Source organism: Aeromonas sp. 130281 (assembly GCF_056642115.1).
The window spans coordinates 54112-168670 of sequence record NZ_JBWVQS010000004.1 but is presented as its reverse complement, the minus strand read 5'-3'; the positions used below and the strand labels follow the sequence as shown (position 1 = coordinate 168670).

General features: G+C 62.2%; 104 protein-coding genes, 4 tRNA genes, 1 pseudogene and 1 riboswitch (1 of these 110 cut by a window edge). Of the genes and pseudogenes, 30 read left to right on the top strand and 79 right to left on the bottom strand.

The annotated features are described in order from the left end of the window. The first annotated feature begins 121 nt into the window (after positions 1-121). The 3 genes from AC1IN8_RS12735 (at position 122) to AC1IN8_RS12725 (ending at position 1726) form a co-directional block, all read left to right on the top strand. Complete coding sequence (locus AC1IN8_RS12735) at positions 122-328, top strand: bacterioferritin-associated ferredoxin (protein ID WP_139433903.1); 207 nt, start codon at positions 122-124, stop codon at positions 326-328. Between the two features lie 142 nt (positions 329-470). Then, a complete protein-coding gene (gene bfr, locus AC1IN8_RS12730; RefSeq protein WP_139433902.1) occupies positions 471-950 on the top strand; it encodes a bacterioferritin in 480 nt (159 codons plus the stop codon). 317 nt (positions 951-1267) lie between these two features. Further along, complete coding sequence (locus AC1IN8_RS12725) at positions 1268-1726, top strand: methylglyoxal synthase (RefSeq protein ID WP_162519091.1); 459 nt, start codon at positions 1268-1270, stop codon at positions 1724-1726. Positions 1727-1789: 63 nt separating this feature from the next. Here the strand turns inward: AC1IN8_RS12725 and AC1IN8_RS12720 are convergent, their stop codons facing one another. After that, positions 1790-2377: a superinfection exclusion B family protein gene (locus AC1IN8_RS12720; RefSeq protein ID WP_025328396.1), complete on the bottom strand. Its 588-nt coding sequence runs from the start codon at positions 2375-2377 to the stop codon at positions 1790-1792. A gap of 203 nt (positions 2378-2580) precedes the next feature. Continuing rightward, positions 2581-2688, top strand: a riboswitch (yybP-ykoY riboswitch). Positions 2689-2776: 88 nt separating this feature from the next. Between AC1IN8_RS12720 and AC1IN8_RS12715 the strand changes: the two genes are divergently transcribed. Continuing rightward, positions 2777-3763: a sodium:calcium antiporter gene (locus AC1IN8_RS12715; protein ID WP_479758985.1), complete on the top strand. Its 987-nt coding sequence runs from the start codon at positions 2777-2779 to the stop codon at positions 3761-3763. A 95-nt stretch (positions 3764-3858) separates the two neighbouring features. On the opposite strand, the gene ansB is transcribed toward AC1IN8_RS12715, so the two are convergent. The 12 genes from ansB to AC1IN8_RS12655 all read right to left on the bottom strand — a co-directional run bounded on the left by ansB (position 3859) and on the right by AC1IN8_RS12655 (position 16486). After that, positions 3859-4917, bottom strand: a complete 1059-nt coding sequence (ansB, locus tag AC1IN8_RS12710; protein ID WP_479758983.1) for an L-asparaginase 2 — start codon at positions 4915-4917, stop codon at positions 3859-3861. A 129-nt stretch (positions 4918-5046) separates the two neighbouring features. Further along, positions 5047-5241: a heavy-metal-associated domain-containing protein gene (locus AC1IN8_RS12705; RefSeq protein ID WP_265436507.1), complete on the bottom strand. Its 195-nt coding sequence runs from the start codon at positions 5239-5241 to the stop codon at positions 5047-5049. 62 nt (positions 5242-5303) lie between these two features. Beyond that, the gene (locus tag AC1IN8_RS12700; protein WP_479758981.1) at positions 5304-6266 is read right to left on the bottom strand and encodes a LacI family DNA-binding transcriptional regulator; all 963 of its coding nucleotides are present in this window, start codon (positions 6264-6266) and stop codon (positions 5304-5306) included. A gap of 95 nt (positions 6267-6361) precedes the next feature. After that, positions 6362-7564 (bottom strand): carbohydrate-binding domain-containing protein, encoded by a 1203-nt coding sequence (locus tag AC1IN8_RS12695; protein ID WP_479758980.1) that lies wholly within the window; start codon positions 7562-7564, stop codon positions 6362-6364. Positions 7565-7784: 220 nt separating this feature from the next. Beyond that, positions 7785-8240: a CBM35 domain-containing protein gene (locus AC1IN8_RS12690; protein WP_479758979.1), complete on the bottom strand. Its 456-nt coding sequence runs from the start codon at positions 8238-8240 to the stop codon at positions 7785-7787. 188 nt (positions 8241-8428) lie between these two features. Then, entirely contained in the window at positions 8429-10618 is a 2190-nt protein-coding gene (locus AC1IN8_RS12685; protein WP_479758978.1) for a CBM35 domain-containing protein, read from the bottom strand. 11 nt (positions 10619-10629) lie between these two features. Further along, on the bottom strand, positions 10630-11976 hold the full coding sequence (locus AC1IN8_RS12680) for a carbohydrate porin (RefSeq protein WP_479758977.1): 1347 nt from the start codon (positions 11974-11976) through the stop codon (positions 10630-10632). Positions 11977-12111: 135 nt separating this feature from the next. After that, entirely contained in the window at positions 12112-13014 is a 903-nt protein-coding gene (locus tag AC1IN8_RS12675; protein ID WP_479758976.1) for an ROK family protein, read from the bottom strand. Between the two features lie 17 nt (positions 13015-13031). Further along, entirely contained in the window at positions 13032-13343 is a 312-nt protein-coding gene (gene chbA, locus AC1IN8_RS12670) for a PTS N,N'-diacetylchitobiose transporter subunit IIA (protein ID WP_202045742.1), read from the bottom strand. A 33-nt stretch (positions 13344-13376) separates the two neighbouring features. Next, the gene (locus AC1IN8_RS12665; protein ID WP_479758975.1) at positions 13377-14759 is read right to left on the bottom strand and encodes a glycoside hydrolase family 1 protein; all 1383 of its coding nucleotides are present in this window, start codon (positions 14757-14759) and stop codon (positions 13377-13379) included. 49 nt (positions 14760-14808) lie between these two features. Further along, positions 14809-16152: a PTS sugar transporter subunit IIC gene (locus AC1IN8_RS12660; protein WP_479758974.1), complete on the bottom strand. Its 1344-nt coding sequence runs from the start codon at positions 16150-16152 to the stop codon at positions 14809-14811. Between the two features lie 28 nt (positions 16153-16180). Continuing rightward, entirely contained in the window at positions 16181-16486 is a 306-nt protein-coding gene (locus tag AC1IN8_RS12655) for a PTS sugar transporter subunit IIB (RefSeq protein WP_263684577.1), read from the bottom strand. 244 nt (positions 16487-16730) lie between these two features. Between AC1IN8_RS12655 and AC1IN8_RS12650 the strand changes: the two genes are divergently transcribed. Beyond that, positions 16731-18029, top strand: a complete 1299-nt coding sequence (locus AC1IN8_RS12650; protein WP_479758973.1) for a PTS sugar transporter subunit IIC — start codon at positions 16731-16733, stop codon at positions 18027-18029. 89 nt (positions 18030-18118) lie between these two features. On the opposite strand, the gene manA is transcribed toward AC1IN8_RS12650, so the two are convergent. Then, the gene (gene manA, locus AC1IN8_RS12645) at positions 18119-19333 is read right to left on the bottom strand and encodes a mannose-6-phosphate isomerase, class I (protein ID WP_479758972.1); all 1215 of its coding nucleotides are present in this window, start codon (positions 19331-19333) and stop codon (positions 18119-18121) included. Positions 19334-19475: 142 nt separating this feature from the next. Further along, positions 19476-20426 carry an AEC family transporter gene (locus tag AC1IN8_RS12640; RefSeq protein WP_139433889.1) on the bottom strand — a complete coding sequence of 317 codons (951 nt, stop codon included), beginning with the start codon at positions 20424-20426 and terminating at the stop codon, positions 19476-19478. Positions 20427-20561: 135 nt separating this feature from the next. Here AC1IN8_RS12640 and treR point away from each other — a divergent pair, with 135 nt between their 5' ends. The 4 genes from treR to AC1IN8_RS12620 all read left to right on the top strand — a co-directional run bounded on the left by treR (position 20562) and on the right by AC1IN8_RS12620 (position 25495). Next, entirely contained in the window at positions 20562-21509 is a 948-nt protein-coding gene (gene treR, locus AC1IN8_RS12635) for a trehalose operon repressor TreR (RefSeq protein WP_139433888.1), read from the top strand. Positions 21510-21696: 187 nt separating this feature from the next. Beyond that, complete coding sequence (gene treB, locus AC1IN8_RS12630) at positions 21697-23127, top strand: PTS trehalose transporter subunit IIBC (protein WP_319917288.1); 1431 nt, start codon at positions 21697-21699, stop codon at positions 23125-23127. 83 nt (positions 23128-23210) lie between these two features. Beyond that, positions 23211-24875 (top strand): alpha,alpha-phosphotrehalase, encoded by a 1665-nt coding sequence (gene treC / locus AC1IN8_RS12625; protein ID WP_479758971.1) that lies wholly within the window; start codon positions 23211-23213, stop codon positions 24873-24875. Next, positions 24875-25495 (top strand): sugar O-acetyltransferase, encoded by a 621-nt coding sequence (locus AC1IN8_RS12620; protein WP_265436496.1) that lies wholly within the window; start codon positions 24875-24877, stop codon positions 25493-25495. The genes treC and AC1IN8_RS12620 overlap by 1 nt, the downstream gene beginning before the upstream one ends. 94 nt (positions 25496-25589) lie before the next feature. Here AC1IN8_RS12620 and AC1IN8_RS12615 read toward each other — a convergent pair whose 3' ends face one another. Then, positions 25590-26048 (bottom strand): Lrp/AsnC family transcriptional regulator, encoded by a 459-nt coding sequence (locus AC1IN8_RS12615; protein WP_479758970.1) that lies wholly within the window; start codon positions 26046-26048, stop codon positions 25590-25592. A 105-nt stretch (positions 26049-26153) separates the two neighbouring features. Here AC1IN8_RS12615 and AC1IN8_RS12610 point away from each other — a divergent pair, with 105 nt between their 5' ends. Beyond that, a complete protein-coding gene (locus tag AC1IN8_RS12610; RefSeq protein WP_479758969.1) occupies positions 26154-27020 on the top strand; it encodes an EamA family transporter in 867 nt (288 codons plus the stop codon). Between the two features lie 358 nt (positions 27021-27378). Next, complete coding sequence (locus AC1IN8_RS12605; protein ID WP_479758968.1) at positions 27379-27711, top strand: hypothetical protein; 333 nt, start codon at positions 27379-27381, stop codon at positions 27709-27711. 120 nt (positions 27712-27831) lie between these two features. Here AC1IN8_RS12605 and AC1IN8_RS12600 read toward each other — a convergent pair whose 3' ends face one another. From AC1IN8_RS12600 to plsY, 8 genes are all read right to left on the bottom strand, one after another. Beyond that, entirely contained in the window at positions 27832-28431 is a 600-nt protein-coding gene (locus tag AC1IN8_RS12600) for a Yip1 family protein (RefSeq protein ID WP_106885681.1), read from the bottom strand. Between the two features lie 239 nt (positions 28432-28670). Beyond that, on the bottom strand, positions 28671-30014 hold the full coding sequence (locus AC1IN8_RS12595; protein ID WP_479758967.1) for a potassium channel family protein: 1344 nt from the start codon (positions 30012-30014) through the stop codon (positions 28671-28673). Positions 30015-30338: 324 nt separating this feature from the next. Continuing rightward, entirely contained in the window at positions 30339-31343 is a 1005-nt protein-coding gene (locus AC1IN8_RS12590; RefSeq protein ID WP_139433880.1) for an OmpA family protein, read from the bottom strand. A gap of 283 nt (positions 31344-31626) precedes the next feature. Continuing rightward, positions 31627-31702 (bottom strand) — tRNA-Asn (locus tag AC1IN8_RS12585). Between the two features lie 45 nt (positions 31703-31747). Beyond that, a tRNA-Phe gene (locus tag AC1IN8_RS12580) sits at positions 31748-31823 on the bottom strand. Between the two features lie 3 nt (positions 31824-31826). Further along, positions 31827-31902: transfer RNA gene (locus AC1IN8_RS12575), tRNA-Thr, on the bottom strand. A gap of 50 nt (positions 31903-31952) precedes the next feature. After that, a tRNA-Phe gene (locus tag AC1IN8_RS12570) sits at positions 31953-32028 on the bottom strand. A 47-nt stretch (positions 32029-32075) separates the two neighbouring features. Beyond that, the gene (plsY, locus tag AC1IN8_RS12565; RefSeq protein WP_139439591.1) at positions 32076-32738 is read right to left on the bottom strand and encodes a glycerol-3-phosphate 1-O-acyltransferase PlsY; all 663 of its coding nucleotides are present in this window, start codon (positions 32736-32738) and stop codon (positions 32076-32078) included. Positions 32739-32909: 171 nt separating this feature from the next. On the opposite strand from plsY, the gene folB reads away from it, so the two are divergent. The 3 genes from folB (at position 32910) to AC1IN8_RS12550 (ending at position 35871) form a co-directional block, all read left to right on the top strand. After that, a complete protein-coding gene (gene folB / locus AC1IN8_RS12560; protein ID WP_479758966.1) occupies positions 32910-33281 on the top strand; it encodes a dihydroneopterin aldolase in 372 nt (123 codons plus the stop codon). A gap of 52 nt (positions 33282-33333) precedes the next feature. Further along, the gene (gene folK / locus AC1IN8_RS12555) at positions 33334-33852 is read left to right on the top strand and encodes a 2-amino-4-hydroxy-6-hydroxymethyldihydropteridine diphosphokinase (RefSeq protein ID WP_479758965.1); all 519 of its coding nucleotides are present in this window, start codon (positions 33334-33336) and stop codon (positions 33850-33852) included. Between the two features lie 183 nt (positions 33853-34035). Beyond that, the gene (locus tag AC1IN8_RS12550; RefSeq protein ID WP_479758964.1) at positions 34036-35871 is read left to right on the top strand and encodes a methyl-accepting chemotaxis protein; all 1836 of its coding nucleotides are present in this window, start codon (positions 34036-34038) and stop codon (positions 35869-35871) included. A gap of 63 nt (positions 35872-35934) precedes the next feature. Here AC1IN8_RS12550 and mdtD read toward each other — a convergent pair whose 3' ends face one another. The 4 genes from mdtD to AC1IN8_RS12530 all read right to left on the bottom strand — a co-directional run bounded on the left by mdtD (position 35935) and on the right by AC1IN8_RS12530 (position 40806). Further along, complete coding sequence (gene mdtD / locus AC1IN8_RS12545) at positions 35935-37353, bottom strand: multidrug transporter subunit MdtD (protein WP_479758963.1); 1419 nt, start codon at positions 37351-37353, stop codon at positions 35935-35937. Between the two features lie 61 nt (positions 37354-37414). Beyond that, a complete protein-coding gene (locus AC1IN8_RS12540) occupies positions 37415-38542 on the bottom strand; it encodes a CobW family GTP-binding protein (protein ID WP_319913980.1) in 1128 nt (375 codons plus the stop codon). 124 nt (positions 38543-38666) lie between these two features. Then, positions 38667-40073, bottom strand: coding sequence for a D-arabinono-1,4-lactone oxidase (locus AC1IN8_RS12535; RefSeq protein WP_479758962.1), 1407 nt, complete (start codon positions 40071-40073; stop codon positions 38667-38669). Between the two features lie 115 nt (positions 40074-40188). Continuing rightward, positions 40189-40806 carry a LysE family transporter gene (locus tag AC1IN8_RS12530; RefSeq protein WP_139439035.1) on the bottom strand — a complete coding sequence of 206 codons (618 nt, stop codon included), beginning with the start codon at positions 40804-40806 and terminating at the stop codon, positions 40189-40191. 76 nt (positions 40807-40882) lie between these two features. Between AC1IN8_RS12530 and AC1IN8_RS12525 the strand changes: the two are divergent. Then, positions 40883-41798, top strand: a pseudogene (locus AC1IN8_RS12525) (LysR family transcriptional regulator). Positions 41799-41808: 10 nt separating this feature from the next. Here the strand turns inward: AC1IN8_RS12525 and AC1IN8_RS12520 are convergent. The 4 genes from AC1IN8_RS12520 to AC1IN8_RS12505 all read right to left on the bottom strand — a co-directional run bounded on the left by AC1IN8_RS12520 (position 41809) and on the right by AC1IN8_RS12505 (position 50427). Beyond that, a complete protein-coding gene (locus AC1IN8_RS12520; RefSeq protein WP_479758961.1) occupies positions 41809-43386 on the bottom strand; it encodes an EAL domain-containing protein in 1578 nt (525 codons plus the stop codon). A gap of 90 nt (positions 43387-43476) precedes the next feature. Then, a complete protein-coding gene (locus AC1IN8_RS12515) occupies positions 43477-45054 on the bottom strand; it encodes an EAL domain-containing protein (protein WP_139439048.1) in 1578 nt (525 codons plus the stop codon). 238 nt (positions 45055-45292) lie between these two features. Continuing rightward, positions 45293-47890: a bifunctional aconitate hydratase 2/2-methylisocitrate dehydratase gene (acnB, locus tag AC1IN8_RS12510; protein ID WP_427230100.1), complete on the bottom strand. Its 2598-nt coding sequence runs from the start codon at positions 47888-47890 to the stop codon at positions 45293-45295. A gap of 230 nt (positions 47891-48120) precedes the next feature. Beyond that, the gene (locus AC1IN8_RS12505) at positions 48121-50427 is read right to left on the bottom strand and encodes a patatin-like phospholipase family protein (RefSeq protein WP_247625423.1); all 2307 of its coding nucleotides are present in this window, start codon (positions 50425-50427) and stop codon (positions 48121-48123) included. Between the two features lie 275 nt (positions 50428-50702). Between AC1IN8_RS12505 and AC1IN8_RS12500 the strand changes: the two genes are divergently transcribed. Both AC1IN8_RS12500 and AC1IN8_RS12495 read left to right on the top strand, forming a co-directional pair. Continuing rightward, entirely contained in the window at positions 50703-52613 is a 1911-nt protein-coding gene (locus AC1IN8_RS12500; protein WP_479758960.1) for a methyl-accepting chemotaxis protein, read from the top strand. Positions 52614-52737: 124 nt separating this feature from the next. Next, the gene (locus AC1IN8_RS12495) at positions 52738-54384 is read left to right on the top strand and encodes a methyl-accepting chemotaxis protein (RefSeq protein WP_265435660.1); all 1647 of its coding nucleotides are present in this window, start codon (positions 52738-52740) and stop codon (positions 54382-54384) included. A gap of 217 nt (positions 54385-54601) precedes the next feature. On the opposite strand, the gene lpdA is transcribed toward AC1IN8_RS12495, so the two are convergent. The 5 genes from lpdA to ampD form a co-directional block, all read right to left on the bottom strand. Next, complete coding sequence (gene lpdA / locus AC1IN8_RS12490; protein ID WP_025328438.1) at positions 54602-56029, bottom strand: dihydrolipoyl dehydrogenase; 1428 nt, start codon at positions 56027-56029, stop codon at positions 54602-54604. Positions 56030-56182: 153 nt separating this feature from the next. Continuing rightward, entirely contained in the window at positions 56183-58072 is a 1890-nt protein-coding gene (gene aceF / locus AC1IN8_RS12485) for a pyruvate dehydrogenase complex dihydrolipoyllysine-residue acetyltransferase (protein WP_479758959.1), read from the bottom strand. Between the two features lie 165 nt (positions 58073-58237). Further along, positions 58238-60898, bottom strand: coding sequence for a pyruvate dehydrogenase (acetyl-transferring), homodimeric type (gene aceE / locus AC1IN8_RS12480; protein WP_139439018.1), 2661 nt, complete (start codon positions 60896-60898; stop codon positions 58238-58240). A gap of 68 nt (positions 60899-60966) precedes the next feature. Then, positions 60967-61731 (bottom strand): pyruvate dehydrogenase complex transcriptional repressor PdhR, encoded by a 765-nt coding sequence (gene pdhR / locus AC1IN8_RS12475; RefSeq protein ID WP_005329211.1) that lies wholly within the window; start codon positions 61729-61731, stop codon positions 60967-60969. A 275-nt stretch (positions 61732-62006) separates the two neighbouring features. After that, complete coding sequence (ampD, locus tag AC1IN8_RS12470) at positions 62007-62579, bottom strand: 1,6-anhydro-N-acetylmuramyl-L-alanine amidase AmpD (RefSeq protein ID WP_479758958.1); 573 nt, start codon at positions 62577-62579, stop codon at positions 62007-62009. A gap of 137 nt (positions 62580-62716) precedes the next feature. Between ampD and AC1IN8_RS12465 the strand changes: the two genes are divergently transcribed. The 9 genes from AC1IN8_RS12465 (at position 62717) to yacG (ending at position 70436) form a co-directional block, all read left to right on the top strand. After that, on the top strand, positions 62717-63187 hold the full coding sequence (locus AC1IN8_RS12465) for a retropepsin-like aspartic protease family protein (protein ID WP_139439015.1): 471 nt from the start codon (positions 62717-62719) through the stop codon (positions 63185-63187). A 3-nt stretch (positions 63188-63190) separates the two neighbouring features. Beyond that, complete coding sequence (gene nadC, locus AC1IN8_RS12460) at positions 63191-64054, top strand: carboxylating nicotinate-nucleotide diphosphorylase (protein WP_479758957.1); 864 nt, start codon at positions 63191-63193, stop codon at positions 64052-64054. Positions 64055-64366: 312 nt separating this feature from the next. Continuing rightward, complete coding sequence (locus AC1IN8_RS12455; protein ID WP_322740536.1) at positions 64367-64801, top strand: pilin; 435 nt, start codon at positions 64367-64369, stop codon at positions 64799-64801. Positions 64802-64804: 3 nt separating this feature from the next. Beyond that, positions 64805-66511 (top strand): PilB family type IVa pilus assembly ATPase TapB, encoded by a 1707-nt coding sequence (tapB, locus tag AC1IN8_RS12450; protein WP_139439009.1) that lies wholly within the window; start codon positions 64805-64807, stop codon positions 66509-66511. 130 nt (positions 66512-66641) lie between these two features. Further along, positions 66642-67883 (top strand): type II secretion system F family protein, encoded by a 1242-nt coding sequence (locus AC1IN8_RS12445; protein ID WP_247625415.1) that lies wholly within the window; start codon positions 66642-66644, stop codon positions 67881-67883. Positions 67884-67963: 80 nt separating this feature from the next. Then, positions 67964-68836: a prepilin peptidase gene (locus AC1IN8_RS12440; RefSeq protein ID WP_479758956.1), complete on the top strand. Its 873-nt coding sequence runs from the start codon at positions 67964-67966 to the stop codon at positions 68834-68836. Positions 68837-68854: 18 nt separating this feature from the next. Beyond that, entirely contained in the window at positions 68855-69469 is a 615-nt protein-coding gene (gene coaE / locus AC1IN8_RS12435) for a dephospho-CoA kinase (protein WP_247625413.1), read from the top strand. 37 nt (positions 69470-69506) lie between these two features. Next, positions 69507-70229, top strand: coding sequence for a cell division protein ZapD (gene zapD / locus AC1IN8_RS12430; protein WP_162519286.1), 723 nt, complete (start codon positions 69507-69509; stop codon positions 70227-70229). Positions 70230-70241: 12 nt separating this feature from the next. Further along, positions 70242-70436, top strand: coding sequence for a DNA gyrase inhibitor YacG (gene yacG, locus AC1IN8_RS12425; protein ID WP_042053535.1), 195 nt, complete (start codon positions 70242-70244; stop codon positions 70434-70436). Between the two features lie 72 nt (positions 70437-70508). Here the strand turns inward: yacG and mutT are convergent, their stop codons facing one another. The 19 genes from mutT to AC1IN8_RS12330 form a co-directional block, all read right to left on the bottom strand. Then, complete coding sequence (gene mutT / locus AC1IN8_RS12420) at positions 70509-70913, bottom strand: 8-oxo-dGTP diphosphatase MutT (RefSeq protein WP_247625411.1); 405 nt, start codon at positions 70911-70913, stop codon at positions 70509-70511. 155 nt (positions 70914-71068) lie between these two features. Next, on the bottom strand, positions 71069-73789 hold the full coding sequence (gene secA, locus AC1IN8_RS12415) for a preprotein translocase subunit SecA (RefSeq protein WP_139438998.1): 2721 nt from the start codon (positions 73787-73789) through the stop codon (positions 71069-71071). A gap of 57 nt (positions 73790-73846) precedes the next feature. After that, complete coding sequence (locus AC1IN8_RS12410; protein ID WP_042649032.1) at positions 73847-74752, bottom strand: M23 family metallopeptidase; 906 nt, start codon at positions 74750-74752, stop codon at positions 73847-73849. Between the two features lie 140 nt (positions 74753-74892). Continuing rightward, positions 74893-75816, bottom strand: coding sequence for a UDP-3-O-acyl-N-acetylglucosamine deacetylase (gene lpxC, locus AC1IN8_RS12405; RefSeq protein WP_042649033.1), 924 nt, complete (start codon positions 75814-75816; stop codon positions 74893-74895). A gap of 101 nt (positions 75817-75917) precedes the next feature. Next, positions 75918-77069, bottom strand: a complete 1152-nt coding sequence (ftsZ, locus tag AC1IN8_RS12400) for a cell division protein FtsZ (RefSeq protein WP_005305686.1) — start codon at positions 77067-77069, stop codon at positions 75918-75920. A gap of 39 nt (positions 77070-77108) precedes the next feature. Continuing rightward, positions 77109-78368, bottom strand: a complete 1260-nt coding sequence (gene ftsA / locus AC1IN8_RS12395; RefSeq protein ID WP_025328454.1) for a cell division protein FtsA — start codon at positions 78366-78368, stop codon at positions 77109-77111. Next, entirely contained in the window at positions 78349-79101 is a 753-nt protein-coding gene (locus AC1IN8_RS12390; RefSeq protein WP_025328455.1) for a cell division protein FtsQ/DivIB, read from the bottom strand. Before AC1IN8_RS12390 ends, ftsA begins: the two co-directional genes overlap by 20 nt. 97 nt (positions 79102-79198) lie before the next feature. Further along, positions 79199-80653, bottom strand: coding sequence for a UDP-N-acetylmuramate--L-alanine ligase (murC, locus tag AC1IN8_RS12385; protein WP_041204901.1), 1455 nt, complete (start codon positions 80651-80653; stop codon positions 79199-79201). Between the two features lie 94 nt (positions 80654-80747). Next, positions 80748-81833, bottom strand: a complete 1086-nt coding sequence (gene murG / locus AC1IN8_RS12380) for an undecaprenyldiphospho-muramoylpentapeptide beta-N-acetylglucosaminyltransferase (protein WP_202047344.1) — start codon at positions 81831-81833, stop codon at positions 80748-80750. Then, complete coding sequence (gene ftsW / locus AC1IN8_RS12375) at positions 81830-83014, bottom strand: cell division protein FtsW (protein ID WP_205642582.1); 1185 nt, start codon at positions 83012-83014, stop codon at positions 81830-81832. The genes murG and ftsW overlap by 4 nt, the downstream gene beginning before the upstream one ends. Continuing rightward, positions 83011-84294 (bottom strand): UDP-N-acetylmuramoyl-L-alanine--D-glutamate ligase, encoded by a 1284-nt coding sequence (gene murD, locus AC1IN8_RS12370; RefSeq protein WP_139438994.1) that lies wholly within the window; start codon positions 84292-84294, stop codon positions 83011-83013. The genes ftsW and murD overlap by 4 nt, the downstream gene beginning before the upstream one ends. A 3-nt stretch (positions 84295-84297) precedes the next feature. Continuing rightward, entirely contained in the window at positions 84298-85380 is a 1083-nt protein-coding gene (gene mraY / locus AC1IN8_RS12365) for a phospho-N-acetylmuramoyl-pentapeptide-transferase (protein WP_005332102.1), read from the bottom strand. After that, positions 85374-86729 (bottom strand): UDP-N-acetylmuramoyl-tripeptide--D-alanyl-D-alanine ligase, encoded by a 1356-nt coding sequence (murF, locus tag AC1IN8_RS12360; protein ID WP_479758955.1) that lies wholly within the window; start codon positions 86727-86729, stop codon positions 85374-85376. The genes mraY and murF overlap by 7 nt, the downstream gene beginning before the upstream one ends. Next, complete coding sequence (murE, locus tag AC1IN8_RS12355) at positions 86726-88213, bottom strand: UDP-N-acetylmuramoyl-L-alanyl-D-glutamate--2,6-diaminopimelate ligase (protein ID WP_479758954.1); 1488 nt, start codon at positions 88211-88213, stop codon at positions 86726-86728. The genes murF and murE overlap by 4 nt, the downstream gene beginning before the upstream one ends. A gap of 101 nt (positions 88214-88314) precedes the next feature. Continuing rightward, entirely contained in the window at positions 88315-90081 is a 1767-nt protein-coding gene (locus AC1IN8_RS12350; RefSeq protein ID WP_139438990.1) for a penicillin-binding transpeptidase domain-containing protein, read from the bottom strand. Further along, entirely contained in the window at positions 90078-90392 is a 315-nt protein-coding gene (ftsL, locus tag AC1IN8_RS12345) for a cell division protein FtsL (RefSeq protein ID WP_171273125.1), read from the bottom strand. The genes AC1IN8_RS12350 and ftsL overlap by 4 nt, the downstream gene beginning before the upstream one ends. A 3-nt stretch (positions 90393-90395) precedes the next feature. Next, complete coding sequence (gene rsmH / locus AC1IN8_RS12340; protein WP_139438986.1) at positions 90396-91334, bottom strand: 16S rRNA (cytosine(1402)-N(4))-methyltransferase RsmH; 939 nt, start codon at positions 91332-91334, stop codon at positions 90396-90398. Further along, positions 91335-91793, bottom strand: coding sequence for a division/cell wall cluster transcriptional repressor MraZ (gene mraZ, locus AC1IN8_RS12335; protein ID WP_005332092.1), 459 nt, complete (start codon positions 91791-91793; stop codon positions 91335-91337). A gap of 238 nt (positions 91794-92031) precedes the next feature. Further along, positions 92032-92328, bottom strand: a complete 297-nt coding sequence (locus AC1IN8_RS12330) for a hypothetical protein (RefSeq protein WP_025328465.1) — start codon at positions 92326-92328, stop codon at positions 92032-92034. 255 nt (positions 92329-92583) lie between these two features. Here AC1IN8_RS12330 and AC1IN8_RS12325 point away from each other — a divergent pair, with 255 nt between their 5' ends. Then, complete coding sequence (locus AC1IN8_RS12325) at positions 92584-93441, top strand: lytic transglycosylase domain-containing protein (protein ID WP_479759209.1); 858 nt, start codon at positions 92584-92586, stop codon at positions 93439-93441. Here the strand turns inward: AC1IN8_RS12325 and AC1IN8_RS12320 are convergent. From AC1IN8_RS12320 to lafA (AC1IN8_RS12270), 11 genes are all read right to left on the bottom strand, one after another. Beyond that, positions 93377-93835 (bottom strand): hypothetical protein, encoded by a 459-nt coding sequence (locus tag AC1IN8_RS12320; protein WP_479758953.1) that lies wholly within the window; start codon positions 93833-93835, stop codon positions 93377-93379. The genes AC1IN8_RS12325 and AC1IN8_RS12320 overlap by 65 nt on opposite strands. Next, positions 93822-94769: a lateral flagellar motor protein LafU gene (gene lafU, locus AC1IN8_RS12315; RefSeq protein WP_139438982.1), complete on the bottom strand. Its 948-nt coding sequence runs from the start codon at positions 94767-94769 to the stop codon at positions 93822-93824. Before lafU ends, AC1IN8_RS12320 begins: the two co-directional genes overlap by 14 nt. Next, positions 94769-95626, bottom strand: a complete 858-nt coding sequence (gene lafT, locus AC1IN8_RS12310) for a lateral flagellar motor stator protein LafT (RefSeq protein WP_042653233.1) — start codon at positions 95624-95626, stop codon at positions 94769-94771. The genes lafU and lafT overlap by 1 nt, the downstream gene beginning before the upstream one ends. A 46-nt stretch (positions 95627-95672) precedes the next feature. Beyond that, entirely contained in the window at positions 95673-96386 is a 714-nt protein-coding gene (gene lafS / locus AC1IN8_RS12305; RefSeq protein WP_139438978.1) for a lateral flagellar system RNA polymerase sigma factor LafS, read from the bottom strand. 5 nt (positions 96387-96391) lie between these two features. Continuing rightward, the gene (gene lafF, locus AC1IN8_RS12300) at positions 96392-96850 is read right to left on the bottom strand and encodes a lateral flagellar basal body-associated protein LafF (protein ID WP_025328471.1); all 459 of its coding nucleotides are present in this window, start codon (positions 96848-96850) and stop codon (positions 96392-96394) included. Between the two features lie 40 nt (positions 96851-96890). Next, on the bottom strand, positions 96891-97964 hold the full coding sequence (locus tag AC1IN8_RS12295; RefSeq protein WP_479758952.1) for a flagellar hook-length control protein FliK: 1074 nt from the start codon (positions 97962-97964) through the stop codon (positions 96891-96893). Further along, positions 97955-98293 carry a LafX gene (locus AC1IN8_RS12290; RefSeq protein WP_479758951.1) on the bottom strand — a complete coding sequence of 113 codons (339 nt, stop codon included), beginning with the start codon at positions 98291-98293 and terminating at the stop codon, positions 97955-97957. Before AC1IN8_RS12290 ends, AC1IN8_RS12295 begins: the two co-directional genes overlap by 10 nt. 120 nt (positions 98294-98413) lie before the next feature. After that, on the bottom strand, positions 98414-98806 hold the full coding sequence (lafC, locus tag AC1IN8_RS12285; protein WP_139438972.1) for a lateral flagellar export chaperone LafC: 393 nt from the start codon (positions 98804-98806) through the stop codon (positions 98414-98416). 37 nt (positions 98807-98843) lie between these two features. Then, a complete protein-coding gene (gene lafB / locus AC1IN8_RS12280) occupies positions 98844-100127 on the bottom strand; it encodes a lateral flagellar capping protein LafB (RefSeq protein ID WP_479758950.1) in 1284 nt (427 codons plus the stop codon). A 113-nt stretch (positions 100128-100240) separates the two neighbouring features. After that, positions 100241-101107 (bottom strand): lateral flagellin LafA, encoded by an 867-nt coding sequence (gene lafA / locus AC1IN8_RS12275; RefSeq protein ID WP_139438968.1) that lies wholly within the window; start codon positions 101105-101107, stop codon positions 100241-100243. A 181-nt stretch (positions 101108-101288) separates the two neighbouring features. Continuing rightward, positions 101289-102152, bottom strand: a complete 864-nt coding sequence (gene lafA, locus AC1IN8_RS12270; RefSeq protein ID WP_139438965.1) for a lateral flagellin LafA — start codon at positions 102150-102152, stop codon at positions 101289-101291. Between the two features lie 195 nt (positions 102153-102347). On the opposite strand from lafA (AC1IN8_RS12270), the gene fliB reads away from it, so the two are divergent. After that, positions 102348-103511 carry a flagellin lysine-N-methylase gene (fliB, locus tag AC1IN8_RS12265; RefSeq protein ID WP_479758949.1) on the top strand — a complete coding sequence of 388 codons (1164 nt, stop codon included), beginning with the start codon at positions 102348-102350 and terminating at the stop codon, positions 103509-103511. 61 nt (positions 103512-103572) lie between these two features. Here fliB and AC1IN8_RS12260 read toward each other — a convergent pair whose 3' ends face one another. The 12 genes from AC1IN8_RS12260 to lfgB form a co-directional block, all read right to left on the bottom strand. Then, complete coding sequence (locus AC1IN8_RS12260; protein ID WP_479758948.1) at positions 103573-104574, bottom strand: hypothetical protein; 1002 nt, start codon at positions 104572-104574, stop codon at positions 103573-103575. 19 nt (positions 104575-104593) lie between these two features. After that, positions 104594-105493, bottom strand: a complete 900-nt coding sequence (lfgL, locus tag AC1IN8_RS12255; RefSeq protein ID WP_265435642.1) for a lateral flagellar hook-associated protein LfgL — start codon at positions 105491-105493, stop codon at positions 104594-104596. Between the two features lie 77 nt (positions 105494-105570). Beyond that, entirely contained in the window at positions 105571-106890 is a 1320-nt protein-coding gene (gene lfgK, locus AC1IN8_RS12250) for a lateral flagellar hook-associated protein LfgK (protein ID WP_163155608.1), read from the bottom strand. After that, entirely contained in the window at positions 106890-107288 is a 399-nt protein-coding gene (locus AC1IN8_RS12245; RefSeq protein ID WP_265435641.1) for a rod-binding protein, read from the bottom strand. The genes lfgK and AC1IN8_RS12245 overlap by 1 nt, the downstream gene beginning before the upstream one ends. An 8-nt stretch (positions 107289-107296) precedes the next feature. Then, complete coding sequence (gene fgIL / locus AC1IN8_RS12240; RefSeq protein WP_139438950.1) at positions 107297-108403, bottom strand: lateral flagellar basal body P-ring FlgIL; 1107 nt, start codon at positions 108401-108403, stop codon at positions 107297-107299. Between the two features lie 8 nt (positions 108404-108411). Then, positions 108412-109083 carry a flagellar basal body L-ring protein FlgH gene (gene flgH / locus AC1IN8_RS12235; RefSeq protein WP_025328484.1) on the bottom strand — a complete coding sequence of 224 codons (672 nt, stop codon included), beginning with the start codon at positions 109081-109083 and terminating at the stop codon, positions 108412-108414. Next, positions 109083-109868 carry a lateral flagellar basal-body rod protein LfgG gene (lfgG, locus tag AC1IN8_RS12230; protein WP_025328485.1) on the bottom strand — a complete coding sequence of 262 codons (786 nt, stop codon included), beginning with the start codon at positions 109866-109868 and terminating at the stop codon, positions 109083-109085. The genes flgH and lfgG overlap by 1 nt, the downstream gene beginning before the upstream one ends. Positions 109869-109957: 89 nt before the next feature. After that, positions 109958-110692 carry a lateral flagellar basal-body rod protein LfgF gene (lfgF, locus tag AC1IN8_RS12225; RefSeq protein WP_479758947.1) on the bottom strand — a complete coding sequence of 245 codons (735 nt, stop codon included), beginning with the start codon at positions 110690-110692 and terminating at the stop codon, positions 109958-109960. 10 nt (positions 110693-110702) lie between these two features. Beyond that, positions 110703-111896, bottom strand: coding sequence for a lateral flagellar hook protein FlgEL (flgEL, locus tag AC1IN8_RS12220; RefSeq protein WP_265435640.1), 1194 nt, complete (start codon positions 111894-111896; stop codon positions 110703-110705). Positions 111897-111914: 18 nt separating this feature from the next. Further along, the gene (locus AC1IN8_RS12215; RefSeq protein ID WP_139438943.1) at positions 111915-112598 is read right to left on the bottom strand and encodes a flagellar hook assembly protein FlgD; all 684 of its coding nucleotides are present in this window, start codon (positions 112596-112598) and stop codon (positions 111915-111917) included. Beyond that, positions 112599-113024 (bottom strand): lateral flagellar basal body rod protein FlgCL, encoded by a 426-nt coding sequence (flgCL, locus tag AC1IN8_RS12210; RefSeq protein WP_025328489.1) that lies wholly within the window; start codon positions 113022-113024, stop codon positions 112599-112601. Positions 113025-113026: 2 nt separating this feature from the next. After that, positions 113027-113410, bottom strand: a complete 384-nt coding sequence (lfgB, locus tag AC1IN8_RS12205) for a lateral flagellar basal body rod protein LfgB (RefSeq protein WP_025328490.1) — start codon at positions 113408-113410, stop codon at positions 113027-113029. Between the two features lie 130 nt (positions 113411-113540). Between lfgB and lfgA the strand changes: the two genes are divergently transcribed. Continuing rightward, positions 113541-114263, top strand: a complete 723-nt coding sequence (gene lfgA, locus AC1IN8_RS12200) for a lateral flagellar basal body P-ring formation protein LfgA (protein ID WP_479758946.1) — start codon at positions 113541-113543, stop codon at positions 114261-114263. Between the two features lie 76 nt (positions 114264-114339). Continuing rightward, positions 114340-114559 carry the 5' portion of a flagellar biosynthesis anti-sigma factor FlgM gene (gene flgM, locus AC1IN8_RS12195; RefSeq protein WP_025328492.1) on the top strand. 53 nt of this gene lie beyond the right edge of the window, so only the first 220 of its 273 coding nucleotides appear in the window; its start codon is at positions 114340-114342; the stop codon falls past the right edge of the window.

Below are 114559 nucleotides of genomic sequence, written 5' to 3'. Positions count from 1 at the left end.
GGTTGCATTCTCCTCAAGGGGGGAATCACTGGCAAGCAGGGGATCTTATTACCATTCGTTCTTTGCATTACGAACCATTCTCATTTAGATTTCATCTCATTCCAGCATGAGGTCCATTAATATGTACGTGTGTTTGTGCCGCGGCATCACAGATAACCAGATCCGCAAGGCGGTACAGGCAGGCAAGACCGAGTTCAGACAGCTGAAACAGTCGCTGGAAGTCGGTGCCCAATGTGGCAAGTGCGTGCGCATGGCGATGGAGATCATCGCCACCGAGATCGACAAGCTGGAGTCGGAGCAGGCGCCCCTTTATTACGAAGTGGCCTGAAGTGCCTCTTCCCGACCCCTTCACTTCATCGAGCGGATGCTCTCCCTTGCAGGGGAGCCGATTCGCCATCTTCTTATGGTCATTTTTCTCGACTACGCTCTAGTGATCGGTGCCCTAGGCTCGAACACGAGGAGTAATGTCGATGAAAGGAGATCCCAAAATCATTGCCCACCTCAACAAGGTGCTGGCCAATGAGCTGGTTGCCATCAACCAATATTTCCTGCACGCCCGCATCTACGATGACTGGGGCCTCAAGGGGCTCGGGCACAAGGAATATCATGAGTCCATCGATGAGATGAAGCATGCCGACGAGCTGGTCAAGCGAGTGCTGTTTCTGGAAGGACTACCCAACTTGCAGGATCTGGGCAAGCTGCGCATTGGTGAGACAGTCGAAGAGATGTTGCGCTGCGATCTGTCACTGGAAATGGATGCCATCCCCGACCTGAAAGTGGCCATCACCTATGCCGAGTCCGTCCATGATTACGTCAGCCGTGACCTGTTCCAGGAGATCCTGGAAGACGAGGAGGAGCACGTTGACTGGCTGGAAACCCAGCTGGACCTCATCGCTCGCATCGGCCTGGAAAATTATCAGCAATCCCAGCTTCATACCGCATCATCCTGAGTGCGGATGTCATCAAGATCTGCCCCCAACCCGCCAAGGCGGGTTTTTTTCTGGGCCGCCAGCGTCAAGCCCAAGCATGAATCTGAAACATACGGGCATTACTGTCTGCCAGGCAGGTGGCCAACCGGGTGGTTTCCCCAAGTCAGCCACCCTCCTTTACGGCACGGGGCGCACCGCCGGGCTCGGCACACAAGGCTCTGCCCCAAGCCGGATTGAACCATTGCAGAGATCACAGTTACGATGCAGGGCAGAGCAGCACACGCCGCTTTCGATTAGGATACGGCCCTATTCCCATCACTTTGCTACGGATGATTTCCATGGAACTGATTGCACGTGAGATGGCGCCCCACAAGCGGGTAGCCCTGGTGGCTCACGACAACATGAAGACCCCATTGCTGAACTGGGTGCTGCGCCGCAAGGAGGAGCTCAAGCTCCACCACCTCTATGCGACCGGCACCACGGGCACCCTGCTCGGCAAGAAGGCGCAACTGCCCATCACCTGCCTCTTCTCCGGACCCATGGGGGGCGATCAGCAGCTCGGCGCCCTCATCGCCGAAGGGAAGATCGACGTGATGATCTTCTTCTGGGATCCCCTCAATCCCGCGGCGCACGATCCGGACGTGAAGGCACTGCTGCGCCTCGCGGCGGTCTGGAACATCCCGGTCGCCACCAATGAAGCGACGGCGGACTTCATCATGGACAGCCCGCACATGCAGCAGGCATTCAGCGTCCAGGTGCCCGACTACGCCGGTTATCTCAAGGCAAGAACCGAGTAGCCCCAACCAGATAGCAAAGAGCCGGACAGTGTCCGGCTCTTTCGTTTGAAGGATGGTGGCGGTTCAGCGCTGGAAGCTCTTCTGGGCGAACTTGGGTCTGGCATTCATGATCTGCTCCACCTGCTCGTCGCTCATCTTGCCGCGCGATAGCCCCAGCACCTTGTAGGTCAGCAGCGGCCGTGCCGGCAGCGCAATCATCAGGGCGCGGATCTGGTTTTCGTCCTCCTTCTCTCGCACCGGCTTCCCATAGGCATAGGTCAGCACCCCGGCATCCATCAGGTTTTTGACGGCGGGTTCGGTGATCGGCAGGTTTATGACGCTTTTCCGTTGCAGCACGAACTCCCGCAGCACCGCCTTCTCGTTGAAGTCGAGGAAGCCAATCATCTGGGCCAGTTGATCCTGCTGGCGGCGGGACTGCCACTCGTCACAGGCCCATTCCCAGGCGATCAGGAAACCCTGGCTGCAGAAGTAGGAGATGGCGATCAGCATGCCGACCCCCAGCCAGGCGGCGTGAGCCGTGGCCCACTGACTGACGGCACCTTTCATCAGCCCGGCCGGGAACAGCAATATGATGCTGCAGCAGAGCAGCAGCCAGACCATCAGCCAGTTGAGGCGATTCAGCTGATAAAAATGTTGGATCCACCGTTTCATCGTTCACCCTTCCCAAGTCAATGTGGACAGTAGTCAACTCATAGCAATCCCTGTGCCAAGGCGAGGAGCCTGTGGGCGGGATCCGGATCCTGGCGAGCAGACTGGTGGGTTTGGTCGCTGGCCAGGTTACATCCCCTTACAAGTTGCCGGGGGGATGAGCCGCCATTTTCCTTGTGGGGTGACCCGTCTCTTGGTAAAAACCCCGCACTGTCATTGGGGAGTAGCAACCCGCCCATGATCCGGGCCGGGCTCATGTCAACATTCTTGGATCTGCCGATCCATGGCATGGGCGGCGATAGCATCTATCGTCCTGCAAGACCTTTGGCCTCGATACGCAAGCCAGCCGGGCGAGCCGTATCGGGTCCATCGGTTGTTCTGCTCGCCTGGCGGTTGCCCATTATGCTGATCACCCTGCTGTTATTTCTGCTCTCTGCCGCCACCATCTACCTGGCCTGCGACTATTTCGTCAACGGTATCGAATGGACCGGCCATCACCTCAAGTTCTCCCAGAGTGCCACCGGCTCCCTGCTGGCGGCCCTCGGCACTGCCTTGCCCGAATGCATAGTCACCCTGAGCGCCCTGCTGATGGGGGATGCTCCCGCCCAGCAGCAGATAGGGATAGGGGCCGCCCTCGGCGGCCCCCTGGTGCTCTCCACCATAGGCTATGCCGCCGTCGGCCTGACCCTGCTGCTGTGCATGGGCCCTGAGCACAGGGTCATCAATGACGAGGTACAGCGCGAGATAGGGCGGGATCAGGCCTGGTTTGTCGGCATCTTCCTGGTAGCGGTGGCCCTCGGCATGGTGGCCTTCACCGGCAAGACCTGGCTGGCCCCGCTGTTCGTGCTGGCGTACCTCCTCTATGTGCGGCGCGAGCTGAAACAGACCGACAGCCACGAGGTCGAGTTGCCAGAGCCCCTCAAGCTGGATCCCAAGGCCGTCATCCCGGCCCTTCGCAAGGTGCTGCTGCAGACCCTGGGAGCCCTGGTGGTGGTCGCGCTGGCGGCGCAGCTGTTCGTCCATCAGCTGGAGAGCATGGGTGAGCTGTTCGGCCTATCTCCCGTGCTGGCTGCCCTGCTGCTGAGCCCGGTAGCGACCGAGATGCCCGAGCTGATGAACGTACTGATCTGGGTACGTCAGGGCAAGAACCGGCTGGCGCTGGCCAACATCTCCGGCGCCATGATGATCCAGGGCACCATACCCAAGGCATTCTGCCTGCTGTTCACCCCCTGGTTGCTCGACAGCACCATGCTGGTCTCCTCCCTGGTGACCTTGCTGGCGGTGGTACTGCTGTGGTGGGGCTTCAGCGGTGGGCGGATGACGGCGGGCAGGCTGGCCTGCGTGGGGCTGGTGTATCTGGGTTTCTGCGGCTGGCTGATGGTGAGCTGACGGCGCGATCTATGTGAAGATGACGCCACAAACAAGGGCAGGATCGGATCCTGCCCTTTCTTCATGGATTTAGGTTCGCGGGTTGAACCCCGGACTCAGAACTGCTGGAACCAGCGCTGGATCTGGGCCGGATCCTTGCTCTGGGTCAGGGAGAGCATCAAGAGGATACGCGCCTTCTGGGGGTTCAAGGTGCCGGCGGCCACGAAGCCGTACTTGGCGTCATCGATCTCGGCATCCAGGGTAGTAGCGCCGGTCGGCACGCGGGCGGAGCGCACCACCCGGATGCCATCCTTGCTCGCCTTGGCCAGGGTATCGAACAGGCTGTGGTAGAGGTTGCCGTTGCCCACCCCGGCGCTGACGATGCCATCGAACTTGGCATCCACCATGGCCTTGGCCGGCAGATCGGTGGCGTTGGCATAGTTGTAGACGATGCCCACTTGCGGCAGCTTGTCGAGCTTGCTCACGTCAAACGGGGTCTTGCTGGTGTGCAGGCGGGCCGGGCTGCGCTGGTAGTCGATCTTGCCGTTGTGGATGTAGCCGAGCGGGCCGAAGTTCGGGGCGGCAAAGGTCTGCACCCCTGTGGTGTTGGTCTTGGTGACGTCGCGGGCATCCAGCACGGTATCGTTCATGGCGACCATGACGCCACGGCCCTTGGAGCTGGGGTCGGAGGCGGTAACCACGGCGTTATACAGATTCAGCGGGCCATCGGCACTCATGGCGGTGGAGGGGCGCATGGCACCCACCAGCACCACCGGCTTGTCGCTCTTGACGGTGAGGTTGAGGAAGTAGGCGGTCTCTTCCATGGTGTCGGTGCCATGGGTGATGACGATGCCGTCCACGTCATTCTTGGCCAGCAGCTCGTTGACCCGCTTGGCCAGCTTGAGCCACACCTCGTCGTTCATGTCCTGGGAGCCAATCTTGACTACCTGCTCCCCCTGCACGTCGGCCACGTTCTTCATCTCGGGCACGGCGGCGATCAGGGTCTCGATGGCCACCTTGCCCGCTTCATAGTTGGACTGGGTGGCGGACTGCCCCGCCCCGGCTATGGTGCCACCGGTCGCCAGAATATGAACCTGCGGCAGGGCCATGGCCAGGGGGGAGAGGGTCATGCCGAGGACGACGGCGAGCAGGGTCTTGCGGATAGGGTGAGTCATGCTGCAATCCTTTTGGGTTAGTTGACAGCAGCATTTTCATCCAACTTAGATCGTTTTTAAGTGATCACTCTCAACAATAAAAACAAGTAAACAGAATATTGGTCTGATTTTTACCCATATAGGGATAAATCACTCCGCGCTGAATCCCCTGGCTTCGATCAGCGCGATCAACTCGTCCCTGCTCAGCTCGCTCTCGATGACGGCCTTGCGGCTGTCAAAATCGACCCGAGCCTGGCTGACGGCACTTTGGGCCAGCAGCGCCTTCTGCAGGCTGGCGGCGCAGCCACCGCAGGACATGCCGGAGACGGTGAGTTCTATGGTCATGGGATATCTCCTCTGTGGATATGTCCCCAGCCTAAAGCTGACGCCCGCAGCAAGGTCAAGCCCTAGCGGACTACCACGGATTCACGCACCACCAGGCGTCCCTGGAATTTCTGCTGCTCATCGGCAGGTCGCAGACTCTGCGCCAGCTGTGCTTGCAACACCCGCACGCTCTCCTGGGCCAGCCGCTCACTCGGGTATTCGATGCAGGTCAGCGGTGGGGTCAACTGGCTCGCCAGGGCGGAGCCTTCCAGGCTGATGACGGAGACATCCTGAGGAATATGGAGGTTGAACTCGCGCAGCAGCCGCATGGCGTCGGCAGCCTGGGCATCTTGCTGCACCACCAGCGCGGTGAAGGGCAGGTAGCGATTGAGCAAGCCGAGCAGCGCCTGCTGGTTGTCGGTACCGTCGATCACCAACTGGCTGTTATAGGGGAGGGATTGCTGCTGCAGTGCCTGCTGGTAGCCCTGAATGGCGCTCTTTCCCGCAGGCGAGACCTTGTCATCCAGCATCAGCACCAGCTGGCGATGGCCCTTGCCGAGCAGGAAACGACAGGCGCTCTCCGTGGCAAAGGTCAGGTCATAGCTGAGATTGAGGTTGCCGGTGTCGCTCACCCCATCCAGCTGAATGAGGCGTGGGTCCGGGTTCAGAGGCTGTTTGGTGCCGAGGACCAAGACGCCATCACAACGCCCTCCCAGCAACTCATCGACCGCTTGCTGCTGCTGTTGCGTCTCGTCGGCAAAACGCACCAGCATGCTCTTGCCCGTCTTGATCAGCGCGCCTTCCAGCAGCGGCAGCATGCTGGCCAGACGATTGCCAAGCTGGGAGGGAAGTATGATGCCCACACAATCCGTCGCCTGGGTCGCCAGGGAGCGAGCCGTGGCATTGGGTCGGAAATTCAGCTGCTCGGCGGCTTGCAACACGGCCAACCGGCTCTCTTCACGCACACCGCGCGAGCCGCTCAGGACGCGGGAAACGGTGGCTTTAGACACATTCGCGAGGCGCGACACATCGGTAATATTGGCCATGGGTTCATTTCCGGTAACCGGTTTACAACAGGTTTCATCCTAACATGCCCCCAACGAGGCGGGAACCTCCAGGATCCCGCCCTGTGAGCCAGGTTTTACTGCAGTGGGGACGCAGTCTGGCGAATGCCATCCTCGCCAAAGACGATGTCATTGCCTCTTGGCGAAAGATTGATACTCCCATAGTCGAAAGACATGTCGAGCACCTCTTCTTCCCCCGCCCCATTCCCCTTCCAGGACCAGGCGATCCAGCCCACCGACTCGCTCTGGGACTTGCTCAGCAGATGGTAATGATCGACGTTGTTGGGTGCCTGGAAACGCTTGTCGCCGAACTCGCCAAACAGGAAGGCCAGATTCTGCCCCTTCATCTGGGCGATGGCGGCATCGATCTCGGCACTGCTATCCCACAACCAGTGGTAAGCATGCTGGGAGAAGATCAGGTTCCGCTGGGCATCGGCACTCAGCAGCTCACCACCGCGACCACCGAGGAAGCTCTGCACATACTGGCCGCAGTGGGCCGCGTCGATCACCAGCGGCATGGTGTAGCCACCGTCGCGCAACTGCTTGATGAGCACTTTGTAGGTCGACACGAAGTCGGCGTAGCTGTTGGTGTCCTCACCCCACTCGTTGGCGATGTTGAGCAGGATCTTGCCCCTGTATTTGGCATCCTGCATTACGGCCTTCCAACTGCCGAGCCAGAGCGAGCTGACGGCGGCCTGCAGCGGCTGCGGGTTGCTCTGACAGGTCACATCACTCTCCCAGTACATGGGCATGGCGACCATGTTGCGCGCGACTATGGCGTCGAGCGCACTGCGCAGCTCCTGAGCCGTGGTGTGCTTGCGCAGTTGCAGCCGCACTATATTGGCTCCGGTATTGGCGATCGGTGTGATGGCAGCGAACGCCACCCCAGGGTTGTCGCCGTACTGCAGGTTGATGCCGCGAGCAACAAAGCGCTGGCCGGTGGCGGAGTAAAGCTGGCCATCCTTCACATACATGTCGCCACTACTTGGCGTCGGAGTGGTGCCAACCACCTGGCAGCTCTGGCCATTCTCCCAGCCCCAGCCGTCTCCATCCGGATCGCTGGCCGCCGAGGTGCAGGTCGGATAGGTGGTCGAGCCACCGCCAGAGCCAGCCGCCACCTGGCAGCTCTGGCCGTTCTCCCAACCCCAACCGTCGCCATCCGGATCGCTGGCCGCAGAGGTACAGGTCGGGTAAGTCGCTGCCATGGCCGGGGCACTCAGCAGCACGGGTACAGAGCTACAACCGAGCAGCATGACGGCAATGATCGTCTTTCTCTTCACTTTTCTATCCTTCTATTTATCCAAGGGATAAGCGGTCATTCCATAACCTGGACAGTGATACTGCATGATTCATTATCACGCCATGATGGAAATACACCACCGGATTATTATCTGCCGGCAGCAATCAATATCGACGGCAGATAATCAGGGCCCTTCTTATTATTTATTTCTGATGGGCAAATAAGATGGCTGCCGGTACGCACAGGCAGCCAGTGTTCGATTATTTGGTCGCGATCTTGATCCATTTCACGAACATATAACCCCAGTCATTGGGCGCCTTGCCGAAGCTGATGCTGTTGTTGCCCTCCTGCAGGGTCACCGGAACCACCTTCTCTTCACCAGCCTCACCGGTCTGGGGGAAGTCGACCTGCACCGGCTCGCCGCCGTTGACCACTAGGGTGTTCTTCTTGCCGCCCCACTTGGCGTTGAAGAAGAGGCGAAGCTGGTACTCGCCGGCCTTGGGCACCGCGACCGTCCAGGTCACCTTGTCCCCCTCGCTGGCAAAGGGACCGAGAAAACCGTCATCCCCCATGGTCAGCTGGTCCTTGGCGCTGGTGACCACATTCAGTTGACCATCTCCGGCAGACTGTTCGACCAGATAGTCGACCGCCATTGCAGATAGGGACAATACAGGTAGAACCAGCCAGAGAGCACCGAGAAAAATATGTTTCTTCATCTTTATCCCCTTCATGGAGACGGTCGTGCCGCACTATTTTTGAATATATGAAAGAGGCACCCTGTATCGGGATAATCCGCACAAGGCTATATTTCACACTCTCCAAAAAAGGCCTCTGACGACTCGCACTCCGATGTGAATGAAACACGAGTGAATACGGGCCGCACCATTAGATGCGGCCCGAACTGTTATTCCGCCACGACCTTGACGGATTTCACGAACATATAACCCCAGTCACCGGCAAATTTGCCGAAGCTGATCTCGTTCTTGCCCTGCTTGAGCTGCACCGGGATGACCTGTACCTGGCCGGCCTCGTCGGTCTGCGGGAACTCGATCGGGTGGATGTCGCTGCCGTTGATGACCACACTGTTCTTCTTGCCACCCCACTTCCCGTTGAAGTGCAGGTGCAGCTTGAAGGCACCGGCCCAGGGGGCCTCGACGTTCCAGCTGATCTTGTCACCTTCGCTGGCAAACGGACCGGCGAAGCCGTCGGCCGCCACTTCCAGCTGGTTCTCGGCGCTCTTGACCACGTTCAGCTTGCCGTCCCTGGCACCGAGTTCGGCGGAGCTGAACGCACAGTAGCTGGCCGGCAGCTCACCCTTGGCCTCTGCCACCTTCACCCTGATGGACTTGGCGCTCTGCGCGAGACCGTCATCGGCGCTGAAGGTCAGCTCATACTCGCCGGCCTGAGGGAACCAGGCGCGGGTCGAGGTCTGATCGCTGTGGCAGAACCTGGCCTCGAGGGACCCGGTGCTGCGCCAGCCCACCTTGACCTGCGGTGTGGGCAGATTGTCGTCACGCCAGCTGGCGCTCAGCAAGACGCCCTGATCCACCGTGGTGGCCAGCTCCTTGCCCGCCTCGACTACGGGTGGCAGGTTTTTCTGGGTGTGCTTGACCGCGATGACGTTGGAGGGCCGGGACACCCCAGACTCGTTCTTGGCACTGACCCTGTAGTAGTAGGTCTGGCCCAGCTTGAGCGAGCTGTAGTCATCGCTAAACAGGCTCATCTTGCTCGGATCCCACTCGTTGATGCCATCCGAGACATCCTTGCCAACCTGGGTCCAGGGTCCCTCGGCGGAGGTGGCGCGCTCGATGTCATAGGCACGTCCCACCGGCGCCCCCATCCAGTTGATGGCAAACGGCGAATCGGTATTGCGCAGCAGCGGGGCATCCGGTACCGGCAGGGCCGGGGCCTGCTTAAGGCCCGCCATCTGGGCCGAGGCCTGGCGCACCAGATCGACCACCTCCATCTCCTGATTGTCCTTGCCCTCGGCCGGGAAGCCGGGCAGGTGGTAGCTGTAGTGACCGGTGTACTCCTTGTGCCAGTAGAAGCCGCCGTCGTGGCGATGGCCACGGAAACCCCAGATGAAGCCCCCCACCGCCTTGGCACCGTCCACCTCGGTGTGGACGATGGACTGCATGATGTTGTTCAGCTCCTTGTGGTCGAGCAGGCCGAATTCACCCACCAGATAGACCTTCTTGCCGGCGATGGCACTCAGGTCCTTCTTCACCTGATCCGGGTGATTGTTGCCGGCGTTGGTGTAGTAGTGGTTGCTGATGATGTCGACGTTCGGATCCTTGAGAGAGAAGTCGTTGATCTTCTTGTAGGTGCCGTCGATCACCAGTTGGTGAGGGGCAAACCGCTTGACCCAGGCTGCGGTCTGGGTCAGGAAAGCCTCGTTGGTGCTCTCCAGCTCGTTGCCGGTCTCCCAGGCCATGATCGCCTTTTCGTCATAATAGTGACGACCGGTGATGGTGTTCTTGCGGGTGATCACCTGGCGGATGATGTCCTGATAGGCCTTGTAGGTCTTGCTCGAGGTATTGTAGAAGTCGTCGGCCGTCTCCTTGTAGAAGGCCGCCAGCTGCTCGCGACCACCCCACCACCACCAGTGATCGATGAAGGGCAGGATGAGGCGCAAGCCCTGCTTGTCAGCCTCGGCGATCATGTTGTCATATACCACCATGGCCTTCTCGTTGAGCACAGGCATGCCGTCTGCCGTGGCAGGGGCCAGGATATGGGTCTCACGTTCACAGGCCTGATCGTTCTCCTGCTCCACCGAGAGGACATAGACCCGCTGGGCCTTGGCGCCGGTCTGCACCATGGCGCGGATCCAGTTGGCCTGCTCCTCGGCGGTCGGCCACTTGAAGTACTGGCCCCAGCCGCGCGGGTCGGCTTTGCACACGCCGCGGGCATCGTCCTCGATGCGGTGCAGCTCGGGGGCGTGAATGCCGGCGAAGCGGAACGCCTGCTTACCATCCATCAGTGCGGCGCCATCACGGGTGATGAAGTGCTCAAAGTGGGAGGGGGCGGCCAGGGTACTGCCGGCCAGGGCCGACAATACGCAGAAGCTCAGGGTATTGAGTAATGAAGGTTTCATGCTTGTTCTCCTTAGAACCACACTTCGCCCTGGACACCGAAGTTCCAGGTATCCGTCTTGCCGCTGCGGGAGTAGGAGCCGGCGGAGAGGGTGCCGCTGCCCCAGTCGTAGTTGCCGTCGATGGCATCGGCGACGCCTTTATCCCACTTGGCGTAGGTGGCGAACAGGCGCAGTTGCGGGCGGCTCCAGAAGCCGGAGTCAAACGTCAGGGTGGGCGCTATGGTCGCCTTGGTCATGCCCCCCTTGCCCTTGCTGCCCGACACGCCCTTGAAGTTGTCGTCGTCGAGGTACTCGTAGCCAACCTCATACTGCATGGCGAAGTTCTTGGTGATCTGCTGCTGCGGGCGCACGCCGGCTACCCACATGGAACGGCCCCAGCCCTCCTTGTCACCTGTCCACCAGCGGTAGTTCTTGTCTTTCTGGTAGAAGGCGAAGGTGGAAACATCCCAGCCGTTGCCGAGGGAGGCCAAGCCGTCGAGCACCAGGCGCCAGGACTGGGTGTCGTCTAGGTTGGACCAGCCCCAGCCGTTCTTGCCGAGGGAGTCACCCGCCGCCAGCCCCTTGCCGAGCTGGGCCACGAAGCGGGAGTAACCGCCGATCAAGCCATAGAAACCGTCAAAGTTGTAGATACCGGTGACGCCATAACCCTGCTCCGCGCTCTCCTTCCAGGCGTTGTTCTCGTTCTGGTTCATGTGGTGAGCAACCAGCTGCAGATCGATGGGACCGCCGCCAATCTTCTTGAGCCAGAGGTTGAGGGAGTAATCGTCCGGATACCCTTGCTCATCCTTGTCGTGGGGATAGGCCTTGGCCTCGTCACTCGGGGTGAAGGCATAGACGCCGACGTCAAACTTGGCGAAGCCGATGTCGATGTTGTCGGCCCCGCCGCCAGTGCCGTTGTACTGGATGTACTCCCAGTCAAACTGGTGGCTGGAGGTGTTGGAACTGCTGTAGCGCTTGCCTGCCCAGAACACCACGTCCGGCGCGAAGTCGAGATTGGTCATCTGGGCGAAGGCCTCGCGCACCTGAATGTCATGACCGTCGTCATCGACGCAGTTCCAGTCGGCCGTGCAGTCGGTCTCGTGGGTCAGGTTGGCCTGGACCTTGGCCACAGGCCCGGAATCCGAGGTGAGGGTCACCTGGGGGATCAGCTCGAGCTTGGTGTTGTCTTCGTTGCCCAGACGCCATTTGCCGTCCGGCATCAGGCCGACGGAATCCACCCGGTTGCCATCCTGGTTGGCCAGGATGCCGGAACGGACATAGCCGTGCATGGCGAAGTCATACTTGTCTGCCAACGCCGGGGTGCTGAGCATGGCCAGGGTCAACAGGGAAAGGGGCATGACTTTGTGCATATTTTCCATCTTTGCTCTTCCTTTTTGTAACGTCCTATCGTGGTAAAAAAAGGGCCGGCAGCGGTGGAGAGGGCCGCCGCAGGCAAGGGGCTGCCCCACGGTGCCGCCGGCTCCGTGTATGGGTACTGTGGTGAGAGAGTCAGATCAGGGGTTAGGCAACCAGGCCGCGCCGCGCACGCCGCTGCTGTCCCCGTGCCGTGCCGGCAACAGCCTCGTCAGGCAGCTGTCGGTGAACAGCCAGGGAGTGATGGCCGCCGGCAGATCCTCATAGAGGCGCGCTATGTTGGAGAGGCCGCCACCGAAGACGATGACGTCCGGATCCAGCAGGTTGATGACACTCGCCAGGCTTCGCCCCAGGGCATGGAGGAAGTGGTCATAGTGGGCCTGGGCCTCGCCATCCCCCTCGGCGGCCGCCGTCAGGATCCCTTTGGGCGACAGGCTGCGGCCATGGCGCTCGACGAAACGGCCGGCAAACCCGGTGCCCGACACGAACCGCTCTATGCAGTTGCTGCGCCCGCAGTAGCAGGGCTGAGCCGGACCGTCACGGGCCGGATCGTAACCCGGCAGCGGATTGTGCCCCCACTCGCCGCTGATGGCGTTGGGGCCGACCAGCAGGCGCTGGTGCGCCACTATGCCGCCACCACAGCCTGTGCCGAGGATGACCCCGAACACCACTGTGGCGCAGCTGCCCGCCCCATCGACCGCCTCGGAGAGGGTGAAACAGTCGGCATCGTTGGCCAGCCAGACAGGCTGGCCGAGGGCGGCCTCCAGATCGGCCTTGAGCGGATGACCGTTAAGGAACAGGCAGTTGGCGTTCTTGATGCAACCGTTGTCGGAACGCACCGCCCCCGGCAAGCCGATGCCGACGCTGAAGGGGGCACCGGCCTCCTCGGCAAAGCCGCGGATAAAGCCGGTCACCACCTCTATGAAGACCTCATAGCCCTGCTGCGGGGTTGCGATGCGGCGTCGGCACAACTCGTTGCCCGCCCCATCGAGCAGCAGCCCCTCCATCTTGGTGCCGCCGATATCCAGTCCCAGTCGTAACATGCCACTGCTCCTTTCGGTCAGGCCGCCTGACGGCGATAGAGTTCGATGAGTTCGACCACCAGCTCCTTGGCCAGCATGGAGGTCATCAGGTGATCCTGGGCGTGGACCAGCACCAGGGTGACCGGGATCTTGCCCTCTCCCTGATCCGCCTCGATCAGCCTGGTCTGCACCGCGTGGGCGGCGTTGGCCGCCTCGGTGGCCTGCCTCAGCAGATCGTCTGCCTCGGCGAACTGGCCCTGCTTGGCGCAACGCAGCGCCTCGTAACAGAGGCTGCGGGACTGGCCGGCATTGATGATGATGCCCATGACGGTTTCTTCGAGATCAAACATCTTGTACTCCTTGGTGTTGCGGGTGATGCCGGCTCAGAAGCCGCCATTGCGAGATACGTCGGCGAACCACTCGCCACTCTTCTTGATGCGGCGCTCGCCGCTGGCCAGATCGAGACGCACGAAGCCATAACGGTTCTTGTAGGCGTTGCTCCACGACCAGTTGTCAACAAAAGTCCAGAGGTGATAGCCGAGACACTGGCACCCTTCGCCAATTCCCTTGTGCACCCAGCTCAGGTGATCGCGGATGAAGGCGATGCGGTAGTCGTCCTGGATCTGGCCCTGCTCGCCGAGGAACTTCTCCTCCCCCTCGACCCCCATGCCGTTTTCCGAGATGAAACAGGGAATGTTGCCGTAGTGATCGCGCAGGTTGATCAGGATGTCGTAGATGCCTTTCTCGTAGATCTCCCAGCCACGGTGCGGGTTCATCTTGCGGCCCGGCATCTCGTAGTAGTCGAAGAACCACTCCGGCATGAAGGGCGAGGCGGGGTTGACCGCGTGGCTGCGTGCCTTGACCCGGCGCGGCTGGTAGTAGTTGACCCCGAGCAGGTCCACCTTGCCGGCGGCCAGCAGCGCGCGATCGCCCGGCTCGCAGGCCGGCAGCTGATCGTATTCACGCAGCAGCGCCACCAGCTCTGCCGGAAATTCGCCCTTGACCGCCGGATCCAGGAAGCTGCGGTTGAAGAAGAGATCGGCGATGTTGGCCGCCTTCAGATCCGCCGGGTGTTGCGAGCGCGGATAGGAGGGAGTCAGGTTGAGGATGATACCGATCTGGCCGTCCTGGCCCTGGGCGCGATAGGCCTGCACCGCCTTGGCGTGGGCCAGCATGGTGTGATAGGCCACGGTGGCGGCCCGGCGAAAGTCCACCACGTTCGGGTAGTGGAAGTCGTAGAGGTAGCCCCCCTCCACCGGCACGATCGGCTCGTTGAAGGTAAACCAGTGCTTGACCTTGCCCCCGAACAACTTAAAGCAGGTGGCGGCGAAGGCGGCGAAGGCGTCGACCACCTCTCGGCTCTCCCAGCCCCCCTTCTCCTGCATGCTCATGGGCATGTCGAAGTGGAACAGGTTGATGAAGGGGGTGATGCCGCGAGCCAGCAGCTCGTCGAGCATGGCGTCGTAGAAGGCGACAGCCTCCGGGTTGGGTTCTCCCTGCCCTTCCGGCAACAGGCGGGCCCAGGAGATGGAGGTGCGGAAACTGTTGTGGCCGATCTCCTGCATCAGGGCGATGTCATCGCGAAAATGCTGATAGAAGGTGGAGGTATCCGCCGGTCCCACCTGCTGGTGGAAGCGGTGCGGTTCGATGGCAAACCAGTGATCCCAGATGGTCGGGGCCTTGCCCCCTTGCAGGCTGGCGCCCTCGGCCTGGGGAGCGGATGAGGCACTGCCCCACCAGAAGGTGTCGGGGAAACGGTACTGCATGGTGATTCTCCTGTGTGGCCGCCACGATGGCGGCCGGTTGGCGATGAGATTAACGGGTAGCACGGGTGGCCATGGTGACGTCACCGGTGAAGGCCTTCTCTGCCGCCTCCGTCTCCTCTTCCTGCTTGAGCAGACCGCGCTCATAGGCTTTCAGGAAGGGGTAATACATGACGGCGGCACTGCACATGCACAGGATGCACATCAGGGCCGGGCTGATGGCCCAGTTGGCGGCCCAGGAGGCACCAATCGGCGCCGGCGTGGTCCAGGGGGTAAGGGAGACCACTCTCTCGACCAGACCGAAGTCCAGGGCGAACCAGGCCAGGGTGGCGTTGATCATGGGCACCAGGATGAAGGGCAGGAAGAATACGGGGTTCATCACGATGGGCGCCCCGAACAGGATGGGCTCGTTGATGTTGAACAGGCCGGGTACCACGCCCATCTTGCCGATGGATCTCAGGTGGGCCGCCTTGCTGCGCAGTAGCAGGAAGGCCAGGGGCAGGGTCGATCCGACGCCACCGATCAGCAGGTAGTGGTCCCAGAAGCCCTGCAGGAAGATGTGGGGCAGCGCCTCACCGGCAGCCATGGCAGCCTGGTTGTTGGCCAGATTGGCCATCCAGAACGGGTTCATGATGCCGGTGACGATCAGGGCGCCGTGGATCCCGGCGAACCAGAGGATCTGACACACCAGCACCGCCAGCAACATGGCCGGCAGGGAATCGGAGGCCGCCACCAGCGGCTTGACCAGAGACATGATGGCCTCCGGCAGTATCATGCCGGTGGTGCTCTCCAGGATCAGGTTGAGCGGGTGCAGGGTCAGGATGATCACCAGCACCGGGATCAGCACCTCGAAGGAGCGGGCGACCCCCGTCGGCACCTGGGGCGGCAGCTTGATGGTGATGTTGTTGCGCTTGAGGAAGGCATAGACCTCAGCCGCATAGATGGCGGTGATCAGGGCCGTGAAGATCCCCTGACCGGAGAAATACTGCATGGAGATGGCACCCTCCTTGACCGGGGCGGCAACCAGCATGAAGGACATCAGGCAGAGCAGGCCGGTAGTGACGGGATCCAGACCGTTCTGCCGCGCCAGGCTCGCGCCTATTCCCACCGAGATAAACAGGGTCATCAACCCCATGCTGAGTTGGAACGGCAACAGCAACTGGGCCTGGTAGGTGCTGGCGAAGTCGAGCCAGGCCCGGGCAAACCCCCACTGGGTCTGGGGCGAGAAGGGAGGGAAAATGAACACCAGCATGAAGCTGCCGACGATCATGAAGGGCAGTGCGGCGATGAAACCGTCACGAATGGCCTGGATGTACTTCTGCTGCCCGAGGCGGCCAGCCAGCGGGCTTATCTTCTGCTCGATCACCGAGACGAAGCGGTCGTAAAGCGTGTTCATGGACTCTTCCTTGTTGTGATAATCGAAGTCAACCAATCAGCGACAGGGCGTGATCCAGCACCTTGTCACCCCGTTGCATGCCGTAGTCGATCATGTCGATGACGGCGACTGGGACACCGTGCGGCGCGGCGCGTCCGGCCAATTCGGCCTGCATGTACTTGACCTGGGGCCCCAGCAGCACCACCTGGTAGTGAGGCATCTGGTTGTCGAACTCGCTGGCACCGAAGGCATTGATCTCTGCGGGCAAGCCGCGCTTCTCGGCCTCTTCCTTCATCTTCTTGACCAGCAGGCTGGTGGACATGCCGGAGGAGCAGCACAACATGATCTTTTTCATCAATTAATCTCCTTGGGGGTTTGTATGAGTGGATTGTGCCGTTCGAGAGAAAGTTTGGAAACCGGTTTCCATTTTGGATCGTTTTATTTGTGATCCACATCCATCATTAGGTGGAGGTCTAGGCTTTTTTGTGAGCCAGATAGAAAAATAAGGAAACTCGGCGGGCTAATACGGACGTTGAGTCCAAAAGGGAGCAAAATGGGGACATACCATAACAACTGGCGACGCGAGGCACTGTGCCGTAATGAACATGCAAGTGATGGGGATGCTGGCCAGCATCGTAGAACAGAGAATGATACCGGTTGCCAACTGGCTGACCCGTAGCCGCCATGTGATGGCTCTGCGGGATGGGTTTCAGCTCGCCATGCCCTTCATCATAGTGGGTAGTCTTTTGGTTCCCATCCTATACCCCCCGATCGCCAGCGGTAATATGCACCCGTTGGCCATCGCCATGCGGAGCCTATCCCAGCAACTTATGCCCTGGCTCTATCCCGTCTATAGTCACACCGCAGGGCTGGTCTCCCTCATCATCGCTTTCGGAGCCGCCGCCAGCCTGGCCAAGGCCTATCAGATGCCGGAACGCCTCTCTGGACTTTGCGGCTGTGTAGCCTTCTTGCTGCTCATCGATGTTCGCTCAGTGCAGGGAGGGGTCTTCGGTTATCTCGGGGGGCTTGGTATCTTCACCGCTCTGCTGGCGGCCTTCTACACGGTAGAGGTTATACGTCTGTTTCAACGGGCCGGTTGGATCATCAAGTTCCCCGAGGAGGTCCCCCTGATGACCCGTCAGGGTTTCCAGCTAATCATCCCTCTGCTGTTCATTACCCTCTCCCTCAGCTTGTTGCGACTCTGGTTGCAGGAGCACTTCGGCATCTCCCTGCCGGAGCTGATGAGTCACCTGTTTCAACCCTTGGTGACGGGTGCCGATACCCTGCCCGCCCTGCTCATCGCCCTGCTGGTGGCACACCTGCTCTGGTTCATGGGGGTGCACGGCGCCCTCATCGTCAACGGTCTGCTCTCCCCATTCTGGATGGCTGGGCTGAGCGCCAACCAAGGTGCCCTGATGGCCGGCGAGCCCCTGCCCCACATCTTCCTGCAGGGGTTCTGGGACTACTACCTGCTGATCGGCGGAATCGGCACCACCCTGCCCCTGGTATTCATGGCGATGCGCAGCCGTAGTCGCACCCTACACTCGGTCGGTCGGCTCGGCTTCATTCCCTCCTTGTTCAACATCAACGAACCCATACTGTTCGGCTTCCCCATCATCATGAACCCTCTGTTCTTCCTACCCTTTATCGGGGTTCCCATGATCAATGCCACCCTGGCCTGGCTGCTGACCGAGTGGGGCTACCTAGACCGCTTTGTTGCCATGCTGCCCTGGTCCATGCCCTCGCCGCTGGGGGCCGCCTGGGCCGCCAACGGCAGCTGGGCCAATGCCTTGATGGTGCTGGTTTGCATCCTCAACAGCTATGTGCTCTATCGCCCCTTCTTCATCGCCCACGAACGAATGCTGCTGGCCCAGGAGACGGAGCGCAGGACCCACTGACCCTCTGGACGACTCAAACTCACCGTTCTTGGCACAGACCCCATAGTGAGAGGGAGGCATCATGCCTCCCTCTTTGCATTTACCCCCCCTCAGCGCCGCCAAAGACGCCTGCTTCCGCGGTTGCCGGCACGAGCAAAGCTGCCCTGAGCCTGTACCTCATAAGGACCTATACAGGCTGGCAGGAAGGCGGATTGTCCCCTCGCCAATACCAATGCCGGTTGGCCATCACAGTGCAGGGAGAGGGTACCGTTGATGGCAAACAGGATCTCAGCGCTCGAGGTGGTGAGCTCGTGGGTGCCGGCCACGTAGACGCTGAAAGTGAAGTCAGGCACTGGGACATCGAAGTGTTGCGTCGACCCTGCCAGACGAGGTGATAGCAGGAGTTCGTCGGCAAGCTTGGGCTGACAACGGGTGCAGGCGAGCAGCTCATCCACGTCCAGGTGCTTGGCGGTCAGACCGGCACGCAACACGTTGTCGGAGTTGGCCATGATCTCGAGCCCGGTCCCGTGAACATAGGCATGGGGGGTGCAGGCATCCAGATACATGGCCTGCCCTGGCTGCAGCGTCACCACATTGAGCAGCAAGGGCGCAAACAGACCCACATCCCCCGGGTACTGGTCGAACAGGGAGAGGACCAGAGCAAAGGTCTCGTCGTGCCGATGACATTCGGCATAGGCACGAAGTGCGGCGAGGGCGGACTCCTTGGGCTCACTATTCAGGGTCAACAAGGCACGAAAGAAGCGTGCCAGGCCCTGTTCGTCCGGATTGGCGTGGAATGCCTCCACCAGCGGGACCAGACTTGCCGCCGCCACTCGCTCAAACAGCGCCAGGATGGCGCCAAACTCACGAAAGCCGTTCATCGCCTGATAGGGGGTGAGTGCAAACACCAGCTCGGGTTTGTGGTTGTCATCTCGATAGTTGCGATGGGGCGCGTCGACAGCAATACCAGCACCCTCCTCACGAGCGAAGCCCGCTTCGGCCTGTGCCTTGCTCGGGTGCACCTGGATAGAGAGCGCCTTCTCGGCACACAACACTTTGAACAGGAACGGCAGGGCACCAAACCGGGTCGCTGTGGACTCCCCCAGCATGGCGAGGGGGCGGCCGGCAATAAGCTCGGACAGTCGAACCGGCAATCCCCCCACCTCGACGAGGGAGCAGCCATTGGCATGGGCCCCCATCCAGAGCTCGGCTTGCGGTTTGCTGTCGGGATTCGGGATCCCGAACAGCCGTGTCAGGGCATCGGGGCTGCCCCAGTCGTACCCCTGGATGGGGTTCTTCATCAGTAGTGCGGTCGGCAGGTGCATGATATGACGTCTCATCGTTCACTGGGTGGTACTGAGCACAATCTATCATGTTTCAACCCAACAACGGAAACCGGTTTCCATTATAACCTGCCGATGCAGGAGTCCCCGCTCTCGCGCCAGCCAGCGGGGCGTCAGGGGGCGGCTAACCCATCAACCCCAGGTAGTTCATCAGGGCGGCTCCCAGGCTGGTGGTGACGAGCGACCCCAGGGTAGTGGTGGCGATGATGTTCGCCGCCAGGGCGCTGTCGCCCCCCATGGCGCGGGTCATCACATAGCTGGCGGCGGCGGTCGGGGTGGAGCTGATGAGGAAGAGGATGCCGAGGGCCTGGGGACTGAAGCCGAGCGCCCAGGCCCCCAGCACCAGCAGCACGGGAATGCAGAACAGGCGGTTGGCGGTGGCCCAGCCGGTCAGCATGGCGCCGCCGCGCAGGGCCTTGAGGTTGAGGCTGGCGCCGGTACAGAGCAGCGCCAGCGGCAGTGTCATGCTGGCGAAGTAGTTGCCGGTAGTGATCACCAGCTGGGGAAGTTCTATGCCGAGCAGTCCGAACGGCAGGGCCGCCAGTATGGCGATGATGAGGGGGTTTCTGACGATCCCCTTGAGGATGGGCTTGATCCCTTTTCCGCCCCCCAGGCTGCGGGTCAGGGTGATCACCGCGAGGATGTTGTAGAGCACTGTGATGGAGCCCACCAGCAGGGCGGCGGCACCTATGCCCTCGGGGCCATAGGCGTTCTGCACATAGGCCAGCCCCATGATCCCCATGTTGCCGCGAAAGCTGCCCTGCACGAAGATGCCCCGCAGTTTCTGCTCGCTGATGAAGCGGGCCGCCAGCAGCTCCAGCACCAGAAAACCGGCCAGGGTGCCGAGCAGGCCGTAGAGGATGAGCCAGGGGCTCGGCATGGTGGAAAAATCGGTGCGCACCATGCTGAGAAACAAGAGGGCTGGCAGGGTGACCTGGAACACCAGACGGGAGGCGGACTCGACGAAGCTGTCGGGCAAGAGACCCAGTCGCTTGAGCCAGATGCCGAGTACCAGCACCAGACAGATGGGGCCAGTGATGGAGAGGGAGAAGTGCAGACTTGCCAACAGATCCATGATGCGCGTCCTGTGCAATGGCGGAGGCTCCGCCTGGGCAAAAGGGCATTCTAACGCCATGGGCTTGTATTCACAGGACTTAATCACAACAATGTCTGCATCCCGGTTGCCGCCCTCCCCTGTCACGGATCCCACATGGAAAAGAAACTGACCATCCTCGATATCGCTCGCCTCAGCGGGGTCGGCAAGTCGACCGTCTCCCGGGTGCTCAATCAGGATCCCAGGGTCAACGCCCAGACCAGGGCCAGGGTCGAGGCGGTGATCGCCGAGCACGGCTTCGTGCCGAGCAAGTCGGCGCGGGCCATGCGCAACCAGAGCCAGCAGGTGGTCGGCATAGTGGTGTCGCGCCTCGACTCCAGCTCGGAGAACCAGGCGGTGCGCGGCATGCTGGAGACCCTCTACCAGCGTGGCTACGACGCCGTGCTGATGGAGAGCAAGTTCTCCCCCGCCAAGGTGAGCGAGCACCTGGCCGTGCTGGAGCGGCGCGGGGTGGACGGCATCATCCTGTTTGCCTTCAACGATCTGGACTACGCCGCCATGGCGCCGCTCAGGGAGAAGCTGGTGTTGATGGCCCGCGAGCGTCCCGGCTTCTCGTCGGTCTGCTTCGACGATGACGGCGCGGTGCGCGCCGTGCTCGCCCACCTCGGGGAGCGCGGCCTGACAGAGGTCGCCTATCTGGGGGTCGAACGCAGCGACCTCACCACGGGGCTGCGCCGCCATCAGGCCTACCTCGACTACTGCCGGGAGCGCGGGCTCACGCCCCGCAGCGCCCTCGGGGATCTCGGCCTGCAAAGCGGCTACCGGCTGGCGGCCGAGCTGGTCACCCCCGGCACCCAGGCCATGGTCTGCGCCAGCGACACCCTGGCCATAGGCGCCGCCAAGTACCTGCAGGAGCAGGGGCGCACCGACATCCTGGTGAGCGGCCTTGGCAGCAATCCCATGCTCACCTTCCTGTTTGCCAACACCCTCAGCCTGGATTTCGGCTACAAGGATGCCGGCATTCTGGCCGCCAGACAGCTGCTCGATCAGATTGAAGAGGGGCAGGCCCCCAGAGCCACCATAGCCCCCTGTCAGCCCTTGTAGTCTATCTTTTCCTCTCATTACCGGCGTTTTGCACTTTTTGTGACCACCGCCACGAATTGGGAACGTTCCCATTGCTGATGTCTGCCACTGGCTTCATGCTGATTGGGAACGATACCAATAAGCGGGCGGTCATTGGCCAGCCGGCAAAGAAACGACCATTATTCATGGAGTCACAGAGGGAAGGCTCATGTCAAAAGTCAACACACAGCATCTGGCACAGCTGATCGAACGGATCGGCGGCAAGGACAACATCACCACAGTCAGCCACTGCCTGACCCGGCTCAGGTTCGTGCTGGCCGATCCGGCCAAGGCCGACCCCAAGGCCATCGAGACCATCCCCTCGGTGAAGGGGAGCTTCACCCAGGGCGGCCAGTTCCAGGTGGTGATCGGCAACGAGGTGGATCAGTGGTACAAGGCGCTCACCCAGGAGATCGGGGTGAGCGGCGCCAGCAAGGATGCCGCCAAACAGGCGGCCCGCCACAACATGAATCCGCTGGAGCGCGGCATCTCCCACCTGGCGGAGATCTTCGTGCCCCTGCTGCCCGCCATCATCACCGGCGGCCTGATCCTGGGCTTTCGCAACGTCATCGGCGACATCAAGATGTTCGACGACGGGACCCATACCCTCACCGAGATCAGCCAGTTCTGGGCCCAGGTCCACGCCTTCCTCTGGCTGCTGGGTGAGGCCATCTTCCACTTCCTGCCGGTGGGCGTCTGCTGGTCTGCGGTGAAGAAGATGGGGGGATCCGAGATCCTCGGCATAGTGCTGGGCATCACCCTGGTCTCGCCGCAACTGATGAACGCCTACGGCATCGGTCAGCAGACCCCGGAAGTGTGGGACTTCGGCCTCTTCGTCATCCAGAAGGTGGGCTATCAGGCCCAGGTCATTCCGGCCCTGCTGGCGGGTGTCTTCCTCGCCTGGGTGGAAACCAGCCTCAAGCGCATCATTCCTGCCTATCTCTACCTGGTGATAGTGCCCTTCATCTCCCTGCTGCTGGCGGTGATAGTGGCCCACGCCTTCATCGGCCCCTTCGGTCGCTGGATTGGCGAAGGCGTCGGCTTTGCCGCCAAGGCGGCCATGACGGGTTCGTTTGCCCCCATAGGCGCCGCCCTGTTCGGCTTCCTCTATGCCCCCCTGGTCATCACCGGCATCCACCACACCACCAACGCGGTGGACCTGCAGCTGATGCAGAGCATGGGGGGCACCCCCATCTGGCCGCTGATCGCCCTCTCCAACATCGCCCAGGCCTCGGCGGTCGTCGGTATCATCCTTATCAGCCGCAAGGAAAACGAGCGGGAAATCTCGGTCCCTGCCGCCATCTCCGCCTACCTCGGGGTGACCGAGCCGGCCATGTACGGCATCAACCTCAAGTACAAGTTCCCCATGCTGTGCGCCATGGTGGGCTCCAGCCTCGCGGCCCTCATCTGCGGCTTCAGCGGCGTGATGGCCAACGGCATCGGTGTGGGTGGCCTGCCAGGCATCCTCTCCATCCAGCCGCAATACTGGGGCATCTACGCCGTCGCCATGCTGGTGGCTATAGTGGTGCCCGTGGTGCTGACCCTGCTGGTCTACAAGCGCCAGCAGGCGGCCGGCAAGCTGGATCTGGCTACGGCCTGATCCACACAACATCGGCGGAGCCCAGGCTCCGCCCTTTTTCGTTGCCCTGTTCCAACCAGTTTCAACCAATGAGCGAACCAACCATGACTCAGACACCCTGGTGGCAAAGTGCCGTGATTTACCAGATCTACCCCAAGAGCTTTCAGGACTCCGGCGCCCGTGGCACCGGTGATCTCAAGGGGATCATGGCCCGCCTCGACTATCTCAAGACTCTCGGCGTCGATGCCCTCTGGCTGACCCCTGTCTACGTCTCCCCCCAGGTGGACAACGGCTACGACATCGCCGACTACCTGGCCGTCGATCCTGCCTACGGCACCATGGCCGACTTCGAGTCGCTGCTGGCTGCCGCCCACGAGCGCAACATCCGCATCGTGATGGACATCGTCGTCAACCACACCTCCACCGAGCACGCCTGGTTCAAGTCGGCGCTGGGTGACAAGCAGAGCCCTTATCGCGACTACTACATCTGGAAAGACCCGGTAGAAGGCGGTGCGCCCAACAACTGGCAATCCAAGTTTGGCGGCAGCGCCTGGGAGCTGGACCCGGCCACCGGCCAGTACTACCTGCACCTGTTTGCCCGCGAGCAGGCGGATCTGAACTGGGAAAACCCGGCAGTGCGCGCCGAGGTGAAAAAGATCATCCACTTCTGGGCGAAGAAGGGGGTGGACGGTTTTCGTCTCGACGTCATCAACCTCATCTCCAAGGATCAGGCGTTCCCGAACGACGAAGTGGGCGATGGCCGCCGCTTCTACACCGACGGGCCGCGCATCCACGAATTCCTGCAGGACATAAGCCGAGACGTCTTCGCCCCCGTGGGGGCCATGACGGTGGGGGAGATGTCCTCTACCTCGCTGGAGCACTGCCAGCGCTACGGCGCCCTCGATGGCTCCGAGCTCTCCATGGTGTTCAACTTCCACCACCTCAAGGTGGATTACCCCAACGGCGACAAATGGACCAAGGCGCCGTTCGATTTCCTCGAGCTCAAGCGCATCTTCAACCACTGGCAGAGCGGCATGCATGGCAAGGGGTGGTCGGCGCTGTTCTGGTGCAACCACGATCAGCCGCGCATCGTCTCCCGCTTCGGCGACGAGGGCGAACATCGGGTGGTCGCCGCCAAGATGCTGGCCAGCACCTTGCACGGCCTGCAAGGGACCCCCTACATCTATCAGGGGGAGGAGATCGGCATGACCAACCCCGGCTATCAGCGCATCGACGACTATCAGGATGTGGAGAGCCGCAACATCTTCGCCATCAAGCAGGCGGAGGGGATGAACGAGGCCGAGATCCTCGCCATTCTGGGGGCCAAGTCCCGTGACAACTCCCGAACCCCGATGCAGTGGAGCGCCGCCCCCAACGCGGGCTTCACCCAGGGTTCGCCCTGGCTCAAGCCTGCCGCCAACTACTCCGAGATCAACGCCGAGGCGGCGCTGGCCGACCAGCACTCGGTGTTCTGGCACTACCGGGATCTCATCGCCCTTCGCAAGGCATATCCCATCTTCACCCAGGGGGATTATCAGGAGCTGCTGGCGGGGCACGCCCGGATCTGGGCTTATGCCCGCCGCGCCAACGGCCAGACCCTGCTGGTGGTGAGCAACTTCTACGGCGAGCCGGTGGAATTTGCCTTGCCTGCCGAGCTGCAAACCGGCGAAGGCCACCTGCTGCTTGGCAACTACCAAGGCAGCCCGGCCCGCCCGCAATCCTGCGAGCTGCGTCCTTATGAATCCCTGATCTGGTTGATGGAGCAATGATGGCCGAGACAATCACAGCGCAGCGGGCAGCCGAGCGTTGCCCCGAATGGCAGAAAATGGTGGCGGGGGAACCCTATGATGCGGGCCACCCCGAGCTGAAAGCGGCCCGCGAGCGCTGCCGCAGGCTCTATCACGGCTTCAACACCCGCTGGCAGGAGAAGCCGGAGCGGGATGCCCTGCTCCATGAGCTGCTCGGCGGGCGCGGTGCCCAGTGCGCCATCACGCCCCCCTTCTTCTGCGACTATGGCGCCAACATCTTCGTCGGCGAGAACTTCTACGCCAACATGGGCTGCACCATCCTCGACGTGTGCGAGGTACACATCGGTGACAATGTGCTGCTGGCGCCCGGGGTGCAGATCTACACCGCAGCCCATCCGGTGGCGGTGGCGCCTCGGGTGGCCGGGGTCGAGTTCGGCAAGCCGGTACGCATCGGCAACAACGTCTGGATTGGGGGCAGCACCGTCATCTGCCCAGGCGTCACCATAGGGGACAACAGCGTCATCGGGGCGGGGTCCGTGGTCACCAGAGACATTCCGGCAGGGGTGGTCGCGGTGGGCAACCCCTGTCGGGTGTTGCGCCCCATGACGGCAGAGGAGCTGGCGGCCGGGGAGCCCGGCTGACACAGAGGGGCAGGTAGTACCTGCCCCTTTTCGTTTTCCTGACGCCCCCTTCGCGATCCTTTGATTCCGTCAAGGCAACGGCCCCCCCCCCTTCTCACCCGGGCAGCAAGGCGCCGCAACGCTTGTGCTGCCCCATGACCACCAGGGTCTTGAAGCTGCGCACCTGCTCCCTGGCATGGAGCACCCGCCGGGTGAACTGCTCGTAACTTTGCATGTCCCGCGCGGCGACCTGCAGCACGAAGTCCTGCTCACCCGTCACATACCAGAGATCCATCACCTCGGGTTCCCGCTGCAGGCTGGCGATCATCTCATCGACGATGCGGCCGTGATCCCGCTCCAGGGTCACCAGCACCAGCATGGTGATGGGCCAGCCCATGGTGGTCGGCGCCACCAGCGCCACCTCCCGCTCGATGAGGCCCGCCTCCCGCAGCGCCCGGACGCGGCGGTAACAGGCGGGCGCCGAGAGGCCGACCCTGTGGGCCAGCTCGGGAATGGGCAGACGGGCATCCTGCTGCAGCTCGGCGAGGATGAGCAGATCAAATTTGTCGGTCATGGGGCTCAAGAGATAAAAATTATCGTGTAAGGCCAGTATTAGACCGAAATTACGGCGGCCTCTAGATATATTTTATTGCTTCTACCCAACTCAGGTTTGAACAAGATGCAGCCAAACAGCCTCACCCTCTCCTCCCTGCTGGCCGTCCTGCTCGCCATGTTGTCGATCACCCTGGGGGCCTCACTGGCCAAATCTCTTTTTCCCCTGTTGGGAGCCGCTGGCACGACCCTGTTCCGGCTGGGGTGCGCCGCCCTCCTCCTCTCCCTGGTGTTTCGCATCTGGCGTGCCCCCCTCGACAGGCGCACCCTGCTGGGGGCCATCCCCTACGGACTCTCCCTTGGGGCCATGAACCTGCTCTTCTATCTGGCCATCGAGCGCATTCCCCTCGGCGTGGCGCTGGCCATCGAGTTTATTGGCCCGTTGACGGTGGCGCTGCTCAACTCCCGCCACCGGGCAGACTTCATCTGGCTGGCGCTGGCCATCGCCGGGCTGCTGCTGCTCTTGCCCCTGCGGGAGGCCGAGCAGGCCATAGACCCCCTGGGGGTCGCCCTTGCTCTCGGGGCCGGCGTGTTCTGGGGGCTCTATATGCTGACCGGCAAGCGGGCAGGTGCCTTGCTGGGGGCCCAGGCGCCGGCCCTTGGCATGTGGGTGGGCACCCTGCTGGTGCTGCCCTTCGGCCTCGGCGGGGCAAGCGAGGCCAGCTTCACCCTCCCCGTGATCCTGACCATCGTCGGGGTGGGGCTGCTCTCGAGCGCCATCCCCTACTCCCTCGAGATGTTTGCCCTGCGCCGGTTGCCGCTCAAGAGCTACGGCATCCTGACCAGCGGCGAACCCGCCATGGGCGCCCTGATGGGGTTGCTGTTGCTGGGGGAGCAACTGCCCCCGTCCCAGTGGCTGGGGATAGCCGCCATCATAGCCGCGTCGATGGGCACCACCTGGCATGGGGGACGACGACGCGCCGACCCGGCCTGATCCCCCCAACAGAGACGATGGCTGGCCTCATTGCGGCAACGGTCCTGCAGGCCGCTGGCGGGAGCGGCTTGGACGCGGGTAGACCTGAGTGGCAGATCCCTCATATCTTGTTCATGTTTTTTGAATATCTAGACCAGTTAATCTCGCTAACAACCGAGCGATGACCTGTTTACCATTCATTCATCGCTTAGGCAGGATCGCCAAGCGGCCAAATAACCAGTTGTTCAAGGCTGTGATACCAGAAACAGGGTGTCTGATGTCAGTAAAAGAACTACATAGTATTTGAATAACCTCTTGCAAGGATGCATTGATGCGGGCCTCTCCGGCCTTGCCAATGACATAAAAACCAAGAGAGTGAATGAAGATGAAAAACGTAACCAAGATGCTGGCCGTCGCAGGCCTGATGAGTGCCGGTGTTGCCCAGGCTGCCGTTCCCGCCGACTTCAATGCCACCCCGGGTGTGCTGTTCGTGAACTGGCATGCCAGCGCTGCCATGGCTGGCAAGAGCAACCCCATGCTGGAGGTGCGCGACGAATCCGGCGACCTGGTGGCCTCCGTCCACGCCAACCTGATGGGCACCCAGCAGGTGCAACTCCCGAGCCGCGCCCAGGGCAACCTGACCGTGAGTCTGGGGGATCAGAGCAGCGACTACCGCATCCCCTTTGGCATCGGCAGCGGCAACCCGCGCTGATCCTCGCAACCGACGCTTTCACTCCATCCGGTTGCCCGGACCCGGACAGAAAGGGTGAGTGAGCCCCATGACAAAGGCGCCATAGAGGCGCCCTTGTCGTTTCTGCCGGTTCGTCAGCGGCTAATGGGTAAACACGGGTCCAAAACCGGATCCCCACAGAATGGCCGTGGCCGCCAGCACGCAGACCAGCAGCACCAGGCCGACGGTGACCACCGAGCTGGCATAGATGAACCCCTGCTCCTTGGGAATGTGCATCAGGATAGGCACCCCCACATAGAGCAGGTACACCGAGTAGCTGAGCCCGATGAGGCCTATGATCATCATGAACCAGAGGTGCGGAAAGAAGGCGGAGAAACCGACCATGAACAGCGGTGTGGAGGTGTAGGCCGCGAGCTCTAGCGACGTCGTGTAGCTGGGATCCGAACCGAAGGTATGGCCCATCCAGTGCACCAGATAGGAGAGCGCGAGGACGCCTATGATAAGCGTCACGTACATGGCTATCGACAGCATGAGGGCGCTGTTCGCGGTCAGGGTGATGGGCTCACCGACGCCAATGCTCCAACCTATGTGCACGGCGGAATAATAGGCACAGATGGGCGGGATAAGGGCCACGATCAGGATATGAGTCAGACTGTTTCGGAAACTGTCATGCCTCTCGTCTATGGTATGCCATTCGGTGTGAGGATGTGCATACAATCCCCATAAGTGATTCAATATCATAGCGTTATTCCTTCTCTGCTTCGATTGTGGACTGATCGATACCGCTCTCGCTCCCCTGTTTTTTTCTCGTGCAACACTAGGCGCACCATCCATCGCAAGCGCGACCCATGACTCTAAATAAAGTCGCTCCACTGCCGGTGCGTCAAGGAAGAACGCCATCCCCGCCGTGCTGGCGGATCCTGGCGGCTGGTCAGTCCCTGGCGGCAGGACAAGTGGTGTCACTGCCGCCAGCGCTATCGTCAGTACTGCTTGGTCTTTGAAGCAAAGCCGGCAAGGAAGAGGCCGGTCAGAAACATGCCGCAGAACGCCTCTATGGCCGACAACAACTGGAGGGGAGAGGAGGTCTGGGAGATATCGCCGTAACCCAGTGTCACGAAGGTCACTATGCTGAAGTAGAGGGAGCGCCCCAGGTGACCATGGGTCACGGACTCCGGCGCCAGGAAGTAGGTCAGGGTCGCCAGCAGTATGACCCCCATCGACATCAGCAGGCTTCTTATCGGCCGCTCGCCAAATCCCCAGGTGATGAAGCTGACAAACTTGCTGGCACACTTGAGATAGCACAGCAGGGAGAGCCACCCCTTCGTCATCAGGCCGCTGCGCAGCCAGCGCTCCCTGAACAGCTCCCTCGGACTTGCCAGGGATTTCATCTCGTGCAGCTTCTCCTTGTAATAGCACTCGCCGGCATCGACGGTGTCTCCCACGCTGGAGAAGATGCGTTTGGCATTGCGGTACAGCTTGCTGGCCTCGTTGTGATCGATCCGGCCATTCTCGTTGTAGACCACCTGCACCTTGTCCAGATTGGTGTGCTCCATGGTGGCATCGAAGTTCTTGGCACTGACGTTGAAGTTTTTCAGCACGGCCCGGGAGGCGTGAAAGCGGATCTCCTCGCACTCTATGGTGAAGTCCTGAAACACGCCATCCTCCAGCGCCAGCTCCCGTTTCTTGGCCCAGGCCCTGTGATCCCACAGCAGGGAATCGAACAGATCGAGGCCGATCACCCCGCCGTTCACGCGTACTCCCTTGGCCGAGCAGTGCCACAGATAGACCTTGGAGTTGTTGACGGCGCCGTCCAGCGAAAGCTCGTCCAGGCAGGTAAAGTCCAGCAGCCGGCCGGAGATGATGGGGCTCTTGAGCTCGACGCCGCCGATGTTGAGCAGGCGATGCTTGCCCAGCACCTGGGCCTCCCCCTTGTTGTTCTCGGAGACGGAGAGCAGGCTCTGCGCCCGCTTCACCTCGGCTTTGCCATGCCTGGCGGCCAGCCACATGGCATAGGGCTCGAAGCGCGTCTCGGAGCGGACAAGGCCGCTCTTGCGCAGGGACTCCAGCGCGCTAGAGGCGCTCTCATAGAGCCTTATCTTGTCGTCGCTCATGTAGACGCAGAGGCTGAGCACGGATCGCGAGCTGATAAAGCGGGCGATGCCGATCTGGAAGATGACGCTTTTCTCTATTTGCTGCTCTGTCATCCAGTCGCCGAAATGGGGCAGCGAGGCCACCAGCAACTCCCAGATCAATGGATAGTCATTCTCCCGCCGCCACTCGTTGAATTGTTCGGGAGAAAGCTGCCACAGCTCGGTCGCATTCATAGATTACCTCGATCATGGTTTTGTCCCGCCCAGGGTTGCCAAGGGAGGGGATCAGGTGCCTGCACGCCCAAAGAGAGATGCCCGTTCGCAGAAAGCGGGGGCACAGGCCGGTCACGCCATCATACTAGCCGAGAGGATGGCTGTAACTCACTGACAGGAAAGGTATAAGAGGCGGGGTACGACAGATTGTCGCGAAGCTGAAGAGGGATAAGGCACCAGGGTAGTCATGCCAGGCGGTTTCGTCCGTACTAAAGGCGGGAGCCCGGACAAGCAAGAGGGGATGCCATGGCATCCCCTCTTCACATCAGCTGAGCTGACGTCAGCTTATTGCTGCACTTCCTGCACGCCGGAGACGCGGACTTCGACGCGACGATCCGGTGCCAGGCAGGAGATCAGCTCGTTCTTGCCCTTGACGCCGTCACACTGGGTGCCGGTGACAGGGTCGGCTTCACCGCGGCCTTCGATGGCGATCTTGCTGGTGGCCAGGCCCTGGCTCACCAGGAAGTCGGCCACGGTGCGGGCACGGGCTTCGGAGAGCTGCTGGTTCTGGGCATCGGAACCGATGCGGTCGGTGTAACCCACGACGATGGCGCTGCCATCCTTCGGCTGGAATTCAACGATCTGCTTGTACAGACCGCTCAGGGCTTCCACCCCTTCCGGCTTCAGATCTGCCTTGCCAAAGGCAAACAGCACGTCTGAGTTCAGGGAAAAGTTCTTCTCGACCATCACAGGAGCCGCCTCTGCCACAACCGGAGCAGCAACAGGCTCAACGTAGGAGGTGCGGAACGGGTGATATACGGCTTCCAGCGTCGCCACGCTCTGGTTGGACTTGTACTGCTCACCGGTGGAGGTGGTCAGATCGGCCACGTCCCACATGTAGCGGTAGCGCGCCTGCAGATCCAGGGCATCGTTCAGCTTGTAGGTCAGACCGACACCGGCCAGCGGAGAGACACGGGTGTCGCTGTTGTCCAGACCGTCGGTATGGGCCCAGTAGGCACCCGCTTCACCGAACAGGGAGAAATCTTCACCAAGGGGCAGACGGGCGATACCGGACAGGGTGGCGCCCTGGTTCTCGTAACGCTCACCATCGGCACTACCACGACCAGCGTACTGGTAACCGAGTTCGGCACCGAACGTCTCGTTGAAGTTGTAACCCATGAAGAGGTTGGTCGCGGCGGCATCTTCAGTGCCGGTTTCGACGGCTGCGTTGTTCAGGCCGTTGAAGTGAGCGGCACCAACACCGGCACCAAAGTAGATGTCGTCGGTAGCGTGAGCGGCTGTGGTGGCCAATGCCAGTGCAATCCAGACAGGGGTCAGTCTTAAGTTCATGTATAGCCTCATCAATACGAAATGGCGGGCGTTCGGCCCTTGTTATATGTGGTCTCCATTTTATAGGCGAAATCATGTACAGGACCTTAAGCGCAGACTATTTACCATCCATTTTACTGCTTGTTTTTCATGCATTTTTCGTGCTTTCAACAGAAAAACGTTTTCACTCAATAGCGAGTCTTCCATGCCCTGAAATGCGGGTGCCGGCGGCTGCATGAGGAGCCATGGGATTATCGAGCGCATAATAAAAGACCCCTGTCTTGCGACAGGGGTCTTTTTGAAATGGCTCCTCCTACTGGACTTGAACCAGTGACATACGGATTAACAGTCCGCCGTTCTACCGACTGAACTAAGGAGGAATTGTACTTCGGAGACCAGATATCGCTATCTCATCATCCTTTATTTGGTGCCCAGAGACGGAATCGAACCGCCGACACGGGGATTTTCAATCCCCTGCTCTACCGACTGAGCTATCTGGGCAAATGGTGCCGGCTACCGGAATCGAACTGGTGACCTACTGATTACAAGTCAGTTGCTCTACCTACTGAGCTAAGCCGGCACACTTAAACTATTGTGCATGAACAAATTTTTCTTTCATGGCACCAAATATGGTGCCCAGAGACGGAATCGAACCGCCGACACGGGGATTTTCAATCCCCTGCTCTACCGACTGAGCTATCTGGGCGTGGGCGCTATTAAACGGATTTTAAGGCGGGTGGTCAACGGGAAATTTCACTTTTCGTCTCGTTCGTCTCTTTTTTGCGCAGCATCACTCGTTTTTATCACTTCTGTGGGGGAAGCCGTGCCTCGGCGGCCCCAGAGTCGGGATTCCTCGCCCCTGAGCAGGCGGGTGATGTTCTCGTGATGGCGCACCAGGATGAGACAGGAGAGCAGGGAAACCGGCAGGGTATATTCCGGCTTGAGCAGGTAGGTAAAGAGCGGGGTCAGCAGCACTGTAATGATGGAGGCCAGCGACGAGTAGCCGCTCACCAGCAGCACCAGCAGCCAGGTGGCGATCGCCGCGCCACCCATGGCAAAGCCGATGGGCAGCATGGTGCCGAGCGCAGTGGCGACGCCCTTGCCCCCCCGGAAGTGGAAGAAGATGGGGTACATGTGGCCCAGACAGGCAGCGACGCCGATGAACCCCAGGTAGACGGGCTTGATCTGCAGATACCAGGCGAGGTAGACGGGAGCCATGCCCTTGAGCACGTCGAGCAACAGGACGATCAGCGCGGCCATCCGGCCACCGAGGCGCAGCACATTGGTCGCCCCCGGGTTGTGGGAGCCATGGTCGCGGGGATCCGGCAGACCCGTGAGGCGGGAAACCAGCACGGCGCTGGACAGCGAGCCGCCCAGATAGGCCAGAATAATCATCAAAATCGTCAGGGCCGTCATCTTGGTCGTTTTTACCACGATATGAATGGGGTATGATGCGGGCCACATTCTCTGGTCTGGGCTTGCCCGAAAGCCTGTCGCCCAAACCGGCCGCCAGCGGCAATCGGCTTGCCAGGCCTGCATCCCTGCGCTGTTTTCACAGCCCATCAAGAGTAAAGAAGAAGTACTGTCATGGACAAGGTGTTTATTCGCGGACTCGAGGTTTTGACCACCATAGGGGTATATGAGTGGGAGAAAGGCATTCGCCAGAAGCTCTGTTTCGATCTCGAGATGGGATTCGACAACCGACCCGCCGCCGCAACCGACGATATCAATCTGGCACTGGATTACGCCACCCTCTCCCGCAAGATCTGTGATCACGCCCAGAGCAAGGTCGTCGAGCTGGTCGAAACCATGGCCGAGCAGGTAGCCGCCCTGGTGCTGGCCGACCTGCGGGTGCAGTGGGTCAAGGTGACCCTGACCAAGCCGGGTGCCGTGCCCAATGCCGCCGGGGTCGGGGTCGAGATCCTGCGCCACCGTACCCCGGCCGCGAGCGCCTGCTGATGACCCGCATCTATATCAGCCTGGGCTCGAACCAGATAACAGGGAGCGCTGCATGACCCGTATCTACATCAGCCTGGGTTCCAATATCGAGCGGGAGCGCCACATCCGGGCCGGCCTCGATGCCCTGCATGCCGAGTTTGGCGAGTTGCAGGTTTCCAGGGTGTTCGAGAGCGAGGCGGTGGGCTTCAACGGCCGCCCCTTCTACAACCTGGTGGTGGGGGCAGACACCGATCTGCCCCTTGTCGTTCTGTGCCAGCGGCTGCGGGCCATGGAGTTCGCCCACGGCCGCGAGCCCGATGCCAAGAAGTTTGCCCCCCGCACCCTGGATCTCGATCTGCTGCTCTATGGGGATCTGGTCTGCGACTCCCCCCTGGTACTGCCCCGTGGCGAGATCCTCACCAACGCCTTCGTGCTCTGGCCGCTGGCGGAGCTGGCCCCCGGCCTGCGCCATCCCACCGATGGCCGCCCCCTGGGCGAGCTGTGGCAAGGCTATGACAAGGCCTCCCAGCGCCTCGATCCCATCCCCTTCCACTGGACGCCGAGCGGCGTCCTGGCCGATATCCAGGCCTGATCGCGCCTGCCCCCTCACCGCCGGTTCGGGGGCGGCGCCAGACTATTTCGCTATATGACAGCGGGATGACAGAACCCATCGAATCCATATCGCGAAACCGACAGAATAAAACGCTAAAGCGACCTTCAGGATATATCTTCAGCGCCGATACGCTAGCCATCTCCCTTGCCCCTTGAGGTCGTCGTGAACGTCAAACAGAAACTTGTGTTATCCGCCATCCTGGTGGCCGGGATCCAGGCCGTCGTCATGGGGGTCATGTTTTACTTCTCGGGGCAGGAGTCGCGCAGCAACGCTGAAATGCTGCAGGCCAAGCAGGTGGAGGCCGACCTCGTCGCCCTCACCCTGCAGGAGAGGGAGTTCCTGTTGAGCCGGGACCCCGCTGCCGCCACCGCCTTCATTACCCAGAGTGACCAGGCCAGTCAGCTGCTCGCCGAGATGGCAAGACACCATGGGGGCACACAGCAGACCGACATCCTGGCCTTTGCCAGCCAGCTCAAGGAGTACAGCCGCCAGTTCGAGACCCTGCGCGCCCAGCAGGAGAAGATTGGGCTCACCCCTACCAGCGGCCATTACGGCGCCCTGCGTCAGGCCATCCATGCCCTGGAGCAGGAGCTCAAGGCCCGGGGCCAGCAGCAGGAGAGCCTGCTGATGCTGCAACTGCGCCGGGACGAGAAGGACTTCATGCTGCGCCGTGACATCAGCTATCGTGCCAAGTTCGAACAGAACCTGGCCCCCCTGGCCCAGGCCCTCGCCGGTGAACCGGCCCTCGCTGCCCTGCTGGAGCGCTACCGCCAGAACTTCCTTGCCCTGGTCACAGAGGAGCAACGCCTGGGTCTGAGTGCCAGCGAGGGGCTGAGGGGCGAGCTCAATCGCAGCGCCGAGCAGATGCGCCAGGCTGGCATGACCCTGACCCAGGCCCTGACCCGGGAGGCCGACGCCACCCATGATCGCACCCTCAGGGTCATGGTCCTGCTCTGCATCCTCGGCATACTGGCCGCCCTCGGCCTCAACCTGCTGATCGGCCGCGACGTCATGGCCGGCCTGCAACGGCTGGCAGACACCATGCGTCGGGTCACCGCCAGCAGCGATCTCACCCTGCGCGCCCGCATCGGCTCCAGGGACGAATTTGGCGCCATGGGCCGCGACTTCGACACCATGCTGGAGCACTTCAACCTGGTCATAGGCCAGGTCGTCTCCTCGGTCACGGACCTGGAGCGCCTCACAGCCCAATTGCAGCGCAACGCCAACGCCGCCCAGGAGGGCACCCAGCAGCAGTTGCAGGAGAGCGATCTGGTTGCCACCGCCGCCACCGAGATGGAGAGCACTGTGCAGGAGATCGCCAGCAACACGGAGAGCGCCGCCGAAAGTGCTCGCACCACCAACTTGAGCGCCCAGCAGGGTCGGGAGAGCGTGGAGACAACGATGGCGGTGATCCATTCCCTCTCCGCCAAGCTGGAAGCCTCGGGCCAGGAGGTGATCGCCCTGGCCGAGGAGAGCCGTCAGGTGGGCAATGTGCTGGCGGTGATCCAGGCCATCGCCGAGCAGACCAACCTGCTGGCCCTCAACGCAGCCATCGAGGCCGCCAGAGCCGGCGAGCAAGGACGAGGTTTCGCCGTGGTTGCCGATGAGGTGCGCAACCTGGCCATGCGTACCCAGCAGAGCACCAGCGAGATTGCCGCCATCGTCTCCGGCTTGCAGACCCGTACCCAGAGCGTGGTCACCCTGATCGGCGAGTGCCGCACCCAGGGGGAACGCAGCGTCGAGGCCGCCGGAGAGGCAAGCACCCAGCTCGCCAACATCACCCGTCAGATGGACCAGATGATGGACATGAGCACCCAGATAGCGACCGCGGTCGAAGAGCAGAGCTCGGTGGCGAGTGAAATCAATCGCAATGCCGTGGTGATCCGCGACATCGCCAACGACGCCCTGACCCAGGCCGAGCAGAACAGCCGCGCCAGCCGGAACGTGGCCGAACAGGCGAGCCTGCTCCACCGGGCTGTCGATCAGTTCAGGGTCTGAGACCCCAATGAGAGAGGGCGGCCAGGGCCGCCCTCTCTTTTTGCTGTGCCATCCCTGTGGTCATCAGAGCGGACCTTGGCGCCGCCTCTCCTTGACATCATCTCTGGCCAGCTGGGCGAAGATGAGCGCCGCCAGCATGGACATCAGACCTATGCACAGATAGGTGAGGTGGAAGCCGCCGAGCCAGCGTTCGCTCGCCTGTGCCGGCTGCCCGGCGGAGAAGAGCCCGAGCAGGCTGGCGGCGATGGCCACCCCCAGGCTCATGGAGAGCTGCATCACCACAGAGAGCAGGCCGTTGCCGCTGCTGGCGTGCTCGGCACTCAAATCCTGCAGCGTGAGCGTATTCATGGCGGAGAACTGCAGCGAGTTGATGGCACCGAAGACCGCCAGCCAGACCAGCAGCACCCAGTGCGGCACCTGGTTGTCGATGAAGTAGAAGCTGGCGATCATCACCCCCAGCGCCAGGGTATTGCCGATCAGGATGCGGCGATAGCCGATGCGCGGGATCAGCTTGTTCACCAGTGTCTTGGTCAGCATGGCGCCGATCACCGTGGGGATCATGGTCATGCCCGCCTTGCTCGGTGAGAAGCCCAGCCCCAGTTGCAGGAAGAGCGGCGTGAGGAAGGGCATGGCGCCGCTGCCGAGGCGGGCGAACAGGTTGCCCCAGATGCCGATGGCGAAGGTGGTGGTCTTGAACAGCGCCAGGCTGAAGAGCGGCTGCGCCACTGTGGCGGCATAGAGCCAGTAGCTCGCCATGGCGGCCAGACCGAACAGCAGCGCAAACAGGGCCCAGCCGGTGGAGATGCTGTGCTCCCCCAGCCCCTGCAAGCCCACCGACACCAGCACCATGCCGACGCTGAACAGCACGAATCCCTGCCAGTCGAACCTGGCGGTGTGCTGGCGCAGATCGGGCATGAAGTACCAGCTCGCGATGAAGCCGAGCACCCCCACCGGCAGGTTGATGAGGAAGACCCAGTGCCAGCTCGCCACCTCCACCAGCCAGCCCCCGAGCGCCGGGCCCATGAGGGGCCCCAGCAGACCAGGGATGGTGACGAAGGACATCACCCGCAGCAGCTCGTGCTTGCTGTAGACCCTCAGCACCGCAAGGCGCCCTATGGGCATCAGCAAGGCGCCGCCCACCCCTTGCAGCACCCGGGCGGCGACCAGCATGGGCAGGGTATTGGCGGCCGCACAGGCGAGGGACCCCAGGGTGAACAGCAGTATGGCGGCCAGGTAGACGCGGCGGGTGCCGAATCGGTCCGCCAGCCAGCCGGAAGCGGGAATGAGCAGGGCCACCGTCAGCATGTAGGCGATGATCACCGACTGCATCTGCAGCGGGCTCTCCCCCAGGGCCTCGGCCATCCTGGGCAGGGCGGTGTTGAGTATGGTGCCATCCAGCGTCTGCATGAAGAAGCCGACCGCGGTCAGCCAGGGTAGCCACTTGCGTTGGGCGGGGGTCACCAGGTGAGTGCTGTCAGGCATGAGTCTTTGTCTCCTCAACAGATAAGAAAAGACCCGCACGGGTGCGGGTCATATCAGCATATCAGGCATCCGGCTGGCCGAGCATGGCTCTTAGCTGCTCTTCCAGACTGGGCTCAGGGGCCCTGAGGGTCTCCATGAAGAGTCGCTCTATCCCCACCTTGTCCTGGCTCTTCACGATGAACACCAGCCGGGACTGGGCCTTGCCCTCCGGCCACTCCCCCAGGGCCTGCAACGGATAGAGCTGGCCGTGCACCCCGTGGATCACCACGGGCTGGCTCTCGCCCTCCAGCTGCAAGATCCCCTTGAGCCGCAGCAGGGCGTCGCCATACTGCCCCTGCACCGCATCGATGGCGGCCAGCAGGCGGGACGGCTTGAGCGGCTCGCCGATGCGCAGGGAGAAGCTTTCTATATTGCCATGCTCGAAATGGGTCGGTGTGGTCGTGCCCACCTTGGCGGCAAACGGCTGCATCCTGGGTTGCATGGGGGAAGCCAGCCCCTGTTTCGGGGACTCGGTGCGCAGCCAGGCCAGCAGCTGGCGCACGTCGCGCCCCGCCGCCTCGTTGTAGGCGCCGAGCTTCTCCAGCACGGCGGGTGAGAGCACGCCGTTGCTGACCCGCTGGATGGGGGCCGCCGGGTTGAGGGAGGCCAGCTGCGCCTCCACCCGAATAAGCGTCTCTTCCTCCACCAGGTCCCCCTTGCTCACCACCAGCAGATCCGCCAGGGCCACCTGCTTGACCGCCTCGTATTGCTGGCCGAGCTGCTGCTCGATATGACCGGCATCCACCACTGTCACTGTGCCGTCGAAACGGTAGCGCTGGGCGATAAAGCCCTCCTCCTTGAGGGTAAAGAGCACGGGAGCCGGGTCAGCCAGGCCAGTGGTCTCGATGATGAGTCGTTTAAAAGGCTTAATTTTCCGCTGGATAGCCTTCATAAAGAGTCCCTGCAGCGCCTCCACCAGGGAGCCCTGCACCGAGCAGCAGATGCAGCCGGAATCGAGCAGCACCACCTGCTCGTCCACCTGCTGTACCAGGTGATGATCCAGCCCCACAGAGCCGAACTCGTTGATGAGCACGGCGCACTCGCCGAGCTCCGGCTGCTTGACCCAGTGGTTGAGCAAGGTGGTCTTGCCGCTGCCGAGGAAGCCGGTCAGCAGGGTTACGGGGATTCTGGTGTCTTGCGGGTCTGTCATGTCACATCCTTAGCGCCTGTCGTCATGGGGCCTGAAGAGGCTATCTCTTCCCCCTCATCCCCAACCCTTCTCCCACCCGGGGAGAAGGGAGCAAAAAATATCGCCCCTATCCAAGAGGCCGGCCTCAGCGGTTGGCGAACAGCTCGCCGAGCCAGCGGTTCTCGAAGCGGCCATGGGGGTCGAGCTCGCGCTTCAAGGCCAGGAAGTCGTGCCAGCGCGGCAGCAGGGCCGGGAAGTCGTAGAGATCCATCGCCAGGTGCTTGCCAAAATGCGGTGTGCCGCCGAGGGGCACCAGCAGTTGCTGCAGCTCGCGCATCTGCTCCATGGAGCCCCCCACGAAGGTGCCGTCCGCCGCCAGATAGACCAGGAACCCGATCCAGCACACCGACTTGCCATAGGCGGCACTGAGCCAGGCCTCTGAGGGGCCGGTGCAGCGCAGGATAAAGGGGTAGTGCAGCGCCCCCGGGTTGCGCTCCTGCCAGTGCTGCAGGATCTCCAGTGCCTCCTGCATGCGCTCGAGGGGCACCGCCACCTCGCAGTTGATCTGGGGCGCCGGTATCCCCTTGCAGAGGATCTGGTAGACGTTGCCCACCAGGTCAGAGGCATCCTTGAAGCGGCGCACCGTCTCGAAGTGCTCGCCCGTCCGCGCCTCGTCCTTGGTGTCCCGCGCCATCTTCTGCAGGGTGGCATCTATGGTGTCATTGAGTGCGGCTGTCAGGGCGCTGTCGACGTCCCCCTCCAGCAGCAGCGGCTCGCTGCCCGCGGCGCGGTAGCGGGCCACCTCCTCCTCGGAGGCGGGATCCACCAGCCAGATGTGGCTCTCGCCGGTCCAGGCGAACCACCAGCTCTTCACGAAGCCGTGCTCACGGTTGAGCCGCTCGTTGTGTTCCAGCAGGAAAGGGTAGTCGGTGGTGAACTTGGTGCAACGCATGATGCGGTTCGGCACAGTGCGAAGGCGCACGTCGAGCAGAACGCCGAGCATGCCCATGCCCATCACGAAGGCACCGAAGCGCGGATCGGCACGATCCACGCCAATGATCTCCCCGTTGGCCAGCATCACCGTCAGGGCCTCCACCGCATCGCACAGGGAGGACTGGTGCAGCCCCTGGCCGTGGGTGCCGGTGCTGAGCGCGCCCCCCAGGGTCTGGATGCCGATGACGCCGGGGGACGCGGGCAGCATGCGATCCATGGCGATGAGCTCCCCATAGACGGTATCGAGGGGCGTGCCCGCCTGGTAGGTGACGGTATCGGCGCTCTGGGCCAGGCGGCCGCGCAGATGATGCAAATCCACCAGCAGCGCCTGACTGCCCTCGGCATAGACGCTGTGGATGGGTTCGAAGGAGAGACCGGAGCCGATGAGCCGCAGCTTGCGATCCGGGTACTCCCGCAGCAGTTGCTGCAGCTCGTCACGGCTCTTCGGGCGCCACACCTGATCCAGGGCGCCGAGGGGATTGGTCCTGGACCAGTTGAACAGCACCTCCCGATTGCCAATCGCCTTGATGCTGTGAAATGCCTGGAACCTGACCGTCATACCGCGCCTCATCTGACTTCTAAATGAGCGGCAATTCTACCGAAAAGCTAGCGCCAAGGCATGAAAAACAAGCCCCTACAGTCGAGGGTGGATAAGGGGGCCAGCCCCCTTCCCCTCAGCGCGAGGGCTGGGTCAGTGCCAGCAGCATGCCGAATCCCACCAGCAGACCGCCAAAGATCCGATCGATCCAGTGGCGCACCGCCAGCAGACGAGCCCGAACCGAGGCGCTGGAGAAGAAGAGCGCCACCGCGCTGAACCAGAGGGCGTGGGCCAGCACTATGAAGGCGCCGTAGCCGAGCTGGACCGCCAGCGGCGTCTGCGGCTGCACCACCTGCATGAAGAGGCTGACGATGAAGATGGTGGTCTTGGGGTTGAGCACATTGGTCAGAAAGCCGGTGCGCAGCGCCCCCAGGCTGGAGAGGGCAGGCTGACTGGCCAGCTCTTCACCGGTCGCGGGCTGGGTCCGCAGCATCTTGATGCCGAGGAAGATGAGGTAGGCAGCCCCCGCCAGCTTGATGAGATTGAACAGCCAGAGGGACTGCTGGATCAGCAGGCCCACCCCCAGCAGGGTGTAGCTCACGTGGACACAGACCCCGGCCGCGATGCCGAGCGCCGTCAGCACGCCGGTGCGACGGGAGAGCAGCAGGCTGTTGCGCGACACCATGGCAAAATCGGGGCCCGGGCTGATGACGGCAAAGAAGGTAATGGCTACTACTGCTAACAGTTCGGTCATGAAAATAGTCCTGATCACATGGGATATCGGCTATTTTATTTGGCAATTATCCCAATGACGAACGATAACTTCTGACATGAACGGTGAGAAAAATTCACAGAAAACCCTCTCGCTCCCCTCCCTGACGGCCCTGCGCTGCTTCGAGGTGGCGGCCCGCACCGAGCACTTTGGCCGCGCCGCCGACGAGCTGCACCTCACCCATGGCGCCATCAGCCGGGCGGTGCGCCTGCTGGAGGAAGATCTGGGCGTCAGGCTGTTCGAGCGGCGCCAGCGCCGGGTCTTCCTGACCGAGGCGGGCGACCGGCTCTATCAGGCGGTCAGGGAGGGGCTGGGCCAGATCCGGGAGACGGCCCAGGCGCTGCGCCAGCAGAGCCGCCCCCAGTCGCTGGTGCTCTCCTGCGAGCCCACCCTGCTGATGCGCTGGCTGATCCCGCGCTGGCCCGCATTTCAGGCTCTGCACCCCGAGCTGGACGTCCATCTGATGGCGGGGGGCGGCGCCCTCAGCTTTGGCAGCGGCATCGATCTCGCCATCCGCCGCAATGACTTCCACTGGCCCGAGGATCTGCACAGCCAGCTGCTGTTCGAGGAGCTGACTGGGCCTGTCTGCCAACCGGGCAAGATGGAGCAGTTTTTCGAGCCGCGAGGGGAAGAGCCCGCCCTGCATCCCTCGGCCCCCCGCCTGCACACCAAGACGCGCCCGGATGCCTGGCCAGGCTGGCTGGCTGGAGAATGCAGGGCATAGCCTGAATGACGAGGCGCCCAGCCTGCGCTTCGAGCACTTCTACTTCAGCCTGCAGGCGGCGGTGGCGGGCCTTGGCGTCGCCATCGGCCCCTACCGGCTGGTGTGTGACGACCTGGAGGCCGGACTGCTGACGGCCCCGCTCGGCTTCGTCCCGGATGGCACCGGCTACCACCTGCTCGCCCCCGCCAGACCCGAACCCGGCAGCCCCCACGAGACGCTGGCTAACTGGTTGCACAGCCTGGCGCACTGAGAGAACCGACTCAGGTCACTCCGGCCAACTCCATGACAGGGTCGGCATTTTGCCCCTCAGCCAGCCACTCGTCGCAGAATTGCTGGATGGGCGCGGGGCGACCGAACAGGTAGCCCTGCAGATAGGTCACCTTGCCCTTGAGATACTCCGCCTGCTCGCGGGTCTCGACCCCTTCGGCCACCAGCGTCAGGCCGAGGCGATGGCCCAGATCGATCACGTTGTCGACTATGTGCTCGGAGAGGGACTCGGTCCCTATGCGCGCGATGAAGGACTGGTCGATCTTGAGGTAGTCCACATGGAACTGCTGCAGATAGACCAGGCTGGAGTGGCCGGTGCCGAAATCATCCATGGCCAGCTTGACCCCCATCTCGTCCAGTGCCTGGAACAGCGAGAGGGTATGGGGATCCGCCACCAGGAGCTCCCGCTCGGTCAGCTCCAGCACCAGGATCACCTTGCCCGGTGCGAAGCGGGCGAGGAAGCTGCGACAATCCTCCAGCAGGCTGTCGTCGCGGCAATGGGCCGCGCTGATGTTGAAGCCGACATGGAAGCCATCGGACAACCCCGCCTGCTCGGCGGCCAGTCGCTCAGCCACCGCCCCCATGACGAGGCTGGTCATGGGCACGATCAGGCCGCTGGCCTCCGCCTGGGGAATGAAGAGATCCGGCCGGATCAGGCCCACGTCAGGATGCTGCCAGCGCATCAGCACCTCGACCCCCATGATGCGTTCGCTGCCGCTCTCCACCAGGGGTTGCAGGTAGGGGACGAACTCTTTGGCCCGCAGGGCCCGGGCCAGCTCGCTGATCGGGGAGCGGGGGCGACCCAGCAGCCACCACATGATGGCGGCGAAGCAGGTGCTGAAGGCAAACAACAGCCAGAGCCCGAAGCCATGATGGCGCCACAGCCCCATCAGGGTGGGCGCAGAGGAGTAGCCCGCATAGATGGAGAGAGGATAGCCGGCAGCCTGGAGCCGCACATGGTCCTGGCTCACCAGGGGAGGCTCGGCGGCAAAGAAATGTCCTTCCTCGTCGAGCCAGCACTCCCCCACCCTGAGCATCAGGGGCATGGCTCTCTGGTTCAGGCTCAGCATGAAGTTGAGGTAATCCCCATCGATCAGGGTCATCACTGCCCCCTGGGCAGTGTCGGTGCGCACCGAGAGGACGGGATGATGCCGTCGCACCTCGTTCCCCTCCATCAGCCTCAGACGACCCTGGCTATATGCGTCGGCGGCATAGGGGATCTCCCGCAGGCCAAACTGGGAGGTGCAATATATGCGGCTCCCCGCCCCCAGGTTGACCGAACGCACGAAGGGCACCATGGCGACCAGGGATCTGAGGGTCGGCAGCGCATCGGCACAGGGCTTGCCCAGAAATGGCAAGGCCTGGCGATTGGCCTCCTGGGCATGGGACAGCATGGTTTCCATCAGCGCCAGGGTATGGCTCGCCGCCTGATGGGACTCCCACTGCAGATCGACCCGATAGCGAACGAGCATGGCCCAGTTGCCGAGCAACATGGGCAGCACGAACATCAGCATGGTGATCAGCAGTCTTGGCCTGGGTCTGGCCGTGTCGGGCGCGGAGCAAAAACGCATGGCGGGTCCCCTTCTAAAGGGGGCCCATGTTAGCAACCCAAGCTGAACCCTGGCCTAACCGGTCAAATAACGAGCAGCCTCACCGAGGGATCAGGCGGAGGTGGTGCGGGCGGCAACCGGCTGGCTGCCCGCCTCCCCTGCCGTCAATCCCTGACAGAACTGGCGCAGCGGCTGGGGCCGCGCGAACAGGAATCCCTGCAGATAGTGGACCCCCTTGCCCCTGAGGTAGGCGGCCTGATGCTCGGTCTCGACCCCTTCGGCGACCAGGGCCAGGCCCAACCTGCGACCGAGATCGATGACGTTGTCGACTATGTGCTCGGAGAGGGACTCGGTGCCGATGCGGCCGATGAAGGAGCGATCGATCTTGAGAAAGTCCACATGGAACTGTTGCAGATAGATCAGGCTGGAGTGGCCGGTGCCAAAGTCATCGATGGCGAGCTTGACCCCCATCTCGTCCAGCTGTGCGAACAGGGAGAGGGTATGGGGGTTGGCCACCAGCAGCTCCCGCTCGGTCAGCTCCAGCACCAGCGCCACCCGCCCTCGCTGGAAGTGGGCGAGGAAGGCACGGCACTCCACCAGCAGGGAGAGATCCCGGCAATGGGCGGCGCTGATGTTGAAGCTGATGTGAAACCCCTCGGGCAGCTGGCTCTGCACCTGCTTCAGGCGCTGGGCCACCACCTTCATGAGGTGGGTGGTCATGGGCACTATCAGTCCGGACTCTTCCGCCTGGGGAATGAAGAGATCCGGGCGGATCAGGCCTGAGCTCGGGTGCTGCCAGCGCATCAGCACCTCGGCCCCCACCATGCGGCCGTCCTTGCTGGCCATCAGGGGCTGCAGGTAGGGAACGAACTCCCCTGCCAGCAGCCCGCGCCTCAGCTCATCCGTCGGGGAGCCAGGGCGACCGAGCACCCACCACACCAGCAGCGCGAGCAGCACAGAGGTGCCGGCCAGCCACAGCAGGGCAAGATGGCGGGCCTCCCACAGGGAGTGCCAGTAGAGCGGCATGGCATAGCCCGCCTGGATGGCGAAGGGGTAGCGGTGGGAGGCGAGGGCAAGGCGGGTCTTGCTGTGCAGCCTGGGGGGCTGGTTCTGATGATGGCCGGACTCATCGATCCAGGCCGACCCGACCTGCAGATAGAGCTCGCTGGTGTCGCTGCTCATGGCGAGCATGAAGCTGAGCTGGGTACTGTCGATGGCGCTCAGCACCGCATCGCGCCCGCGATCATGGCGCACCACCAGCAGCGGATGATCCTGACTCACCTTGTTGCCGCGCATCAGCAGCAACTTGTTCTGGGTGTAGACCGACCTGTCATCCACCTCATGGACAGGCCCGAACAGCGAGGTGCAGTTGATCACCCCGTCGCGCACCAGATTGACCGAACGCAGGAAAGGCTCGAGGGCCACTCTCTTGCGCAGTTGCAGCAGGTTGCCGGCACAGGGCCGGTTCACCAGCGGCAATGCCTCCAGGTTGGCCTGCTCGGCCTGATCCAGCATGCGCTCGAGCAAGGTTCTCGCCTTGTAGGCGGAGGCGCTGGCGTCGCTCTTCAACTCCTGCTCATAGCTGCTGTGCACCATCCAGCCCCCCGCCAGCAGTGGCAGGGTCAAGACCAACAAGGCACAGCCGAGGCGCCATCGCGTACGGGCAAGATCAATCCGGAACAGGAACATAGAAACCACGCCGCAATTCGCAGGCTTGCCCTGGCAAGCACCGCAGTGAAATAACGCCCATTTCACACAGAAGACAATGGGACCATTCAGGCCAGACAACCTAACGCAGCGCGCTGGTAAAAGGAATCGACGACGCAGTGGCGGGAGATTGGCGGCCCATTATCGCGCAACCCCCATCAATGGAAAATGCCGCGTCGAGACGCGGCATTGTTATTTCCAGTGGTCAGACCGGCCAGGCTTAGACCGCCTGTTGCAAAATCACCGCATCGGCCTTCCTGGTGTAGGAGGCGATCTCGTTGAAGTTGAGGTAGCGATAGGTGTCGGCCGCAGTGGCATCCAGAGTCTTGGCGTACTGCAGGTACTCCGCCACTGTCGGGATCTTGCCGATGATGGCGGCAACCGCAGCCAGCTCGGCAGAGGCCAGGTAGACGTTGGCGCCCTTGCCCAGACGGTTCGGGAAGTTGCGGGTGGAGGTGGAAACCACGGAGGCCCCTTCCGCCACGCGCGCCTGGTTGCCCATGCACAGGGAACAACCCGGGATCTCGATGCGGGCACCGACGCGACCAAAGATGCCGTAGTAGCCCTCTTCGGTCAGCTGATCCTTGTCCATCTTGGTGGGCGGGGCGATCCACATGCGGGTCGGCAGCTCGCCCTGGTACTTCTCGAGCAGTTTGCCGGCGGCACGGAAGTGGCCGATGTTGGTCATGCAGGAACCGATGAACACCTCGTCGATCTGGCTGCCAGCCACCTCGCTCAGCAGGCGGGCGTCGTCAGGATCGTTCGGCGCACACAGGATCGGCTCCTTGATGGTGGCCAGATCGATCTCGATGATTTCGGCGTACTCGGCATCCTTGTCCGCTTCCATCAGCACCGGATTGGCCAGCCACTCTTCCATCCCCTTGATACGGCGGGTGATGGTGCGCACGTCGCCGTAGCCTTCGGAGAGCATCCATTTCAGCATGACGATGTTGGACTTCAGGTACTCGATGATCGGGGCCTGATCCAGCTTGATGGTGCAACCGGCGGCGGAGCGCTCGGCGCTGGCGTCCGCCAGCTCGAACGCCTGCTCCACCTTCAGGGTCGGCAGACCTTCGATCTCGAGGATGCGGCCGGAGAAGATGTTCTTCTTGCCCGCTTTCTCGACGGTCAGCAGCCCCTTCTGGATGGCGGCGTAGGGGATGGCATGGACCAGATCACGCAGGGTGATGCCAGGTTGCAGCTCGCCCTTGAAGCGCACCAGCACGGATTCCGGCATGTCCAGCGGCATCACGCCGGTGGCGGCGGCGAAGGCCACCAGGCCGGAGCCCGCCGGGAAGGAGATCCCGATGGGGAAACGGGTGTGGGAGTCACCGCCTGTACCCACTGTATCCGGCAGCAGCATGCGGTTCAGCCAGGAGTGGATGACGCCGTCACCCGGGCGCAGAGAGACACCGCCGCGGTTCATGATGAAGTCCGGCAGGGTGTGGTGGGTCTGCACGTCGATGGGCTTGGGATAGGCGGCGGTGTGGCAGAAGGACTGCATGGTCAGATCGGCGGAGAAGCCGAGGCAGGCGAGATCTTTGAGCTCGTCGCGGGTCATGGGGCCCGTGGTGTCCTGGGAACCGACCGTGGTCATGCGCGGCTCGCAGTAGGTGCCCGGGCGAATGCCCTGCACGCCGCACGCCTTGCCCACCATCTTCTGGGCCAGGGTGTAACCCTTGCCGGTGTCGGCCACCGGCTGCGGGCGACGGAACACGGTGGAGAACGGCAGACCCAGCGCCTCGCGGGCCTTGTCGGTCAGGCCGCGGCCGATGATCAGCGGGATGCGGCCACCGGCGCGCACTTCGTCGATCAGCACCTCGGTCTTCAGTTCAAACTGCGCCAGCACCTCATCGGTACCGTGCTTGCAGATCTTGCCGGCAAACGGGTAGATGTCGATCACATCGCCCATTTCCAGCTTGGAGACGTCCACCTCGATGGGCAGGGCGCCGGCATCTTCCATGGTGTTGAAGAAGATGGGGGCTATCTTGCCGCCCAGACAGACGCCGCCGGCGCGCTTGTTCGGCACGAACGGAATGTCGTCCCCCATGAACCAGAGCACCGAGTTGGTGGCGGATTTGCGGGAGGAACCGGTACCGACCACGTCACCCACGTAAGCCAGCGGGAAGCCTTGCTCTTTCAGGGCGTCGATGGTCTTGATGGGGCCGATGACGCCGTCCTTGTCCGGAGTGATGCCGGGACGGGCGTTCTTCAGCATGGCCAGGGCGTGCAGCGGGATATCGGGACGGGACCAGGCATCCGGCGCCGGGGACAGATCGTCGGTGTTGGTTTCGCCGGTCACCTTGAACACGGTGACGGTGATCTTCTCGGCCAGGGCGGGGCGGTTCAGGAACCACTCGGCATCGGCCCAGGATTGCAGCACCTGCTGGGCGTGGGCATTGCCCGCCTTCGCCTTCTCTTCCACGTCGTGGAAGGAGTCGAACATCAGCAGGGTGTGGGACAGGCCCTTGGCGGCAAGAGGCGCCAGGGAGGCGTCGTCCAGCAGATCGATCAGCGGCTGGATGTTGTAGCCACCTTGCATGGTGCCGAGCAGCTCGACCGCTTCGGCGGCGGTCAGTATGGGAGAGTGGGCCTCGCCCTTGGCGACGGCGGTGAGGAAGCCGGCTTTGACATAGGCCGCTTCATCGACACCCGGGGGAACACGGGAGGACAACAGTTCTTTCAGAAAATCATGTTCACCGGCGGGCGGGTTCTTGAGCAGTTCAACCAGGGCGGCGACCTGCTCTGCGTCCAGAGGTTTGGCAACCACGCCCTCGGCGGCACGTTCTGCGACGTGTTTACGGTATGTTTCAAGCACGACTAATTCCTCTTTGGTCTTTTTTTTGGGGTTCGCCCAAGCTCGTGGCGATCGTCCTTGCGGGACACCCGTAGGGTGCCCCCCACTATATAAGTTTTAACGAGTAATTAAAATCCAAACCCTGTGCAGTTATTCACCAAACCAGCATAACCATATAAGCCGGTTAGGTTTTTTTTAAACTGACAAGACACACAGCACAGACAAGTTAACAAAAAGTCAGCATTTTACCCTTATTGGAACGTAGTGCCCAATTGCAGATAGAACATGTCGTGTCCCCCCTCCGCCATGCCATAGCCGAGGAAGATGGGGCCGAGGAAGCTCTCCACCCCCACATAGACGGAGCCGGCGGTATAAGAGGATTCCAGGCTGATGTCATCCCCCTTGTCCCAGACCCCGCCCTGCTCGAGGGAGCCCCCGAGGAACAGGGGTGCCTTGATGGCCCCGAAGTCGTTGTCCGCCACCCGATAGATGTAGCGCAGACCGCTGAACAGGCTGTAGCGGCCGCTCAGCTGGTAGTGCTGGAAGCCGGAGAGCCGGAACAGACCGCCGAGATCCTGCACGAACAGCGGCACCTCTTCCTCAGAGGAGGATCCGCCCCCTTCCAGCATCAGGTTGATGCTGTGTCGTCCCCATGACCAGGGCTTGATCATCGCCAGGTGGTAGTTGAGCCCCTCGGTGTTCTCCGTCGGCTCGCCGGTCGGCTCTATCTTGATGTGGGAGTAGCCCCCCTTGATGTCCCAGTAGATACCCTGATAGGGGAAGTAGCGACTGTCGAGGGTGTCGTGTTCGAAGCGAATGTAGGGGCCCCAGGCGGTGGCATCCGCACTCGCGTCGGACAGGTTCTGGACATCGACGCTGCCCACCTGGCCTTCCAGCCCCAGGGACAACCGGCTCCAGGGCTGGCGGTTCCAGCCGACGGCGAGATCCATGCTGGTGAAGCTGTACTCGGAGTCCAGATAACGGACCCCGGACGATTTCACATCCTCCTCCGGGAAGAAGACCCGGCGCTGGGTCTTGTCATAGGCCAGGCTCGCCTCGCCATAGAAGGTCTGGGAGGGCTCGAGCGGTGTGTAGAAGTCGGTCTTGAGGTGCTTGGCGGTGCCGAGCGACGCCTCGGTCAGCCACTCGGCGCCCCAGTCGTTGACGTTGGTCAGGGTATAGGACATGCCGACGTTGTAGTTGGAGCTGCTCTCGAAGTCATCGGAGAAGCCGAGCTGGAAGTTGAGATAGCCCGGGCCCCAGTTCTTCTCGCTGGCATCCACCACCAGCACGTTCTCGCCGTCCCGCTCCTCCACCTCGTAGGTGATGCGGTCGAACGACTCCAGGGCGTAGAGGCGGCGGATCCCGGCCTCCAGGCTCTCATAGGTCTGCACCTTGTCCGGGCGCACCTTGAGCATGGCCCGCACCGTCTCGTCGGAGAGGCGCGACTTGTTGAGGATCTCCACCTTGTCGATGTAGTAGGCCGGCTGCCCGCTGCGCTCGGCGCGGCGGCTCAGCTTCTTGTTGCGGTAATCCGCGTAAGCGTCGGGGGAGAGCGACAGGGCATCGAGCTGGGCAGCGGCGCGGTCGGCCACCGCCTCCCCCTGCTTGATCCCCTCCGGCATCCGGGCAAAGTCGGCGATCCCCATGTCACCGAACTCGGGGCTGAGCAGCACGTCCTTCGGCCCCAGCAGCGCCTTCTGCTTCTCGGTGCCGACCTGGGTCATGTAGGTGGTGAGCTGATCTATCATGGCCAACCCGGATTTGAGCGACTCCCTGGTGCGCAGCTTGGCGCCTATGTCCACCGCGATCACCACGTCGGCCCCCATGGCCTTGGCCACGTCCACCGGCATGTTGTTGACGGTACCGCCGTCGGCCAGGATGTGCCCCTCCCACTCCACGGGCTTGAGGGCGCCGGGAATGGACATGGAGGCCTGCATCGCCTTGGCCAGGCTGCCACTGTCCAGCACGAAGGGGGTCACCGTCTCCATGTCGGTGGCCACGGCGCGGTAGGGAATGGGCAGATCGTCGAAGCTCTTCTGCGCCGGCAGGTTGGAGGTGGCATGGCGCAGCAGGCTGGCCATGGATTGCCCCTGGAAGAAGCCATCCGGCAGCTGGGTGGAGTCCCCGTTGACCCCGATGTCGGTGCGCAGCTGGTACTTCTCGCTCTGCTGCTTCTTGCGCAGGGAGAGCTCGTCACGACCGACCTTGTCCTGATACCCCTTGTTCCAGTCGATGGCGAGGGTCATCCGCTCCACCTCCTCGGCACTGAGCCCCATGGCGTACATGCCCGCCACATAGGAGCCCATGCTGGTGCCGACGACGATGTCGACCGGGATGCGCTTCTCTTCCAGCACCTTGAGCACCCCGATATGGGCCGCCCCCTTGGCGCCGCCGCCGCTCAGCACCAGGGCTATCCTGGGTCGCTCCGCCTTGCCTTCGCCGCCGTGCACCCGAGCCTTGGGCCCGGTGTCACTGGCCAGGGCCATCCCCGCCAATGGCAGGGTCGCCAGCAGAAGCATAAGCAGATGGGTCCATCCCCGATGAAAGATGCGCATATGAGTGTCCATTGATCCGTGCGAGTCGAGCGAGCAGCCCGCCGACATGAGTGCTGCCAACTATAAGTTCCAGAACTTTAACTGCAAGCGTCCCCGCTGGCGAGATGTCATCACCCCCGGGGCCCCAGAGCCAGGGATAACCGGCGCCAATCCAGTCCCGGCCTGATGTGAGCGCAAACGTTAATCGGCAATAATCGCCGCCGCCACCTCAAGAGCACGCCAGCTCAGCCGTTAATATGTACTCAACCTTAGGCCCACACTCCCGAGTCACCCTTATGTTCGCAAGCCTGACACTCAAACAGAAAATTCTGGCCACCGTCATCCTCGCCGTGGCTCTCTCCTGCCTGCTGGTGGGCTACTTCAGCCAGCGCTCGGCCCAGCAGTTGATCGAGACCCGCATGTTCGAGCAGGAGCTGCCCAACCTGACCCAGCGCATCGGCAAGGAGATCGAGAAGGATCTCACCTCGGTCGCGAGCGCCGCCAGGCAGCTGGCTAATGACCGTTTCGTGCTGGACTGGGTGGCCCGCGGCATGCCCAAGGAGCAGGAGTCCATCCTCATCGACCAGCTCAAGGACATGACGAGCCAGTATGGCCTGGTCACCGCCTCCTTCGCCGATCGCCAGAGCGCCGCCTATTACAACCAGGACGGCTTCCTGCGCATCCTGAACCACGAGCAGGACAACTGGTTCTACGACTACACCAAGAGCGGCCAGGACCTGATGCTCAGCATCTTTCGCGAGAGCAATGGCGAGGTGAAGCTGTTCGTCAACTTCCAGCAACTCGACGGGCGCGGCCTGGCCGGGCTCGCCAAGTCCCTCGACAGCATGGTCAGCATGCTCGCCAACTTCCGCATCGGCGACAGCGGCTTCGTCTTCATGACGGATGGCAGCGGCAAGGTGAAGCTGCACCCGGATGCCGCCCGCATCGACAGAGACAGCCTGAGTCAACTGGCTGGCCCGGGCGCAGGCGCGCTGATGACCAAGCAGCCCTTTGCCGTCACCCACGCCGAAATCGATGGCCAGCCCGTGGTGCTCGCCACCAGCTATATCCCCCTGCTCGACTGGTATCTGGTGGCCCAGGTGCCGGAAGCCGAGATCTATGCCGAGCTGGACGAGGCGCGACTGCACATAGTGCTGGTGAGCCTGCTCATCGCCGTCGGCATGGGGCTGCTCGGCGTCCTGCTGGCGGGCTCCGTCAGTAGCCCCCTCAACGAACTGGCCCGCCTGTTCCGGGAACTGGGCAGTGGTGACGGGGATCTGACCCAGCGCCTCAAGGTGGAAGGACGGGATGAACTGAGCCAGGTCGCCACCGGCTTCAACAACTTCGTCGCCAAGATCCACGGCTCCATCGAGCAGGTGGCGAGCAACTCCCGCCAGCTCGCCGCCACCGCCAACGAGGTGGCCGCCAAGGCCCAGCTGACCCAGCACAACTGTACCGCACAGCGGGATCGCACCGTCCAGGTCGCCACCGCCATCCACGAGATGGGGGCCACCGTCAGCGAGATCGCCGGCAATGCGTCGCTCGCCGCCGACGTGGCCAAACAGGCCAACGATCAGGCCGATGCGGGTGCGGTCGTGGTGGCTCAGGCCCGCCACGGCATCGTCGGCCTCTCCGGGGAGATAGAGCAGGTGGCCGGGGTCATCGAATCCCTGGCCAGCCAGACCGACTCCATTGGCAGCATACTCGACACCATCCGCAGCATCTCGGAGCAGACCAACCTGCTGGCACTCAACGCCGCCATCGAGGCAGCCCGCGCCGGTGAACAGGGCCGTGGCTTCGCCGTGGTGGCCGACGAGGTGCGCAACCTAGCCAGCCGCTCCGCCGCCTCCACCGCCGAGATCCAGGGCATGATCAACCGCCTCCAGGAGCAGAGCGCCCGCGCCGTCAGCGCCATGGCCCAGGGGCGAAACCAGAGTCTGGAGGTGGTCACCCAGGCGGACGCCGCCAACGGGGCGCTCGGCCAGATCACCGCCCACATCACCCAGATCAGCGACATGAACATCCAGGTCGCCACCGCCACCGAGGAGCAGTCCAGCGTGGTGGGGGAGATCAACCGCAACGTGGAGGACATCAACCAGCTCACCATGGAGACAGCCGACATCGCCCATCAGCTGACGGAGTCCAGCCGCAGTCTGCAGCAGCTCTCCGGCGAACTCGACAAGCTGGTCGGCAACTTCCGGCTGTAACATGAAAGAGCGCTTAGGCGCTCTTTTTCGTCCGGGTCGGCAGGGAGTGTCGGCCCGGGAATGACGGCAAACCGTCATGACAAGCCGCTACAGTAGCGACATAGCAACACACCAAGGAGTCATCATGCTGGCAGGCAAGATCACGATCAAAACCCAACTCATCCTGGCCGTTACCGTGCCCTGTCTCGCCCTGTTGCTGGTCGGCGCCGCCAGCCTGCGCAGCATGGGCAACATCAAGCAACAGGCCGATGAGCTGTTCCAGAATACCGCCACCCCCATGCGGGCCATGGCGGAAGTGGCCTCCCGCATCCCGCGCATGCGCGTCGGCATCGACATGATGCTGCTGCAGGAGACCTCCCTGCGCGACGAGAAGGGGGTACTGACCCGGGTCAAGGAGACCCGCGAGGAAGATATTCCCGAGATGCGTCAGGCCATGCAGCAGGCGGTGACGGCCCAGGTCGATCCCGCCGCCCGGGCCGAGGCCGAGCGGCTGCTCGGCCAGTTCGAGAAGATGGAGCGTGAGGAGCTGATCCCCATGCTGCAGGCGCTGGAGAAGGATGAGATGGAGGTGGCCCGCACCATTTATCGCGATAGCTACAGCCAGACCTATGGGGAGATGCGCAAGGGGGCCAACGCCCTGCTCGACGGCCTCATCGGCCAGGCCCAGCAGCGCAACGAGCTGAGCCAGAGCAGCTATGACAGTGGCCGCAACCAGATGATCGCCATCATAGTGATCGCCATCGCCATCTCGCTGCTGGTCTCGACCCTCATCCTGATCGGGTTGCGCCGCCGGGTCTCCTTCCTGCAACTGCACATCGGGGATGCCGCCCGCCACCTTGCCCTCGACAGCAGTGCCAGCCTCACCGGCAAGGACGAGTTGGCCGAGATAGCCAGCAGCTTCAATCAGTTCGTGGCCCGCATCCACGGTGCCATCGAGCAGGTGGCGAGCAACTCCCGCCAGCTCGCCGCCACCGCCAACGAGGTGGCCGCCAAGGCCCAGCTGACCCAGCACAACTGTACCGCACAGCGGGATCGCACCGTCCAGGTCGCCACCGCCATCCACGAGATGGGCGCCACCGTCAGCGAGATCGCCGGCAATGCGTCTCTCGCCGCCGACGTAGCCAAACAGGCCAACGATCAGGCCGATGCGGGTGCCCAGGTGGTAGCCCAGGCCCGCCACGGCATCGTCGGCCTCTCGGGGGAGATCGAGCAGGTGGCCGGGGTCATCGAGTCCCTGGCGAGCCAGACCGACTCCATCGGCAGCATACTCGACACCATCCGCAGCATCTCGGAGCAGACCAACCTGCTGGCACTCAACGCCGCCATCGAGGCCGCCCGCGCCGGTGAACAGGGCCGTGGCTTCGCCGTGGTGGCCGACGAGGTGCGCAACCTAGCCAGCCGCTCCGCCGCCTCCACCGCCGAGATCCAGGGCATGATCAACCGCCTCCAGGAGCAGAGCGCCCGCGCCGTCAGCGCCATGGCCCAGGGCCGCAACCAGAGTCTGGAGGTGGTGACCCGGGCGGACGCCGCCAACGGGGCGCTCGGCCAGATCACCGCCCACATCACCCAGATCAGCGACATGAACATCCAGGTCGCCACCGCCACCGAGGAGCAGTCCAGCGTGGTGGGGGAGATCAACCGCAACGTGGAGGACATCAACCAGCTCACCACAGAGACGGCCGACATCGCCCACCAGCTGACCGCGTCCAGCCGCAGTCTGCAGCAGCTCTCCGGCGAGCTCGACAAGCTGGTCGGCAACTTCCGCCTCTAGCCCTCCCCTTCCCTTCAAGCCAGCCACAGGGCGCGTCGCAACGCCCCTGTGGCTTCAACGGCAGGCCGCCTGCCTGGGCCATCCCCTGAAAACAAGCAGCGGGCCGCAGGCGTCATGGAGCCATGGCCTTCCCCACCGGATCCGGAAAGCCCCGCGCAACAGCCACAAAAAAGCCGCTCCTGAGAGCGGCTTTTTCATCTTGGCGGAGAGAAGAGACTTACTTCTTCTTCTTGGCCTTGGCGTTCGGCAGGTCGGTGATGGAGCCTTCGAACACTTCGGCAGCCAGACCCACGGACTCGTGCAGAGTCGGGTGAGCGTGGATGGTCAGCGCCAGATCTTCGGCGTCGGCACCCATCTCGATGGCCAGACCGATCTCGCCCAGCAGCTCACCACCGTTGGTACCGACGATGGCACCACCGATGACGCGGTTGCTGTCCTTGTCGAAGATCAGCTTGGTCATGCCGTCGGCGCAATCGGAGGCGATGGCGCGGCCGGAAGCAGCCCAGGGGAAGGTGGCGACTTCGAAGTTCAGGCCCTGTTGCTTGGCTTCCTTCTCGGTCAGACCGACCCAGGCCATCTCTGGCTCGGTGTAGGCGATGGACGGGATCACTTTCGGGTCGAAGTAGTGCTTCTTGCCGGCGATGACTTCGGCCGCCACGTGGCCTTCGTGCACACCCTTGTGAGCCAGCATCGGCTGACCGACGATGTCACCGATGGCGTGGATGTGCGGAACGTTGGTACGCAGCTGCTTGTCCACTTCGATGAAACCGCGCTCGTTGACGGCAACACCGGCTTTCTCGGCGTCCATCAGCTTGCCGTTCGGCACACGACCGACCGCGACCAGCACGTTGTCGTAGCGAACCGGCTCGGCCGGGGCGTGCTTGCCTTCGTAGGAGACGTACAGGCCGTCTTCACGGGCTTCAACTGCGGTGACCTTGGTCTCCAGCATGATGTTGAATTTCTTGGCAACGCGCTTGGTGTAGATCTTGACGATGTCTTTGTCGGCAGCCGGTACCAGCTGATCGGCAAATTCCACCACGTCGATCTCGGAGCCCAGGGAGGAGTAAACGGTACCCATCTCCAGACCGATGATGCCGCCACCGATAACCAGCAGCTTGCCCGGTACTGTGGTCAGTTCCAGCGCATCGGTTGAATCCCAGACGCGGGGGTCATCGTGGGGGATGAAGGGCAGCTTCACCGGACGGGAACCGGCCGCGATGATGGCGTTGTCGAAGGTCACTGTGGTCTTGCCGTCGGCACCTTCCACTTCGAGGGTGTTCGGGCCGGTGAACTTGCCGAAGCCGTTCACAACCTGGACTTTACGCATCTTGGCCATGCCGGCCAGACCGCCGGTCAGCTGGTTGATGACCTTCTCTTTCCACAGACGCACCTTGTCGATGTCGGTCTGCGGGGCACCGAAGACGATGCCGTGCTCGGCCAGCGCCTTGGCTTCTTCGATCACTTTGGCAACGTGCAGCAGCGCCTTGGAGGGGATGCAGCCCACGTTCAGGCAGACGCCACCCAGGGTGGAGTAACGCTCGACGATAACGGTATCCAGACCCAGATCGGCAGCGCGGAAAGCAGCGGAATAACCGGCAGGGCCAGCACCCAGTACTACGACCTGGGTTTTGATCTCTTTACTCATCATGACCTCTTTGTCGTTCTATATCCCCGGACAGCACAGTCTTATGCCAAAGAAGGCGGCTGCAGCCGTGAAAAAAACGGGGCAAGTTTATAATTTTGTTAATGAAATGAGAAGTGAAAAGGGCGAGCTCTGTGCTCGCCCTCTCATTTACATTTACAGAACCAGTCGACGAATGTCGGACAGCACGCCACTCAGGGTGGTGATGAAGCGAGCCCCGTCGGCGCCGTCGATGACGCGGTGGTCATAGCTCAGGGCCAGCGGCAGCATCAGGCGAGGCACGAACTCCTTGCCGTTCCACTTCGGCTTCATCTCGGACTTGGAGACGCCCAGGATGGCCACTTCCGGCGCGTTGACGATCGGGGTAAAGCTGGTACCGCCGATGCCACCCAGGCTGGAGATGGTGAAGCAACCGCCCTGCATGTCGGCAGCGGTCAGCTTGCCGGCACGAGCCTTCTTGGAGATCTCGGCCAGATCGCGGGACAGCTCATGGATGCCCTTCTTGTTGACGTCGCGAACGACCGGCACAACCAGGCCACCCGGGGTGTCTACCGCCACACCGATGTGGATGTACTTCTTCATGATCAGCTTGCTGCCGTCTTCGGACAGGGCGCTGCAGAAGCGCGGGTGCGCTTCCAGGGCCTTGGCGGCCGCCTTCAGGATGAACACCAGCGGGGTGATCTTCACGTCCAGCTTCTGCTTCTCGGCCAGGATGTTCTGCTCTTTGCGGAACGCTTCCAGATCCGTGGTATCCGCTTCGTCGAACTGGGTGACATGGGGGATCATGGCCCAGTTGCGGTGCAGAGCAGGACCGGAGATCTTCTGGATCCGGGTCAGTTCCAGCTCTTCGACCGGGCCGAACTTGCTGAAATCAACCTTGGGCCAGGCCACGACGCTCATGCCGTTGCCAGTGCCGGTACCGGCAGCCGGGGCGGACTCGGCACGCTTGACCGCATCCTTCACGTAAGCCTGCACGTCTTCTTTGACGATGCGACCCTTGCGACCTGAGGCCTTCACCTTGGCCAGGTTGACGCCGAATTCACGGGCCAGACGGCGAACCGCCGGGGAGGCGTGAACATAGGCATCGTTGGCCACAAAGTCGGAAGAAGCGGCAGCCGGGGCAGCAGCCTGAGCAACCGGGGCACCGGCAGGGGCGGCGGCAACGGGGGCAGCAGCTTGCGCAACCGGGGCGGCGGCAGGAGCAGCGCCAGCGACTTCGAACACCATGATCAGGGAACCGGTGGAGACCTTGTCACCCGCCTTCACCTTGATCTCCTTGACCACACCGGCGAACGGCGCGGGGACTTCCATGGAAGCCTTGTCACCTTCCACGGCGATCAGGGACTGGTCGGCTTCGACCTTGTCACCCACGGCGACCATGATCTCGGTGACTTCCACTTCGTCGCCGCCGATATCAGGTACGTTGACCTCTTTGGCAGCGGCAGCAGCCGGAGCAGCGGCCACGGGAGCGGCAGCCTGAACCGGCGCGGCAACGGCAGCAGGCGCGGCGCCAGCCACTTCGAATACCATCACCAGGGAACCGGTGGAGACCTTGGCGCCGGCGGCAACCTTGATCTCGACCACGCGGCCCGCGAACGGCGCCGGCACTTCCATGGAGGCCTTGTCACCTTCCACGGCGATGATGGACTGGTCGGCTTCAACCATGTCGCCCACGGCGACCATGATCTCGGTCACTTCGACTTCGTCGTCACCTATGTCAGGGACGTGCACGTCTTTGGCAGCGGCAGCAACAGGGGCAGCCGGTGCGGCGGCAACCGGAGCGGCTGCCTGAGCCGGAGCGGCAGCAGCAGCGCCCTCCGCTTCGAAGATCATGATCTGGGAACCGGTGGCAACCTTGTCGCCCACCTTGATCAGGATCTCTTTGACGATACCCGCGGCCGGAGCCGGGACTTCCATGGAGGCCTTGTCACCTTCCACGGCGATCAGGGACTGGTCGAGCTCGACCTTGTCACCCACGGCGACCATGATCTCGGTCACTTCCACTTCATCGGCACCGATATCCGGCACCATAATCTGTTTGGACATTGTGCTTTATCCTCTTACGCGTACGTTTATCGCGTTAACCTTGGCAAGAGCAGGTTCCGGCTCGTTGTTGCCGTCCGGACCCTGTGTGTCCTCTTACCCTTATGTCGCATTAACCTGGGCAAGGCCCTGTCCGGCACGCAAGTCCGGACAGGGCGCTCAATCCTCTTACGCGTACAGCGGGTTAACCTTGTCGGCATCGATGCCGTACTTGGCGATGGCGTCGGCCACAACCTGCTTGTCTACTTCACCACGCTTGGCCAGTTCGGTCAGGGCGGCGACAACGACGTAGAACTCGTTCACTTCGAAGTGACGACGCAGGTTGGCACGGCTGTCGGAACGGCCATAACCATCGGTACCCAGTACACGGTAGTTCTCGGTCGGCACGAAGGCACGCACCTGCTCGGCGAAGGACTTCATGTAGTCGGTCGCGGCGATGGTGGCTTCGGAACCCAGTACGGAGGTGATGTAGGGCACACGGGCGGCCGCAGTCGGGTGCAGCATGTTCCAGCGATCGGCGTCCTGACCGTCACGAGCCAGCTCGTTGAAGGAGGTCACGCTGAACACGTCGGAACCCACGCCGTACTCGCTCGCCAGGATCTGGGCGGCGGTGCGGACGTGACCCAGGATGGAGCCACAACCCAGCAGCTGTACCTTGGCCTTGGTGCCGGCCACGGATTCCAGCTTGTAGATACCCTTGCGGATGCCTTCCTCGGCGCCTTCCGGCATGGCCGGCATGGCATAGTTCTCGTTGAGGGTGGTGATGTAGTAGAAGACGTTCTCCGGCTTCTCGCCGTACATGCGACGCAGGCCGTCCTGTACGATCACCGCCACTTCATAGGCGTAGGACGGGTCATAGGAGATGCAGTTCGGGATGGTGCCGGCCAGGATGTGGCTGTGGCCATCTTCGTGCTGCAGACCTTCACCGTTCAGGGTGGTACGACCGGAGGTCGCGCCCAGCAGGAAGCCACGGGCTTGCTGGTCACCGGCTGCCCACGCCATGTCGCCGATCCGCTGGAAGCCGAACATGGAGTAGTAGATGTAGAACGGGATCATCGGGCAGTCGTTGGTGCTGTAAGAGGTTGCAGCAGCCAGCCAGGAGGACATGGCGCCCAGCTCGTTGATGCCGTCTTGCAGAACCTGACCCTGCTTGTCTTCCTTGTAGTAGGAGACGATGTCGCGGTCTTGCGGGGTGTACTGCTGACCGTGCGGGCTGTAGATGCCGATCTGACGGAACAGGCCTTCCATACCGAAGGTACGGGCTTCGTCGGCCAGGATCGGCACGATGCGCTTGCCGATGGACTTGTCTTTCAGCAGCACGTTCAGGGAGCGCACGAACGCCATGGTGGTGGAGATCTCGCGCGCCTGCTCGCCCAGCAGCGGGCCGAAGGCATCCAGCGCCGGGATTTCCAGCTTGGTGGTGCTCTCGCGCAGACGGGTCGGGACATAGCCCTTCAGCGCGGCACGGCGGGCGTGCAGGTATTTGTGCTCTTCGGTACCCTCTTCGATCTTCAGGTACGGCAGGTTTTCCAGCTGCTCGTCGGTGACCGGCAGGCTGAAACGATCGCGCAGGTGACGCACGGAGCCCAGATCCATCTTCTTGACCTGGTGAGCGATGTTCTTGCCTTCGGCCGCTTCGCCCATGCCATAACCCTTGATGGTCTTGGCCAGGATGACGGTCGGCTTGCCCTTGGTCGCTGCGGCCTTGGAGAAGGCGGCGAACAGTTTGCGAGGATCGTGACCACCGCGGTTCAGGGCGAAGATCTCCTCGTCGGTCATGTCTTTGACCAGGGCGGCGGTTTCCGGGTAACGGTTGAAGAACTGCTCACGGACGTAGGCGCCGTCGCGGGACTTCATGGTCTGATAGTCGCCATCCACGGTTTCGTTCATCAGCTGGATCAGCTTGCCGGAAGTGTCTTTCTTCAGCAGCTCATCCCACTTGCGACCCCAGATGACCTTGGTGACATCCCAGCCGGCGCCGGCGAACAGGCCTTCCAGCTCGTTGATGACCTTGCCGTTGCCGACAACAGGACCGTCCAGACGCTGCAGGTTGCAGTTGACCACGAACACCAGGTTGTCGAGCTTTTCACGCACGGCAACGGTCAGGGCGCCCTTGGCTTCCGGCTCGTCCATCTCGCCGTCACCCAGGAAGGCGTACACGGTCTGCTCGGAGCAATCCTTGATGCCACGGTCGGTCAGGTACTTCAGGAAGCGAGCCTGATAGATGGCGGCGATGGGGCCCAGACCCATGGAAACGGTCGGGAACTGCCAGAAGTCCGGCATCAGTTTCGGGTGCGGGTAGGAAGGAATGCCCTTGCCATCCACTTCCTGACGGAAGTTGTCCAGCTGCTCTTCGGTCAGACGACCTTCGGCGAAGGCACGGGCGTAGATGCCCGGGGAGATGTGACCCTGGAAGTAGACCAGATCGCCACCGTCCTTCTCGCTGCGAGCGCGGAAGAAGTGGTTGTAGCAGACTTCATAGATGGTCGCGGAAGAGGCGAAGGAAGACATGTGACCGCCGAGGTCCAGGTCTTTCTTGGAGGCACGCAGCACTATCATCATGGCATTCCAGCGGATGATGGCGCGGATGCGACGTTCCATCTCCAGGTCGCCCGGGTAAGCCGGTTCGTCGCTGGCAGGAATGGTGTTGATGTAGTCGCGATTCGCCTTTTCAGCCACGTCCACACCGCTGATGCGGGCTTTCTCGGCCAGTTGTTCAAGGATGAACTGAGCGCGTTGCGGACCCTCTTCACGCAGCAGGGATTCCAGAGAGGCAAGCCACTCCAGCGTTTCTATCGGGTCCACATCGTTCTTCAGGATATCAGACATGGCTGGTTCCTATTGTTATTGCACGGCGGTTAAGATGCGCAAGAATTCGACAATAAAGCCTTGTGGGATTAGTTTTCCTGCTGACGGATCCGACGCATGGATCGCTGGATCCGGCTGTCTTCCCTCTGCATATCCAACAAGGTGTCCTCGATAAAGGCCAGGTGCTCATGACAAGCAGCCCTGGCCCGCTCCGGAGCCCCCGACAGGATAGCCTCGATCAGGCTCGCACGATGGCGACGGATCTTGGCTACCACTCCCGGACGGCGATTCAAAATCTCGTTATTTCGTAAAATGTTCTGTTCGAGCATGGGGCCCATGGCCCGCAGCAGGTGCAGCAGCACCACGTTGTGGGACGCCTCCGCCACCGCCAGATAGAACTGGGTGACGGCGGTCGATTCGACCACCAGCGACCCCTGCTGACCCGCCTCTTCGATGGCGGACTGCGCCAGGCGGATCCGCTCGAAGTCGGCCTCAGTCCCCCGCAGCGCGGCATAGTAGGCACAGATGCCTTCCAGCGCGTGACGAAACTCCAGCAGGTCATACTGGGCTTCCGGGTGGGTACTGAGCAGTTCGAACAGGGGATCGGCGATCCCCTTGCTCAAGGCATTCTGCACATAGGTGCCGCCGCCCTGACGGCGATACAAGAGTCCCCTCGCTTCCAGGCGCTGGATGGCTTCGCGCAGGGAAGGCCGCGACACCTGAAACTGGATGGCAAGTTCCCGCTCGGGGGGCAGCTTCTGCCCCGGCTGCAAGCTGCCTTCCAGAATCATGCTTTCCAGCTCGGCGACGATGGCGTCGGCCAGCTTGGGCTGAGTTATCTTGATATAGGGCATGAGGCTACTTTGTTAAATTGGTATTACCAATTCTATGATTGGGGCGAAAATTAGCAGAGGGCTTGGAAAAAGTCCACCCAAAATATGATCTGCATCAAGAACGAAGCTTGCCACTTTAGGGGTAAAAAAGCGAAATCATGATATGGCTCATAGAAAATGGTCTGACCAATATTTATGAGCCTGCTCACAGATAACATTTGGCCAACAGCATGAAAAATGGCTCACCAAAAAGGCAAGCCATTGATTTTAAAAATACAAACTAATGTTTGGATTTTTTACTCAAAGTTGAGCATTCCACGATAGCGCAGCCATTCGAAACTGGCACCAGGATCCGTCTTGCGACCCGGCGCTATATCGCAATGGCCGACGATGCGTGATGCCGTCACCTCGGGATACTGACCGGAAATGGCCCGACTGAGGCCTGCCAGCACCTCATACTGTGCATCGCTGTACGGCTGCTCGTCGGTTCCTTCCAGCTCGATGCCGATGGAGAAGTCGTTGCACGCCTCCCGCCCCTCCCAGCTCGATACTCCCGCATGCCAGGCTCGCGCAGTGAACGGCACATACTGCACCAGTTCGCCATCGCGGCGGATCAGGCAGTGGGCGGAGACCCGCAGCTGATGAATGCCGGCAAAGTAAGGGTGAGCATCGGGATCGAGGCGACCGAGAAACAGATCGTCGATCCAGGGGCCACCAAATTCTCCCGGCGGCAGACTGATGCCGTGTATCACCAGCAGGGAGATGTCGTCCGGGCCGATCCGTTCATTGTGATGGGGCGAAGGCACCCTGCGGGCCTGTTCACACCAGCCTGCGCGATCGATGGAAAAAATGGTTGTCGGTTGTGTCATCGTCTACTCGACTCAACAATGGGGAGAGGGACACCATGGACAGTGCTAGCCACCGCAAGAAACCGGAAACAAGCCTCTGAATCCATGGGTAAAGCTGTGTTAGGCTGAGCCATCACTTGCAAGGCACTGGACCCCATATGCACCCGATGGCACGCCGTCTCTGGCTGCTGGCCTGGCTCTCACTGCTGGGTCTGCTCACCCTTTACTTCTACTCCAGCGCCAAACCCAGCGTGACCGCCAGCGGCGAGCTGCTGCTCAAGGCCGATGCCAGTGGTCACTATCGTCTGGAGGGTGCCATCAACGACCAGCCGGTGCAACTGCTGCTGGACACGGGAGCCACCCGGGTGACCATACCGAGCCAGGTGGCATCACGCCTCGGTCTCGTCGCCACCGGTCGCAGCCGGGTCAATACGGCGGCGGGTCAGATCCAGGTCGAGACAGGCCGGATCGAAAGCCTGGCGATGGGCCCACTGACCCTGTACGATTTGTCCGTCTTTATCAATCCGGCTGCCGACGGGGAGGAGATCCTGGTGGGCATGAATGCCCTGGGCCGGCTGGAATTACGTCAGAAAGACAGGCAGTTGCTTCTCAGACCCTTGCAGGAATAAGGCATGTTACAACAGGACATCAGCCGCGCCGTGCGCGCCGCACTACTCGAAGACTTGGGCGATGCCCTCACCGCACTGGATCAACCGGATGCCAGCGCCGATATCACAGCCCAGTTGATCCCGGCGGATCGCATCTCGACGGCACGCGTCATCACCCGCGAGGCCGGCGTATTCTGCGGTCAGCCCTGGGTCGACGAGGTGTTTGCCCAGCTCGGCGGCGAGGTCAAGGTGGAGTGGAAGGTGCAGGATGGCGAGTGCCTCTCCCCCAATCAGGAGCTGTTCCGTCTCCATGGCCCGGCCCGGGTGCTGCTGACCGGCGAGCGCAATGCCCTGAACTTCGTGCAGACCCTCTCCGGGGTCGCCACCCTGACCGCCCGTTACGTGGCCGAATTGGAAGGCACTGACTGCCGCCTGCTCGATACCCGCAAGACCCTGCCCGGCCTGCGCAGTGCCCAGAAGTATGCCGTCACCTGCGGCGGCGGCAAAAACCACCGTATCGGTCTGTTTGATGCCTACCTCATCAAGGAGAATCACATCCTCGCCTGCGGTGGCATCCGGGAAGCCATCACCGAGGCGCGCCGCCTCAACCCGGGCAAACCGGTGGAAGTGGAGGTGGAGTCCCTGGCCGAGCTGGAGCAGGCGCTGAGCGCCCGGGCCGACATAGTGATGCTGGACAACTTCGACGTGCCCATGATGAAAGAAGCCGTTGCTGTGAATCAGGGCCGCGCCAGGCTGGAGGTCTCCGGCAACGTCACCCTGGAGACGCTGGCCGACTATGCAGCCACCGGCGTCGACTTTATCTCGGTGGGCGCCCTGACCAAGCACGTACGGGCGCTGGACCTCTCGATGCGCTTCATCGAAAGCTGAGCGAGCAAAACGAGTCCACCCAGCCCCAAAATATTACAGGGCTCGAAACTTGCAAAAGGCGCCATCGGCGCCTTTTCTATATGCAGGATCCCACGACATAAGGAGTGTGAAGATGGGCCCTCCCCAACCTTGATAAGCGTCATTGGAAACCAATTAATCCTTGATTTTGCTATCATTTTCACTAAATGACAGAAAAGTGGTTAACAAGGGCCCAGCCTCTGTTGCCAACCCGAAGCGCTCGGATAAGATGCTGGAGTGTGGATAGATTTCCACCGGCACTTTTCAGGAACCATGGAAAAAAGGAAATTTGACATGAAAAAACAGTCAGGGTTTACGCTAATCGAATTGATGATAGTCGTTGCGATCGTCGCCATTCTGGCCGCCATCGCCTTGCCGGCTTATCAGAGCTACACCAAGCGCGCCAAATTCTCGGAGGTTATTGCAGCCGTAGGGCCGGCCAAAACGGCCGTCGAGGTTTGTGTGCAAGGATGGACTGGCCCATCAGCTTCTATAGGGACCAGTTGTGCGACCGCAGGTCAAAATGCGCTCTCCGGTGCGAGCGCAGTAACAGAGAACTTTTCCAGTGCAACTGTTTCCAATGCCAGTGGCACAATTACCGTTACAGGTACAGCGACAGCGGCATTGGATAGTTCGACCTATCAGCTTGTCACCTCCGGCGCAGTTACTCCCAATGGACAAGTGCTCTGGAATATTTCAGGCTCTTGTAAAACAGATGGCAAATGCTAACGCATGACCTCTAGCCTCAATAGCGGCCTGGCGACCAGCCTGGCCGCCTCTTCCCTCCTCAGTGAGCCGGACTCACAGCGTTATCTGAGCCAGGCCAGGGCGCAGCGCAAGCCCTTTGTCACCTTTCTGATTGAAAACGACATACTCGACAGCAAAGCGCTCGCCGATTTCTGCGAGCTGGAATATGGGGTACCTCTGCTGGATCTTGCCGCCTTCGACCTGGCCGAAATCCCGCAGAAGTACCTCAATCAAAAGCTTATTGAGAAGCACCATGTGCTGCCCATCTACACCCAGGGCCACACCCTCTATATCGCCATGTCGGACCCGACCAATGTGTCGGCCCTGGAGGATTTCGGCTTCAGCTTCGGCCTGCACACGGAAGCCTTGCTGGTTGAGGAGAGCAAGCTCACCGCCGCCCTCGGCAAGCTGATGGACACCGAGCAGGACACCCTGGGCATGGATCACATCGATGAGGCCGAGATCTCGGAGCTCGAAGTTTCCGATGAAGGTTCGCGCCTCGACGAGAGCGTCAATACCGCAGACGACGATGCCCCCATCGTCAAATACATCCATAAAATCATGATGGATGCCATCAAGCGTGGCGCATCCGACCTGCATTTCGAACCCTATGAGACCAAGTACAGGATCCGCTTCCGGATCGACGGCATACTGCACGAAATTGCCACCCCGCCGGTCAATCTGGCGAACCGTTTTGCGGCCCGTCTCAAGGTGATGGCGAGGCTCGATATCGCCGAGCGACGCCTGCCCCAGGATGGACGGATCAAGCTGAAGATCTCCCGCAACAGATCCATGGACATGCGGGTCAATACCCTGCCCACCATGTGGGGTGAGAAGATTGTCATCCGCTTGCTGGACTCGTCGGCCGCCCGCCTCAACCTCGATCAGCTCGGCTTCGACGACCGCCAGAAGACGCAATACCTGCATGCCCTCTCCAAGCCACAGGGCATGATACTGGTCACTGGGCCCACGGGGTCAGGCAAGACGGTGTCGCTCTATACCGGTCTCAACATCCTCAATACCAGCGAGGTCAACATCTCCACCGCCGAGGATCCGGTGGAGATCAACCTGCCCGGCGTCAACCAGGTGCAGATCAATCCCAAGGCGGGGCTCACCTTCGCCAGCGCCCTGCGCTCCTTCCTGCGCCAGGATCCCGACATCGTCATGGTGGGAGAGATACGGGATCTGGAAACCGCCGAGATTGCCATCAAGGCCGCCCAGACCGGTCACCTGGTGCTGTCGACCCTGCACACCAACTCGGCGGCCGAGACCCTGACCCGGATGATGAACATGGGAGTGCCCGCCTTCAACATCGCCTCCTCGGTGACCCTGATCATGGCCCAGCGTCTCGCCCGCAAGCTGTGCGATCACTGCAAGGCCCCTGAGGTGGTGCCCGATGCCGAATTGCAGGAGCTGGGCTTTACCCAGCAGCAGCTGGCCGCCGGACTGCGCCTGTTCAAGCCGGTCGGCTGCAAGGAGTGCTCGGGAGGATACAGGGGCCGGGTCGGCATCTATGAAATCATGCTGATGTCGGACAACATCGCCAAACTGATCATGCAGGGAGCGAACTCGCTGCAAATCGCCGCCATCGCCCAGAAGGAGGGCATGCGCACGCTGCGCACCTCCGGCCTGGAGAAGGCCCGCCTGGGGGTCACCAGCCTGGCCGAGATCAACAGGATCACGACCAACTGATATAGAAAGTGTTTCAGTCATCAAGCCGGGTGAAGCCATGCAGTCACCCTGATGATGTTCTTCAAGCCAAGATGAGCCGGACAGGCAACGCCCTCATCCGGCCACCGTCGCCCAATTGCAGGATGCAGTGATGGCAACATTAGCTCAAAAACGAAACGCACCAAAAAAGGTCTTCTCCTTCCGCTGGCACGGCGTCAATCGCAAGGGACAAAAGGTTTCCGGCGAGTTGCAGGCCGACAGCATCACGACCGTCAAGGCGGAGCTGCGCAAGCAGGGCGTCAATGTCACCAGGGTCAGCAAACAGGGCCAGGGGATGTTTTCCAAGGGCGGCGCCCGGATCAAGCCGATGGACATCGCCGTCATCTCCCGTCAGATCACCACCATGCTCTCCGCCGGCGTACCGCTGGTGCAGAGCCTGCAGATCATTGCCCGCGGCCATGAGAAGGCGGCGGTGCGCGAACTGATCGGCCAGATCGCCGCCGATGTGGAGACAGGCACCCCACTGTCAGATGCGCTGCGCCGCCACCCCCGCCACTTCGATGCCCTCTACTGTGACCTGGTGGAAGCGGGGGAGCAGTCAGGCGCGCTGGAAACCATCTACGACCGGATTGCCATCTATCGCGAGAAGAGCGAGGCGCTCAAGTCCAAGATCAAGAAGGCCATGTTCTATCCCGCCATGGTCATCCTGGTCGCCATCATAGTGACCTCCATACTGCTGCTGTTCGTCATTCCCCAGTTCGAGGAGATCTTCAAGAGCTTTGGTGCCGAGCTGCCCGCCTTCACCCGATTCATCATAGCCATCTCCCGCTTCATGCAGGATTGGTGGTACGCCATCTTTGGCGGCATAGCCCTGACAGTGTTTCTCTATGTGCGCGCCTGGCGCAGCTCCCAGAAGGTACGTGACAACACCGACAAGTTCATCCTCTCCATTCCGGTCGTTGGCAACATACTGCACAAGGCGGCCATGGCCCGTTTCGCCCGCACCCTCTCCACCACCTTCTCCGCCGGTATCCCCCTGGTGGATGCCCTGGTCTCCGCTGCAGGGGCCTCGGGCAACTATGTCTATCGCACGGCTACCCTGGCCATTCGCAACGAGGTCGTGGCTGGCATGCAGATCAACGTCGCCATGCGCACCGTGGATCTCTTCCCCGACATGGTGATCCAGATGGTGATGATAGGTGAAGAGTCCGGCGCCATCGATGACATGCTCTCCAAGGTCGCCGCCATCTTCGAGCAGGAGGTGGACGACATGGTCGATGGCCTCACCAGCCTGCTCGAGCCCATCATCATGGTGGTGCTGGGGGTGCTGGTCGGTGGCATGGTCGTCGCCATGTACCTCCCCATCTTCAAGCTGGGCTCTGTGATACACTGAGCCCCTTCGGCAGAGTGACCAGCGGGCATGGCTCGTTCTGGTCCTCTGCCATCCTGATTCTCAACGCAAGCGGTTGATTTATGGTGCCTCTGATCGAACTGGCCCAGGGCCTGCCCTGGCTCTATCTCTCCCTGGTTTTTCTCTTTTCCCTGATGGTTGGCAGCTTTCTGAACGTGGTGATCCATCGCCTGCCCATCATGCTGGAGCGGGAGTGGCAGGCCGAATACAGTGACTACTTCGGCAGCGAAGTGGCCGCCTCCCCCGCCGAACCCTACAACCTGATGGTGCCACGCTCCCGCTGCCCGCACTGCGATCACCCCATAGGCGCGCTGGAGAACATCCCTCTGCTGAGCTGGCTCTGGCTCAAGGGGCGCTGCCGACAATGCAAGGCGCCCATCTCGGCTCGCTATCCCCTGGTCGAGCTGCTGACCGCCCTGTTGTCGGTCGCCGTCGCGGCGACCCTGACTCCGGGATGGGGCACCCTGGCCGCGCTCTTGCTGACCTGGGTACTGGTGGCTCTCACCTTCATCGATCTGGACAAGATGCTGCTGCCGGACCAGCTCACCCTGCCGCTGCTATGGGGCGGTCTGCTGTTCAATCTGGCGGGCGGCTTTGTGCCGCTGGCCGATGCGGTGATCGGTGCCATGGCGGGCTATCTGGTGCTCTGGAGCCTCTACTGGGGGTTCAAGCTGCTGACCGGCAAGGAGGGGATGGGCCATGGCGACTTCAAGCTGCTGGCTGCGCTCGGTGCCTGGCTGGGCTGGCAGGCACTGCCCATAGTGTTGCTGCTCTCGTCCCTGGTCGGCGCCATCATCGGCATAGGGCTCATACTGCTGCGCAACCATCATCAGGGCAAACCCATCCCCTTTGGCCCCTACCTCGCCATCGCGGGCTGGATAGCGCTGCTGTGGGGGGATAACATCACCCGCTGGTATCTGGACATCGTTCTCTAGCAAGGGGATCACAAATCTATGTATGTGGTAGCCATCACCGGCGGTATAGGCAGCGGCAAGACGACCGTCGCCAACCAGTTTGCGGCCCTGGGGATAGAGGTGGTCGATGCCGACCTGATTGCCCGCGACGTGGTGGCGCCCGGCACCCCGGCCCTGGCCGCCATCACCAACCACTTCGGCCCCGAGATGCTGACCGGGCAGGGCCTGCTGGACAGGCGAGCCCTGCGCGAGCGGATCTTCAGCGATCCGGCGGCCAAGTCCTGGCTCAACGCCCTGCTCCATCCGATCATCCGCAGCGAGATGCTGCGCCAGTGCGCGGCAGCCAGCTCCCCCTACTGCCTGCTGGTGGTTCCCTTGCTGGTGGAAAACCGGCTCACCGAGCTGGCCGATAGGGTGCTGGTCATCGACGTGGATGAGGCGACCCAGATCGAGCGAACCTGTCGCCGGGACGGGGTCAGCCGGGAGCAGGCTCAGGCCATACTGGCATCCCAGGCGAGCCGCAGCGAGCGTCTGGCAATGGCCGATGACGTACTGGACAACCAGAGTGGCACGACTGAGACCATACGGGAGCGAATTTTAGCGCTGCACGAGACATATCTGGCATTTGCCTCTCAACAAGCCCCCCAAGTGTGAGTACACTAGGCCGGTTTATGGCTGGCCAGGATTAGGCATGATTTACGATTTTCCCCTCAACGAAAAAAGCCGGACCTATCTTCGTCTGGAGTCCCTGTTTTCCCAGATCCGCGACAATCTGGAGAGTGACCAGTCCTGGGCACACATCGCCTTCTTCAAGGGGTTGTTCGATTTGCAGGAGTTGCTGGAGCGCGGTGATCTGCGCGCCGATCTGATCAAGGATCTGGAGCGTCTCGGCCAGCGTCTTAGCCATTGGGCCAGCCTGCCGGACGTTGACCTCGAGCAGATCCAGCGGATGCAGCAGGAGAGCACCCAGCTTTCCCGCAACCTGCTCAACTCCCCTCGCCCCGGCGCCCGTCTGAAAGAGGATCGTCTGCTCGGTTCCATCCGCCAGCGCTTCTCCATTCCCGGTGGCCTGTGCGCCTTCGATGTGCCACAACTGCACCACTGGCTGGTGACGCCGGCGGTGGCTCGCCATCAACAGATGCAGCAATGGCTCAGCGACATCAATCTGCTGATGAACGCCATCTCCCTGCTGCTGCGGCTGTGGCGTGAATCTGGCCACTTCAGCGATCAGGTTGCCACCAACGGCTTCTTCCAGGATACCGCCGAGGGGGCCGAGCTGATCCGTATCCGTCTGACCGGATCCCAGCCCTGCTACCCGACCCTGAGCGGCCACAAGAACCGCTTCGCCCTGCGTTTTCTGCCCACCGCAGAACAGCCGATTGGCGATGTGCCTTTCCAGCTCGCCTGCTGCTAAGGAGGCATCCAGATGGTCACCAAGGTCAAGTGCCCGACTTGTCAGAGCGAAGTGGAATGGGGTCCCCAGAGCCCGTTTCGTCCCTTCTGCAGCAAGCGCTGCCAGCTGATCGATCTCGGCGAATGGGCCGATGAAGAGAAGCGGATCCCGGGGGAGATCAATCCGGATCTGCTGCCGGATCCGGAAGAGGGCGACCAGTGGCTATAGGCCCTGGCGGTTTCGCCTCTGCAAAATGAAAAAGGGCCGATTGGCCCTTTTTCATTGTCTCTTGCCATCGGCTCACGCCAACGCGGCCTGCAGCCGCGTCACTATGGGACCATTGGCATCGGGGAAGTGGTAGTTGTGCAGCTCGGCCAGCGGCACCCAGCGGCACTCCTGCCCTTCCTTGCCAAAGGGCTCGCCCAGGAAGCGGGTCACCTTCCAGATATCCAGCAGCACCTGCTTGTCCGGGTAGTCGTGGTGCAGCTCCATGAAGGGGGCGCAATCCTGCACCCGGATGCCTATCTCCTCCCACAGCTCCCTGTCGAGCGCGGTGAGCAGGTCTTCCCCCGACTCCACCTTGCCCCCAGGAAACTCCCAGCGATCCCCCTGATGGCGATCGGAGGAGCGCTTGGCGATGAAGATATCGCCCCGTTCATTCTCGATGACGCCGACCGCCACCCAGATCCGCTTTTTCTGTTCCATCTTGCTACCTTTGCACTCTCTGCCTGATCGGGTCGCTCTATGACCCCAACCCCCGGTTGGGTGAGCTGCCGATGATGCCTGACATCCGATTTTGCGTCGCCATGCGACAAAAACAAGGCGGGCACCGGGCCCGCCTTGTCATGGCATTAGGTCACTCAGGTCAACTGACCGTGACAATGCTTGTACTTCTTGCCGGATCCGCAGGGGCAGGGATCGTTGCGACCGACCTTCTGCTCGTCGCGCACGAAGGTCACCGGCGCCGCGTCGGCCTGGGTCTCTTCGTCGGCCAGCTGGTTCTCGGCGGCGGCATGGGTATAGGTGCGGGGAGCCGCTTCCGCCTGCTGGCGCTGCTGCTCTTCCATCGCCTCCACGTCGCGCTCCTGGACCTGTACCCGGCTCAGGATGCTGACCACGTCGCGCTTGAGGGTTTCCAGCATCTGGGTGAAGAGATCGAAGGACTCGCGCTTGTACTCCTGCTTGGGGTTCTTCTGGGCGTAGCCGCGCAGATGGATGCCCTGGCGCAGGTGATCCATGGCCGCCAGATGCTCCTTCCACAGGCCATCCAGGGTCTGCAGCATCACCGCCTTCTCGAAGTTGCGCAATACGTCCTTGCCGACCAGCTCTTCCTTGTGGGCGTAGAGCTTGGTGGCTTCTTCCAGGATGCGCTCGCGCAGCTTCTCTTCATACAGCTTGTCGTCTTCCGCCAGCCACTGCTGCAGCGGCAGGTCCAGCGCGAAATCGGACTTCAGGCGTGCTTCCAGACCCGGCACGTCCCACATCTCTTCCAGGGACTGGGGCGGAATGTACTCGTCGATCACGCTGCCATAGACGTCGTCACGGATGACGTGGATGGTGTCGGAGATGTCGTTGGTGTCCAGCAGCTCGTTGCGCTGCTCGTAGACCACCTTGCGCTGGTCGTTCGCCACGTCATCGAATTCGAGCAGGTTCTTGCGGATGTCGAAGTTGCGACCCTCCACCTTGCGCTGGGCGTTCTCGATGGCCTTGGTCACCCAGGGGTGCTCGATGGCCTCGCCCTCTTCCATCCCCAGCTTCTTCATCATGCCGGTCACGCGATCGGAGGCGAAGATCCGCATCAGGGTATCTTCCATGGAGAGGTAGAAACGGGAGGAGCCCGGGTCACCCTGACGACCGGAACGGCCGCGCAACTGGTTGTCGATACGGCGGGATTCGTGACGCTCGGTGCCGATGATGTGCAGGCCACCGGCGGCCAGCACGGCGTCGTGACGCACCTGCCAGGCCGCTTTCAGCTCGGCAATCTGTTCGCTGGTCGGGTTCTCCAGCGCGGCGATCTCGGCCTGCCAGTTGCCCCCCAGCACTATGTCGGTACCACGACCGGCCATGTTGGTGGCAATGGTAACTGCGCCGGTCTGACCGGCCTGGGCGACGATTTCCGCTTCCATGGCGTGGAACTTGGCGTTCAGCACCTTGTGCGGGATGTTCTCCTTGGTCAGGATGCCGGACAGCAGTTCGGAGTTCTCGATAGAGACGGTACCGACCAGCACCGGCTGACCACGCTCGACGCAGCCGCGGATGTCTTCGACGATAGCGGCATACTTTTCCTGGGCGGTCAGATAGACCAGATCGCCCATGTCCTTGCGCACCATCGGCTTGTTGGTCGGGATGACCACGGTATCCAGGCCATAGATCTGCTGGAATTCAAAGGCTTCGGTATCCGCAGTCCCGGTCATCCCCGCCAGCTTGTCATACAGACGGAAGTAGTTCTGGAAGGTGATGGAGGCCAGGGTCTGGTTCTCGTTCTGGATCTTGACCCCTTCCTTCGCCTCGACCGCCTGATGCAGGCCGTCGGACCAGCGACGACCCGGCATGGTACGGCCGGTGTGCTCGTCGACGATGACGATCTCGTCCTTCTGGACTATGTAGTCGACGTTGCGTTCAAACAGGGTATGGGCACGCAGACCGGCGTTGACGTGGTGCAGCAGGCTGATGTTGGTGGCGGAGAACAGGGAGTCCTCTTCCGCCAGCAGCCCCTCTTTCTTGAGCAGCTCTTCCACGAAGATCTGGCCGTTTTCGGTCAGCAGCGCCTGGCGGTTCTTCTCGTCCACCGTGTAGTGGCCATCGCCGGTGTACTCTTCAGAGTCTTCTTTGTCCTGTTTGACCAGCAGCGGGATCAGCTTGTTGATCTGGGTGTACATGGCGGAGCTGTCTTCCGCCGGACCCGAGATGATGAGCGGGGTACGGGCTTCATCGATGAGCACCGAATCCACCTCATCCACCAGCGCGTAGTTGAGCGGACGCTGCACGCGCTGCTCGGGCGAGAACGCCATGTTGTCGCGCAGGTAATCGAAACCGAATTCGTTGTTGGTACCGTAAGTGATGTCGGCGGCGTAGGCGTCGCGCTTCTGGGACGCATCCATGCCGGGCACGTTGCAGTCGACCGTCATGCCGAGGAAGGTGAACAGCGGGCGGTTCGCCTCCGCATCACGCTTGGCCAGATAGTCGTTCACCGTCACCACGTGCACACCGCGACCGGTCAGCGCGTTCAGATAGGCCGGCAGAGTCGCGGTGAGGGTCTTGCCTTCACCCGTCTTCATCTCGGCGATGCGGTTGGAGTTCAGCACCATGCCGCCGATCAGCTGCACGTCGAAGTGACGCATGCCGAACACCCGGCGGGACGCCTCGCGCACCGTGGCGAAGGCTTCCGGCAACAGCTGCTCCAGGGTCTCACCCTGCTCCAAGCGCTGACGGTACTCGGCGGTCTTCGCCTGCAGCTCGCCATCGGACAAGGCCTCGAACTGAGGCTCCATCGCATTGATCTGTTTAACAATTTTGCGCAAAGCCTTGAGCGTTCTGTCGTTCCGGCTGCCGATAATCTTGGTGAGCAGTGTGCTAATCATGTGTACCAACTGTTTTGGTTATATAAGCGTTCCGTCACTGGAACCTGAAGAAAAAACCTAACCCCGTCTGGCATTCAGAAAGCGCGCGGGGTTGACCTGACGACCATCTTTCAACACTTCGTAATGCAGATGGACCCCGGTCGCACGACCGGTACGCCCCATCAAGGCAATCTTCTGGCCCTCATCGACCAGGGTGCCCACATCCACCAACAACTTGGAGTTGTGGGCATAACGGGTCACCAGACCATTGCCATGGTCTATCTCCACCATGTTGCCAAATTCCGGGTGGCGGCCTGCCCAGCTGATGATCCCCTTGCCTGTCGCCAGGATGGGTGTGCCGGGCTTGCCACGAAAATCCACACCCTTGTGCATCTTGGCGCGACCGTTGAACGGGTCTACCCGTCCACCAAACCCGGAGGAGATCCAGACTCGCTCCTGCTTCACCGGTGAACCCGAGATGAAACCGGCATCGGTGATATGGTGATTCATGATGAAAGATTCAAGTACCGACAGCTGTTCTTCACGGCTGCTGAGCTGCTGGCTGAGGTGTTTCATGGAGGCTTGCAGCTCGCCCAGGCTCACTTCCAGCTCTTCGTCATAGGAAGGGCCACCCATGGGGGGCAGCTCCTTGAAATTGAATTCGTCGGGATCGAGGTCTGCCTTCTCGGTCAGACGCTCGCCGAGCGCATTGAGACGACCGAGCTGCCCCTGCATGGTGCCCACCTGGGCGGCCAGCATGGCAAGCTGTTCACGGGCTTCATCGGCCCCTTGCGTGGATTTTTGCTGTTCGGCCATGGCCAGCGCGACTTCCAGCGCCTCCATTTTCTGGTGCCAGCTCTGCCAGAGCCAACCACCACTCAGTGCCAATACAGTGAAGAGGATACCGCCGACCCAGGCCAGACGTTGTTTGGGTAAGTGCAACTTGCGGCGCTGCTTACCGTTGAGGATCAGGGTAATGCTCATAGAAATCTGTCTTCTCGGTCAGGTGAGGCCAGGAGCCAGCACGGGCAATAAAACCGGGAGATAATCGGTATTAAAGGATGGAATAAACAAATGACAGGACGTCGGTGCGGAGAGATGACCGACGTCCTGTTGCACAGCTATCAGGCCAGAACCAGACCGTTATCGTAGTAAGCGATGGGCGCTTTGTCGCCCTCCGCCTCGAAGGTCACCAGCTCCCAGGCCTCCTGCTTGGCCAGCAAGGCACGCAGCAGTTTGTTGTTCAGGGCATGGCCCGTCTTGTAGGCACGGAATTCACCTATGATGCTGCGGTTGCACATATAGAGGTCACCGATGGCATCCAGCATCTTGTGCTTGACGAACTCGTCCTCGTAACGCAGACCATCTTCGTTCAGCACCCGATAGTCATCCAGTACCACGGCGTTTTCCAGGCTTCCGCCCAGGGCCAGGTTCTGGGAACGCAGGTACTCGATGTCGCGCATGAAGCCGAAGGTACGGGCACGGCTGATCTCTTTCACGAAAGAGGCACCGGAGAAGTCCAGCACGCAACGCTGGTTGCGGCCTTCAAATACCGGATGCTGGAAATCGATCTCGAGATCCATCTTGAAGCCGTTGCGATAGGGGTGGAATTCCGCCCACTTGTCGCCGTCTTCAACCCGCACGCTCTGCTTGATCCGCACGAACTGCTTGGGCGCATTCTGCTCACGTATACCCACTTCTTGCAGCAGGTAGATGAACGGGTGCGCACTGCCATCCATCACCGGGATCTCGGGGGCGTCGACCTCGACATAGAGGTTGTCGATCCCCATCCCGGCCAGGGCGGCAGAGAGGTGTTCGATGGTTGACACGCGGACACCGGCTTCGTTTACCAGAGCGGTACAAAGCACGGTATCACGCACCTGATCGGCGTTGGCTGGCAGCGCGACCACAGGATTCAGATCGGTACGCAAGTAAACGATCCCTGTGTTAACAGGCGCCGGACGGAACGTCATTGTGACTTTCCGGCCCGAATGCAGGCCCACACCGGTGGCCTGGACACTCGTTTTCAAGGTTCTTTGTCTAATCATGGGCGTATCCGCTTAACAGCTCAAATTCCTGACCAGATGGTCGTTGCCGGGCCATCTTAGCACAATCCTTAAGCAACAAACAAACCAGGGCCATACGAGGCTTAGTCAGCTTGCTTGCGCAGGAACGCAGGAATATCGAGATAATCCGGTTCGCGACGAGCCTGCGGCTCGGCGTTCACCACCTTGGCCGGGGCCTCTTCCATCACGCGAGACTGCAGGGCTTCGCTGATCAGGGGCTGACGGGCCGGACGCTCTTGTACCATATTATTTTTTACGAGCGTGATGTCGGGCTTGCGCTCGGCACCGATACCGGTGGCCACCACGGTCACCCGCAGTTCGTCGTGCATTTCCGGGTCGATTACGGTACCCACCACCACGGTGGCGTTCTCGGAGGCGAAGGCCTTGACCGCGTTACCCACGGTTTCGAACTCTTCGATGGTCATGTCCATGCCGGCGGTGATGTTGACCAGGATGCCACGGGCACCGGCCAGATCCACGTCTTCCAGCAGCGGGCTGGAGATGGCCTTCTCGGCCGCTTCTTCGGCACGGTCATCACCGGAGGCGGAGCCGGTCCCCATCATGGCAGTACCCATTTCACGCATCACGGTACGCACGTCCGCGAAGTCGACGTTGATCAGGCCCGGACGGGTGATCAGCTCGGCAATGCCCTGTACCGCACCCAGCAGTACATCGTTGGCCGCCTTGAAGGCGTCCAGCAGGGAGATGCCACGACCCAGCACCTTCAGCAACTTGTCGTTGGGGATGGTGATCAGGGAGTCGACGTTCTTGGACAGCTCCTCGATACCGTGGGCGGCGAAGCCCATCCGCTTCTTCCCTTCGAAGGAGAACGGCTTGGTCACGACGGCGACGGTCAGGATACCCATCTCGCGGGCCACTTCGGCCACGATAGGTGCGGCACCCGTACCTGTACCACCGCCCATGCCGGCGGCGATGAACACCATGTCTGAACCGGTCAGCAGCTCGCGCAGCGCTTCCCTGTCTTCCATGGCGGCATCACGGCCCACTTCCGGATTGGCTCCGGCCCCCAGACCCTTGGTGATGCCACCGCCGATCTGCAGAGTCGTGTTGGCACTGGAGTTGCGCAGTGCCTGGGCGTCGGTGTTGACGGTAATGAACTCAACACCCTCGATGTTTTGACGAACCATGTGCTCGACTGCGTTGCCGCCGCCGCCACCCACACCTATCACCTTGATGACGGCTTCGTCAGTGTGGCTATCCATAAATTCAAACATGTTGTCTCTCCGCTTTATTTGCCTGACTCAGCAAAATCTTTAGAACTCGCCACGCAACCAGTTGCTGACCCGTTTGACCAGCCCACCTACGCTTGCCTTGGCGGCATATTCCTTGCTACTGCCGGTGGATTGATTGGTACGGCCGTACTGCAGCAGCCCGACCGCGGTCGAGTACACAGGTGCCTGCACGTAATCGCTCAATCCCCGAATGTTCATGGGTTCGCCCACCCGGACCTGGCTCTGGAAGATCTGCTCTGCGCACTCCACAATGCCTTCGATCTGGGCCGCGCCACCGGTCAATACCACACCGGCCGCCAGCTGATGCTTGACCCCCTGTGCCTTCAATTCGCTCTGCACCCGTACCAGCTCGTCATTCACCATGGAGAGCAATTCCGTGTAACGGGGTTCAATCACTTCAGCCAGTGTCTGCCGTTGCAGGCTGCGCGCCGGGCGACCGCCGACACTGGGGACTTCAATATTGTCTTCCTTGCTGACCAGGCGGCCGAGGGCGCAACCGTAGCGCACCTTGATCGCTTCGGCGTCCAGCGGCGGGGTGCCGAAGGCGTAGGCGATGTCGCTGGTCACTGTGCTGCCGGCGTAGGGGATCACCTTGGTGTGGCGCAGGGCACCGCCGGTAAACAGCGACATGTCCATGGTACCGCCACCAATGTCCACCACGCAGACACCCAGCTCCTTCTCGTCTTCGGTCAGCACGGCATAGCTGGAAGCCAGGGCCGAAAAGATCAGCTGATCCACCCGCAGACCGACCTTCTCCACACATTTCTCGATGTTGCGAGCCATGTCGTTGTGGCAGGTGATCAGGTGCACCTTGGCAGCCATCCGCACACCGGAGAGACCGACCGGATTCTTGATCCCTTCCTGATAGTCGATGGCAAACTCCTGGGGCAGCACGTGCAGCACCCGCAGTTCGTCCGACAGTCGCACCGACTTGGCGGTGTGGATGACGTTGTCCACGTCCTCCTGGGTCACCTCTTCATCGGAGATGGGCACCATGCCGGTCTCGTTGCGGCAATCGATGTGCTTGCCGGACAGCCCCAGATAGACGGAGCTTATCTGGCAGTCAGCCATCATCTCGGCCTCTTCCACCGCGCGGCGCAGGGACTTGACCACGGAGTCGAGGTCATTGACCCCGCCCTTCTCCATCCCGCGAGAAGCGTGGCTGCCCATGCCGATGACATTGAGTTCGCCATCGGGCAATACTTCGCCAACCAGTACCGCCACCTTGGTCGTGCCGATATCCAGTCCGACAATCAAATTTCTATCTGCGGTGTTGGTCATTCACTTTCTCTTCGCTTTTCTTCCAGCCAACTGCCATCCCGGTGTCGTATCGAAGATCCACGTAAGCAACCCGCTCACGGGGTTCGATGACCGGAAAGGCATCGATAAACCGCTGCAGGCGAAGCGCGATATCCGAGCGCCCCACGAACAGCTGAATGTTGCCATCCAGGGTCAGTTCCCAGGCATGGCGGGGGGTCAGATTCACCCCCAACAACTTGTATCCCTTGGCCGCCAGCAGCGTCTCGTACTGATGGCTGGCTTCCAGCACCTTGGCGGCCTGATCATCGGGCCCGGACAACTGCATCAGGGGTTTCTTCACCCTGTCCGGCGCACTGAACACCTCACCCTTGGTGTTGACGAAGCGGTTGCCGTTCCAGCGTGCCGCCACCGCCTGTTCGGTGAGGTAGACCTTGATCTTGTTCGGCCACTTCTTGCGTACCGAGACCTGGGCCACCCAGGGCAGGGCGTTCAACCGCCCCTGCAATTCGTTCACGTCCAGCTCGAAGAAGTTGCGCAACTCGGCGCCATCCAGCACGGCGGCGCGCAACTCATCGGCTTTCAAATATTCGTGTTGCCCCTGCAGCAACAGCTCGCTCATGGGCAACCGACTGGCATCTGTCAGCCAGTCTTTAACATCCAGCGCAGTCTGGTAGAGCCCCCACATGACCAGGATGAAAAATGCCACCCCGGCGATGAAGCCCCCCTTGGTGCGCCCTTGTGCCCTTGCCTCCACCCGATCTATCCCCGTATAACGCGCCATGCCGGCCACTTGCAGACCGGTTCGCCATTATATAGGCCTCGGCTTGGCGGTCAAAATACTCATTGGGCCCTCAGGCACCGGATTTCATGCTATCCACGCTCAATTTCATCTCGCCGAGACGGCGGGCCAGTGCCCCGACGTTACCGGCGCCCTGAGTCAGCACCAGATCCCCCTCGCCGATCAGGTCGGCCAGCACGGCCGGCACATCGTCAGGGGTTGCGACAAAGATGGGCTCCAGGGTGCCGCGAGAGCGGATGGAGCGGCACAGGGCACGGCCATCGGCACCGGGAATGGGCTCTTCACCGGCGGCATAGACCTCCAGCATCACCAGCACATCCACCTTGGAGAGCACGTCGGCGAAATCTTCGTAGAGATCCCGGGTCCGGCTGTAACGGTGCGGCTGGAACACCATGACCAAGCGTTTCTCGGGCCAGCCGGCGCGGGCGGCATTGATGGTCACCTTGACCTCGCTCGGGTGGTGACCGTAGTCATCCACCAGCATGGCCTTGCCACGCCCGGTCTCGAACTCGCCATATTGCTGGAAGCGGCGACCCACCCCTTCAAACTTGGCGAGCGCCTGGATGATGGCCTCGTCGCCAATGCCGTCTTCGGTCGCGACCGCGATGGCGGCGGCGGCGTTGAGCGCATTGTGGATGCCCGGCAGATTCAGGGTGACGGTCAGCTCGCCGGCATCCTTGCGACGGACCCGGAAGCGGCTGCGGTTGCTGGTCTGCACGAAGTCCAGCACCTGCACGTCGGCATCCTCGGAAAGGCCGTAGGTCAGGGTCGGACGGGCGATCTCAGGCAGCATGCCGCGGATCACGGGGTCATCCACGCACACCACCGCCAGACCGTAGAACGGCAGGTTGTGCAGGAAGTCGATGAAGGTGGCCTTGAGCCTGGAGAAGTCGCCGCCATAGGTGTCCATGTGATCTGCTTCGATGTTGGTCACGATGGAGACCATGGGTTGCAGATGCAGGAAGGAGGCGTCGCTCTCGTCCGCCTCGGCGATCAGGTAGCGACTGCTGCCCAGGCGGGCATTGGTGCCGGCGCTGTTGAGCAGACCGCCGATGACGAAGGTCGGATCCCGGTCGGCTTCGGCATAGATGCTCGCCACCAGGCTGGTGGTGGTGGTCTTGCCGTGGGTGCCGGCGACGGCGACCCCGTGGCGGAAGCGCATCAGCTCGGCCAGCATCTCGGCACGGCGCACCACGGGAATGCGCAGCTCGCGGGCGGCCAGCAACTCGGGGTTGTCCTGCTTGATGGCGGTGGAGACCACCACCACGCTCGCCTCGTTCACGTGCTCGGCACTGTGTCCCACGAAGATATGGGCGCCGAGGGACGCCAGCCGCTCGGTCACCGCATTGCGGGACAGATCGGAGCCGGAAATCTGGTAACCCTCGTTGGCAAGCACCTCGGCGATCCCGCCCATACCGGCGCCACCTATGCCGATGAAATGGATGCGACGCACGCGGCGCATTTCGGGGATCACGGTACGCAGTTTTGCCAGTTCAACCTTGGTCATAGCTCTCTCTTCAAGTCTGCCATCAGCGGTGTGCGCTCGGCGGCATCAATAAATACGGGGACAAGACTGCACGGCCTGGCCTGTGCAATCTTGCTCAACATGCTTTCTCGCTCCGCCCGCTGGCGAGCCGCTTGCACTCATCGGCAACCCGCTCGGCGGCATCTATGATGGCCACGCGACGGGCGGCCTGGGCCATGTTCAACAGTGTCTCCCTGCGCCCGGCGAGCCAGGAGAGACGCGCGGCCAAGGAGGCCGGGGTCAGCTCGGACTGGGGCAGGAACTCGGCCGCCCCGCCGTCGACCAGGGTCAGGGCGTTGCGGGTCTGGTGATCGTCCACCGCATGGGGCAGCGGCACGAAGATGGCGGCCACACCGGCGGCAGCCACTTCGGAGACCGTCAGGGCCCCAGCGCGGCACACCACCAGATCGGCCCAGGCGTAGGCATCGGCCATGTCCTTGATAAACTCGCTCACCTCGGCCTCGACGCCCTGCTTGGCGTAGGCTTCGGCCACGGCATCCCGATTGCCCTTGCCACACTGATGGCGCACCGCGATGGGCACGCCGGCGGCGGCCACCGCTGGCGGCACCTGCTCGTTGAGCACCCGGGCACCCAGGCTGCCGCCGACGATCAGCAGCCGCAGCGGCTCGGCTCCGCTGCGCAGCTGGGGATCCGGCAGGGCCACCACTTCGGGACGCACCGGGTTGCCCACCACTGCGGTGCGGGCACTGGGCGCAAAGGCGCCGGGGAAGGCCATCAGCACCCGCTTGGCAAGGCGCGCCAGCAGCTTGTTGGTCATGCCAGCCGCCGCGTTCTGCTCGTGCAGCAGCAAGGGAATACCGGCGAGCCAGGCCGCCACGCCGCCCGGGCCTGAGGCGAAGCCCCCCATGCCGAGCACCACATCAGGGCGAATGTTTTTCAGCACGCGACGCGCCTGCAACACGGATTTGACGATGCGATAGGGGGCGACCAGCAGCCGCTTGATGCCGTTGCCACGCACTCCCTGGATGTCGATGAAGGAGATGGGGTAACCGTGGGCGGGCACCAGCTCGGCCTCCATCCGGTCGGCGGTGCCGAGCCAGTGAATGGTCCAGCCCTGGGCCTTGAGGCGATCGGCCACGGCCAGCCCGGGGAACACATGGCCCCCGGTACCACCCGCCATCACCAGTAACGTCTTGCTCACGAAACCTCCCGCACACGCGCCTGGGCACTGGCCTGGCGCAACTCGAAATCGATACGAATCAACATGCTCACCGCCACCATCATGATGATGAGACTGGAGCCGCCGTAGCTGACCAGCGGCAGGGTCAGCCCCTTGGTCGGCATCATGCCGCTGGCGGCGCCGACGTTGACGAAGGTCTGGAAACTGAACCAGATGCCGATGCCGATGGCCAGATAGCCTTCATACAGCCGCTCCGCCACCAGCGCCTGATGGCCGAGCTTGAGCGCCTTCACCGCCAGCGCAAAGATGAGGAAGAGCGCACCCAGCACCCCCACGTAGCCCAGCTCCTCGCCCAGGATGGCGAACACGAAGTCGGTGTGGGCCTCCGGCAGGTATTCCATCTTCTGGATGGAGTTGCCCAGCCCCTCGCCAAACCAGCTGCCACGGCCGAACGCCATCAGGGACTGGGTCAGCTGATAGCCGCTGCCGAAGGGATCGGCCCAGGGGTCGAGGAAAGAGGTCACCCGCCGCATCCGGTAGGGCTCTGCGATGATCAGGGTCACCACGGCGCTCACCCCCACCAGGATGAGACCGATGAACTGCACCATGCGGGCCCCCGCCAGGAACAGCATGCCGAGCGAGGTGACGAACATCACCACCACGGAGCCGAGGTCGGGCTGGGCAAGCAGCAGGGTGGCCACCACGAACAGCACCGCCATGGGTTTCATGAAGCCGATGAAGCGCTCGCGCACCTCGCTCTGGCGGCGTACCAGGTAGCCCGCCAGATAGACGAACAGCGCCAGCTTGCCGAACTCCGCCGGCTGCAGGTTGAAGGGGCCGAGCGGCAACCAGCGCACCGAGCCGTTGACGCTGCGCCCCACCAGCAACACCATGACCAGCATCAGGATGGCGAGCAGCAGCATGGGGCCGTTGTACTGCTGCCATCGCGCCATGGGCACCTGCAGCACGAACCAGGAGATGCCGAGGGCCATCACCAGGAAGAGGCCGTGGCGTTTGACGAACATGAAGGGGTCATCGCCGAGGGCAATCCCTTCGGGAATGGAGGCCGAGGCCACTATCACCAGGCCCACCGACATCAGCGCCAGCGCCAGCACCACCAGCTGCCGGTCGTAGAGACCGGCGGGACGCGCCGGCAACAACCAGCGCTGCAAGAAGCCTGCGACCACGCGAAGGGCGTTCATAGCATCATCACCAGTTCGGTAAAGCGATCGCCGCGAGCCTCGAAGGACTTGAATTGATCCAGGCTGGCGCAGGCCGGCGCCAGCAGTACCCAGTCACCGGGTCTGGCATCGGCGGCGGCCTTGGCGACGGCGTCGTCGAGGGAGGCGACCTTCTCGGTCTGCTCACCGAGGGCGAGCAGGATCTCCGCATCCTGGCCGAAGCAGTACATGTGATCGATCTGGCTGCCGAGCAACGCCTGCACAGGGCCGAAATCCTGGCCCTTGCCCTGACCACCGGCCAGCAGCAGCAAACGGCCCTTGACCGACTCGCGCACCCCGGCCACGGCGGCCAGGGTGGCCCCCACGTTGGTGGCCTTGGAGTCGTTGATCCAGCGCACCCCGTTCACCTCCCGCACGAAGCGGGCACGGTGGGGCAGGCCTTCGAAACGGCGCAGCACGGCGAGTTGCGGCTCCCGGGGAATGCCGACCGCATCGCACAGGGCCATGGCCGCCAGGGCGTTGGCCTGATTGTGGGCACCGACGATCTTCATCTCGTCCACCGCCAGCAGCGGCTCCCCGTGCAGGGTCAGCCAGTGGCGACCCGCCAGCTCGCAGCGGCCATAGCCGTTGCAATCGAGCCCGAAGCTCTGCCACACCTGGCCTACGTCGGGCAGGGTCTGGGGATCGTCCCGGTTGACCAGGATGTGCTGGGAGTGCTGATGGATCGCCATCTTGGCGGCGCGGTAATCCGCCATGCCCTGATAGCGATCCATGTGATCTTCACTGAGGTTCAGCACCACGGACGCAGCGGCACGCAGGCTGCAGGTGGTCTCGAGCTGGAAGCTGGAGAGCTCCAGCACGCAGAGATCCATGGGCTGCTTGAGCAACTCCAACGCCGGGGTGCCTATGTTGCCACCCACGCCTACCTTGAGCCCCGCCTCGGCGATCATCTCGCCGACCAGGGTGGTCACCGTGCTCTTGCCATTGGAGCCTGTGATGGCGATGACGGGGGTCTGGGTCTCGCGCACGAACAGCTCGATGTCGCCGACGATGCGCACCCCGAACTCGGCGGCGGCTTTCAGCTCGGGGGTCGCCAGGGCGATACCCGGGCTCGCCACTATCATGTGCGCCTGCTTGAGCAGATCGGCGTCCAGCCCGTGAATCAGCTCCACCTCGGGGGGGAGTTGCTCCTTGCCCGGGGGATTGGCGCGGGTATCCATCACCAGGGGCGTGACACCACGACCGAGGAAGTAGTCCACGCAGGAGAGTCCGGTTTTGCCGAGTCCGATGATGATGACCATAGCTTACCTCACCTTCAGGGTGGCGAGGCCGAGCAGCACCAGCATGAGGGTGATGATCCAGAAGCGCACGATGACGCGCGGCTCCGGCCAGCCCTTCTTCTCATAGTGGTGATGGATGGGCGCCATGCGGAAGATGCGCACGCCGCGCAGCTTGTAGGACCCCACCTGCAGGATCACCGAGACGGTCTCCATCACGAAGACGCCCCCCATGATCACCAGCAGGAACTCCTGGCGTACCAGCACGGCTATGGTGCCGAGCGCCCCGCCGAGGGCCAGGGAACCGACGTCCCCCATGAAGACCTGGGCCGGATAGGTGTTGAACCAGAGGAAGCCCAGACCCGCGCCCACGATGGCGGTACAGACGATCACCAGCTCGGAGGTGTAGGGCACATAGGGAATGTGCAGGTAGTTCGCGAAGTTCACGTTGCCGGTGGCCCAGGCGACAAAGGCGAAGCCCCCCGCCACCATCACGGTCGGCATGATGGCCAGACCATCCAGGCCGTCGGTCAGGTTGACCGCGTTGGAGGTACCGACGATGACGAAGTAGGTCAGCACGATGAACATCAGGCCGAGCTGCGGCATCACATCCTTGAGGAAGGGCACCACCAGCTGGGTCTGGCCGTCATGGGTCGCGGTGGCATAGAGGAACACCGCCACGGCCAGGGCGACGGCCGACTGCCAGAAGTACTTCCAGCGGGCGATCAGGCCGTCGGTGTTCTTGCGCACCACCTTGAGGTAGTCGTCGGCAAAGCCGATGGCGCCGTAGGCGCCGAGCACGAACAGCACCAGCCAGACATAGGGGTTGTCGAGGCGGCTCCAGAGCAGCACAGAGATGAAGATGGCCGCAATGATCATCAGGCCCCCCATGGTCGGGGTGCCCTTCTTGCTGAGGTGTGACTCGGGGCCGTCGTTGCGGATCACCTGGCCGAATTTCAGGATCTGCAGGCGACGGATGAGGCGCGGCCCCATCCAGAGCGCCACCACCAGACCCGTGATGATCGACAGGATGGCGCGGAACGTCAGGTAGGAGAAGACGTTGAAGAAGGTGAAGTGCGGGGTGAGCAGTTCCGCCAGCCAGACTAGCATGTGGCTGACTCCTGACGGTCAACGACCATCTTGACGATATCTTCCATGCGGGAACCGCGGGCACCCTTGACCAGGATCGAGATTTCTTGATGTGTATTTATCATTTGCGCAAGCACTTCAAACAACGACGCCTTGTTATCGAAATGTCGACCCGCCGCGGCATCTGCGGTGTGACGACTCTGTTCCCCTACCGTCAGCACGGCGTCGAGGCCCTGCTCGCGGGCGTGGTGTCCGACCCGGGCGTGCTGGGCCGCGGACTCCTCACCCAACTCCTTCATGTCACCGAACACCAGCACCTTGTAGCCGCTCATGGCGGTCAGGGCATCGATGCCCGCCAGCACGGACTCCACGCTGGCGTTGTAGGTGTCATCCACCAGGGTGAGACCACCCCAGCGCTGCACGCAGAAGCGACCCTTGACCGGTGCCATCTGCTCCAGCCCCGCCTTGACGGAGGTGAGCGACGCGCCCAGCGCCAGGGTACCGGCGGCGGCAGCCAGGGCGTTGGCCACGTTGTGGCGGCCCGGAATGGCCAGGGTCAGCTTCACCTCCCCCTGGGGAGTCACCATCACGAATTCGGCGCAGCCCTGCCCGTTGAGCGCTATGTCGCGGGCATGGAAGGGCTGGCTCTGATCCTCGAGGGAGAAGGCGCACTGGATGCCCCGCTCCCGCCACTTCGGCCAGAACTCGTTGTCGGCATTGACGATGGCGGTGCCGCCCTCGCTCAGGCCCTCAAAAATCTCGCTCTTGGCGTGGAACACCCCTTCCAGGGAGCCGAAGCCTTCCAGATGGGCGGCGGCCACGTTGTTGATGATGGCGGCATCGGGTCTGGCCAATGAGGTGGTCCAGGCGATCTCCCCCGGGTGGTTGGCACCCAGCTCCATCACAGCAAACCGGTGCTGAGGTTCGAGGCGCAGCAGGGTGAGCGGCACCCCCACTTCGTTGTTGAAGTTGCCGGCGGTGGCCAGCACCTCCCCCTCACAGCGCAGGATGGCGGTCGCCATCTCCTTCACCGTGGTCTTGCCACAGCTGCCGGTGATGGCCAGCACTTTCGGATTGATGCGCTCGCGCACCAGCTTGCCGAGGCGACCCAGTCCCTTGAGGGTATCGGCCACCACCAGTTGCGGTATGGCCAGGGGCAGCTCGCGCTCCACCAGCAGGGCAGAGGCCCCTGCCTGAAGGGCCTGGTCGCAGAAATCGTGGGCGTCGAAACGCTCGCCGCGCAGCGCGACGAACAGCGCCCCCTTGCCCAGGGTGCGGGTGTCGGTACTGACCGCCGTGATTTCGTGGTCGCCGCCGATCAGACGGGCATCGAGCACCTGCGCCAGCTCGGCAAGCCTGAGGGTCATCATCTGAATGACTCCATTAATGTGTGCAAGGCGGCCGCGACGGTTTCCCGATCGCTGTAGTGCCGCTTGTCGGTTCCAATGATCTGATAATCCTCGTGGCCCTTACCGGCCACCAGGATGATGTCCTGCTTGCTCGCCTGGCTCAGTGCCAGCTGGATTGCCTTGGTCCTGTCGTGCTCGATCTGCACGGCAGCAGGATCGCGAAGGCCCGCCACCATGTCGGCCATGATCTGCTCCGGCGCCTCGGTACGGGGATTGTCGTCGGTCAGGATCACGCAGTCCGCATGTTGCTCCGCCATGGCGGCCATCATGGGCCGCTTGCCGCGATCCCGGTCGCCACCACAGCCCACCAGGCACCAGAGCCGGCCTTCGCAGTGCACCCGCAGGGCCTGCAATGCCTTCTCCAGCGCATCCGGGGTGTGGGCATAATCGACCACCGCCAGCGGCGCCTTGCCACCGCCGAAGCACTCCATGCGACCGGTCACGGGTTGCAGTTTCGGGGCGCTGGCCAGCAGTGCATCGAAGTCGTAACCCAGTACCAGCATGGCGCCCATGGCGGCCAGCACATTGCTGACGTTGAAGCGGCCGAGCAAGGGGGCGGATAATACACCATTCCCCCAGCTGGAGTTAATGCGCGTGTCAAATCCTTGTTGGTGGAAATGGGGATCCTGCGCCGTCAACTGTCGCCCGGCATGGTTTTCAATCGGGCCATGCACGCCGAAGGCCACCGCGCCGGGGTAGGCTGCCAGCCACTGGCGCCCCAGACGGTCGTCGGCATTGATGACGGCGCAGGGCTCGTCCACCAGTTTCAACAACTCTTCCTTGGCGGCGCCATAGGCCTCCATGGTGCCGTGATAATCCAGATGATCCCGGCTCAAGTTGGTGAACACTGCCGCGGAAAACGGCAGGGCTGCGACGCGGTGCTGCACCAGACCGTGACTGGAGACCTCCATCGCCACCAGGCTCGCCCCCTGACCCTGCAGGGCGGCCAGATTGGCCTGCACCTGGACGGCGCTGCCGGTGGTGTTTTCCGCTTCGATCAGATTGCCAAACAGGCCGTTGCCTATGGTGCCCATCACCCCGGCCTTGCCTCCCAGCAGGGTGCGCCAGTTGGCGACCAGCAGGGCCGTGGTGCTCTTGCCGTTGGTGCCAGTGATGCCCACCAGTTGCAGCTTCTGCGCCGGATGGTCATAGAAATGGCCGGCCAGTTCGGAGAGACGAGCGGGCAGATCCTTGAGCCCCAAACAGGGGATCGAGGTGGCGGGGGCCACAAATTCCCCATCCTCCTCAAACAGGACGGCGGTCGCTCCCTGAGCCACCGCCTGTTCGATGAAACGCCTGCCATCCATCTGGTGGCCCCGGATTGCCACGAAGAGAGAACCGGGCCCGACCCGCCGGCTGTCGAGCTGGATGTCGGTGAGGGCGAGCGCCGGGGCATGGATGCCGAAATGGCTCATGAGTTGATCAAGTGCGCGGGGCGGCAACATGGGAAGCCTCCGAATGGACAGGAATGCAGGCGCCCAGGGAGTGCGGCGCCATGGAAAACACCCCGACGGCGGCGGGGTCGACAGAGAAACATGGATGCCTGTCAGGTACGAGGTGCGCCATGGGCGGCCTCCGTACGGGCAAGCTTCGCCGGCACCTCGGGGGGGATGGCGTCGGGACGAATGTTGAAGAGTTGCAGCACGCCCCCCATGGCCTCGGCGAACGGCGGCGTCGCCACGGCACCGCCGTAATAGGCATCGCCCTTGGGCTCGTTGATCACCACCACCATGACGAAACGGGGGTTGCTGGCCGGTGCGAAACCGGCAAACCAGGCCATGTAATCCTTGCCGTAGCCACCGGCGACGGCGACCTTGGCGGTACCACTCTTGCCGCCGACCCGATAACCCGGGATCTGTGCCTTGGGAATGGCATTGCTGACCACGTACTCCAGCGCCTGCAGCATGGCGGTGGCGTTGTTGTGGTCGATGACCTGCTCACCCTTGGGCGGCTGGGTCACCTTGATGATGGAGAGCGGCACCCGCTTGCCCTTGTTGGCCAGGGTGGCGTAGGCGGAGGCCAGTTGCAGCGGGGTGACCCGCAGGCCATAGCCGAACGACAGAGTCGCTCGCTCGATGTCGGACCAGCGGCGGCGCTGGGGCAGCATGCCGCTGCTTTCCCCCATCAGGCCACTGCCGGTATCCATCCCGAAGCCGACCATGCTGAGGGTGTTGATCATCTCCTGGGCCGGCATCCGCAGCGCGATGCGCGACATGCCGATGTTGGAGGAGTAGCGCAGTATGTCGTACAGGTTGGTCGCCTTGTGAATGCTCACATCGCGGATCTGCTTGGCCCCGATGTACAGGGGACCACCGGGTATGGTGTCCTTCCAGCTGGTGACGCCCGCCTGCAGGGCGCTGAGCAGGATCAGCGGCTTGACGGTCGAACCCGGCTCGTAAGTGTCCGTCACCACCCGGTTGCGCACCCGGAAGCTCTGGTACTGGCCCCGGTTGTTCGGGTTGTAGGAGGGGGTGTTGACCATGGCGAGCACCTCGCCCGTCTTGACGTCCAGCATCACCATGGAGCCGGAGGTCGCCTTGTTCTCGTCGGTGGCGCGCTTGAGGGCGCGGTAGGCCAGCGCCTGCACCCGCTGATCGATACTGAGCTGCAGATCGTTGGCGTGCTTGCCCTCCTTGACCAGGCCGAGCCGCTCGATGACCCGACCCTGCCTGTCCTTGCGCACCCGCATCTCGCCCGGGGTCGCGGTCAGCCATTCGTTGTAGCTGCGCTCTATCCCCTCGATGCCGCTGCCGTCTATGTTGGTCACCCCCACCAGGTGGGCGCTGATCTCGCCGGTCGGGTAGAAACGGCGCGCCTCGGGGCGCAGGTAGATGCCCCCCAGCTTCAAACCCTTGATGTATTCCGCTACGGCAGGGGTCACCTGACGCTGCAGATAGACGAAGCGCTTGCTGGGGTTGGAGATGCGGTGCTTGAGGGTGTTGATGTCGAGCTTGAGCACGGCGGAGAGCGCCAGCCAGGCGCGCTCGTTGTGGATGGCGCCGGACTCGTGGACTGTCTTGGGATCGGCCCAGACCGCCTCGACCGGCACCGAAACCGCCAGCTGCTCGCCGTTGCGATCGGTGATCATGCCGCGCACCGCCTGGGTGGAGGTGGTACGCAGGGAGCGCATGTCCCCCTCCTGGCGCAGCCGGTCCGGATCTATCACCTGGATCCAGGCCAGCCGCAGGATCAGGCCGGCAAACGCAATCCCGATGAAAAACACCAGAGTGCGAAAGCGCCACGGGTAGAGTGACGGAGCTTTCGCCTTGGCTTTGTCCTTTGCCGGAGCCTTGGTGGCGGCCTTGCGTGTCATGGTTGTGTAATTACCTTCTCGGTGGTCACCAGCGGGCGAGCCATCTGCAATTTATCCATGGCCAGACTCGCGACACGGGAGTGTTCGGCCAGGGTACCCTGCTCCAGCAGCAGGTGCCGCCACTCGATGTTGAGCCTGTCCTCTTCCGCCATCAGGTCATTCTGCTTGGCCGTCAACCCGCGAGTCATGTTGGTCACCAGGATCACCGCAAAGGCGGTGATCAGCACGGCCAGGGTCAGCACGACCTGCAGCTTGTGACGCCAGAGATCACCGATGATCTCCCTAGCCAGATGAATGCGTACCTCGCTCATGACTCAATCCGCCAGACGCTGGGCGACTCGCAGCACCGAGCTGCGGGATCGGGTGTTTTCGGTGACTTCATGTTCGGAAGGTTTGAGCGCCTTGCCGACCGACTTCAACTTGCGGCCACCGGCCAGCTGCGCCTCGGTCAACGGGATGCCATGGGGCACTTCCGGCCCCTTCTCGTGCTTGCGGATGAAGTGCTTGACCAGGCGGTCTTCCAGGGAGTGGAAGCTGATGACGGAGAGGCGGCCATCGGTCGCCAGCGCCTGCAGGGCACCGTTCAGCGCGGTTTCGATCTCGTCCAGCTCGCTGTTTATATAGATGCGGATGGCCTGGAAGCTGCGGGTTGCCGCATGCTTGCCCTTCTCCTTGCTCGGGTTGACCCGGGCAATCATCTCCGCCAGCTGACGGGTGCGCACATAGGGTTCGGTGACGCGGTCATGGACAATGGCGCGGGCAATCTTCTTGGCGAAACGCTCCTCGCCGAAGGTCTTCAGCACCCAGGCGATGTCATCCACGTCGGCGCGAGCCAGCCACTCGGCAGCGCTCTGGCCAGTGGTCGGGTCCATCCTCATGTCGAGGGGACCGTCTTTCATGAAGCTGAAGCCGCGCTCGGCGTCGTCGAGCTGGGGAGAAGAGACGCCCAGATCCAGCAGGAAGCCGTCGATCTTGCCCAGCAGGCCGCGATCGCTCAGGTAAGTGGTGATGCCGGAGAAGGGGCCGTGCACTATCTCGAAGCGGGGATCCTGGATCTTGGCCGCCTCGGCAATGGCCTGGGGATCCCGGTCGATGGCGATCAGACGGCCGTTCGGGCCCAGATGCTGGAGAATCAGACGAGAGTGACCACCCCGGCCAAAGGTACCGTCGACGTAGATACCGTCCGGCTTGATGGCCAGCCCTTCGACGGCTTCGTGCAACAGCACTGTGATGTGTTCAGCGGCTTGGGTCATTTATAAAGAAAAATCCTGTAGTCGTGGTGAACTTGCCCAGTCGTCCTCGGGCAGGCCCAGGATGTCGTCATTGATCTGTTGTTGCCAGCGGGCTTCATCCCACAACTCAAACTTGTTGAGCTGACCCACCAGCATGATCTTCTTGTCCAGCCCGGCGTGGCTACGCAGTGGCTGGCTCAGCAGCAGACGGCCATTGCCGTCCAGCTCGCACTCGGTGGCGTGTCCGAGCAGCATGCGCTGCAGGCGGCGTTCCGCCGGATTGGTACTGGAAAGGGTCTTGAGCTTGCGTTCTATCTCTTCCCATTCACTCAGGGGGTAAAGCAGCAGACAGGGATGGGCTATGTCGATGGTGCAGACCAGCTGGCCGTCGCGCTCGGAGCGCAGCCAATCTCGATATTTGGTCGGAATCGCCAGTCGCCCTTTGCTGTCCAGGCTGATGGCGTGAGCGCCACGCAACAAATTGCAGTCCCCGAAGGTGAGTTATGGAGGCAAATTGCCCAATAAAACCACTTTGATCCACTTTTCTCCACCATGAAGTTTAAGGACGAGCAGGGGGCTTTTCAAGCAAGGATCTCGGGCATGGGGAACATATTGACGCAGCGCGGGGAGGCTACAGATTAAATGAGTTGATTTTCCACAAGTTATTCATGATCGAATTAAATTTATCCAATCATCTGGGGACCATAAATAATCGGTTTCAGGGTGAAATGATGAAACGAAACAGTACGACGGCGCACAGAATAATGCTCACCCCCACCACCGGGTAGATGATATAGCCATCTCCTGCCCGCCGGGCACGCAGCACCACCAGCTGGCAGAGCAGCAGGTTATAGAGGATCAGAAGAAAAGTCAGCAGGAGGTTGGAACCAAATGTCAGCTCATCGGCATACATGACATAGAGCCACATCAAACCAAAATTAACGAGGATCAGATAAAGCAGAAATTTCTGAATCGCCCTGCCCGCCTTTGGGGTCTTTTTTACTCGTGTTATCATGCTTATCACGTCCTGGATACCACATGAACAGTCGACAGATATTGTCAAAAACTGTTGAGATATATCGTGTTTTTATCATTTACCCGCCAGGCAGTGCCCTTTTTTGTCAAATTGTCACTTCACCTTCTCACCGGCTTGTCTCTGCTGAACAGTGCCCATGGCCATGCCTACGATAAGTATCATTGGCAGGCGGGCTTTCCTACCCCCATCGGCGGCGCGGGTGCCGAACTGGTCACTCAGCAGACCCGGTTTCTGCTGCAGCAACGCAGCCACCTGCAGACCAGGATCACCCAGTCACAACCCATGATCCGCTGGGTGGAGCAACAGGTCAGCGCACGCAAGCTCCCTGCCATGCTGGCCTTCCTTCCCCTGATCGAGAGCAGCTATCGGCTGGACGTGGTCTCCTCTGCCGGGGCCGCCGGCCCCTGGCAACTGATGCCAGATACCGCAGCCCGTTTCTCCGTCCCCATGACGGCCAGCTTCGATGGCCGTTATTCCCTGCCCCTGGCAACGGAGGCCGCACTCTCCTATCTCGGATGGTTGTATCAGTTCTTCGGGCAGGACTGGTTGTTGGCCCTGGCAGCCTATAACGCGGGAGAAGGGCGTGTGCTCAAGGCGGTACTCAAGGCTGGGACGCGCAATCTGTGGGAGCTTCAGCTACCGACCGAGACCCGCCTCTATGTGGCACGTTTCATCGCCCTCTCCCAGTTGCTGGACAGGGCTGAGTACCATCAGTTTCTGCTGCCCTCCTGGCAGGAGGGAGAGAGCATTAGGGTGTGGCGACAGCCGGGTGACTGCTCCTTGCTGAGCTGGGCCATGGCTCGCGGAGTGTCCATGAACGAGGCGAGCCGGTGGAATCCGGCCTGGCGGTTGCCCGAGGCGCAGGGAGTGAGCGACTGCCCCATCGTCTATGGGCAGGGCAAGGCCCCCACGGACAGCCGACCTAATGAGCAGCCAATAATGATGGCGCGCGCCGTGTCGCTGGAGAGTCTGCATGACCCCCTGCTGTTGCAGCCGGCAAGGGGGCTGGACATGGGACGAGGGGGGATCAGTCTTGAACGGTTGCCGGATCCACTGGGATTGGAGCAGGCACGCCCTCTGCTGGCGCCATGAAGCAGTGACGCCAGTGGCTGAGCACGGGGGCGAGATCGACGGACTCGGGATCGGCCCAGCGCGCACCGTAGAAACTGAGGTACTGGCCTATCGCCCTGCGATGGGTGATCCGGCACTCCAGCACTATCTGCGGCGACAATGACAGGCTGACGGTATCGGGCAGCACGAAGCGGGCCGGGGCCAGAAAGCCGACGCCCCCCGGCCCTATGTCCTTGATCACCGCCCGACCTATGCGCTTGTCAAACAGCAGGCCAGACACCATGAGCCGGGCCGCAATGCCGCAGCTCTGGGACTCCAGTGGCGTGCTGCCATCGTGCAGATACCAGCGGGGTACCTTGCGCCTGGGATCGTTGAACGGGGTCACTTCCGGCAGTTCGAGATCAGGGGTTCCCATGGGCAATGGCATCCTTGGCTTGCTGGGTGGCGGCTTGGGTTTGAGCGCTGAACAGCTGCTCCAGGCTCTTCTCTGCCTGAGTCGTCATCACCAGCAGTTCGATGCGACGGTTCTGGCTGCCTCTGGGGTCGGCGGTGTTGTCCAGCATGGTGTCCGACATGGCGACCACCTGTCCCACCCGCTCGGGGGGCATGCCGCCGGCGAGCAGGACTCGTCTCGCCATCATGGCGCGATCGGAGGAGAGTTCCCAGTTGCTGTAGTTGTCACCGGCAAAGGGCGTGCTGTCGGTGTGACCGGAGATCATGACCCGGTTCTCCACGCGCTGGAATATAGGCGCAAGCGCCATCAGCAGATGGCGGAAGTAGGGGCTGATGCGGGCGCTGCCACGGCTGTACATCTCGCGCTCGTCATCATCGCGGATCAGGATGCGAAGCCCCTGGGGCACCAGTTGCAGCTCCAGGTTGTTTCTGGCCTGCATCTGATCCGCCATGGATCCGATGAAACCGGCCAGCTGCTTCATCTGCATCTCCCCCTCGATCTTGCCCACCAGCAGGTTCTCGTAACCCCCCTGTGCGCCGTCGGTGAAGATGCTGCGATTGCGCTCCATGTGTCTGGGCATCCGCTGCCCCTCTTCCACAAACTGCGGACTCAACTCTTCCAGCACCGAGGGATTGCCGCCGAGATCCACCGGATAGGGGCTGTTGCGGATATCGAAGGGGTTTGCCTCGCTGTCCATGATGCTGTAGTCACGCAGGCGGCTGGCAACCACCTCGCGCTCCTCCTGGCTGGAGACGGCCAGGATCCAGAGCACCATGAAGAAAGCCATCATCGCCAGGGTGAAATCGGCAAAGGCGACCTTCCATGCCCCGCCCCCCTTTGGGCCACTGCTGCGCCGCTGCTGGCGCTTGATGATGATCTGCTCGTGATTGCGCATTACATGGCCCTGTTGGTCACCCAGTCTTCCAGTTCAAGGAAGCTGGGTTTCACGTCGGGCTCCAGCATCTTGCGGCCGGAATCGACGGAGAGCAGCGGCGTCTTGCCGCGCAGCTGGGCGATCAGGATCGACTTGATGCACATCAGCATGCCGATGCGGCGCTTGACCATCTCCTCCATGGCATTGCTGATGGGCTCCAGCAGGCAGTAGCAGAGGAAGATGCCGATGAAGGTGCCCACCAGGGCCGCGGCCACGTGCACCCCGATGTTGCTGAGAGGACCGTCGAGCTGCTGCATGGTGATGATGATCCCCATCACGGCCGCGAGGATCCCGAAACCGGGGCAGGCCTCCCCCGTCTTGTGCAGGGCATGGGACGGCTTGAGCATGTCCTCTTCGATGGCCATGATCTCCTGCTCCAGTATGGTGTCGAGCTCATGGGGGGTGATCTTGCCCATGCCGAGCAGGCGCAGGTTGTCGATGATGAAGCCGAGCAACTGCGGATCTTCCGACACCTGGGGATACATCAGGAAGACGGAGCTCTGCTGCGGATTCTCGACGTGCTCGTCCAGCGCCTTCATCCCCTTGTTGCGGGTCTCCTCCAGCAGTTGATGCATCAGGGTCAGCAGCTCGCGGTAGATCTCCTTCTCATCCTTGTTGGACTTGAAGCAAAGCTTCACCTGACGCCACATCTCATGCATCACCTCCTTGGAGTTGCCAAGGAACATGGAGCCGGCGGCGGCCCCTATGATGATGATGAGCTCGGCGGGTTGCCACAGGGCGATGGGCCGCCCCCCGGCCATCATGAAGCCGCCAAGCACACAAATGAAAATGACACCAAGACCGATCTGTTTTTGCATGTATGCTCCCGCAGAATTCAAGAAGACTCCCCCACAGGGAGAGGCATTAATATATGGAGTCGACCAAACGTTGCTTGAGCTGAAGGACGCACTGCTTGTGCAGCTGGCACACCCGCGATTCGGTCAGACCGAGTACCAGCGCTATCTCCTTCATGTTCAGCTCCTGCTGGTAATAGAGGGAGAGCAGCAGTTGCTCCCGCTTGTCCAGGGAACCGAGCACCTTGCCGAGGGTCATGGCAAGGTCCACATCGTCGGACTCCGAGGCCGGCGCCCTGCCGCCGTTCTCCAGCCACTCTTCCAGACTCTGCAAGGCTTCGGCCTGGCTGGCATAGGCCAGCTGACGCACCTCCTCCACTGAGCAGCCCAGCGCCTGCGCCAGCTCCTGCTCGGTCGGGTTGCGACCCAGCCGGTTGAACAGCTCCCGCTGCACCTGGTTGTGCCCGTGCACCTGCTGGCGCAGCTGACGGGGGCGCCAGTCGAGGCGGCGCAGCTCGTCCAGCATGGCGCCACGGACCCGCTTGAACGCATAACTCTCGAACTGGGCATCCGGCTCGCTGCCATAACGGCGCCAGGCCTCGAGCAAGCCCATCATGCCGACCTGCTCCATGTCCTCCTGATCGAAACAGGCACTGACCTGGCTGCGCAGGTGAGTGGCCGCCCGCTTCACCAGCGGCAGATAGCGGGTCAGGATCGCCTGCTCGCCGGTACGGGGGGGCGAGGGGGTCAGTTCGCAGGGAGTGTCCCAGCCAGCGTCCATCATGTCCGTTACTGCACCAGTACCTTGGTGACCAGCACTTCATCCAGATAAGGCTTGTAGCCATACCCTTGCAGTGTCGCTACCAGCTTGCCGAGCAGAGAGGTCTGCAGGGCGGAGATGTTTTGCAGCTCCAGCTTCACCGCATCGTGGGAGCGATGGCTGAAATATTGCACCATGGCATTGCGGATCAGGGGGGTCAGCTCGTTGAGCGTCTCCAGCTGCTGGGGATTGTGGGTCACCAGCGCCAGCTCCAGCACCAGATAATGAGGTTCGGTGTCCCCCTCCAGGCTGATGACGAAACGCTCCATCGGCTTGAACAGCGGCGTCTTGCTCAGCTCGGGCTTGGCCTCCGCCAGCCCCAGCCAGACGGCAACCGTGTCTCGCTTGAGATAGGCGCCATAGGCCAGCGCCGCCAGCAGACACAGTGCCATCACCATCAACATCATCCACTTCATGACACGCCGCATAATTTGAAATCACTCTCGCTATTGCCAGATTGTAAAAATGTCACACCAGGGCATTGAGCCAATCCTGGCCAGCACCGCCCGATGCATCCTGTTCTTCCTGCCACTGTCGCCGACCCGCCAGGATCTTCTCCTGCTGCCAGCGCTCGCCCCGCTCCTGCTCTCCCCCCTGACCGACGTTCACTTCGACGCCGCCGGCATGGTGAGGGGCCAGGCTCATCCGCAGCCGCTCCATCGACTGGATCATGGCCTCGCGCACCGCAGGGTTGGTCACGTTGAGCTGCACACTGAGCCGATCCCCCTCGACCCTGACCGTCAATTCGAGACGCCCCAGCTCGGGAGGATCGAGGCGAATGTGCGCCTGCTTGATGCCCTGATTCACCTGCAGCTCGAGCTTGTCCTTCAAGACATCCACCAGTTGCTGCCCCCACTGGGTCTGGTTGTCGCTCAGGCGGGCCGGGGCCCATTGATAGTCGGCCGTCCTGGTCAGTGGTGAGGGCGCCAGAGCGGACATGCCTCTGAGATCCGAGACAAGGGATTCCCGCTCTGACGAGCCATCCGCACCAGGCAGGGGAGGCAAGCCCGCCATCGATCTGCCGTGCAGCAGCGACGACTCGGCCTGAACGGCCGGTTGCACCAGCTGACGGGCAAACTCCCCGGTGAGCGAGGCGCTCATCTCCCGGCGCCCCGACACCAGATCCATCGGCAGGCTGCGATCCGTTTCCAGCCGCTCGTGGCGCACCAGGGCACGCAGGGCGGGCGAGACGGCGGGTGCGTCATCCTGAACGCCCCCGGCATCCGGCGCCAGGGAGGAGATGTCCGGAGTCTGACGCAGTGGCGGCAGACGGCCTCCCTCGTCAGGTCGGACAAACACAGGCTGCATATGGGTAAAGGCGTGCAGTTGCTCAGTCGGATCCTGCTCGGGCAAGTCCGCTTCCTCGACCTCGGATTCCGGGGCGGATGCTTCATCGAGCGGCAAGATGGCAGGGGCTTCCTGTTGGAACTCCAGAGGCTGATACTGCCCTCCCTGCCCCTCGGGTTGACGAGCGAGGCGCGTGAAGCCAGGGGTATCGAGATTGGGGGCCGGGTCTGAACCGACGAAGGGGATCATGCCCATGCCTGCGCCTCGTCATAGGCTTGCAGCCCTTCCCGTCTGAGGGCGAGGGCATCCCACTCCTGCTTGCGCTGGGCGGTCTCCTGCTGGCAAAGCGCCAAGGCTTCCTGATGCCAGTGACGCACCTGATCCCGGGCCGGTACCAGGGATTGCCACAATGCCGGTTGCTGGCGCAGCTGGTCGACGAGCCGGGCCAGGCGATGATCCGCCAGACGCACCGCGTCCCACTGCCCGGCACGGGCCTGCTGTAATATCAGACGTCCCAGCCCCAGTAGCTGGCGCTGGCGAGTCTCGCGTTCCGTGCTGGGCGGCACGGCCCCGGTCATGGACATGATGATGGCCCCAAAATAAGACGACCTTGCCAGTAAGCAAGGAGCAGGCCAGATATGTAGTTGTGGTATTTCAATGCGTTAGTCGCAGCCCTTGGCGGATGAGGAAGGGGGACTTCCGCATCAGCGAGGATGGCGGGCCATGGCTTCCCAACCCTCTTTCAGCTCCAGCAGGATGCGACGCACCTCGGCAAAGCCGGCGACGTCGTTGCCCACGCTGATCTCGAACAACCGCTGCCCGCAATAGTCGTAGAGGCGGTGCAGGTTGGCCGCCAGCTCCCCCCCCTTGTCCATGTCGAGGGCACTGTCGAGCCCTCCCAGGATCTGCAGGCACTTGTTGATGGACTGACCCTTGCGCTCATACTGCCTGACCAGGATATGGCCCTCGGCCCTGGCGATCTCGTCGAGCAGCCCATCCATCAGCATCAGCACCAGCTGGTGCGGATCGGCGCTCGCCGCCTTGGCCTGGGTGGCGGCGAACTGATAGGCGTCATAGCCTTCTTGGGGTTCAAACATAAAGACTCACTTATTCAGGAAATACGGGATCACCGACTCACAACGCGCCCATGGTTTGCAGCATCTGGTTCATGGTGGTGAACTGATTGAGGTAGCGCTTATACGCGGAATCCATACGACGATCCAGCGCCTCCATGCGCTCGTTGACCCGCTTCTCGTTCGCCTCCAGACCCGTCTTGCGCCCCTTGAGCGCACCGTCCCGCTTGGTGTAGGGATCGAGTGCGTTGCTCATCCGCTTGAGCAGGCCGTCATCCCCCATCAAGGCCTTGCCGAGCAGCTCGGGATCCTTCTCCAGCGCCTTGTTGAAGTCGGTCTCGTTGAAGGAGAGCTTGCCTGCCTTGTCGGTCTTGATCCCGAGACTGCCCAGGGTCAGATCGCCGGGCAGATCCCGCACGCTGCGGGCCAGCATGCTCTTGAGACTGCGCACCCCGCTGTCGGAGGAGAGGGCCCCCGGCGCCTTGGGATCGCTGGAGGTCATCTTGGCCAGCTCATCCACCAGCTCGTTGTAGCTGTCGACGAATTTCTTGAGGGAGCCGGTCACCGCCTCCTTGTCCTGATCCACCGTCACCAGCAGCGGCGCGTCATCGACCTTCTGCGCCTTGGTCAGCTGGAAGGTCAGACCGTCCACCACGTTCTCTATCTTGTTGCTGGCGGAGGTGATGGTGAGCGGGTTGTCGCCCCCCATCCGCAGCTTGGCGTCCTGCGCCTGGGTGATGTCGGTCTTGCCGGTGACGGCTACCCCGAGGGCATTGGCCGCATTGCCGCTGTAACCCAGAGTGATGGCGTTCTCCACCCCGCTATCCTTGCTGGTCAGCACCATGCTGACCTTGCCGTCGGTGCGCACCAGGGTCGCCTTCACGCCCGGGTTGTCCTTGGCGTTGTTGATCTGGGAGACCAGATCCTTGGCGGTGGCACCGGCCGGCAGGGTCGCCAGATCGATGTTCATGGTCTTGCCCTTGACGGTCAGGGAGAAGACGCCGTCGGCGGGCAGCGGTGCAGTGTCGCTATCGAGTTGCAGGCCGACCTGATGGGACTGAGCAAGCTGCTCCACGAAGAAGTTGTACTGGCCCGAGCTGGCCTTGCCATTGCTCGTCACCGTCATGATCCCCTCCTGGGACATGGTGGCCTTCTGCGCCTGCAGGCTGGTCGCCTTGTTCAGGTCCTTGAGCAGGGTCTGGAAGCTCGACAGCTTGGTGGTGAGGCTGCTGATGGCACTCTGCTGCCCCTTGACGCTGTCCAGCTGCTTCTTCAGCAGCTTGTCCATGTTCTGGCGCTCGATGGCCACCAGTTGCATCGCCGTGCTGGCCGGATCTATTTGCATCTTTATCCCCTTATTCAGTGGCATGCCTGTTGGAAAACACCGGCTCGGTCCTTTCCAACCGACAAGCGATTGTCAGACAAGGGCCGCCCCTTTCGAAGCGGCCATGCAACCCATCAACGCAGCAGGGAAGTTACCATGCCGGTCATCTGGTTGGAGTTGGACAGCACTGACATGCCAGCCTGCATCAGCATCTGGTTCTTGGTCATGTTGGTGCTCTCCTGGGCGAAGTCGGCATCCATGATGCGGCCGTTCGCCATGTCGGTGTTCTCTTTCATGTTGGAGAGGTTGTTGACGGTGTGCTCCAGACGGTTGATGTTGGCACCGAACTGGGAACGGGCGGTACCGATCAGATCCAGGGCGTCTTCCATCTTGGTGATCTGCGCATTGAAGTCAGTGGACGCCAGGGCAGTCGCTGCCACATCGGCGGCGGCCAGATCCGTGGTCGCCGTGGTGATGGCGGTGTTGACAGCCTTGACGTTGGTGTCGGCCTTCACATCCAGCTTCTCGGCGGCGGTGCCACCGATCTGGAAGGTCACCGTGCCAGCTTCGAACTTGCCACCTGCGCCGATCAGGGCCTCACCACCAAACTTGGTGTTGTCGCTGATGTTCTTCAGCTCGGCGGTCAGCTCCTTCATCTCGGTCCCCATGGCCAGACGATCTTCCGCACTCGCGGTACCGTTGGCACCCTGGGTGGCCAGATCCTTCATGCGCTGGACGATGTTGGTCATCTCGTCCATGGCCCCTTCGGCGGTCTGCATCATGGAGACGGCGTCCTGTGCGTTGCGCATGCCAACCTTCTGACCGTTGGACTGGGCTTGCAGACGGGTAGCCATCTGCAGGCCGGCGGCATCATCGGCGGCAGAGTTGATGCGCAGACCGGTACCCAGGCGCTGCATGGCGGTGCCCAGCATCTTGTTGGTGGAATTCAGCTGGTTCTGGGTGGTCAGAGAGGCGAAATTAGTGTGAATGGACAAACCCATGGTTCTACTCCTCAAAAAGGCTGCAATGCAGCGGGGAACTCTACGACAAGGAGAAGCGACAGGGGAGGCTCAGGACTTGAATGGCAAATGAAAATGAGGGTGAAAAAGGCGAGGAAGGCAGAGGAAGAAACGTTCAGGAAGGGAAAACAGGCACCCATCCAGCGGATGGGTGCCACAGATATCAACGCAGCAGGGAAGTCACCATGCCGGTCATCTGGTTGGAGTTGGACAGCACGGACATGCCAGCCTGCATCAGCATCTGGTTCTTGGTCATGTTGGTGCTCTCCTGGGCGAAGTCGGCATCCATGATGCGGCCGTTTGCCATGTCGGTGTTCTCTTTCATGTTGGAGAGGTTGTTAACGGTGTGCTCCAGACGGTTGATGTTGGCACCGAAGGAAGAACGGGCGCTGCCGATGTCTTTCAGGAAGGTTTCCATCTCGGTGATGGCGGCAGAGGCCTTGGTCTGATCACCGATACCGGCCTTCAGGGCGGCGCCATCCAGACCGGAGTTCGCGGTAGAACCGGTCACCTTCTTCAGGTCGGTGGAGATGTCCACGCTCAGGGTCTCGGCAGCGGTGCCACCGATCTGGAACTTGACCGCGCCCTTCTCGAAGTTGCCGGCACCCTTCTTCAGCAGGGACTGGCCGCCGAAGGTGGTGTTGTCGGTGATGTTGGTCAGCTCTTTCGCCAGTTCGCCGAACTCGGCGTTCAGGGCGGTGTAGTCTTCGGTGCTAGTGGTGCCGTTGGCGCCCTGAGTGGCCAGATCCTTCATGCGCTGGACGATATTGGTCATCTCGTCCAGGGCACCTTCGCCGGTCTGCATCATGGAGACGGCATCCTGGGCGTTGCGCATGCCGACCTTCTGGCCGTTGGACTGGGCTTGCAGGCGGGTCGCCATCTGCAGACCGGCGGCGTCATCGGCGGCGGAGTTGATGCGAAGGCCAGTGCCCAGACGCTGCATGGCGGTGCCCAGCATCTTGTTGGTGGAGTTCAACTGGTTCTGGGTGGTCAGGGAGGCGAAGTTGGTATGAATGGACAAGCCCATGATGTATTCCTCGAGTAGTCGCTGCGTTGCAGCCTGTTAGGTTGACATCAGAGATAGGCGACCCCTTTCTCGGGAAAATGTAGTCCTGCCCCCGCATATTTTTTGTCAGACACCTCAGACACCACAGTCCTGACGCTGCCTCATCCGGCATGCTTATTGCTTTTAAAATGTCCTCTCTCATTACCGGACCGCGACATGGCAACCTCGCTCTACACTCCTCGTTTCGTTCAACATTTCCAGTGCATCGGCGATCGCTGTGAAGACAACTGCTGTCATAGCTGGACCATCACCATCGACAAGCAGACCTTCCGCAACTACGAGCGGCACCCGGATCCCGCGGTCAAGTCCCTGAGCAAACTGCACATTCGCAAGGTGAAGGAGAGCAACGAACGCTGGGGGGAGATCAAGCTCGATGAGCAGGGCGCCTGCCCCTTCCTCGATGAGAATCGTCTGTGCCAGATCCACAGCAAGGCGGGGCCGGAGGCGCTGAGCCACACCTGCAAGACCTACCCCAGAGCCCAGACCCGCATCGGCAACCAGCTCAAGAAGTCCCTGATGCTCTCCTGCCCCGAGGTGTGCCGGCAGCTGCTGCTGGATCCCCTGGCGATGCAGACAGAGGTGACCGAACTCGCCCAGCCCCTGCCCTTTGCCACGCCCCCCTCCACCGCCATGGCGACCCTGCACAGCCTGAGCATCCATGTGCTGGCGGCCACCGATGTCCCCGTCGAAATACGGCTGTGGCTGATCGGCATGCTGATCCACCGGGATCCCTCGGCCCTGTCCCACGAGGCCTTCCTCGATCAGGTGGCGGCGCTGGCCGAGCGGGGGGAGCTCAATACCATGTTCGAACAGTTGCCCGCCCTGCCGCAGTTGCAGTGGTGGGGACTGAGGACCATCACCGGCCAGTTGCTGGCGTATTCACAGGGGCGCCGGGGACGGCAGACGATGCAGCGCTGCCTCGACAAGATCAATCTGGTGCTGGAGGGGGTCTATGATGAGGACAAGCTCGCGCGCCTGCAGCAGACCTGGCACGACAAGGTTGCCCCCTTCCTGGCCGAGCGTCCCCAGATCATGAACAACTACCTGCTCTACTACGTCTATCACCACAACTTCCCGCTGCTGCAGAGCGACCGCTTCCAGGCCTATCAGCTGCTGGTGATAGATTACTTCCTGCTACGCAACTATCTGTGTCTGCTGGCCATGGACAAGGATCTGGAAGAGCAGGACGTGGTCAACCTCTTCTACAGCTATCACACCATACGTCAGCACAACGCGAATTTTCTCAAGACCATAGAACAGGGACTGAGCGAGTCTGGCTTTGCCTCGGATCTCAGCCTCTACGCCCTGCTGAAACCCTGAAAACAAGAAACCGCCAGGGGAATCCCATGGCGGTTTCTTTTGCGGGACGGGCATCTCGGCCCTAGGTCAGCAGTGCCACCACGTTCTGGCGCGACACATTGGCCTGGGCCAAGAGACCTGACATTGTGCCCATGAAGCCCCCCTCCTTGAGTTGCAGGCTGAGCTTGCCTTGCAACTGTGCCAGCTCCTCCTGCGGCATGCTCTGGCTGCGCGACTTCACCCGATCGAGCTGCTTGACCATCTTCTGGCGGAACTGCTTCAACTCGCGTACCGACTGCTCGATCTCGCCGAGCAGTCGCTTGAGGCGCTGCTGCTCCTGCTTGAGCTCCCCCTTGTCGAGCCCCTCGCCGAGCTGGGTCAACTGCCCGGCCCTTTGCTTGAACTGCACCGGAACCGGGTTGCCTGCAGGAATGCGGATGCCTTCCCCGCTCAGCAGCACGGGTTCGTCCAGCTTGCGCCTGTGCTGATCCGGCACGCTCAGCTCCAGCTTGCCCAGCTCGTTCAAACGAGCCTGGATGTGCTCCTTGCGCAGCGCCCTGTCCAGACGGGAGGCCGCCTCCGACTCGCTGGCATCGGCGGGCAGCAGCACCTCGACGGCGCTGCTGGTCTGGGGGAAGGAGAAGACCAGTCGCTCGGCACTCGACTTGGGGCTCAGCAGATCCAGGCGATCCGCGCTGTAGTGCACCCGACTATCCGTCGTCGACGCCAGCAGGCGTGGCTTGAGTTCGGCGGTCAGAGGGGCCTTCGGCTGGGTCAGCTTCTCTTCCAACAGCTTGAGGCGGGAGACCAGATCCCCGCTCGCCGCCTTATGCTGGCCCAGCTGTTGTTCGAGGCGCTTCAGCTCGCCCCACACCTGGCTCAGGGCCTGTTCGCCCCCCTGGGCATGGGCGATGCGCTGCTGCGCCGTGCCGATAAGGGCCCAGCGATCCAGCCGGATGACATTGGGCTGGCGCTCGTTGCGGGGAGTCTGCTGGGAGCTGGCCTGGGCAGTCGAACGTCCATGCAGCCTGGGCTGGGCCGGCGTCTCGGCCACGCCGCCCGGGCGGGTTTGTTGAATCTGCATCCTGGCTCCTTAGACAGACTTAGGGCATGTAGTTGAACAGGCTCAGCCCGTTCACCTTGGCGAAGGCCTGCTGCTGCACCTGCAACGCCATCAGCACATGAGCCTGCTGGGTCACGGCCCCTGCGTAATCGAGGGACTCTATCTGATTGCTCACTTCCTTGCTATAGGTGCTCTTCTCGGCGTGCCCTTCGTCCACCTGATCCAGCAGATTGATCCGTGCCCCTATGGTGCTGACCATCTGGCTGATGTCATCTTGCAGGGTCAGACTGCGATCCAGCATGGCTCTGGCCTGATCGGTCGCATCCGCGGCACCGCTGTCGAAGGCCGCCACCATGTCGTCGAGCTGCTTGAAGAAGTCCCCGTTCTGGATGAACAGCTTGTCCGCGGTGTGATTGAGCTCCACCGTGACCCCTCTGGCGATGCCGACCTCGCGCACCAGGGCATCCCCCTGATAGAGATAGTCGCCGCCCGGTCCCTTGACGATGGGGGCCTTGTCCACCTGGCTGCCGCTGAACAGGCTGGAGCCACTCTCGTTGCGGGCATTGGCCAGATCCAGCAAGCCGTCCTTGATGATCGCCAGCTCGCTGGAGACGGCACGGCGATCGTCCTCGGAGAGGGAGCCGGTGGCGGCAGTCTGGGTCAGATCCCGCAGACGGCTCAGCATGTTGGTCATGGTCTCGAGCTGGATCTCCCCCTGGGAGAGCTGGCTCTTGGCGTTGGCGATGTTCTTCTGGTACTGCGCCATCGCCGCCTGCTCCTTCTTCAGCCCGAGCAGTTGCACGCTGCCCACGGGATCGTCCGAGGGCTGCAGGATCCGCTTGTTGGAGGAGATCTGGCGATCGAGGCGGGCATACTCGCCGAAGCCCTGCTGCAGGTTGTCGAGCATGCTGAGCTGGATCTGGTTGGTGCTGATGCGCATGCGGACTCCGTCAGAACATGTTGAAGATGGAATGGAAGAGTTGGTTTTGATTGGTGCTGATACTCATGCCGGCCTCATCAGAACATGTTCAGGATGGAATTGAAGAGTTGATCCGAGGTGCTGATCACCTTGGCATTGGCCTGATAGGCCTTGGTATAGGCCATGATCTTGACCCCCTCCTCGTCGGTGTTGACCCCGCTGACACTACTGAGCTTGGTCGCCAGCTGCTTCTCCATGTTGGCATCGGCCTCCATGGTCGCCTTGGCCTGGCCACTCTGCACCGCCATCTTGCCGAGCAGGGCACTGTAGGCCTCATACTGGCTGTCCTTGATGGTCAGCAGCTCCTGCAAGTTGCGGTTGTCGCCGTTGCCGCCGCCCGCCTTGGCGAAGGCCAGGTGATCGCCGGTAAAGCCGTCGGCCACCTTGAGGGTGCCGGAAGGGTTGAGGGGGTCGTAGCTGAACAGGGGTTTGCCCGGGTCACCGTTCAAGTCGATGCCCCCCGCCTGCTTGGCGTTGAAGTCGTCCGCCAGCTTCTTCGCTATCTGGTTCAGTTCGTCGCGCAGGGGGCGCAGCACTGTGGTGCGATACTCCAGCACCCCGGCCAGGGTACCGCCCTGCAGCTTGGGCACCTCGAAGGATTGCGGCCCGAAGCTCAGGCTCAGGGTATCGCCGGTGAGGGAGAGGGTACTGCTGCTGCCCGCCAGCACCAGGGGCTGGCCCTGGGGCAGGCTCAGGGAGAAGGAGCCGTCGCTCTGGCGGTTGACCCGCACCTCCATGAAGGTCGAGAGCTCACGCACTATCTGCTCGCGGCTGTCTTCCAGGGCCGAGGTGTTGACCCCCTTGGAGGCCTGCTCGCCAATCTGGGTGTTGAGCTCGGCCACCTGTTTCAGATAGCTGTTCACCTGGGTGATGGTGCTGCCGAGCTGATCGTCGATCTGCTTCTCCTGGGTCAGCAGGCTCTCGTTCAACTGGCCGAAGCGGTTGGCCAGCGCCCCGGCAGAGCTGACGATCTGGCTGCGCTGCGCCGGCGTCTCCGGGCTGTCGAGGGCGGCGCTGAGGGAGGCGAAGAAGCTGTCCAGCCCCTTGGTGATGTTCATCGATTCGCTGCCAAGCAGCTGCTCTGTGGTGTTGATGTACTGATGAAACGCATAGGAGGAGCCGGTGGAGGAGCGGCTGCGCCAGTGCTGGGACACCAGATAGTCATCGGTGATCCTGCGGACCCCGGTCACCTCGACCCCCATGCCGTTATCCAGCCGACCGAAACCGGACAGGCTGCCCATCATGGCTTCCTGGCGGCTGTAACCCACTGTGTTGACGTTGGCGATATTCTGGGCGGTGACGTTTAACGCGATCTGCGCCGCGTTGAGTCCGCTAAAACCGATATTGAGCAGCGACATCAGTCAACTTTCCTCATTTTTGCCGAATTCAGAGGCTGACTGAAGGCAGCCAGGGTCTGGGGTTCTGAAGCGACCACAGGCTCGGCATTCTTTAATGTGGGGGCCAGTTGATTGACCATCTGCTCCGTGAGCCCCATGCCGCCACGCTTGACCAGGCTCATCGCCAACTGGCTGTCGTACATGTCGCGGTAGAGCGCCTCTCCCTTGATGAGCTTGTCGTCCTCATCCTGCATGGCGTCGGAGGCCGAGCGCATGTGCTTGAGCACCGTCTGCAGGAAGCTCACCTCGAACTGACCGGCCGCCGCCTCCAGGGCCGCGCGCTGATCCGGGTTGCTCTTTATCTGCTGCAGTTCATTGAGATCCTGATAGAAGCCAGGCTCAGAGGTAATTCTGGTCATAGAGATCCTTAGATGACCACCAGCTCGCCTTCGAGGGCTCCCGCCTCGTCGAGGGCTTGCAGGATGGCCATGACATCGTCCGGGGTCGCCCCCAGGGAATTCACTGCCTTGACGATCACCTCCAGGGAGGTGCCATCGGGCCAGACAAACATGTTGTTGCGCTCCCGGTCAACCTGAACCTGAGAGTTGGGCGTGGTGGTGGTCCGGCCGTTGGAGAAGGCATTGGGCTGACTGACCGTCTGGCTCTCCCCTATGGTCACCGTCAGGCTGCCGTGGCTAACCGCGGCCTTGCGCACCTTGACCCCCTGCCCCATCACCACTGTGCCGGTGCGGCTGTTGAAGACCACCCTGGGTCGCTCCTTGCCCATGTCCACCTGGATATCCTGCAGCAGGGCCATGAAGGAGATGCGCTGGCTCTCGTCGCGGGGCGCCGCAATCTGGATGCGTCCGGCGCTGACCGCCTTGGCCACGGGGCCGAGCTGACGGTTGATCTCCCGCTCCACGTTGCGAGCCGTCTTGAAATTCGGCTGATGCAGGTTGAGGGTGACCTCGGGCTTGTCCGAGAAGTTGCTGGCCGCCTCCCGCTCTATGATGGCGCCATTGGGGATGATGCCCGCCGTCGGCACATTGATGGTGACGGACGAGCCGGACTGGCCCTCCGCCTTGACCCCGGCCACCACCAGGTTACCCTGGGCAACCGCATAGACCTCGCCGTCGATGCCGCGCATGGGCGTCAGCAGCAGGGAGCCGCCTCGCAGGCTCTTGGCATCGCCGATGGAGGTGACCGTCACGTCCACCAGCTGCCCCTTGCCCGCCAGGGCAGGCAGGGTCGCCTGCACCGAGACAGCGGCCACGTTCTTGAGCTTGGGGTCGATGTCATCGGGCAGCTGCACACCGAACTGCTTGAGCATGTTGGTCATGGACTGGCCGGTAAACTTGACCTGGCTGCGATCCCCGGTGCCGGAGAGGCCGACCACCAGGCCATAACCCACCAGCTGGTTGGTTCTCATCCCCTGCACGTCGGCGATGTCCAGTAGGGCCCGTTTGGCGGGTGCGGCCGCCCCTGCCACCCCAGACAGGGAGAGGCAGAGCAAGGCGATATACCATCTGTTCATCGAAATCCTCACAAGGGGGCGAAGGCGGAGCTGAAGAAGCGCGACAGCCAGCCCATCTGGTTGCTGTCGGCGAGGGCACCGCGACCCGCGTAGGTGATGCGGGCGTCGGCGATGCGCTGGGAAGAGATGCGGTTGCTCTGATCGATGTCCTCGACCCGCACCATGCCCCCCAGACGGATGTACTCATCCCCCTGGTTGAGGCGGATCCACTTCTCCCCCCGGATCCCCAGCACCCCGTTGGGCATCACCTCGGCCACGGTGACCGTGATGGCCCCCGCCAGGGTGTTCTGCTGGCTGGAGGTGGCACCGCCATCGAAGTCCCGATCCGCCGTGACGGAGGCGCCCCAGTCGGGCCGCGACACGCCGCCGATGGAGGGGGCCGGCACATTGAGGCTGCTGTTCTTGTTCATGCTGGTGTTGGCTTTCTTGCTGGACTGGGTCCGCTCTTCCAGCATCACGGTCAGGATGTCGCCGATGCGATAGGCCCGGCGATCCTGAAACAGGGTCATCATGTAGTCGCCACGGTAGAGGCTGCCATCCTCCCCCACCCCTGACTTCGTCATCTGGGAGCGGGAGGGCGCCCACTTCTCGTCACCGGGCTCGGGAGCCTGCAGTTCATAGGTGGAGCAGCCCCCCAGCAACAGGCTGAACACGACACAACGCCACATCGCCCTCATCATCACAACGCCTGGGTCACGAACTTGAGCATCTGATCCGCGGAGGAGACCACCTTGGCATTCATCTCGTAGGCGCGCTGGGTGGTGATCATGTCCACCATCTCCTCCACCACGTTGACGTTGGAGCTCTCCAGGGTGAACTGCTTGATGGCCCCCATGGCCTCTTCCCCCGGCACCCCTTCGATGGCTTCACCGGAGGCGCCGGTCGCCCGATAGAGGTTGCCCCCCAGGGCTTCCAGACCGGCCGGGTTGGAAAAGTTGGTCAGGGTGATGCGTCCCAGCTCGACGTTCTCCTGCTGGCCCGGCAGGGTGGCACTCACAGTGCCGTCGGTGCCGATGGCGATCTTGGTGGCGTTGTCCGGGATCTGGATCTGCGGCAGCATGGGCAGGCCGTCTGAGTTGACCAGCAAGCCTTCCGCGTTGCGGTGCCACTGACCATTGCGGGTATAGGCCGTCTCGCCATCCGGGCGCTCGACCCCGAAGAAGCCGGCACCGACCACCGCCATGTCCAGCTCCTGATTGGTGTTCTGGAACTGACCCGGGGTAAACACCTTCTGAGTGCCGACCACCCGCACACCGTTACCCATCTGGATGCCGATGGGGGACAGGTTCTGCTGATCCTGCTGGGCCCCTGGCTGGCGCTGCACCTGATAGAAGAGATCTTCGAACGCCACCCGATCGCGCTTGAAACCGACCGTGTTGACGTTGGCCAGGTTGTTGGAAATGCTGGCCATCTTGGCATCTTGTGCCGACAGACCCGTTTTACTCACCCAAAGCGCTGCATGCATCTTCGTCTCTCCACCGATTCATTCGGGAGCGCTGACGCGCCCCATCAACTCTTGTTCACGGTCGGCCGGGGCCACCGTCTTCAATGCCGTCAGCCCTGGCCCGAGATCAGCCGGGCGCCCTGCCTGGCCTGATCGTCCGCCGTCTTCATCAACTTGACCTGCAACTCGAAGTTGCGGGTCAGGGACATGCTGCTGATAAGCTCATCCACCGCGTTCACGTTCGCCCCCTCGAGGAAGCCCGAGGCCAGCACCACCTGCTCGCTGATCTCCGCATCCCCGCCCTGACGCTGACGGAACAGGCCATCCGGCCCCTTGACCAGATCGGTCGGATCCGGATTGACCAGCTTGAGGCGACCCACGTCCAGCCGGGCGCCACCGCCGGGCGGAGTGATGCTGAGGGAGCCATCCTTGCCAAAGCTCAGGTCCCGATAGGCAGGCAGCACCATCTCGCCGCCGTCCCCGAGCACGGGGCGGCCGTTGAGGGTCAAGAGCCCCTCACCATCCACCTCCAGGTTGCCGGCACGGGTGTAGGCCTCCTTGCCATCGGCGGTCTGCACAGTGATGAAGCCTTCACCTCGTACCGCCACATCCAGCTTGCGGCCGGTCTGCATCAGGGCACCCGCCCGAAAGTCAGTCCCCGCCTGCTCCTCCCGGGCCATCACCCGGCTCTGATAGCCGTCGCCGGCCAGGGCATAGGCGGAGGCCCGCTCGAAGTCGGCCCGAAAACCGGCGGTGTTGACGTTGGCCAGGTTGTTGGCCCGGATTTGCTGGGCCATCAGGGTATGTTGCGCCCCCGACATGGCGGTATAGATAAGCTTTTCCACGCATCACGCCTTAGAAGGAGTTGAAGAGAACCTGGGTCATCTTGTCAGCCGAGCTGATGGTCTTGGCGTTGGCCTGATAGTTGCGCTGGGAGGTCATCAGGCTCACCAGTTCACCCGTCAGATCGACGTTGGATGCCTCATAGGCCCCTGCCGTCAGACCGCCCAGGGTCCCGGTGCCCGGCGCGCCCAGCACCGGCTGGCCCGAGCTGAACGACTGCTGCCAGGTGGTGTTGTTGGTCTGCAGCAGGCCGTTGGGGTTGGTGAAGTTTGCCATCACCACCTGGCCCTGGAGCAGGCTCTGGCCGTTGGTGAAGGTGGCGTAGACACCGCCGTCCGCATCCACCCGCACCCCGGTCAGATCCCCGGAGGTATAGCCGTTGGACTGGTTGCGGGTGGCGTTGAAGTCGGAGGCATACTGGCTGACCTTGGCCAGATCGGCTTTGAGGCTGATGGGCTCGGCGCCGGCGGGGGCCAGGTTCAGCACAGGGGCCGTTGTCGGCGTCTTCAGGGTGCCGTTAGTATTGAACTCCATGGCCACCGGGGTACCGGTCTTGGCGCCGTTGAAGGCGTAATTGACCTGCCAGCTGTTGTCACCCGTCTTCACGAAATACTGGGTGACGGTGTGCTCGACCCCGAGGGAGTCATAGACCTTGCTGGACTGGGAGTAGCTGAAGCTGTCGGACTTGGCGGGATCGAAGGGATGCACGGCCTGATCGATGACACTGGCATCCGCCTTGAGGTTGGCCACGAACTCCAGGCTGTCGGACGGCTTGGCGGGCAGGCTGCCGGTCTTGACCTGGATGTCCCCCACCACGCCAGACTGCAACTCACCGGCTTCGTTGGTGGTGTAGCCCTGCAGGCGGGTGCCGCTGGCGGTGGTCAGATAGTTGCTGGCATCCCGCTGGAACATGCCAGCCCGGGTGTAGGAGGTCTGGCCGTTGCCATCCTTGAGCACGAAGAAGCCGTTGCCGGAGATCGCCAGGTCCAGCCCGCGCCCGGTCCGGGTCACGTCGCCGTTGCGATCGAAGTTCTGGGAGACGTTGTTCATCTCCACGCCACCGGCCTGGCCGCCGCCGTAGATGGCGGCAAACTCGGCACGGCTGGACTTGAAGCCGGCGGTGCTGGCGTTGGCCACGTTGTTGCTGATGACACTCAATTCCTGGTTGACGGCGCGCAGGCCGCTCAGTCCGATACTAAAAGACACAGTTTCGCTCCTATCTGATTACGCCGACTTGCCGAACTGGACGGCGCTGAACAGGGGAACATCCCCCACGCCCGCCACTTGCAACATGATCTCGCCCGTGCCCGGCAGGTTGACCCGTTCAACCTCGCTGGCCACGTAATTCTTGGTAGTGGTGGCAACCCCGGCGAGGGAGGCCTTCACCTCGAAGCTGTATTCACCGGCGGGCAGGGTCGGCAGCGCATAATCCAGCGCCCCCGCCTTGCTCTCGCCCCAGCCCTTGGTCGCGACCAGGGTGCCGTGCTTGTCGTACACCTTCAGCTCGACCGTATCGGCCGCACCGGCCAGCTCCACCTGACCGCGGATGGCGCCCTCTTTCTGCTGCTCCAGGGTCTGGCTCGGCACCATCACTTCCTGGCCGACCAGACCAGTGCTCTGCAGCACCTGCTGGGTATCCATCATGTTGATGGACTTCTGTTGCAACACCTTGAGCCCTTCCACCCCCTCCACCATGCTGAACTGCGCCAGTTGGGTGACGTACTGGGCCCCGTCCAGCGGGTTGGTCGGATCCTGGTTCTGGATCTGGGCCACCATCATCTGCAGGAATTCGTTGCGCAGCTGCACGCCCTGACCGGCAGTCGTGTTGTTGCTGGCGATATCGGGCGTCGCCGAGTACTGGCTGGCACTGCGGGCGGTATCCAGACCGCTGACCTGTGGCAGGCTCATTTATGCCCCCTGGCCAAGACGCAGCAGCCCTTGCTGCATGCTGTTGATGCGGTTGATCACCTCGACCGAGGTCTCGAATCCCCGGGAGGCACTCATCATGTCCGCCATCTCCTCCACCGCATTGACGTTGGAGTAGTAAACGAAGCCGTCCCCATCGGCCAGGGGGTTGGTCGGCTCGAGGCGCTTCTCCACCTGGCGGTCCGACTGCACTATGCCGGCGATCTGTACCTGGGCGGCGCCGAGCCCCTCGGCATCCTGCACCCGTTGGTAGAGGGTGGAGAAGACCGGCTTGATGGCCCGGAACGCGGCATCTTCGCTGCCGGCTGCGCTGTCGACGTTGGCGAGGTTGGAGGCGACGGTGTCGAGGCGGACGGTTTGCGCCCGCATGGCACTGCCGGCGATGTCATAGATGCGATTGAACGACATGATTAGCGGCCCTCGATCGCCTTGGCGATCCCGGTGATTTTCATATTCAAGAAGGTGAGGCTGGTCTGAAAGTCGGTGGCGTTGCTGGCAAACTTGCTCTGCTCCACGCTGAGTTCGGCGGTGTTGCCGTCCATGGAGACCTGGTAAGGAATGCGATAGAGGGGATGCTGCATGTCGGTCTCGCCCTGGCTGATGGCACTTCCCTGCTCGCCCGCCGCGACCTGCCGGGCGACGCGACCGAGGATCGACTTGTAGTCGACATCCCGCGCCAGATAGCCTGGGGTATCCACATTGGCCAAGTTCCCTGCCAGAATACGGGCTCTGTCCGCCCGCACATCGAGGGCATAGGGGTGCACGCCAAGCGCGCTGTCAAATGAGATACTCATGCTTCATCCTTCTTGTGAACCAGTCAGACCAGTGCATCCTTTATCAAGACTCATGCCAATCGTGAAAACCCGTTATTTCCGCTGGTCGGGGCATAGACAACGGCCGGGGGCGCTGGCAAAAGGGGAAGCGTTGTTTCCCACATGGAAGCGGGGTGGCCTGCTCGCCCTGCTGATCCTGGCGCTGCCCCTGCGGGCAGAGCCCGAACCGCTGGGGCAACGGCTGACCGACGGACTCAAGGAAGATGCGACGCTGGCCCTGCGCGACTATCTGCAGCAACAGGGCTGGCCGGATACCCGGGCCGACTACCAGGTCTGGCTCTCCCCCGCTGTGGCCCATCTTCCCCCCTGCCAGCAGGCGGTGCGGTACCAGGCGGGCGGGCAGTATCGCCAACCCTGGGGGCGGCGCCCCTATCTGGTGGAGTGCACCGAGCCGGCCTGGCAGCTCAGGGCCCGGGTGGAGGTCACCCTGATGCTGCCGGTCTGGGTGACGGCGCAGGAGATCCAGAAAGGGCAGACCATAGGGCCGGGGGATCTGCTCGAGAAGTCCCTCGACGTCAGCCGGTTGCAGCGGGGTTTCGTCCCAAGCAATGAGTCCCTGGTGGGCAGCAAGAGTACCCGCCATCTCAGGATGGGCCAGCTGATAGGGGAACTTGACTTGCAGCTGGCCTGGGCCGTCCGGGCGGGGGAAGGGGTATTGATCAGGGCGGGCCAGCAGGGCTTTTCCGCCACCACCCGTGGCACTGCGCTGACCAATGCCGCCATTGGCGAGGGGGTCAGGGTCAGAAACCTCAGCTCGGGCAAGGAGATCCAGGCCTGGGTGATCGACAAGGGGGAAGTCGAAACCCGTTTTTAGCCAGAAGGAGGAGTTTGATTCAAGTTCGGCCGCCTACGGGTCGCCTGTCACAGATAGACCATCAGGAATTGACGTTATGAAAATCACACGCACCGACCCTATCTATGTTCAACCCCAGCAGCAGCGCAAGCCGGAGTCGGCGGCCACGGCGCAGCCACGGGCCGGCCAGGGGGATGCCCTGATCAGCAGCACGGCCCAGAGCATCAATCAGGCAAGGTCCCAGCTGGCATCCACTTCCGACGTGGACATGGAGAAGGTAAACCAGATCCGCCAGGCCATCAGCGAGGGCCGGCTCG

Coding starts and splice junctions, on each gene's coding strand:
- folK (WP_479758965.1), top strand. CDS start 33,334: ATGACCCGTATCTACATCAGCCTGGGTTCCAATATCGAGCGGGAGCGC.
- lafA (WP_139438968.1), bottom strand. CDS start 101,107: ATGGGTTTGTCCATTCACACTAATTTCGCCTCTCTGACCACCCAGAAC.
- AC1IN8_RS12530 (WP_139439035.1), bottom strand. CDS start 40,806: ATGACCGAACTGTTAGCAGTAGTAGCCATTACCTTCTTTGCCGTCATC.
- AC1IN8_RS12590 (WP_139433880.1), bottom strand. CDS start 31,343: ATGAACTTAAGACTGACCCCTGTCTGGATTGCACTGGCATTGGCCACC.
- AC1IN8_RS12455 (WP_322740536.1), top strand. CDS start 64,367: ATGAAAAAACAGTCAGGGTTTACGCTAATCGAATTGATGATAGTCGTT.
- chbA (WP_202045742.1), bottom strand. CDS start 13,343: ATGTTTGATCTCGAAGAAACCGTCATGGGCATCATCATCAATGCCGGC.
- aceE (WP_139439018.1), bottom strand. CDS start 60,898: ATGTCTGATATCCTGAAGAACGATGTGGACCCGATAGAAACGCTGGAG.
- lafB (WP_479758950.1), bottom strand. CDS start 100,127: ATGCAAATAGATCCGGCCAGCACGGCGATGCAACTGGTGGCCATCGAG.
- ftsA (WP_025328454.1), bottom strand. CDS start 78,368: ATGACCAACACCGCAGATAGAAATTTGATTGTCGGACTGGATATCGGC.
- AC1IN8_RS12290 (WP_479758951.1), bottom strand. CDS start 98,293: ATGTCCATGACCGGGGCCGTGCCGCCCAGCACGGAACGCGAGACTCGC.
- secA (WP_139438998.1), bottom strand. CDS start 73,789: ATGATTAGCACACTGCTCACCAAGATTATCGGCAGCCGGAACGACAGA.
- fgIL (WP_139438950.1), bottom strand. CDS start 108,403: ATGAACAGATGGTATATCGCCTTGCTCTGCCTCTCCCTGTCTGGGGTG.
- AC1IN8_RS12605 (WP_479758968.1), top strand. CDS start 27,379: ATGAAGATGAAAAACGTAACCAAGATGCTGGCCGTCGCAGGCCTGATG.
- AC1IN8_RS12655 (WP_263684577.1), bottom strand. CDS start 16,486: ATGAAAAAGATCATGTTGTGCTGCTCCTCCGGCATGTCCACCAGCCTG.
- AC1IN8_RS12295 (WP_479758952.1), bottom strand. CDS start 97,964: ATGGGCATGATCCCCTTCGTCGGTTCAGACCCGGCCCCCAATCTCGAT.
- ftsW (WP_205642582.1), bottom strand. CDS start 83,014: ATGAACGCCCTTCGCGTGGTCGCAGGCTTCTTGCAGCGCTGGTTGTTG.
- tapB (WP_139439009.1), top strand. CDS start 64,805: ATGACCTCTAGCCTCAATAGCGGCCTGGCGACCAGCCTGGCCGCCTCT.
- plsY (WP_139439591.1), bottom strand. CDS start 32,738: ATGACGGCCCTGACGATTTTGATGATTATTCTGGCCTATCTGGGCGGC.
- murD (WP_139438994.1), bottom strand. CDS start 84,294: ATGGTCATCATCATCGGACTCGGCAAAACCGGACTCTCCTGCGTGGAC.
- AC1IN8_RS12440 (WP_479758956.1), top strand. CDS start 67,964: ATGGTGCCTCTGATCGAACTGGCCCAGGGCCTGCCCTGGCTCTATCTC.
- lafT (WP_042653233.1), bottom strand. CDS start 95,626: ATGCAAAAACAGATCGGTCTTGGTGTCATTTTCATTTGTGTGCTTGGC.
- AC1IN8_RS12320 (WP_479758953.1), bottom strand. CDS start 93,835: ATGGGAACCCCTGATCTCGAACTGCCGGAAGTGACCCCGTTCAACGAT.
- rsmH (WP_139438986.1), bottom strand. CDS start 91,334: ATGACCCAAGCCGCTGAACACATCACAGTGCTGTTGCACGAAGCCGTC.
- fliB (WP_479758949.1), top strand. CDS start 102,348: ATGGCAACCTCGCTCTACACTCCTCGTTTCGTTCAACATTTCCAGTGC.
- AC1IN8_RS12725 (WP_162519091.1), top strand. CDS start 1,268: ATGGAACTGATTGCACGTGAGATGGCGCCCCACAAGCGGGTAGCCCTG.
- ansB (WP_479758983.1), bottom strand. CDS start 4,917: ATGACTCACCCTATCCGCAAGACCCTGCTCGCCGTCGTCCTCGGCATG.
- AC1IN8_RS12610 (WP_479758969.1), top strand. CDS start 26,154: ATGCAGCCAAACAGCCTCACCCTCTCCTCCCTGCTGGCCGTCCTGCTC.
- yacG (WP_042053535.1), top strand. CDS start 70,242: ATGGTCACCAAGGTCAAGTGCCCGACTTGTCAGAGCGAAGTGGAATGG.
- AC1IN8_RS12520 (WP_479758961.1), bottom strand. CDS start 43,386: ATGCGTTTTTGCTCCGCGCCCGACACGGCCAGACCCAGGCCAAGACTG.
- AC1IN8_RS12260 (WP_479758948.1), bottom strand. CDS start 104,574: ATGCAGATTCAACAAACCCGCCCGGGCGGCGTGGCCGAGACGCCGGCC.
- AC1IN8_RS12615 (WP_479758970.1), bottom strand. CDS start 26,048: ATGACCGACAAATTTGATCTGCTCATCCTCGCCGAGCTGCAGCAGGAT.
- pdhR (WP_005329211.1), bottom strand. CDS start 61,731: ATGCCCTATATCAAGATAACTCAGCCCAAGCTGGCCGACGCCATCGTC.
- murF (WP_479758955.1), bottom strand. CDS start 86,729: ATGATGACCCTCAGGCTTGCCGAGCTGGCGCAGGTGCTCGATGCCCGT.
- AC1IN8_RS12595 (WP_479758967.1), bottom strand. CDS start 30,014: ATGAATGCGACCGAGCTGTGGCAGCTTTCTCCCGAACAATTCAACGAG.
- AC1IN8_RS12245 (WP_265435641.1), bottom strand. CDS start 107,288: ATGACCAGAATTACCTCTGAGCCTGGCTTCTATCAGGATCTCAATGAA.
- treR (WP_139433888.1), top strand. CDS start 20,562: ATGGAAAAGAAACTGACCATCCTCGATATCGCTCGCCTCAGCGGGGTC.
- AC1IN8_RS12715 (WP_479758985.1), top strand. CDS start 2,777: ATGCTGATCACCCTGCTGTTATTTCTGCTCTCTGCCGCCACCATCTAC.
- AC1IN8_RS12535 (WP_479758962.1), bottom strand. CDS start 40,073: ATGACGGTCAGGTTCCAGGCATTTCACAGCATCAAGGCGATTGGCAAT.
- AC1IN8_RS12665 (WP_479758975.1), bottom strand. CDS start 14,759: ATGCAGTACCGTTTCCCCGACACCTTCTGGTGGGGCAGTGCCTCATCC.
- AC1IN8_RS12705 (WP_265436507.1), bottom strand. CDS start 5,241: ATGACCATAGAACTCACCGTCTCCGGCATGTCCTGCGGTGGCTGCGCC.
- lpxC (WP_042649033.1), bottom strand. CDS start 75,816: ATGATTAGACAAAGAACCTTGAAAACGAGTGTCCAGGCCACCGGTGTG.
- lpdA (WP_025328438.1), bottom strand. CDS start 56,029: ATGAGTAAAGAGATCAAAACCCAGGTCGTAGTACTGGGTGCTGGCCCT.
- ampD (WP_479758958.1), bottom strand. CDS start 62,579: ATGACACAACCGACAACCATTTTTTCCATCGATCGCGCAGGCTGGTGT.
- lfgK (WP_163155608.1), bottom strand. CDS start 106,890: ATGTCGCTGCTCAATATCGGTTTTAGCGGACTCAACGCGGCGCAGATC.
- AC1IN8_RS12330 (WP_025328465.1), bottom strand. CDS start 92,328: ATGATAACACGAGTAAAAAAGACCCCAAAGGCGGGCAGGGCGATTCAG.
- lafS (WP_139438978.1), bottom strand. CDS start 96,386: ATGATGGACGCTGGCTGGGACACTCCCTGCGAACTGACCCCCTCGCCC.
- coaE (WP_247625413.1), top strand. CDS start 68,855: ATGTATGTGGTAGCCATCACCGGCGGTATAGGCAGCGGCAAGACGACC.
- nadC (WP_479758957.1), top strand. CDS start 63,191: ATGTTACAACAGGACATCAGCCGCGCCGTGCGCGCCGCACTACTCGAA.
- flgCL (WP_025328489.1), bottom strand. CDS start 113,024: ATGTCGTTCAATCGCATCTATGACATCGCCGGCAGTGCCATGCGGGCG.
- aceF (WP_479758959.1), bottom strand. CDS start 58,072: ATGTCCAAACAGATTATGGTGCCGGATATCGGTGCCGATGAAGTGGAA.
- lfgB (WP_025328490.1), bottom strand. CDS start 113,410: ATGAGTATCTCATTTGACAGCGCGCTTGGCGTGCACCCCTATGCCCTC.
- AC1IN8_RS12680 (WP_479758977.1), bottom strand. CDS start 11,976: ATGGAAAATATGCACAAAGTCATGCCCCTTTCCCTGTTGACCCTGGCC.
- lafF (WP_025328471.1), bottom strand. CDS start 96,850: ATGCGGCGTGTCATGAAGTGGATGATGTTGATGGTGATGGCACTGTGT.
- treC (WP_479758971.1), top strand. CDS start 23,211: ATGACTCAGACACCCTGGTGGCAAAGTGCCGTGATTTACCAGATCTAC.
- AC1IN8_RS12500 (WP_479758960.1), top strand. CDS start 50,703: ATGTTCGCAAGCCTGACACTCAAACAGAAAATTCTGGCCACCGTCATC.
- bfr (WP_139433902.1), top strand. CDS start 471: ATGAAAGGAGATCCCAAAATCATTGCCCACCTCAACAAGGTGCTGGCC.
- AC1IN8_RS12350 (WP_139438990.1), bottom strand. CDS start 90,081: ATGACACGCAAGGCCGCCACCAAGGCTCCGGCAAAGGACAAAGCCAAG.
- AC1IN8_RS12660 (WP_479758974.1), bottom strand. CDS start 16,152: ATGAACACGCTTTACGACCGCTTCGTCTCGGTGATCGAGCAGAAGATA.
- AC1IN8_RS12720 (WP_025328396.1), bottom strand. CDS start 2,377: ATGAAACGGTGGATCCAACATTTTTATCAGCTGAATCGCCTCAACTGG.
- AC1IN8_RS12700 (WP_479758981.1), bottom strand. CDS start 6,266: ATGGCCAATATTACCGATGTGTCGCGCCTCGCGAATGTGTCTAAAGCC.
- AC1IN8_RS12620 (WP_265436496.1), top strand. CDS start 24,875: ATGGCCGAGACAATCACAGCGCAGCGGGCAGCCGAGCGTTGCCCCGAA.
- AC1IN8_RS12600 (WP_106885681.1), bottom strand. CDS start 28,431: ATGATATTGAATCACTTATGGGGATTGTATGCACATCCTCACACCGAA.
- murE (WP_479758954.1), bottom strand. CDS start 88,213: ATGTTGCCGCCCCGCGCACTTGATCAACTCATGAGCCATTTCGGCATC.
- AC1IN8_RS12215 (WP_139438943.1), bottom strand. CDS start 112,598: ATGAGCCTGCCACAGGTCAGCGGTCTGGATACCGCCCGCAGTGCCAGC.
- AC1IN8_RS12465 (WP_139439015.1), top strand. CDS start 62,717: ATGCACCCGATGGCACGCCGTCTCTGGCTGCTGGCCTGGCTCTCACTG.
- AC1IN8_RS12495 (WP_265435660.1), top strand. CDS start 52,738: ATGCTGGCAGGCAAGATCACGATCAAAACCCAACTCATCCTGGCCGTT.
- AC1IN8_RS12685 (WP_479758978.1), bottom strand. CDS start 10,618: ATGAAACCTTCATTACTCAATACCCTGAGCTTCTGCGTATTGTCGGCC.
- AC1IN8_RS12515 (WP_139439048.1), bottom strand. CDS start 45,054: ATGTTCCTGTTCCGGATTGATCTTGCCCGTACGCGATGGCGCCTCGGC.
- lfgL (WP_265435642.1), bottom strand. CDS start 105,493: ATGCGCATCAGCACCAACCAGATCCAGCTCAGCATGCTCGACAACCTG.
- lfgG (WP_025328485.1), bottom strand. CDS start 109,868: ATGCATGCAGCGCTTTGGGTGAGTAAAACGGGTCTGTCGGCACAAGAT.
- ftsZ (WP_005305686.1), bottom strand. CDS start 77,069: ATGTTTGAATTTATGGATAGCCACACTGACGAAGCCGTCATCAAGGTG.
- treB (WP_319917288.1), top strand. CDS start 21,697: ATGTCAAAAGTCAACACACAGCATCTGGCACAGCTGATCGAACGGATC.
- ftsL (WP_171273125.1), bottom strand. CDS start 90,392: ATGAGCGAGGTACGCATTCATCTGGCTAGGGAGATCATCGGTGATCTC.
- lafU (WP_139438982.1), bottom strand. CDS start 94,769: ATGCGCAATCACGAGCAGATCATCATCAAGCGCCAGCAGCGGCGCAGC.
- AC1IN8_RS12540 (WP_319913980.1), bottom strand. CDS start 38,542: ATGACAGACCCGCAAGACACCAGAATCCCCGTAACCCTGCTGACCGGC.
- mdtD (WP_479758963.1), bottom strand. CDS start 37,353: ATGCCTGACAGCACTCACCTGGTGACCCCCGCCCAACGCAAGTGGCTA.
- AC1IN8_RS12675 (WP_479758976.1), bottom strand. CDS start 13,014: ATGTTACGACTGGGACTGGATATCGGCGGCACCAAGATGGAGGGGCTG.
- folB (WP_479758966.1), top strand. CDS start 32,910: ATGGACAAGGTGTTTATTCGCGGACTCGAGGTTTTGACCACCATAGGG.
- mutT (WP_247625411.1), bottom strand. CDS start 70,913: ATGGAACAGAAAAAGCGGATCTGGGTGGCGGTCGGCGTCATCGAGAAT.
- AC1IN8_RS12640 (WP_139433889.1), bottom strand. CDS start 20,426: ATGGATCTGTTGGCAAGTCTGCACTTCTCCCTCTCCATCACTGGCCCC.
- AC1IN8_RS12505 (WP_247625423.1), bottom strand. CDS start 50,427: ATGCGCATCTTTCATCGGGGATGGACCCATCTGCTTATGCTTCTGCTG.
- AC1IN8_RS12690 (WP_479758979.1), bottom strand. CDS start 8,240: ATGAAGAAACATATTTTTCTCGGTGCTCTCTGGCTGGTTCTACCTGTA.
- manA (WP_479758972.1), bottom strand. CDS start 19,333: ATGCACCTGCCGACCGCACTACTGATGAAGAACCCCATCCAGGGGTAC.
- mraY (WP_005332102.1), bottom strand. CDS start 85,380: ATGCTAGTCTGGCTGGCGGAACTGCTCACCCCGCACTTCACCTTCTTC.
- AC1IN8_RS12735 (WP_139433903.1), top strand. CDS start 122: ATGTACGTGTGTTTGTGCCGCGGCATCACAGATAACCAGATCCGCAAG.
- lafA (WP_139438965.1), bottom strand. CDS start 102,152: ATGGGCTTGTCCATTCATACCAACTTCGCCTCCCTGACCACCCAGAAC.
- murC (WP_041204901.1), bottom strand. CDS start 80,653: ATGACCAAGGTTGAACTGGCAAAACTGCGTACCGTGATCCCCGAAATG.
- zapD (WP_162519286.1), top strand. CDS start 69,507: ATGATTTACGATTTTCCCCTCAACGAAAAAAGCCGGACCTATCTTCGT.
- AC1IN8_RS12650 (WP_479758973.1), top strand. CDS start 16,731: ATGAACATGCAAGTGATGGGGATGCTGGCCAGCATCGTAGAACAGAGA.
- AC1IN8_RS12445 (WP_247625415.1), top strand. CDS start 66,642: ATGGCAACATTAGCTCAAAAACGAAACGCACCAAAAAAGGTCTTCTCC.
- flgH (WP_025328484.1), bottom strand. CDS start 109,083: ATGATGAGGGCGATGTGGCGTTGTGTCGTGTTCAGCCTGTTGCTGGGG.
- lafC (WP_139438972.1), bottom strand. CDS start 98,806: ATGTTTGAACCCCAAGAAGGCTATGACGCCTATCAGTTCGCCGCCACC.
- AC1IN8_RS12410 (WP_042649032.1), bottom strand. CDS start 74,752: ATGAGCATTACCCTGATCCTCAACGGTAAGCAGCGCCGCAAGTTGCAC.